This is a genomic window from Metapseudomonas boanensis, from assembly GCF_042232855.1.
Classification (GTDB): Bacteria; Pseudomonadota; Gammaproteobacteria; order Pseudomonadales; family Pseudomonadaceae; genus Metapseudomonas; species Metapseudomonas boanensis.
In genome coordinates, this window is record NZ_CP113889.1 from 1,431,515 (window position 1) to 1,546,857 (window position 115,343).

At 60.6% G+C, this 115,343-nt stretch carries 99 protein-coding genes and 2 tRNA genes (2 of these 101 running past the window's edge); 56 read left to right on the forward strand and 45 right to left on the reverse strand.

Annotated elements, in window-relative coordinates:
• The 4 genes from OXH74_RS06535 to ntrC all read left to right on the forward strand — a co-directional run.
• Nucleotides 1-15, forward strand: the 3' portion of a protein-coding gene (locus OXH74_RS06535; protein ID WP_375740550.1) for a DUF4124 domain-containing protein. 537 nt of this gene lie to the left of the window's left edge; only the last 15 of its 552 coding nucleotides appear in the window; its start codon lies beyond the left edge, outside the window; it ends in the stop codon at nucleotides 13-15.
• Between the two features lie 3 nt (nucleotides 16-18).
• On the forward strand, nucleotides 19-633 hold the full coding sequence (locus OXH74_RS06540; RefSeq protein WP_375740551.1) for a DUF4124 domain-containing protein: 615 nt from the start codon (nucleotides 19-21) through the stop codon (nucleotides 631-633).
• A 196-nt stretch (nucleotides 634-829) separates the two neighbouring features.
• A complete protein-coding gene (gene glnL / locus OXH74_RS06545; protein WP_375740552.1) occupies nucleotides 830-1,915 on the forward strand; it encodes a nitrogen regulation protein NR(II) in 1,086 nt (361 codons plus the stop codon).
• Nucleotides 1,912-3,348: a nitrogen regulation protein NR(I) gene (gene ntrC / locus OXH74_RS06550; protein WP_375740553.1), complete on the forward strand. Its 1,437-nt coding sequence runs from the start codon at nucleotides 1,912-1,914 to the stop codon at nucleotides 3,346-3,348. The genes glnL and ntrC overlap by 4 nt, the downstream gene beginning before the upstream one ends.
• A gap of 1,085 nt (nucleotides 3,349-4,433) precedes the next feature.
• Here the strand turns inward: ntrC and OXH74_RS06555 are convergent.
• Nucleotides 4,434-4,874 carry a hypothetical protein gene (locus OXH74_RS06555; RefSeq protein WP_375740554.1) on the reverse strand — a complete coding sequence of 147 codons (441 nt, stop codon included), beginning with the start codon at nucleotides 4,872-4,874 and terminating at the stop codon, nucleotides 4,434-4,436.
• On the opposite strand from OXH74_RS06555, the gene OXH74_RS06560 reads away from it, so the two are divergent.
• Nucleotides 4,873-5,334 (forward strand): tRNA (cytidine(34)-2'-O)-methyltransferase, encoded by a 462-nt coding sequence (locus tag OXH74_RS06560; protein WP_375740555.1) that lies wholly within the window; start codon nucleotides 4,873-4,875, stop codon nucleotides 5,332-5,334. The two genes, OXH74_RS06555 and OXH74_RS06560, sit on opposite strands and share 2 nt — an antisense overlap.
• Nucleotides 5,335-5,666: 332 nt before the next feature.
• Here OXH74_RS06560 and secB read toward each other — a convergent pair whose 3' ends face one another.
• The 3 genes from secB to OXH74_RS06575 are packed head-to-tail and all read right to left on the reverse strand — an operon-like array spanning nucleotide 5,667 to nucleotide 6,857.
• Entirely contained in the window at nucleotides 5,667-6,152 is a 486-nt protein-coding gene (gene secB / locus OXH74_RS06565) for a protein-export chaperone SecB (protein WP_215371912.1), read from the reverse strand.
• Between the two features lie 14 nt (nucleotides 6,153-6,166).
• A complete protein-coding gene (gene grxC / locus OXH74_RS06570) occupies nucleotides 6,167-6,442 on the reverse strand; it encodes a glutaredoxin 3 (RefSeq protein WP_375740556.1) in 276 nt (91 codons plus the stop codon).
• A gap of 1 nt (nucleotide 6,443) precedes the next feature.
• Complete coding sequence (locus tag OXH74_RS06575; RefSeq protein ID WP_375740557.1) at nucleotides 6,444-6,857, reverse strand: rhodanese-like domain-containing protein; 414 nt, start codon at nucleotides 6,855-6,857, stop codon at nucleotides 6,444-6,446.
• 166 nt (nucleotides 6,858-7,023) lie between these two features.
• Between OXH74_RS06575 and gpmI the strand changes: the two genes are divergently transcribed.
• The 4 genes from gpmI to OXH74_RS06595 all read left to right on the forward strand — a co-directional run bounded on the left by gpmI (nucleotide 7,024) and on the right by OXH74_RS06595 (nucleotide 12,100).
• Nucleotides 7,024-8,559 (forward strand): 2,3-bisphosphoglycerate-independent phosphoglycerate mutase, encoded by a 1,536-nt coding sequence (gene gpmI, locus OXH74_RS06580; protein ID WP_375740558.1) that lies wholly within the window; start codon nucleotides 7,024-7,026, stop codon nucleotides 8,557-8,559.
• Nucleotides 8,560-8,687: 128 nt separating this feature from the next.
• Nucleotides 8,688-9,950 carry a murein hydrolase activator EnvC family protein gene (locus OXH74_RS06585; RefSeq protein ID WP_375740559.1) on the forward strand — a complete coding sequence of 421 codons (1,263 nt, stop codon included), beginning with the start codon at nucleotides 8,688-8,690 and terminating at the stop codon, nucleotides 9,948-9,950.
• Nucleotides 9,951-9,981: 31 nt separating this feature from the next.
• Nucleotides 9,982-11,301, forward strand: a complete 1,320-nt coding sequence (locus OXH74_RS06590; RefSeq protein WP_375740560.1) for a S41 family peptidase — start codon at nucleotides 9,982-9,984, stop codon at nucleotides 11,299-11,301.
• Between the two features lies 1 nt (nucleotide 11,302).
• Nucleotides 11,303-12,100: a divergent polysaccharide deacetylase family protein gene (locus OXH74_RS06595; protein WP_375740561.1), complete on the forward strand. Its 798-nt coding sequence runs from the start codon at nucleotides 11,303-11,305 to the stop codon at nucleotides 12,098-12,100.
• A 127-nt stretch (nucleotides 12,101-12,227) separates the two neighbouring features.
• On the opposite strand, the gene OXH74_RS06600 is transcribed toward OXH74_RS06595, so the two are convergent.
• From OXH74_RS06600 to hisB, 7 genes are all read right to left on the reverse strand, one after another.
• The gene (locus tag OXH74_RS06600) at nucleotides 12,228-12,983 is read right to left on the reverse strand and encodes a substrate-binding periplasmic protein (protein ID WP_375740562.1); all 756 of its coding nucleotides are present in this window, start codon (nucleotides 12,981-12,983) and stop codon (nucleotides 12,228-12,230) included.
• A 132-nt stretch (nucleotides 12,984-13,115) separates the two neighbouring features.
• Nucleotides 13,116-13,871, reverse strand: coding sequence for a substrate-binding periplasmic protein (locus tag OXH74_RS06605; RefSeq protein WP_375740563.1), 756 nt, complete (start codon nucleotides 13,869-13,871; stop codon nucleotides 13,116-13,118).
• Between the two features lie 135 nt (nucleotides 13,872-14,006).
• On the reverse strand, nucleotides 14,007-14,777 hold the full coding sequence (hisF, locus tag OXH74_RS06610) for an imidazole glycerol phosphate synthase subunit HisF (RefSeq protein ID WP_215371933.1): 771 nt from the start codon (nucleotides 14,775-14,777) through the stop codon (nucleotides 14,007-14,009).
• 125 nt (nucleotides 14,778-14,902) lie between these two features.
• Complete coding sequence (hisA, locus tag OXH74_RS06615; protein ID WP_215371935.1) at nucleotides 14,903-15,640, reverse strand: 1-(5-phosphoribosyl)-5-[(5-phosphoribosylamino)methylideneamino]imidazole-4-carboxamide isomerase; 738 nt, start codon at nucleotides 15,638-15,640, stop codon at nucleotides 14,903-14,905.
• Between the two features lie 41 nt (nucleotides 15,641-15,681).
• Nucleotides 15,682-15,939, reverse strand: a complete 258-nt coding sequence (locus tag OXH74_RS06620) for a DUF2164 domain-containing protein (RefSeq protein WP_375740564.1) — start codon at nucleotides 15,937-15,939, stop codon at nucleotides 15,682-15,684.
• 4 nt (nucleotides 15,940-15,943) lie between these two features.
• Nucleotides 15,944-16,582, reverse strand: coding sequence for an imidazole glycerol phosphate synthase subunit HisH (gene hisH, locus OXH74_RS06625; protein ID WP_215371939.1), 639 nt, complete (start codon nucleotides 16,580-16,582; stop codon nucleotides 15,944-15,946).
• On the reverse strand, nucleotides 16,582-17,175 hold the full coding sequence (gene hisB, locus OXH74_RS06630) for an imidazoleglycerol-phosphate dehydratase HisB (protein ID WP_137821381.1): 594 nt from the start codon (nucleotides 17,173-17,175) through the stop codon (nucleotides 16,582-16,584). The genes hisH and hisB overlap by 1 nt, the downstream gene beginning before the upstream one ends.
• A 131-nt stretch (nucleotides 17,176-17,306) precedes the next feature.
• On the opposite strand from hisB, the gene OXH74_RS06635 reads away from it, so the two are divergent.
• The 11 genes from OXH74_RS06635 to OXH74_RS06685 all read left to right on the forward strand — a co-directional run bounded on the left by OXH74_RS06635 (nucleotide 17,307) and on the right by OXH74_RS06685 (nucleotide 26,899).
• Nucleotides 17,307-17,705, forward strand: coding sequence for an acetyl-CoA sensor PanZ family protein (locus OXH74_RS06635; RefSeq protein ID WP_375740565.1), 399 nt, complete (start codon nucleotides 17,307-17,309; stop codon nucleotides 17,703-17,705).
• Nucleotides 17,706-18,050: 345 nt separating this feature from the next.
• Nucleotides 18,051-20,279: an AsmA family protein gene (locus tag OXH74_RS06640; protein ID WP_375740566.1), complete on the forward strand. Its 2,229-nt coding sequence runs from the start codon at nucleotides 18,051-18,053 to the stop codon at nucleotides 20,277-20,279.
• A complete protein-coding gene (gene mutY, locus OXH74_RS06645; protein WP_375740567.1) occupies nucleotides 20,276-21,343 on the forward strand; it encodes an A/G-specific adenine glycosylase in 1,068 nt (355 codons plus the stop codon). Before OXH74_RS06640 ends, mutY begins: the two co-directional genes overlap by 4 nt.
• The gene (locus OXH74_RS06650; protein ID WP_215371948.1) at nucleotides 21,340-21,612 is read left to right on the forward strand and encodes an oxidative damage protection protein; all 273 of its coding nucleotides are present in this window, start codon (nucleotides 21,340-21,342) and stop codon (nucleotides 21,610-21,612) included. The genes mutY and OXH74_RS06650 overlap by 4 nt, the downstream gene beginning before the upstream one ends.
• A gap of 75 nt (nucleotides 21,613-21,687) precedes the next feature.
• Nucleotides 21,688-21,763, forward strand: a tRNA-Phe gene (locus tag OXH74_RS06655).
• Nucleotides 21,764-22,117: 354 nt separating this feature from the next.
• Entirely contained in the window at nucleotides 22,118-22,891 is a 774-nt protein-coding gene (locus OXH74_RS06660) for an ABC transporter ATP-binding protein (RefSeq protein WP_215371950.1), read from the forward strand.
• A 17-nt stretch (nucleotides 22,892-22,908) separates the two neighbouring features.
• Entirely contained in the window at nucleotides 22,909-23,661 is a 753-nt protein-coding gene (locus OXH74_RS06665) for an ABC transporter substrate-binding protein (protein ID WP_375740568.1), read from the forward strand.
• A 47-nt stretch (nucleotides 23,662-23,708) separates the two neighbouring features.
• A complete protein-coding gene (locus OXH74_RS06670) occupies nucleotides 23,709-24,404 on the forward strand; it encodes an ABC transporter permease (RefSeq protein WP_215371955.1) in 696 nt (231 codons plus the stop codon).
• Nucleotides 24,401-25,090: an ABC transporter permease gene (locus OXH74_RS06675; protein ID WP_215371957.1), complete on the forward strand. Its 690-nt coding sequence runs from the start codon at nucleotides 24,401-24,403 to the stop codon at nucleotides 25,088-25,090. Before OXH74_RS06670 ends, OXH74_RS06675 begins: the two co-directional genes overlap by 4 nt.
• A gap of 85 nt (nucleotides 25,091-25,175) precedes the next feature.
• Nucleotides 25,176-26,390, forward strand: coding sequence for a methyltransferase (locus OXH74_RS06680; RefSeq protein WP_375740569.1), 1,215 nt, complete (start codon nucleotides 25,176-25,178; stop codon nucleotides 26,388-26,390).
• A gap of 433 nt (nucleotides 26,391-26,823) precedes the next feature.
• Nucleotides 26,824-26,899: transfer RNA gene (locus tag OXH74_RS06685), tRNA-Thr, on the forward strand.
• A gap of 84 nt (nucleotides 26,900-26,983) precedes the next feature.
• Here OXH74_RS06685 and nhaA read toward each other — a convergent pair.
• Nucleotides 26,984-28,339, reverse strand: a complete 1,356-nt coding sequence (gene nhaA / locus OXH74_RS06690; protein WP_375740570.1) for a Na+/H+ antiporter NhaA — start codon at nucleotides 28,337-28,339, stop codon at nucleotides 26,984-26,986.
• Between the two features lie 649 nt (nucleotides 28,340-28,988).
• Between nhaA and OXH74_RS06695 the strand changes: the two genes are divergently transcribed.
• The 19 genes from OXH74_RS06695 (at nucleotide 28,989) to OXH74_RS06785 (ending at nucleotide 51,615) form a co-directional block, all read left to right on the forward strand.
• Complete coding sequence (locus OXH74_RS06695) at nucleotides 28,989-29,648, forward strand: trypsin-like peptidase domain-containing protein (protein ID WP_375740571.1); 660 nt, start codon at nucleotides 28,989-28,991, stop codon at nucleotides 29,646-29,648.
• 468 nt (nucleotides 29,649-30,116) lie between these two features.
• The gene (locus OXH74_RS06700) at nucleotides 30,117-30,551 is read left to right on the forward strand and encodes a low molecular weight protein-tyrosine-phosphatase (protein ID WP_215371962.1); all 435 of its coding nucleotides are present in this window, start codon (nucleotides 30,117-30,119) and stop codon (nucleotides 30,549-30,551) included.
• Nucleotides 30,552-30,573: 22 nt separating this feature from the next.
• Nucleotides 30,574-32,814, forward strand: a complete 2,241-nt coding sequence (locus OXH74_RS06705; RefSeq protein WP_375740572.1) for a polysaccharide biosynthesis tyrosine autokinase — start codon at nucleotides 30,574-30,576, stop codon at nucleotides 32,812-32,814.
• A 233-nt stretch (nucleotides 32,815-33,047) separates the two neighbouring features.
• Nucleotides 33,048-33,554, forward strand: coding sequence for a transcription/translation regulatory transformer protein RfaH (gene rfaH / locus OXH74_RS06710; RefSeq protein ID WP_375740573.1), 507 nt, complete (start codon nucleotides 33,048-33,050; stop codon nucleotides 33,552-33,554).
• Between the two features lie 867 nt (nucleotides 33,555-34,421).
• Nucleotides 34,422-35,813, forward strand: coding sequence for an undecaprenyl-phosphate glucose phosphotransferase (locus tag OXH74_RS06715; protein ID WP_375741575.1), 1,392 nt, complete (start codon nucleotides 34,422-34,424; stop codon nucleotides 35,811-35,813).
• A gap of 258 nt (nucleotides 35,814-36,071) precedes the next feature.
• Nucleotides 36,072-37,604 carry an MBL fold metallo-hydrolase RNA specificity domain-containing protein gene (locus tag OXH74_RS06720; RefSeq protein ID WP_375740574.1) on the forward strand — a complete coding sequence of 511 codons (1,533 nt, stop codon included), beginning with the start codon at nucleotides 36,072-36,074 and terminating at the stop codon, nucleotides 37,602-37,604.
• A gap of 51 nt (nucleotides 37,605-37,655) precedes the next feature.
• Nucleotides 37,656-38,783 carry a non-hydrolyzing UDP-N-acetylglucosamine 2-epimerase gene (gene wecB / locus OXH74_RS06725; RefSeq protein ID WP_375740575.1) on the forward strand — a complete coding sequence of 376 codons (1,128 nt, stop codon included), beginning with the start codon at nucleotides 37,656-37,658 and terminating at the stop codon, nucleotides 38,781-38,783.
• 67 nt (nucleotides 38,784-38,850) lie between these two features.
• Entirely contained in the window at nucleotides 38,851-40,086 is a 1,236-nt protein-coding gene (gene wecC, locus OXH74_RS06730) for a UDP-N-acetyl-D-mannosamine dehydrogenase (protein WP_375740576.1), read from the forward strand.
• 40 nt (nucleotides 40,087-40,126) lie between these two features.
• The gene (locus tag OXH74_RS06735) at nucleotides 40,127-41,383 is read left to right on the forward strand and encodes a hypothetical protein (protein ID WP_375740577.1); all 1,257 of its coding nucleotides are present in this window, start codon (nucleotides 40,127-40,129) and stop codon (nucleotides 41,381-41,383) included.
• The gene (locus tag OXH74_RS06740; RefSeq protein ID WP_375740578.1) at nucleotides 41,367-42,530 is read left to right on the forward strand and encodes a polysaccharide pyruvyl transferase family protein; all 1,164 of its coding nucleotides are present in this window, start codon (nucleotides 41,367-41,369) and stop codon (nucleotides 42,528-42,530) included. The genes OXH74_RS06735 and OXH74_RS06740 overlap by 17 nt, the downstream gene beginning before the upstream one ends.
• On the forward strand, nucleotides 42,497-43,621 hold the full coding sequence (locus OXH74_RS06745; protein ID WP_375740579.1) for a glycosyltransferase: 1,125 nt from the start codon (nucleotides 42,497-42,499) through the stop codon (nucleotides 43,619-43,621). The genes OXH74_RS06740 and OXH74_RS06745 overlap by 34 nt, the downstream gene beginning before the upstream one ends.
• Nucleotides 43,618-44,871, forward strand: coding sequence for a DUF6369 family protein (locus OXH74_RS06750; protein ID WP_375740580.1), 1,254 nt, complete (start codon nucleotides 43,618-43,620; stop codon nucleotides 44,869-44,871). Before OXH74_RS06745 ends, OXH74_RS06750 begins: the two co-directional genes overlap by 4 nt.
• Nucleotides 44,843-45,604, forward strand: a complete 762-nt coding sequence (locus tag OXH74_RS06755; RefSeq protein WP_375740581.1) for a WecB/TagA/CpsF family glycosyltransferase — start codon at nucleotides 44,843-44,845, stop codon at nucleotides 45,602-45,604. Before OXH74_RS06750 ends, OXH74_RS06755 begins: the two co-directional genes overlap by 29 nt.
• Nucleotides 45,605-45,838: 234 nt before the next feature.
• Nucleotides 45,839-46,195: a hypothetical protein gene (locus OXH74_RS06760; protein WP_375740582.1), complete on the forward strand. Its 357-nt coding sequence runs from the start codon at nucleotides 45,839-45,841 to the stop codon at nucleotides 46,193-46,195.
• Nucleotides 46,196-46,439: 244 nt separating this feature from the next.
• Nucleotides 46,440-47,546 (forward strand): polysaccharide biosynthesis/export family protein, encoded by a 1,107-nt coding sequence (locus tag OXH74_RS06765; RefSeq protein WP_375740583.1) that lies wholly within the window; start codon nucleotides 46,440-46,442, stop codon nucleotides 47,544-47,546.
• Nucleotides 47,547-47,557: 11 nt separating this feature from the next.
• On the forward strand, nucleotides 47,558-48,214 hold the full coding sequence (locus OXH74_RS06770; RefSeq protein ID WP_375740584.1) for a YjbF family lipoprotein: 657 nt from the start codon (nucleotides 47,558-47,560) through the stop codon (nucleotides 48,212-48,214).
• A 142-nt stretch (nucleotides 48,215-48,356) separates the two neighbouring features.
• The gene (locus OXH74_RS06775) at nucleotides 48,357-49,127 is read left to right on the forward strand and encodes a capsule biosynthesis GfcC family protein (protein ID WP_375740585.1); all 771 of its coding nucleotides are present in this window, start codon (nucleotides 48,357-48,359) and stop codon (nucleotides 49,125-49,127) included.
• A complete protein-coding gene (locus OXH74_RS06780) occupies nucleotides 49,124-51,223 on the forward strand; it encodes a YjbH domain-containing protein (RefSeq protein WP_375740586.1) in 2,100 nt (699 codons plus the stop codon). The genes OXH74_RS06775 and OXH74_RS06780 overlap by 4 nt, the downstream gene beginning before the upstream one ends.
• Nucleotides 51,220-51,615, forward strand: a complete 396-nt coding sequence (locus OXH74_RS06785) for a VanZ family protein (RefSeq protein ID WP_375740587.1) — start codon at nucleotides 51,220-51,222, stop codon at nucleotides 51,613-51,615. Before OXH74_RS06780 ends, OXH74_RS06785 begins: the two co-directional genes overlap by 4 nt.
• 1,273 nt (nucleotides 51,616-52,888) lie before the next feature.
• On the opposite strand, the gene OXH74_RS06790 is transcribed toward OXH74_RS06785, so the two are convergent.
• The 4 genes from OXH74_RS06790 to OXH74_RS06805 form a co-directional block, all read right to left on the reverse strand.
• On the reverse strand, nucleotides 52,889-54,424 hold the full coding sequence (locus OXH74_RS06790; protein WP_375737726.1) for an IS66 family transposase: 1,536 nt from the start codon (nucleotides 54,422-54,424) through the stop codon (nucleotides 52,889-52,891).
• Between the two features lie 61 nt (nucleotides 54,425-54,485).
• Nucleotides 54,486-54,821 (reverse strand): IS66 family insertion sequence element accessory protein TnpB, encoded by a 336-nt coding sequence (tnpB, locus tag OXH74_RS06795; RefSeq protein WP_155688131.1) that lies wholly within the window; start codon nucleotides 54,819-54,821, stop codon nucleotides 54,486-54,488.
• Entirely contained in the window at nucleotides 54,818-55,135 is a 318-nt protein-coding gene (locus OXH74_RS06800; RefSeq protein WP_375737727.1) for a transposase, read from the reverse strand. The genes tnpB and OXH74_RS06800 overlap by 4 nt, the downstream gene beginning before the upstream one ends.
• 444 nt (nucleotides 55,136-55,579) lie before the next feature.
• Nucleotides 55,580-57,520 (reverse strand): phosphoethanolamine transferase, encoded by a 1,941-nt coding sequence (locus tag OXH74_RS06805; protein WP_375740588.1) that lies wholly within the window; start codon nucleotides 57,518-57,520, stop codon nucleotides 55,580-55,582.
• A 286-nt stretch (nucleotides 57,521-57,806) separates the two neighbouring features.
• Between OXH74_RS06805 and OXH74_RS06810 the strand changes: the two genes are divergently transcribed.
• The gene (locus tag OXH74_RS06810; RefSeq protein WP_375740589.1) at nucleotides 57,807-59,243 is read left to right on the forward strand and encodes an O-antigen ligase family protein; all 1,437 of its coding nucleotides are present in this window, start codon (nucleotides 57,807-57,809) and stop codon (nucleotides 59,241-59,243) included.
• Here OXH74_RS06810 and OXH74_RS06815 read toward each other — a convergent pair.
• From OXH74_RS06815 to rfaH (OXH74_RS06925), 23 genes are all read right to left on the reverse strand, one after another.
• Nucleotides 59,225-59,584 (reverse strand): VanZ family protein, encoded by a 360-nt coding sequence (locus OXH74_RS06815; RefSeq protein WP_375741576.1) that lies wholly within the window; start codon nucleotides 59,582-59,584, stop codon nucleotides 59,225-59,227. The two genes, OXH74_RS06810 and OXH74_RS06815, sit on opposite strands and share 19 nt — an antisense overlap.
• 54 nt (nucleotides 59,585-59,638) lie before the next feature.
• Complete coding sequence (locus tag OXH74_RS06820; protein ID WP_375740590.1) at nucleotides 59,639-61,048, reverse strand: mannose-1-phosphate guanylyltransferase/mannose-6-phosphate isomerase; 1,410 nt, start codon at nucleotides 61,046-61,048, stop codon at nucleotides 59,639-59,641.
• Nucleotides 61,049-61,078: 30 nt separating this feature from the next.
• Nucleotides 61,079-61,549 carry a GDP-mannose mannosyl hydrolase gene (locus tag OXH74_RS06825; protein WP_375740591.1) on the reverse strand — a complete coding sequence of 157 codons (471 nt, stop codon included), beginning with the start codon at nucleotides 61,547-61,549 and terminating at the stop codon, nucleotides 61,079-61,081.
• A gap of 86 nt (nucleotides 61,550-61,635) precedes the next feature.
• A complete protein-coding gene (locus OXH74_RS06830) occupies nucleotides 61,636-62,613 on the reverse strand; it encodes a GDP-L-fucose synthase family protein (RefSeq protein WP_375740592.1) in 978 nt (325 codons plus the stop codon).
• A 2-nt stretch (nucleotides 62,614-62,615) separates the two neighbouring features.
• Nucleotides 62,616-63,740 carry a GDP-mannose 4,6-dehydratase gene (gene gmd / locus OXH74_RS06835; RefSeq protein WP_215372016.1) on the reverse strand — a complete coding sequence of 375 codons (1,125 nt, stop codon included), beginning with the start codon at nucleotides 63,738-63,740 and terminating at the stop codon, nucleotides 62,616-62,618.
• A gap of 53 nt (nucleotides 63,741-63,793) precedes the next feature.
• The gene (locus tag OXH74_RS06840) at nucleotides 63,794-64,561 is read right to left on the reverse strand and encodes a WecB/TagA/CpsF family glycosyltransferase (RefSeq protein WP_375740593.1); all 768 of its coding nucleotides are present in this window, start codon (nucleotides 64,559-64,561) and stop codon (nucleotides 63,794-63,796) included.
• The gene (locus OXH74_RS06845; protein ID WP_375740594.1) at nucleotides 64,554-65,819 is read right to left on the reverse strand and encodes a glycosyltransferase family 4 protein; all 1,266 of its coding nucleotides are present in this window, start codon (nucleotides 65,817-65,819) and stop codon (nucleotides 64,554-64,556) included. Before OXH74_RS06845 ends, OXH74_RS06840 begins: the two co-directional genes overlap by 8 nt.
• A gap of 278 nt (nucleotides 65,820-66,097) precedes the next feature.
• Entirely contained in the window at nucleotides 66,098-67,375 is a 1,278-nt protein-coding gene (locus OXH74_RS06850) for a hypothetical protein (protein WP_375740595.1), read from the reverse strand.
• A gap of 32 nt (nucleotides 67,376-67,407) precedes the next feature.
• Nucleotides 67,408-68,508, reverse strand: coding sequence for a glycosyltransferase family 2 protein (locus OXH74_RS06855; RefSeq protein ID WP_375740596.1), 1,101 nt, complete (start codon nucleotides 68,506-68,508; stop codon nucleotides 67,408-67,410).
• A 35-nt stretch (nucleotides 68,509-68,543) separates the two neighbouring features.
• Nucleotides 68,544-70,085: an oligosaccharide flippase family protein gene (locus OXH74_RS06860; protein ID WP_375740597.1), complete on the reverse strand. Its 1,542-nt coding sequence runs from the start codon at nucleotides 70,083-70,085 to the stop codon at nucleotides 68,544-68,546.
• Between the two features lie 148 nt (nucleotides 70,086-70,233).
• Nucleotides 70,234-71,049 carry a WbqC family protein gene (locus OXH74_RS06865; RefSeq protein ID WP_375740598.1) on the reverse strand — a complete coding sequence of 272 codons (816 nt, stop codon included), beginning with the start codon at nucleotides 71,047-71,049 and terminating at the stop codon, nucleotides 70,234-70,236.
• Between the two features lie 59 nt (nucleotides 71,050-71,108).
• Nucleotides 71,109-71,636: a GNAT family N-acetyltransferase gene (locus tag OXH74_RS06870; protein WP_375740599.1), complete on the reverse strand. Its 528-nt coding sequence runs from the start codon at nucleotides 71,634-71,636 to the stop codon at nucleotides 71,109-71,111.
• Nucleotides 71,629-72,603 (reverse strand): hypothetical protein, encoded by a 975-nt coding sequence (locus OXH74_RS06875; protein ID WP_375740600.1) that lies wholly within the window; start codon nucleotides 72,601-72,603, stop codon nucleotides 71,629-71,631. The genes OXH74_RS06870 and OXH74_RS06875 overlap by 8 nt, the downstream gene beginning before the upstream one ends.
• Nucleotides 72,603-73,718, reverse strand: coding sequence for a DegT/DnrJ/EryC1/StrS family aminotransferase (locus tag OXH74_RS06880; protein ID WP_375740601.1), 1,116 nt, complete (start codon nucleotides 73,716-73,718; stop codon nucleotides 72,603-72,605). The genes OXH74_RS06875 and OXH74_RS06880 overlap by 1 nt, the downstream gene beginning before the upstream one ends.
• Nucleotides 73,715-74,587, reverse strand: coding sequence for a glucose-1-phosphate thymidylyltransferase RfbA (gene rfbA / locus OXH74_RS06885; protein WP_375740602.1), 873 nt, complete (start codon nucleotides 74,585-74,587; stop codon nucleotides 73,715-73,717). The genes OXH74_RS06880 and rfbA (OXH74_RS06885) overlap by 4 nt, the downstream gene beginning before the upstream one ends.
• A 339-nt stretch (nucleotides 74,588-74,926) precedes the next feature.
• On the reverse strand, nucleotides 74,927-76,297 hold the full coding sequence (locus tag OXH74_RS06890; RefSeq protein ID WP_375740603.1) for an undecaprenyl-phosphate glucose phosphotransferase: 1,371 nt from the start codon (nucleotides 76,295-76,297) through the stop codon (nucleotides 74,927-74,929).
• Nucleotides 76,298-76,614: 317 nt separating this feature from the next.
• Nucleotides 76,615-77,304, reverse strand: a complete 690-nt coding sequence (locus tag OXH74_RS06895) for a hypothetical protein (RefSeq protein ID WP_375740604.1) — start codon at nucleotides 77,302-77,304, stop codon at nucleotides 76,615-76,617.
• A 74-nt stretch (nucleotides 77,305-77,378) separates the two neighbouring features.
• Nucleotides 77,379-78,104, reverse strand: coding sequence for a tyrosine-protein phosphatase (locus OXH74_RS06900; protein ID WP_375740605.1), 726 nt, complete (start codon nucleotides 78,102-78,104; stop codon nucleotides 77,379-77,381).
• A gap of 361 nt (nucleotides 78,105-78,465) precedes the next feature.
• On the reverse strand, nucleotides 78,466-80,706 hold the full coding sequence (locus OXH74_RS06905; protein WP_375740606.1) for a GumC family protein: 2,241 nt from the start codon (nucleotides 80,704-80,706) through the stop codon (nucleotides 78,466-78,468).
• 100 nt (nucleotides 80,707-80,806) lie between these two features.
• A complete protein-coding gene (locus OXH74_RS06910; RefSeq protein WP_375740607.1) occupies nucleotides 80,807-81,346 on the reverse strand; it encodes a polysaccharide biosynthesis/export family protein in 540 nt (179 codons plus the stop codon).
• Nucleotides 81,347-81,421: 75 nt separating this feature from the next.
• Nucleotides 81,422-82,573, reverse strand: a complete 1,152-nt coding sequence (locus tag OXH74_RS06915; RefSeq protein WP_375740608.1) for an outer membrane beta-barrel protein — start codon at nucleotides 82,571-82,573, stop codon at nucleotides 81,422-81,424.
• A gap of 117 nt (nucleotides 82,574-82,690) precedes the next feature.
• A complete protein-coding gene (locus tag OXH74_RS06920; protein WP_375740609.1) occupies nucleotides 82,691-83,422 on the reverse strand; it encodes a hypothetical protein in 732 nt (243 codons plus the stop codon).
• An 873-nt stretch (nucleotides 83,423-84,295) separates the two neighbouring features.
• On the reverse strand, nucleotides 84,296-84,802 hold the full coding sequence (gene rfaH, locus OXH74_RS06925) for a transcription/translation regulatory transformer protein RfaH (protein WP_375740610.1): 507 nt from the start codon (nucleotides 84,800-84,802) through the stop codon (nucleotides 84,296-84,298).
• Nucleotides 84,803-85,159: 357 nt separating this feature from the next.
• On the opposite strand from rfaH (OXH74_RS06925), the gene rfbB reads away from it, so the two are divergent.
• From rfbB to OXH74_RS06955, 6 genes are all read left to right on the forward strand, one after another.
• On the forward strand, nucleotides 85,160-86,224 hold the full coding sequence (gene rfbB, locus OXH74_RS06930; protein ID WP_375740611.1) for a dTDP-glucose 4,6-dehydratase: 1,065 nt from the start codon (nucleotides 85,160-85,162) through the stop codon (nucleotides 86,222-86,224).
• A complete protein-coding gene (rfbA, locus tag OXH74_RS06935) occupies nucleotides 86,221-87,093 on the forward strand; it encodes a glucose-1-phosphate thymidylyltransferase RfbA (protein ID WP_375740612.1) in 873 nt (290 codons plus the stop codon). Before rfbB ends, rfbA (OXH74_RS06935) begins: the two co-directional genes overlap by 4 nt.
• Entirely contained in the window at nucleotides 87,090-87,635 is a 546-nt protein-coding gene (gene rfbC / locus OXH74_RS06940; protein WP_375740613.1) for a dTDP-4-dehydrorhamnose 3,5-epimerase, read from the forward strand. Before rfbA (OXH74_RS06935) ends, rfbC begins: the two co-directional genes overlap by 4 nt.
• Nucleotides 87,632-88,495, forward strand: coding sequence for a dTDP-4-dehydrorhamnose reductase (gene rfbD / locus OXH74_RS06945; RefSeq protein ID WP_375740614.1), 864 nt, complete (start codon nucleotides 87,632-87,634; stop codon nucleotides 88,493-88,495). The genes rfbC and rfbD overlap by 4 nt, the downstream gene beginning before the upstream one ends.
• 207 nt (nucleotides 88,496-88,702) lie before the next feature.
• The gene (locus OXH74_RS06950) at nucleotides 88,703-90,514 is read left to right on the forward strand and encodes an ATP-binding protein (protein ID WP_375740615.1); all 1,812 of its coding nucleotides are present in this window, start codon (nucleotides 88,703-88,705) and stop codon (nucleotides 90,512-90,514) included.
• Nucleotides 90,511-91,884 carry a sigma-54 dependent transcriptional regulator gene (locus tag OXH74_RS06955; RefSeq protein ID WP_215372062.1) on the forward strand — a complete coding sequence of 458 codons (1,374 nt, stop codon included), beginning with the start codon at nucleotides 90,511-90,513 and terminating at the stop codon, nucleotides 91,882-91,884. The genes OXH74_RS06950 and OXH74_RS06955 overlap by 4 nt, the downstream gene beginning before the upstream one ends.
• Before the next feature lie 966 nt (nucleotides 91,885-92,850).
• On the opposite strand, the gene OXH74_RS06960 is transcribed toward OXH74_RS06955, so the two are convergent.
• From OXH74_RS06960 to ompR, 3 genes are all read right to left on the reverse strand, one after another.
• A complete protein-coding gene (locus OXH74_RS06960; RefSeq protein ID WP_375740616.1) occupies nucleotides 92,851-96,633 on the reverse strand; it encodes an EAL domain-containing protein in 3,783 nt (1,260 codons plus the stop codon).
• A 182-nt stretch (nucleotides 96,634-96,815) separates the two neighbouring features.
• A complete protein-coding gene (locus tag OXH74_RS06965) occupies nucleotides 96,816-98,129 on the reverse strand; it encodes an ATP-binding protein (RefSeq protein ID WP_215372066.1) in 1,314 nt (437 codons plus the stop codon).
• A gap of 43 nt (nucleotides 98,130-98,172) precedes the next feature.
• Nucleotides 98,173-98,904, reverse strand: coding sequence for a two-component system response regulator OmpR (gene ompR / locus OXH74_RS06970; RefSeq protein WP_375740617.1), 732 nt, complete (start codon nucleotides 98,902-98,904; stop codon nucleotides 98,173-98,175).
• A gap of 219 nt (nucleotides 98,905-99,123) precedes the next feature.
• On the opposite strand from ompR, the gene OXH74_RS06975 reads away from it, so the two are divergent.
• The 3 genes from OXH74_RS06975 to gshA all read left to right on the forward strand — a co-directional run bounded on the left by OXH74_RS06975 (nucleotide 99,124) and on the right by gshA (nucleotide 103,565).
• A complete protein-coding gene (locus tag OXH74_RS06975) occupies nucleotides 99,124-101,442 on the forward strand; it encodes a Tex family protein (RefSeq protein WP_375740618.1) in 2,319 nt (772 codons plus the stop codon).
• A 4-nt stretch (nucleotides 101,443-101,446) separates the two neighbouring features.
• Complete coding sequence (locus OXH74_RS06980; RefSeq protein WP_215372072.1) at nucleotides 101,447-101,830, forward strand: PaaI family thioesterase; 384 nt, start codon at nucleotides 101,447-101,449, stop codon at nucleotides 101,828-101,830.
• A gap of 148 nt (nucleotides 101,831-101,978) precedes the next feature.
• Nucleotides 101,979-103,565, forward strand: coding sequence for a glutamate--cysteine ligase (gene gshA / locus OXH74_RS06985; RefSeq protein ID WP_375740619.1), 1,587 nt, complete (start codon nucleotides 101,979-101,981; stop codon nucleotides 103,563-103,565).
• A 214-nt stretch (nucleotides 103,566-103,779) separates the two neighbouring features.
• Here gshA and argA read toward each other — a convergent pair whose 3' ends face one another.
• Both argA and argE read right to left on the reverse strand, forming a co-directional pair.
• Complete coding sequence (gene argA, locus OXH74_RS06990; RefSeq protein WP_215372076.1) at nucleotides 103,780-105,078, reverse strand: amino-acid N-acetyltransferase; 1,299 nt, start codon at nucleotides 105,076-105,078, stop codon at nucleotides 103,780-103,782.
• Nucleotides 105,079-105,202: 124 nt separating this feature from the next.
• Nucleotides 105,203-106,342 carry an acetylornithine deacetylase gene (argE, locus tag OXH74_RS06995; protein WP_375740620.1) on the reverse strand — a complete coding sequence of 380 codons (1,140 nt, stop codon included), beginning with the start codon at nucleotides 106,340-106,342 and terminating at the stop codon, nucleotides 105,203-105,205.
• Between the two features lie 135 nt (nucleotides 106,343-106,477).
• Here argE and OXH74_RS07000 point away from each other — a divergent pair, with 135 nt between their 5' ends.
• Complete coding sequence (locus tag OXH74_RS07000; RefSeq protein ID WP_375740621.1) at nucleotides 106,478-107,842, forward strand: inorganic triphosphatase; 1,365 nt, start codon at nucleotides 106,478-106,480, stop codon at nucleotides 107,840-107,842.
• Nucleotides 107,843-107,895: 53 nt separating this feature from the next.
• The gene (locus tag OXH74_RS07005; protein WP_375740622.1) at nucleotides 107,896-108,582 is read left to right on the forward strand and encodes a DUF502 domain-containing protein; all 687 of its coding nucleotides are present in this window, start codon (nucleotides 107,896-107,898) and stop codon (nucleotides 108,580-108,582) included.
• A gap of 140 nt (nucleotides 108,583-108,722) precedes the next feature.
• Here the strand turns inward: OXH74_RS07005 and OXH74_RS07010 are convergent, their stop codons facing one another.
• Nucleotides 108,723-109,196: an Lrp/AsnC family transcriptional regulator gene (locus OXH74_RS07010; protein ID WP_375740623.1), complete on the reverse strand. Its 474-nt coding sequence runs from the start codon at nucleotides 109,194-109,196 to the stop codon at nucleotides 108,723-108,725.
• A gap of 126 nt (nucleotides 109,197-109,322) precedes the next feature.
• Between OXH74_RS07010 and OXH74_RS07015 the strand changes: the two genes are divergently transcribed.
• The 5 genes from OXH74_RS07015 to OXH74_RS07035 all read left to right on the forward strand — a co-directional run.
• Nucleotides 109,323-109,658, forward strand: a complete 336-nt coding sequence (locus tag OXH74_RS07015) for a hypothetical protein (protein WP_375740624.1) — start codon at nucleotides 109,323-109,325, stop codon at nucleotides 109,656-109,658.
• 119 nt (nucleotides 109,659-109,777) lie between these two features.
• The gene (locus OXH74_RS07020) at nucleotides 109,778-111,562 is read left to right on the forward strand and encodes a GspE/PulE family protein (RefSeq protein ID WP_375740625.1); all 1,785 of its coding nucleotides are present in this window, start codon (nucleotides 109,778-109,780) and stop codon (nucleotides 111,560-111,562) included.
• Nucleotides 111,563-111,675: 113 nt separating this feature from the next.
• A complete protein-coding gene (locus OXH74_RS07025; RefSeq protein WP_215372100.1) occupies nucleotides 111,676-112,596 on the forward strand; it encodes an SPFH domain-containing protein in 921 nt (306 codons plus the stop codon).
• Between the two features lie 3 nt (nucleotides 112,597-112,599).
• Nucleotides 112,600-113,046 carry an NfeD family protein gene (locus OXH74_RS07030; RefSeq protein WP_375740626.1) on the forward strand — a complete coding sequence of 149 codons (447 nt, stop codon included), beginning with the start codon at nucleotides 112,600-112,602 and terminating at the stop codon, nucleotides 113,044-113,046.
• A 125-nt stretch (nucleotides 113,047-113,171) separates the two neighbouring features.
• Nucleotides 113,172-115,343 carry the 5' portion of a multiheme c-type cytochrome gene (locus OXH74_RS07035; RefSeq protein ID WP_375740627.1) on the forward strand. Its footprint extends 138 nt past the window's final position, so the window shows 2,172 of its 2,310 coding nt (coding positions 1-2,172); its start codon is at nucleotides 113,172-113,174; the stop codon falls past the right edge of the window.

A 115,343-nucleotide genomic window follows, 5' to 3' on the forward strand; every position in this document is an offset into this window, starting at 1 on the left:
CGCCAGAACAATTGACCGATGACCCGACTCCTGCTTCTCGCCCTTATCCTGCTGGGCCAGCCCGTGCTGGCCGAGGTCTACACCTACGTCGACGAAGAGGGGAACCGAGTCTTCACTGACCGTCCCAAGCCCGGCGACGCCCAACGCATCGAGCTGGCGCCTTCCAACGCCATGTCCCCGACATCGCCGGCAGCCCCACCACCGATGGTGCAGGCACCCATCCCCCGAGAACTCGGCTATCAGCTTCTGCGCATCCTGGTTCCGGAGCCCGATGCCACGATCCGCGATGGCGAGGGCAACCTGATCGTCACAGCCGTTAGCGAGCCCGGCCTGCACCAGGGGCACAACTACCGGCTGCTGCTGGACGGCCAGACCATGGGCGAACCGGGTCGCAGCCCGGTATTCCCGCTGAAGAACCTGGATCGCGGCACCCATCAACTGGCTGTGGAAATCGTCGACGACCTAGGACGTACGGTTGAGCGAACCCCCAGCCAGCCGGTCCACATCGCGCGCATCTCGTTGGCCCAGAAGCGCATGATCAAGCCGTGCAAGAAGGATGATTACGGCGTGCGCCCGGAATGCCCGCTCAAGGACAAGCCCGAAGAAGAAGACAGCCTCCTGCCCTTCCTGTAATCGACCCCGCTTGCGCACCACGATGGTGCACAAGCCTGCACCTCTTTCTATACTCTCCCCAAATTGGTTCATTCGCGTCCCGACCTTTTGCGCTGAAACGTAGCCAGGGCCCGCAAAAACCCTGTTTTAGCGCGACTTTTCAGGGCTTTGGTTTGCTTCTTGCATTTTGTAACTCATCGCCACGAGCGCCGAAGCCATGACCATCGACGACGCCCTGCACCGCCTTCTGCTCGACAACCTCACCACTGCGGTGATTCTGCTCGACGCCGACCTGCGCCTCGAGTACATGAACCCCGCAGCGGAAATGCTGCTGGCCGTCAGCGGCCAGCGCAGCCACGGCCAGTTCATCAGTGAGTTGTTCACCGAATCGCCCGAGGCCCTCGCCTCGCTACGCCAGGCGGTCGAACAGGCGCACCCCTTCACCAAGCGTGAAGCCCAGGTCACCTCGCTCTCCGGCCAGACCCTGACGGTGGATTATGCGGTAACGCCCATCCTCAATCGCGGCGCGACCCTGCTACTGCTCGAGGTACACCCGCGTGACCGCCTGCTGCGCATCACCAAGGAAGAGGCCCAACTCTCCAAGCAGGAAACCACCAAGCTGCTGGTACGTGGCCTGGCCCACGAGATCAAGAATCCGCTCGGCGGGATCCGCGGCGCGGCGCAACTGCTGTCGCGCGAGCTGCCCGAGGAGCACCTGAAGGACTACACCAACGTCATCATCGAAGAGGCCGACCGACTGCGGAACCTGGTGGACCGCATGCTTGGCTCGAACAAGCTGCCGCAGCTGGCAATGACCAACATCCATGAAGTGCTGGAGCGCGTCTGCAGCCTGGTGGAGGCGGAAAGCCAGGGCGGCATCAATCTGGTGCGCGACTACGACCCGAGCATCCCCGACCTGCTGATCGATCGCGAGCAGATGATCCAGGCCGTGCTCAACATCGTGCGCAACGCCATGCAAGCTATCGCCGGACAGAACGAGTTGCGCCTCGGTCGCATCACCCTGCGCTCACGCACCCTGCGCCAGTTCACCATCGGCCACACCCGTCACCGCCTGGTCACCAAGGTCGAGATCATCGACAACGGCCCCGGCATCCCGGCCGAGCTTCAGGAAACCATTTTCTATCCCATGGTCAGCGGACGGCCGGACGGCACCGGACTCGGCCTGGCCATTGCCCAGAACATCATCAGTCAGCACCAGGGGCTGATCGAGTGCGAGAGCCATCCTGGCCACACCGTGTTCTCGATCTTCCTGCCGCTGGACAAAGGAGCCACTTCGTCATGAGCCGCAGTGAAACAGTCTGGATCGTCGACGACGACCGTTCCATCCGTTGGGTCCTGGAAAAGGCCCTGCAACAGGAAGGCATGACCACCCAGAGTTTCGAGAGCGCCGACAGCCTCTTGGGGCGCCTGAACCGGCAGCAGCCGGACGTGATCATCTCCGACATTCGCATGCCGGGCGTCAGTGGCCTCGACCTGCTGGCGCAGATCCGCGATCTGCATCCGCGTCTGCCGGTCATCATCATGACCGCCCACTCCGACCTGGATAGCGCAGTGGCCTCCTATCAGGGCGGTGCCTTCGAGTACCTGCCCAAGCCGTTCGACGTCGACGAAGCCGTCTCCCTGGTCAAGCGTGCCTTCCAGCACGCCCAGGAGCAGCAAGGCCTCGAAGCGCCGGCCAGCCAGGCACGCACGCCCGAGATCATCGGCGAGGCGCCGGCCATGCAGGAGGTGTTCCGCGCCATCGGCCGCCTCAGCCACTCCAACATCACCGTGCTGATCAATGGCGAATCCGGTACCGGCAAGGAACTGGTCGCACATGCCCTGCATCGCCATAGCCCGCGCGCGGCATCGCCCTTCATCGCCCTGAACATGGCGGCCATTCCGAAGGACCTGATGGAGTCCGAGCTGTTCGGCCATGAGAAAGGCGCCTTCACCGGCGCCGCCAACCAGCGCCGTGGCCGCTTCGAGCAGGCCGATGGCGGCACCTTGTTCCTCGACGAGATCGGCGACATGCCGGCCGATACCCAGACCCGCCTGCTGCGCGTGCTGGCCGACGGCGAGTTCTACCGGGTCGGCGGGCATACGCCGGTCAAGGTCGACGTACGCATCATCGCGGCCACCCACCAGAACCTGGAGAACCTGGTTCAGGCTGGCAAGTTCCGCGAAGACCTGTTCCATCGCCTGAATGTCATTCGCATCCATATCCCGCGGCTGTCCGACCGCCGCGAAGACATCCCGGCGCTCGCCCGGCACTTCCTCGCTCGCGCCGCCCAGGAACTCGCGGTCGAGCCGAAACTGCTGAAGAACGAGACCGAGGACTACCTCAAGCACCTGCCCTGGCCGGGCAACGTGCGCCAGCTGGAAAACACCTGCCGCTGGATCACGGTGATGGCCTCGGGCCGGGAGGTGCATGTCGACGACTTGCCGCCCGAATTGCTCGTCCAGCCGCAGGACGCCACCCCGGCTACCAACTGGGAACAGTCCCTGCGCCAATGGGCCGACCAGGCCCTCGCTCGCGGCCAGTCGAGCCTGCTGGACAGCGCCGTGCCTTCTTTCGAACGTATCATGATCGAGACCGCCCTGAAGCACACCGCCGGCCGCCGTCGTGACGCCGCCGTGCTCCTTGGCTGGGGCCGCAACACCCTCACCCGCAAAATCAAGGAACTGGGCATGAAGGTGGATGGGGCCGACGATGATGAAGGCGACGAGGGCTAAGCGCCCTTCCCCGCTCTCCAGACCCCGCTTCGGCGGGGTTTTTATTGGCTGTATTGGGGCAGCTTTGCGGCCCATGCACGAATGATCCAGCTATGTCCGCGTTAAGAGTTGGAGGCCCTGCAATCCCTTGTGGGAGCAGGGGGGGGGACGCCGAGTTCTTGCTAGCGAATGCGGACCCTTTCGCCAGCAAGCTGGCTCCTACAGGCACCTGCGCTCTCGGGCTGTCGTCTAGTGACAGCCAACACAGAGCGAATGAACCCGTTCCGACGAAGACAAGTTCCGTATCCTGGATTCCGCAAAAGTCCCGCCGTGGTGCCCCACAACCACCTCCGCCTCAAAAAAGTGCCCAAAATGCATCCCTGCAAGCAGCTCCTCTTTTCATAAAAAACGCCCGTCGAGTTTCCTGAGAAACCCGCAACCCCCGAAAAACGTGGCCTCCAGCGGAGGCCATGCTCTCTTCTGGCCAATTTCCAAAAAACTGGCACGCCCTCTGCATTAGTCCAGACAACAGCGGTTTTGGGGCCCCCGGTACAGGCAGGCCAGGGAATCCCCACTCTTATGCAGGCAGGCTGACCCACAGCCGCCAGGGCCCACAGGGGCCGGAGCAAGACAGCGACGCCAGCCCAGGCTGGCGACCAGGTTTCAGGGGGCCTTGGTACAGGCAGGCCGGGGAATCCCCTCTTTTATTCAGAGGCGCGCTGGCACTCCAGCCGCCAGCCCCCGGCAACGGGGGCCGCATGCAGAACAGCGTCGCCGGCAACAGCGGGCGATCACCCTTCAGGGGGCCTTGGTACAGGCAGGCCGGGGAATCCCCTCTTTTATTCACAGGCGCGCTGGCACTCCAGCCGCCAGGCCCCGGCAACGGGGCCGGATACAGAACAGCGTCGCCGGCAACAGCGGGCGACCACCCTTCAGGGGGCCTTGGTACAGGCAGGCCGGGGAATCCCCTCTTTTATTCGCAGGCGCGCTGGCACCCAGCCGCCCAGCCCCGGCAACGGGGCCGTATGCAGAACGGCATCGCAAGCAAGCTCAGGCGACCACGTTTCAGGGGCCCTTGGTACAGGCAGGCCGGGGGAGCCCCTCTCTTATTCCTCCCGCAACTCGACAGCCAGGCGCCAGCGGCCCTCGCGCTCGTCCAGTTGCCAGCCTCCACGCACACCCCGCACGGACACGAACCGGAGCAGCATCCCGCCCTGGGAGGCCTGCAGGTGCCAGCTCACAAGGGCACTGCCCATGCGCAGTCGACCTTTCGCTGCCTCGCCTTCGGCACCCAACCAGACGGCATAGGCACCTTCCAACGCCGCTTCACGAACCTCTGGCTCGCCCTCGAACCACAACACCAAGGCATCCGGATGCACCTCGATCACCTTGAGCTGCGCGGGCTCCGGCGCCGTCAGGCGGCCGATCATCAGGCCTACCAATAGGCCAAGAAGAGCAAGCGACAGCAAAAAGCGCGGCCACAGGCGCGGCCGTGGGTCCTCATCAGGAGTAGAATGCCGACCGTCTTCGGGCTCGGGGCCATGCATGTTCCACGTCATCCTGTTTCAACCGGAAATTCCGCCAAATACCGGCAACATTATCAGGCTATGCGCCAATTCCGGCTGCCATCTTCACCTGATCGAACCCCTGGGGTTCGAACTGGACGACAAGCGCCTGCGCCGGGCGGGCCTCGATTACCACGAGTACGCCACACTGCGCCGCTACCCCGACCTCGCTACGTGCCTGGAAAGCCTTGGCCAACCGCGCGTATTCGCCTTTACCACCAAAGGCACGCGACTCTTTCATGAAGTCGAATATCAGCCTGGTGATGCCTTTCTCTTCGGCCCGGAAAGCCGCGGCCTGCCAGAAGAAGTGCGCGAGAGCCTGCCACCCGAGCAGCGCCTGCGCCTACCCATGCGCCCAGGGTGCCGCAGCCTGAACCTCTCCAACACCGTAGCCGTCGCCGTCTACGAAGCCTGGCGGCAGCAGGGTTTCAACCTGGATTGAGGCTCGATACAGGAGCAGGGCGACCTGCTTCTCCGTGGGGCGAATGGAAGGGTTCTGTCTGCGTTGGCTGTTGCCCGTCATCAACGGCCGGATTGAGAGCCTTGCAGGATCGTGGGGGAACGCCGGGTTCTTGCTCGCGAACCGGAATTTTCGCGAGCAAGCTCGCTCCTACGGGAGATGCATCCCATTGCAACCCTTGGCAAAAAAGCGTCCATTCATTCGCTACGCAGCCCACAGGGCTGCCTCCAAGCCCCCAGAATGCTCCGCCCCGGCAGTGTTCTCCGGACAAAGAAAAAGCGCCCCGAAGGGCGCTTTTTCGTCAGGCTGAAGGGTCAGGCCTGGGCGGGGACTTCACCGGCGGCCTGCATGCGCGCCAGTTCCTGCGCGTAGAGCGCGTCGAAGTTCACCGGGGAAAGCATCAGCGCCGGGAAGGAGCCACGGACAACCAGGCTGTCCAGGGTTTCACGGGCGTACGGGAACAGGATGTTCGGGCAGAAGGCGCCGAGGGTGTGGCTCATCGAAGCGGCATCGAGACCCTTGATGAGGAAGATGCCGGCCTGCTGGACTTCAGCGATGAAGGCGGTCTCTTCGCCGTTCTTCACGGTGACGGAGAGGGTCAGCACCACTTCGTGGAAGTCGCCATCCAACGCCTTTTGGCGGGTATTGAGGTCTAGGGAAACGCTCGGCGACCACTCCTGGCGGAAGATTTCCGGGCTCTTCGGAGCTTCGAAGGAGAGGTCACGCACGTAGATGCGCTGCAGGGAGAACTGAGGGGTCTGGGAGCCTTGTGCGGCGCCGTTGGTCGCTTGTTCGGTCATGGTCATGCCTTGTTCTAGTGCGTTTCCGTTTGGGCTCGGGCCTGGAGCAAGGCGTCGAGCTTGCCGGCGCGCTCCAGGGCGTACAGATCATCGCAGCCGCCCACATGGGCCTGACCGATCCAGATCTGCGGCACCGAAGTACGCCCCGCCTTGCGGGTCATCTCGGCGCGAACTGCGGGGTTTCCATCGACGCTGATTTCTTCGTACTTGACGCCCTTGCTGTCCAGCAGATGTTTTGCACGGATGCAGTAAGGACACCAGGCGCTCGAATAGACGACGATTTCAGCCATCTCACTTCACCAGCGGCAGGTTGTCGCCACGCCAGCTGCCGATACCGCCGGACAGCTTGAGGGCGTTGTAACCGGCCTTTTTCAACTCGCTGCAGACGGTGCCTGCATGCTGGCCCATGGCGTCGACCACGATGATGGCCTTTGCCTTGTGCTTCTCCAGCTCGGCGATGCGGCTGGTCAGCTTCTCGTAGGGGATATTCAGGGCGTCGACGATGTGGCCGCTGGAAAAATCCTTGCCGGCACGTACGTCCAGTACCACGGCCTCGCCACCGTTGACCATCGCCGTCAACTCACGAGGGCTGACACTACGGCCGCCACGGCGCATCTCGTGGAGCAGCAGCAGCACCAACAGCACGACGAACGATCCACTCAGTACATAGTGGTTAGTGGCAAATTCAATCAAATGGGGCAGCATCAGTGGATTCCGGGACGGTAAAATGCTGGCCAGTATACACAGCCCCACAGGTCGGCCAAACCCCGTCCAGCGGTGACGCCAGCGGAACTTGACCGTAAAATGCCGGACCTTTTCCGGGGCCCCACCGGACCAATCCTCTTCCCTTTGCCGCAGACGAGTCGGACTTATGACAGCCACGCCAAAACCCCTTGTCCTGATCATCCTGGACGGTTTCGGTCACAGTGACAGCCCCAAGTACAACGCTATCCTTGCGGCGAACACGCCGGTCTACGACCGCCTGCGCGCCACTCAGCCCCACGGGCTGATCTCCGGCTCGGGCATGGACGTGGGTCTGCCGGACGGGCAGATGGGCAACTCCGAGGTCGGCCACATGAACCTCGGCGCCGGCCGCGTGGTTTACCAGGACTTCACCCGTGTGACCAAGGCGATCCGCGATGGCGAGTTCTTCACCAACCCCGAGATCACCGGAGCTGTGGATAAGGCCGTCGCCGCCGGCAAGGCCGTACACTTCATGGGCCTGCTGTCCGAAGGCGGCGTGCACAGCCACCAGGATCACCTGGTTGCCATGGCCGAGCTGGCCGCCCAGCGCGGTGCCGAGAAGATCTACCTGCATGCCTTCCTCGATGGCCGCGACACCCCCCCGAAGAGCGCCGAACCCTCCATCAAGCTGCTGGATGACACGTTCGCCCGTCTGGGCAAAGGCCGCATCGCCAGCCTGATCGGCCGTTATTACGCCATGGACCGCGATAATCGCTGGGACCGCGTGGAAGCTGCCTACAACCTCATTACCGAAGGCCAGGCGGAGTTCACCGCCACCAGCGCCACCGAAGGCCTGGCCGCCGCCTACGAGCGCGGCGAGAGTGACGAGTTCGTCAAGGCCACTCGCATCGGCGAGGCCGTGAAAGTGGAAGACGGCGACGCCGTGATCTTCATGAACTTCCGCGCCGACCGTGCCCGCGAACTGTCGCGCGCCTTCGTCGAGCCAGGCTTCAGGGAGTTCCCGCGCCAGCGCGAGCTCAAGATGGCCGGCTACGTCATGCTGACCCAGTACGCCGCGAACATTCCGGCCCCCAGCGCCTTCAAGCCGGAGCCCCTGAACAACGTCCTGGGCGAATACCTGGCCAAGAACGGCAAGACCCAGCTGCGCATCGCCGAGACCGAGAAGTACGCCCACGTGACCTTCTTTTTCTCCGGCGGCCGCGAAGAGCCCTTCGAAGGCGAAGAGCGCATCCTCATTCCTTCGCCCAAGGTCGCGACCTATGACCTGCAGCCTGAGATGAGCGCTCCCGAGGTCACCGACAAGATCGTCGACGCCATCGAGAACCAGCGCTACGACGTCATCATGGTGAACTACGCCAATGGCGACATGGTCGGCCACACCGGTGTCTTCGCAGCTGCGGTCAAGGCCGTGGAATGCCTGGACACCTGCATGGGCCGCATCGTCACCGCACTGGACAAGGTTGGTGGCGAAGCGCTGATCACCGCCGACCACGGCAATGTCGAGCAGATGGAAGACGAAGTCACCGGCCAGGCACACACCGCCCATACCTGTGAGCCCGTGCCCTTCATCTATGTCGGCAAGCGCGCCGTGAGCCTGCGCGAGGGCGGCGTGCTGGCGGACGTGGCACCGACCATGCTGACCCTCATGGGCCTGCCGGTACCTGCGGAAATGACCGGCAAGAGCATCATCGAACTGAAATAAGCGACGCCGACCGCGCGAATTCCACGCGTGTCATCAGGAAACGCCCCGAAGCCTCGGCCCGGGGCGTTTTTTTTGCCGTGCGCGACGGGCATACTAGGCCAGTCCTTTCCCCAGGTGCCGCCTGCCCCATGTTTCGCGCCCTCACACTCGCAGTTCTTGTCAGCCTGATCGGTCCGGTCATGGCCGACCAGCGCGCCGAAACCCAGCAACAGCTCCAGCAAGCCGAGAAGGACATTGCCGAGCTGAAAAAACTGCTGCAGCAAATCCAACAGGAAAAATCCGGTGTCCAGCAGGAGCTGAAGAAGTCCGAGACGGAAATGGGCAACCTGGAGCAGCAGGTGAAGGAGCTGCAGCAGGAGCTCGAAAAGAGCGAAGGCGAAGTCAGGCGCATGAACGAGGAGAAAAAAAAACTCCAGGACGCGCGCCTTGAACAGCAGCGACTGATCGCTATCCAGGCCCGTGCGGCTTACCAGAGCGGGCGTCAGGAGTACGTCAAACTGCTGCTCAACCAGCAGCACCCCGAGAAGTTCGCCCGCACCCTCACCTATTACGACTACCTGAGCCAGGCCCGCCTGGAGCAGCTCAACGCCTTCAATGAAACCTTGCGCCAGCTGAGCAACGTCGAGCGCGACATCGTCGATCAGCAAAACCAGCTCAACGAGCAGAAAAGCGCTCTGGAAGGTCGTCGAGAGCAGCTCGCCGAACTGCGCAAGGAGCGCCAACTGGCACTGGCCAAGCTCAACAAGGACCTCGGCGAGCGCGACCGCTCGCTCAAGTCGCGCCAGGAAGAACAGGCCGACCTGGCCAAGGTACTCAAGACCATCGAAGAGACCCTGGCCCGCCAGGCCAGGGAAGCGCGCGAAGCCGAAGAAGCACGCAAACGCGCCCTTGCCGAACAACAGCGCCAGCTGCGTGAACAGCCATCCGGCTCGAAGCCCTCGACCAGCGGCCCGCTGGTTTCCAGCACCGGCGGCAACTTCGGCGGCCCCTTCGCCAAGGCCCGCGGCCAGTTGCCCTGGCCGGTGGATGGCCGCCTGGTGGCCCGCTATGGCTCAGCTCGCGGCGGCGACTCGCGGACCAAATGGGATGGCGTAATGATCGGCGCTCCCGCTGGTAGCCAGGTACGCGCCGTGCACGGTGGCCGCGTGGTATTCGCGGACTGGTTGCGGGGCGCCGGCCTGCTGGTCATCCTCGACCATGGCAATGGTTACTTGAGCCTTTACGGCCACAATCAACGTTTACTGAAGAACGCCGGCGATGTGGTGAAGGCCGGCGAATCGATCGCGACCGTCGGCGCCAGCGGCGGGCAGGAAACGCCAGCCCTTTATTTCGCCATTCGCCAACAGGGCCGCCCAACCGACCCGGCACAGTGGTGCCGAGCGCAAGGATAAGCGCCACCTCATTCAGCAGGAGTTAGTTCGCATGCCGCATCTGTCCCGCCTCACACCCCTGGCCATGGCGCTCGTGCTGCTTGGCGGCGCTCAGTACTCCATGGCCGCCGGGGAGCCGGCAACCCCTCCCGCGCCAGCGGTGAGCGGCAAGGCACCCTTGCCCCTGGATGAGCTGCGCACCTTCGCCGAGGTCCTCGACCGGATCAAATCCGCCTACGTCGAGCCGGTGGATGACAAAACCCTGCTGGAAAATGCCATCAAGGGCATGCTCAGCAACCTCGACCCGCACTCGGCCTACCTGGAGCCGGAAGATTTCCAGGAGCTGCAGGAAAGCACCAGCGGCGAGTTCGGCGGCCTGGGTATCGAAGTGGGCGCCGAGGACGGCTTCGTCAAGGTCGTCTCGCCCATCGACGACACTCCGGCGTCGAAGGCCGGCATCCAGCCCGGCGACCTGATCGTGAAGATCGACGGCCAGCCCACCAAGGGCATCTCGCTGATGGAAGCGGTGGACAAGATGCGCGGCAAAGCCGGCAGCAGCATCGTCCTGACCCTCGTGCGCGACGGCGGCCAGCCGTTCGACGTGAAACTGACCCGCGCGGTGATCAAGGTCAAGAGCGTGAAGAGCCAACTGCTCGACAACACCTACGGCTACCTGCGCATCACCCAGTTCCAGGTCAACACCGGCGAAGAGGTCGGCAAGGCGCTGGCCAAGCTGCGCAAGGAAAACGGCAACAAGAAACTCAGTGGCCTGGTCCTCGACCTGCGTAACAACCCCGGCGGGGTACTGCAGGCCGCGGTCGAAGTCTCCGACCACTTCCTCAGGAAAGGCCTGATCGTCTACACCAAGGGCCGCATCGCCAACTCCGAACTGCGTTTCTCCGCCGACCCGGCCGACGCCAGCGAGGGCGTGCCGCTGGTAGTGCTGATCAACGGCGGTAGCGCATCGGCCGCGGAGATCGTTGCCGGCGCCCTGCAGGACCACAAGCGTGGCGTGCTGATGGGTACGGACAGCTTTGGCAAAGGCTCGGTGCAGACCGTGTTGCCGCTGAACAACGACCGCGCGCTGAAGCTGACCACTGCGCTCTACTACACCCCGAACGGCCGTTCCATCCAGGCCCAGGGCATCGTGCCCGACATCGAGGTGACGCGCGCCAAGGTGACCCGTGAACAGGACGGCGAAAACTTCAAGGAAGCCGATCTTGCCGGTCACCTCGGCAATGGCAATGGCGGTGCGGATCGCCCCAGCGCGGACAAGGTACAGAGCAAGCAGCCGCGCCCGCAGGACGACGACTACCAGTTGAGCCAGGCCCTGAACCTGCTGAAAGGCCTGAACGTCACTCGCGAGAACTGAAGTGCGCTGCAGAACCTGGCTGCTGACGCTGTGCTTTGGCGTGCTGGCAGCCGGGAACTGTCTGGCGGTCGAACAGACCAGCGCGCCGAACCCACCGGCGCGCATCGCCCTGATCATCGACGACCTCGGGCAAACGCCGACACGCGACCGCCGCGTTCTCGCCCTGCCCGGTCCAGTTGCCCTCGCCATAATCCCGGACACGCCCCACGCCTTTGAGCTGGCCGAAGCCACCTACGCCGCCGGCAAGACCGTAATGCTGCACCTGCCGATGGACCCGGCCGACGGCCCATACGCCTGGCATCCGCAACTGCCCATCGAGGAACTGCAGCACCGCCTGGAAGCAGCCCTGCAACGCGTCCCCCACGCGCGCGGCCTGAATAACCATATGGGCAGTCGCATGACGTCGCAGCGTCCGGCCATGGCCTGGCTGATGAAAACGCTCCAACAGCAGCACCGGTTCTTCATCGACAGCCGCACCAGCGCCACAACCGTGGCGGCCGCCGAAGCGCAGAAGATCGGCCTGGCCAGCCTCTCGCGGGATATTTTCCTGGACGACGACCCCAGCCCTGCGGCCATCGCTTCACAATTCACCGCCGGACTGAAGCTGGCACGCAAGCAGGGTTCAGCCGTGATGATCGGCCATCCTTACCCGGCGACCCTTGAGCTGCTGGAACGCGAGTTGCCGCGATTACGCGCGCAGGGCATCGAACTGATCGACGTGGAAATGCTCATCGCCCTGCGCGGCAACCGCGCCATGGCGGCCCATGGCAAAGGCGGGGTTTACAAGAACCAGTTGTAGGTGCGGGACGGTTCCTTGTGGGGGCGAATTCATTCGCGAAAGCAGGCCGAAGGTCTGCCCTCCAAGCTCCGAGCAGGCTCGGACTTCCCTCACCCCCGGCCCTCTCCCAGAGGGAGAGCGGAGTTGCTCAGAGATAGTTCTGCGTGACGTCGTCGACGAAGCCTTCGCTGCGCATCTGGTCCAACGCTTTCTGCAGGCGCTCGATCACCTCGTCCGGGGTGTCTTTGTTGAAGGCCAGGTACAGCTCCGCTTCATTGAAGCGCAGCACCGTCTGCAGACCGCTGACACCTTCCTGCTTGGCCAGGTAACGCCCAACCGGGTCAGTGGTGGCCCACAGGTCGATCTGCCCCTTGAGCAGCTTCTTCACGTTCTCCTGGTCGCGCAGCGCGTTCTGTGGCGCGATGCCCTGGCTCTCCAGATGCTGGCTGACCGCATCGTTCTTGTAGGCACCGATGCGGTATTGCGCGGCACTCTTCAGGTCCTTGACGCTGAGGTTGTTGCCCGGTGCCGCCAGGAGTACCCAGCCGGTCTTGGCGATCGGACCAACCCATTTGAACAGCGGTTGACGCTCGGCGGTGAAGGTGGTCGAGAACAGCCCGTAGTTCGGCTTGTCCAGGGTCAGGCGATAGAGGCGGTCCCAGGGAAAGCGCAGCGTCAGGCTGTAATTGACGCCGGCCCGCTTGAACATCTCGCGGACGATATCCGCGCTGATACCGTCGATACCGTCATCGCGGGCGAAGTTCTTGTCGTCCACCGCCATGTTGAAGGGCGGGAAATTCTCGGTGAGCAACACCACCTTGTAGTCGGCCGGCAACTCGGCGCGGGCCCCAAAGGCGAAGCACATCAGGCCCAAGGTCAGGGCACGTTGGATCAACTTCTGCATTGTCATACCGCTCGCTTGGATTTGTGATTGTGGCTAGCGGCGTCCCTGCATGGGCCAGAGCCCACAGACGTACGACACGATCCGTCCTGCCTTCCATGGCAAGCGACCGGCTTGTGGCCGGTCGCTGGGGTCTTACAGATAGCTATTGAGGATCTCGTCGACGAAACCTTCGCTGCGCATCTGGTCGAGCGCGGCCTGCAGCTTCTGGACAACCTCATCCGGCACCTCCTTGTTCAGCGCCAGGTACAGCTCGGCCTGGTTGAAGCGCAGGACGGTCTTCAGGCCGGCAACACCTTCCTGCTTGGCCAGGTAGCGTCCTGCCGGATCGCCCGTGGCCCAGAGGTCGATCTGGCCCTTTTCCAGCTTCCTGGCGTTTTCCTGATCGCGCAGCGCCGTGATGGGTTCCAGCTTCTGCTGGGCGAGGTATTCGGCAATGGCATCGCCCTTGTAGGCGCCGATCTTGTACTTCCGAGCTTCTTCGAGGCTGGCCAGGCTGATTGGGCTATCGCCGGGCGCCAGCAGGATCCAGTCATCCGGACCGATCGGGCCGACCCACTTGAAGGACTGCTCACGCTCTGGCAGCCGCGCGGTCACGAACACGCCATAACCCGGCTTTTCCAGCGCCAGCTTGTAGATACGATCCCAGGGGAAGCGAAGGGTCAGGCTGTACTTGACCCCGGCACGCTTGAACATCTCGCGCACGATGTCGACGGCGATGCCATCGATATTGTCTTCCTGGGCAAAGTTCTTGCCGTTGATTGCCATGTTGTACGGCGGGAAGTTTTCAGTCAGCAGGACGACGCTGTAATTCTCATCCACTTGGGCACGAGCCGCGCCAGCAAGCACCATCAGGGTACCGGCCAGGGCGAGCAGCAAGCGTTTCGGCATTTACGACTACCTTCCAGGGGAGATGGGAAATGTGCTGAGCTTAACCTCGCTGTCGCAAGATTCGGGCATCAGCAGCTCAGGCTGCGAATTCCGTCACGCGGCGCAGCCTGGAAGAGAGGGACGCAAGAATCGTGCTCAGCGCACCACGATGCCACGGCTGGCCAGGTAAGCCTTGGCCTCCGGCACGGTGTACTCACCGAAGTGGAAGATGCTCGCCGCCAGAACGGCGTCGGCCTTGCCTTCGAGAATGCCTGCGGCGAGATGCTCGAGATTGCCGACGCCGCCGGAGGCGATCACCGGGATGCCCACGGCCTCGGAGATTGCGCGGGTGACGCCGAGGTCATAACCGCTCTTGACGCCATCCTGGTCCATGCTGGTGAGCAGGATTTCGCCGGCACCCAGGTCTTCCATCTTCGAAGCCCAGGCCACGGCATCCAGGCCAGTGGGCTTGCGCCCGCCATGGGTGAAGATTTCCCAGCGCGGTGTTTCACCAGGGGCGGAGACCTTCTTCGCGTCGATGGCGACCACGATGCACTGTGAGCCGAAGCGCGAGGCGGCCTCGCCCACGAACTCAGGGGTGAACACGGCGGCGGTATTGATCGACACCTTGTCAGCACCCGCGTTGAGCAGGTTGCGGATGTCCTGCACGGTACGCACGCCGCCACCCACGGTCAGCGGGATAAACACCTGGCTGGCCATGCGCTCGACGGTATGCAGAGTGGTGTCGCGGCCGTCGACGCTGGCGGTGATGTCGAGAAAGGTGATCTCGTCAGCGCCCTGCTCATCATAGCGACGGGCGATTTCCACCGGGTCGCCGGCGTCGCGGATATTCTCGAACTTGACGCCCTTGACCACGCGGCCGTTGTCGACGTCGAGGCAAGGGATGATGCGTTTTGCCAGTGCCATAACTGTGTTCTCGTTGGATGGGTCGGGCGGCGTTCCGCGGAGCGAAGCGATACCCATCAGCCTCGCTGATCGGGGCTCCTTCGGTGGGTTACGCCGCTGCGCGGCTAACCCACCCTACATGCTTGTTAACCCTTGTAGTTATCGCAGAAAGCCTGGGCCTCAGCGACGTCCAGGGTGCCTTCATAGATGGCACGGCCGGTGATGGCACCGATGATGCCCGGGGCCTTGGCGGCCAGCAGCTTCTCGATATCGCCGAGGTTGTGGATACCGCCCGAGGCGATCACCGGGATCTTGCTGGCAGCGGCCAGGGCAGCAGTGGCTTCGACGTTGCAGCCCTGCATCATCCCGTCCTTGGCGATGTCGGTGTAGACGATCGCGGCTACGCCATCGGCCTCGAAACGCTTGGCCAGGTCGACCGCCTGCACGGTGCTGACTTCGGCCCAACCGTCGGTGGCGACGAACCCGTCCTTGGCATCCAGGCCGACGATCACCTTGCCGGGGAACGCCTTGCATGCCTCGGTGACGAATTCCGGCTGCTTGACCGCCTTGGTACCGATGATCACGTAGCTCACGCCAGCGCGCACATAGTGCTCGATGGTTTCCAGCGAGCGGATGCCGCCGCCGATCTGGATCGGCAGGTTCGGGTAACGCTTGGCGATGGCGGTAACGACTTCACCGTTGACCGGCTGACCTTCGAAGGCGCCGTTCAGGTCCACCAGGTGCAGGCGACGGCAGCCACCCTCCACCCACTTGGCGGCCATGCTCACCGGGTCGTCGGAGAACACGGTGGAATCTTCCATACGGCCCTGGCGCAGACGCACGCAGGCGCCGTCCTTCAGATCGATAGCGGGGATAATCAGCATCGGTTCAACCTGTTCGAAGTCAGTGATATCGGGATCGGCGCTCAGCTCTTCTCGAGCGCCCACAAGTCGCTCTCGATGCTTTCGAACCTGTCTTTCAGGTGCGCCTGCACGTCGGAAATCGCCTTGTTGTAGAAATGCGGCGCGAACTCCTGAGCGAAGAAATCCAGGAGTTCCTCAGCCTCGAAGGAGCCCAGCTCCAGCTCGAAGCGGTCCGCCATGAAACGCTTGATCGCCAGCACGGCGCCTTGGGTCTGCTCGGCGTCGAGTCGCAGGGTCGGTGCCTTCTTCGTCCGGCTCATGGGCTTACCAGCGCCCGTCCCAGGCGGCGAAGTTCTGCAGCAACTGCAGGCCGTGGGTATGGCTCTTCTCCGGGTGGAACTGCACCGCAAAGCGCGAACCCTCGGCCAGGGCAGCGGCGAAGTCCTTGCCGTAGTGGCCGCGACCGACTACCTGCTTGGGATTGCCGGCCTCGATGTAATAGCTGTGCACGAAGTAGAAACGCGCCAGGTCCGGAATGCTGTGCCAGAGCGGATGGTCGACCGTCTGCTGCACTTCGTTCCAGCCCATGTGCGGCACCTTGAGGTGCTCACCGTCCTCGATCAGATCCTTGCCGAAGAAGCGCACCTGGCCAGGGAACAGGCCGATGCAATCGACGCCGTCGTTCTCCTCACTGTGCTCCAGCAGCGCCTGCATGCCGACGCAGATGCCGAGAAACGGACGATCCTTGCTGACTTCGGGCACCAGGGTGTCGAAGCCGAGGCGACGGATTTCTGCCATGCAGTCGCGAATCGCGCCCACACCCGGGAAGACTACGCGGTCCGCCTCGCGGATCACGCTGGCATCGCTGGTAACCAGCACACGGCCGGCACCGACGTGCTCGAGGGCCTTGGCAACCGAGTGCAGGTTGCCCATGCCGTAATCGATGACTGCAACCGTCTGCATCAGAGCACGCCCTTGGTGGAAGGCATCTGCCCGACCATGCGCGGATCGCGCTCGACGGCCATGCGCAGGGCACGGCCGAAGGCCTTGAACACGGTTTCGATCTGGTGGTGGGTGTTGTGCCCGCGCAGGTTGTCGATATGCAGGCTCACCAGGGCGTGGTTGACAAAGCCCTGGAAGAACTCCTGGAACAGGTCGACGTCGAATCCACCGACCACGGCGCGGGTGAACGGCACGTGCATCTGCAGGCCCGGGCGACCGGAGAAGTCAATCACCACGCGCGACAGGGCCTCATCCAGCGGCACATAGGAGTGGCCGTAGCGGACGATGCCCTTCTTGTCGCCGATGGCCTGGGTGAAGGCCTGACCGAGGGTAATGCCGACGTCTTCGACAGTGTGGTGGTCGTCGATATGCAGATCGCCCTTGCACTCGATGTCCAGGTCGATCAGTCCATGGCGGGCGATCTGGTCGAGCATGTGCTCCAGAAAGGGCACGCCGATATCGAAGCGTGCTTTACCAGTGCCATCCAGGTTAATCGAGACCTTGATCTGGGTCTCCAGGGTGTTGCGTTCGACGGACGCCGTACGTTCGGCCATCACCAGCTCCACAAAAAAGGCTCACGAAAAAAGTTTGCCATTATAGGCCGCAGCCTGTGGACGCGGCTACCGACAGCGGTCGGCGGGGATTACACTGCCCGCCCCGCCCGCAATCGCCTCCTGGAGCCGCCATGCCCGTGATCGTCGAAACCGTCAGCGCCCCCTCCGCGCAGGATCGCAGCGACCTGGAGAAGATCTATGCCGATGCGCCGGACTGGCTCCTGCCGCCGTTCGCCGACGCCGCGGAACTGATCGGGCAGGCCATCGCTCGCGGCCAATTGCTGGCGGGGCGCTTCAACGATCGCCTGCTGGGCGCCGCGCTGCTGGAAAAAAACGAAGACCACTGGCGGTTATCGCACCTCTGCGTACGCAAGGTCACCCGCCAACGCGGCGTGGGCCGCCGCCTGGTGGATGAAGCCACGCGCCTGGCCCGTGAAGCCGGCAAGCCGCTGCACCTCGCCGCACCGCGCGACCATCTGGAAACCCAGGCCCTGGCAGCGCGCCTGCACCTGCCACTGGACCCACTTTGAACAACCACCTCTCGCAGGATCGAGGGGACACCGAGTTCTTGCTCGCGAACCGGAAAGAACAGGACAGGCGCTTCGCGAGCGAGCTCGCTCCTGCAGCATGTGCATGCCCGCGCCGCAGGTTGGGCAGGGCACCGCGAAGCCCAACACCTATTACCACGCCGCTTTGCTGGCCCTCACCACGTTCAGCGCCAACCTGCGCCACATCGCGCTGAACCGTCGGCCGCTTTTGCCCTCCAAAGACCCAACTGCCGCAAACCGAGCCAGCGGCCGCCACACGCCATCGCCTTTGACCCGGCGCTATACTCGGCGACTTGAAATCCAACGATCCATCACAAGGACCGGTCAATGAAAGCCTTCGGCAAAATCCTGGGCCTAACCCTCCTCGGGCTGCTGTTGATCATCGTGGCCCTGGGCTTCGCCCTGACCCACCTGTTCGACCCCAACGACTACAAGGACGAGATCCAGCAACTGGCCCGCGACAAGGCCAACCTGGAACTCACCCTGAAAGGCGACATCGGCTGGAGCCTCTTCCCGTGGCTGGGCCTCGAACTGCATCAGGCCACCCTCGCCAGCGCCGTGACGCCTGAAAAACCCTTCGCCGACCTCGACATGATCGGCCTTTCCGTCCGCGTGCTGCCGCTGCTGCGTCGCGAAGTGCAGATGAGCGACATCCGCGTCGAAGGGCTCAACCTGACCCTGCAGCGCGACGAAAAGGGCCAAGGCAACTGGGAAGATATCGGCCGTCCCGCCAAGGCCCCAACCTCCACGCCCGCCGGCAGCCCTGCGCCGACAGACCAGCCGGCCCAGGCCCCCGCTGCGAAGCAAGAGTCTCGGCCGATCAAACTCGACATCGACAGCCTCACCGTCCACAACGCACGCATCGACTACACCGACGCCAAGAGCGGACAGCAGTTCAGCGCCGAAGGCATCGAGCTGACCACGGGCGCCATCCGCGAAGGCGCCAGCATCCCGCTCAAGCTCAGCGCCTTCTTCGGTACCAATCAACCTGTGCTGCGCGCCAAGACCGAGCTCACTGCCAAGCTACGCTTCGATCGTGCCCTCAAGCGCTACCAGCTCGAAGACCTCAAGCTCAACGGCGAGGCCTCCGGCGAGCCGCTCAAGGGCAAGACCGTCGCCTTCAGCGCGCAGGGCCAACTGCTGGCCGACCTGGCCGCCAACGTCGCCGAATGGGACAGCCTCAAGCTCTCGGCCAACCAGCTGCGCGCTCTGGGCGAACTCAAGGTGCACGACCTGGACAAGACCGCGCGCCTGGAAGGCGGGCTGTCCATCGCCCCGCTCAACCTGCGGGAGTTCCTCGATGGCATAGGCGTCGAGCTGCCCCCCATGAGCGATGCAGCCAGCCTGCAGAAGTTCGAGCTGGTCTCCAAGCTTGCCGGCAGCCCGGACAGCATTGCCTTCGAGGGGCTCAATCTCAAACTCGATGGCAGCACCCTCAGCGGTCGCGTCGCCGTCGCCAGCTTTGCCAACAAGGCCGTCCGCGTGCAGCTCAAGGGCGACCAACTCGACCTTGATCGCTACCTGCCCCCCAAGGCTAAGGAGAAGGAAAAGGCTGTTGCCAGCACTGCCCGCCAGGCCGAAGTAAAAAGCACCGTCGACGCGGCCAGCCAGGGCAATACACCGCTGCCCAACGCCCCGACCCAGCAAGCCTGGAGCGAAGACCCGGTCCTGCCCGTGGACCAGCTGCGCAAGCTGGACCTCGAGGCCACGCTGAACTTCGGCCAGCTCACCGTGAACAAGCTGCCGATGAGCGACGTCAGCCTCAAGGCCAATAGCAAGGGCGGCCTGGTGACCCTGGAAGACATGCGCGGCGAGCTGTTCGACGGCAACTACCAGGCCAGCGCACAGATCGACGTGCGCCCGGCCGTGCCGCTGATGACGGCGAAAAAGCGCGTCAGCAACGTCCCAGTGGACCAGCTGCTCAAAGCCATCGAGCAGAAGCCACCGGTCAGAGGCCAGATGGACATGAATGCCGATATCAGCACCAGCGGCAACAGCATGAAAGCCTGGATCGACGGCCTGAACGGCACCGCCAGCTTCGCACTGAATGACGGCGCCCTGCTCGACGCCAACCTCGAACTGCAACTCTGCCAAGGCATCGCCACGCTCAACCGCAAAGTCCTGAGCAACGGCCATGGCGGCAAGGAAACGCCATTCGAAGAGCTCAAAGGCTCGCTCGTCTTCCACAATGGCGTCGCCAACAACCCCGACCTCAAGGCCCGTATTCCAGGGCTCACGGTCCAGGGCAACGGCGATGTCGACCTGCGCGTCCTCGGCCTCGACTATCGCCTGGGCATCACCATCGAAGGCGACAAGAGCGAAATGCCGGACCCGGCCTGCCAGGTCAATGAACGCTACGCTGGCATCGAGTGGCCGCTGCGCTGCCGCGGCCCGCTGGAACTGGGTGCCAAGGCCTGCCGCCTGGACAAGGACGGCATGGGCAAAGTCGCTGCCAAGCTGGCCGGCGACAAGCTGAACGAGAAGCTGGAAGAGAAACTGGGCGACAAGGTCAGCCCGGAACTCAAGGACGCACTCAAGGGGCTGTTCAAACAATGACCCCTGAGCAGTTCTCCAACGCCGTCCTCGACTGGTACGACTGTCACGGCCGCAAGGACCTGCCTTGGCAGCTAGGCATCACGCCCTACCGCGTCTGGGTATCGGAAATCATGCTGCAGCAGACCCAGGTCAGCACCGTACTGGGCTACTTCGACCGCTTCATGGAAGTCCTGCCCAGCGTGCAGGCCCTGGCCGACGCACCGGAGGACGAAGTCCTGCACCTGTGGACCGGCCTCGGCTACTACACGCGCGCGCGCAACCTGCAGAAGACCGCGCAACGCGTGGTCGCCGAATTCGGCGGCGAGTTCCCCCGCGATGTCGATCAGCTCGCCGAGCTGCCGGGCATCGGTCGCTCTACCGCCGGCGCCATCGCCAGCCTGTCGATGGGCCTGCGCGCGCCGATCCTCGACGGCAACGTCAAGCGCGTGCTGGCTCGTTATGTCGCCCAGGAGGGCTACCCCGGCGAACCAAAGGTGGCCAAGCAACTCTGGGATGTCGCCGAACGCTTCACCCCGCAAACCCGTGTGAACAACTACACCCAGGCGATGATGGATCTGGGCGCGACCCTGTGCACCCGGAGCAAGCCGAGCTGCCTGCTGTGTCCATTGCAGAGCGGCTGCAAGGCGCACCAACTTGGCCGGGAGACCGCCTATCCTGCGCCCAAACCGCGCAAGGCAATTCCACAGAAACGCACGCTGATGCCCTTACTGGCCACCCGCGACGGCGCCATCCTGCTTTATCGGCGCCCTTCCAGCGGCCTCTGGGGCGGGCTCTGGAGCTTGCCGGAGCTGGACGACTTCGACGCCCTCGCTCCGCTCGCCAACCAGCACGCCCTCAGCTTGGGCGAATGCCGTGAACTGCCGGGCCTGACCCACACCTTCAGTCATTTCCAGTTGGCCATCGAGCCCTGGCTGGTCCAGGTGACGGGCAGCGCCCCCGCCGTGGCCGAGGGCGATTGGCTCTGGTATAACCTCGCCACCCCGCCGCGCCTGGGCCTCGCCGCTCCGGTGAAGAAGCTGCTCAAGCGCGCCGCCGACGTGTTGAACGCAGGAGAGATGTCATGACTCGCACCGTAATGTGCCGCAAATACAAAGAGGAACTGCCAGGCCTGGCACGTCCACCATACCCGGGCGCCAAGGGCGAGGACCTCTTCAACCACGTCTCGCAGAAAGCCTGGGACGAGTGGCAGAAGCACCAGACCATGCTCATCAACGAGCGTCGCCTGAACATGATGAATGCCGAGGATCGCAAGTTCCTCCAGACGGAAATGGACAAGTTCCTTTCCGGCGAGGAGTACGCCAAAGCCGAGGGTTATGTACCCCCAAGCGCGTAAGCGCCCGGAATAACTAAATTTTTTTCAAAAGGCGCTTGACTCCCCCCCGGCAAATCCGTTTAATAGCGCCCCGTTGCCCAGGTAGCTCAGTCGGTAGAGCAGGGGATTGAAAATCCCCGTGTCGGCGGTTCGATTCCGTCCCTGGGCACCACTAATACCGAACAAAAAGCCTCAGCCATGTGCTGGGGCTTTTTGCTTTCCGGGGCGCGGTCCCCGCCTTAACCGTAGGAGCGAGCTTGCTCGCGAAAAGGTCCGGTTCGCGAGCAAGCTCGCTCCTACGAGAACGATATCGCGCAACAGGATTGCCGGACGCCCCGACCACATCCGCCCTATCTTTTCCGATTCCGCGACAACCAACTGCAGCGATGCGACAACCTCGACCGCAGAGCCTGTCCGGGGCCCGCTGCACGCTTGGCGCTCAACAAACCGCTGTGCTAGCTTCCCGCATCGCCAGGATGGCTGCAAATAGCCGCCGGAGCGCCCCGAACAAGAAGAGGACCCCTTAATGGCCCAAGCCACGCCTGCGCTTGAAATCCGCAACCTGCACAAACGCTACGGCGACCTTGAAGTGCTCAAGGGCATTTCCCTGACCGCACGAGACGGCGACGTCATCTCGATTCTCGGCTCCTCCGGCTCCGGCAAGTCCACCTTCCTGCGCTGCATCAACCTGCTGGAAAACCCACACCAGGGGCAGATCTTCGTCGCAGGTGAAGAGCTCAAGCTCAAGCCCAGCAAGTCCGGTGAACTGGTCGCCGCAGACAACAAGCAGATCAACCGCATGCGCAGCGAGATCGGCTTCGTGTTCCAGAACTTCAACCTCTGGCCGCATATGACGGTGCTCGACAACATCATCGAGGCCCCGCGTCGTGTACTGGGCCAGAGCAAGGCAGAAGCCACCGAAATGGCCGAGGCCCTGCTGGCCAAGGTCGGCATCGGCGACAAGCGCCACGTTTACCCCACCCAGCTTTCCGGCGGCCAGCAGCAACGCGCGGCCATTGCCCGAACCCTGGCCATGCAACCCAAGGTCATCCTGTTCGACGAACCCACCTCGGCGCTCGACCCCGAGATGGTACAAGAAGTGCTTAACGTGATCCGCGCGCTGGCTGAAGAAGGCCGCACTATGCTGTTGGTCACCCACGAGATGAACTTCGCCCGTCATGTGTCCAGCGAAGTGGTGTTCCTCCACCAGGGGTTGGTGGAGGAACAGGGTCCGCCGCAGCAGGTGTTCGAAAACCCGCAATCGGCGCGCTGTAAACAATTCATGTCCAGCAATCGCTAAACACGGAGCAAGATCGCATGAAGAACTACAAGAAGATTCTGCTGGCTGCAGCCGCAACCCTGGCTTTCGGCACCAGCGCCGTAGCCGCCGACAAGTTGAAGATCGGTACCGAAGGTGCCTACCCACCCTTCAACCTGATCGATGCCAGCGGCCAGGTCGGCGGCTTCGACGTCGAGATCGCCCAAGCCCTGTGCGCCAAGATGAAGGCCGAGTGTGAAGTGGTCACCTCCGACTGGGACGGCATCATTCCGGCCCTGAACGCGAAGAAGTTCGACTTCCTCGCCGCCTCCATGTCGATCACCGAAGAGCGCAAGCAGGCGGTTGACTTCACCGACCCCTACTACACCAACAAGCTGCAGTTCGTTGCCCCGAAAGGCACCGAATTCAAGACCGACAAGGCCAGCCTGAAAGGCAAGGTAATCGGCGCCCAGCGAGCAACCATCGCTGGCACCTGGCTGGAAGACAACATGGCCGACATCGTCGACATCAAGCTCTACGACACCCAGGAAAACGCCTACCTCGACCTGTCCTCTGGCCGTGTCGATGCCGTGCTGGCCGACAAGTTCGTCAACTGGGAATGGCTGAAGAGCGACGCCGGCAAGGACTTCGAGTTCAAAGGCGACCCAGTGTTCGACAACGACAAGATCGCCATTGCCGTGCGCAAGGGCGACCCACTGCGTGAGAAGCTGAACACCGCACTGAAGGAAATTGTCGCTGACGGCACCTACAAGAAGATCAACGACAAATACTTCCCCTTCAGCATCTACTGACCTGCCCACCGGTGCCGCCTGATGGCGGCACCGGCACCTGACCTCCTATGACCCTAGATCTCTACGGATTCGGTCCTGCCCTAGCCGCGGGCACACTCATGACCATCAAGCTGGCGCTGTCCGCGCTCTCGGTGGGTCTGGTGCTCGGCCTGCTCGGTGCGCTGGCCAAGACTTCCCCCGTCAAGCCTCTGCAATGGCTCGGCGGCACCTACTCAACCCTCGTCCGGGGCGTCCCCGAACTGCTCTGGGTCCTGCTGATCTACTTCGGCACGGTCAACCTGATGAACTCGCTGGGCGAATGGCTAGGCATGCCGGGGCTGGAGCTCAACGCCTTCGCCGCCGGCACCATCGCCCTCGGCTTGTGCTTCGGCGCCTACGCCACTGAAGTGTTCCGCGGCGCCATCCTGGCCATTCCCAAGGGGCATCGCGAAGCCGGTATGGCCCTGGGCCTGTCCAAGAGTCGCATCCTCTGGCGCCTGATCCTGCCGCAGATGTGGCGCATCGCCCTGCCGGGCCTGGGCAACCTGTTCATGATCCTGATGAAGGACACCGCACTGGTCTCCGTCATCGGCCTCGAAGAGATCATGCGCCGCTCGCAGATCGCGGTTACCGCGAGTAAGCAGCCGTTCACCTTCTACATGGTCGCTGCCTTCATCTACCTTGGTCTGACCATCCTCGCGATGATCGGCCTGTACTGGCTGGAGAAGCGCGCAGGCCGTGGCTTCAAGCGGAGCGCAGCATGAACTGGGAAGTCATCATCAAGTACCTGCCGCAGCTATCCCAGGGGGCATTGCTGACCCTGGAGCTGGTAGCGATCTCCGTCATCGCCGGCCTGATCCTCGCGCTGCCCATGGGCATCGCCCGTGCGTCCCGACACTGGTACGTGCGCGCCCTGCCTTACGGCTACATATTCTTCTTCCGCGGCACGCCGCTGCTGGTGCAGCTGTTCCTCGTCTACTACGGCCTGGCGCAGTTCGATGTCGTACGCAAAGGGCCGCTCTGGCCGTACCTGCGCGATCCCTTCTGGTGCGCCGTCATCACCATGACGCTGCACACCGCGGCCTATATTGCGGAGATCCTGCGTGGTGCCATCCAGGCGGTTCCGCCAGGCGAGATCGAGGCGGCACGAGCGCTCGGCATGTCGCGGGCGCAGGCACTGTTCTACATCATCCTGCCGCGTGCGGCGCGCATCGGCCTGCCGGCCTACAGCAACGAGGTGATCCTGATGGTCAAGGCCAGCGCCCTGGCCAGCACCGTGACCATGCTCGAACTGACCGGCATGGCACGCACCATCATCGCCCGCACCTACATGCCGGTTGAGATCTTCTTCGCCGCCGGCCTGTACTATCTGCTGCTTGCCTACATCCTGGTGCGTGCCTTCCGCCTGCTGGAACGCCGGCTGCGGGTCGACGCCCTGCAGGGCCGCTGATGCGGGGAGCCCCTCATCGCAATGCAGATGAGGGGCACTTCAAGCAACGCTATAATCGGCGCCCCCTTTCAACGCTCCACCCAGCATGACCAGCCCAGCGCCTCTACAAGGCCCGCAGCTGCGGGACCGCTTTGTCGCACTCGACCGCTTCCTGCGCGAGCACCAATCCCTCTGGCGCCCCACCCCGTTCACCGAGCGGGAGCTGCCGTGGGAGCGACAGTACCCGGAACTGGCACATTGGCTGCGGCAACGCACACTGGCCGAAGCCGACGCCATCCACAATCACCCGGAACGCCTCGATGCGCCTGCGCCTTATCCACAGCTGGCCGCGCAATCCAGCGAGCTGGCGAGAATCGGCGATCTGCCGGTTGCAGCTGTTGCGGCATTCCCTCCCCGCCTGACTGTCGACGTGCCCGGCCGCAAATGGCAGCAGATCGAAGCCTTCGCCACCCGCCTGCAGTTCCGCGAGGCGCCTGGCCACTGGCTAGACTGGTGCGCCGGCAAAGGGCATCTCGGTCGGCTGCTGGCCCATGGCGGCACCCGCCTGACGTGTCTGGAACTCGACCCGGCCCTCGTTGCCAGCGGCCAGCAACTCAGCCAGCGCCTGGAACTGACTGCGCGTCACGAACAACAGGATGTGCTGGCCGAAAGCGCCGCGAGCCGCCTGCACACTGAACACACGCCGGTTGCGTTGCATGCCTGCGGCGACCTGCATGTGCGCCTGCTGCAACTGGCCAGCGCCGCCGGTTGCCGACAGCTCGCCGTAGCCCCCTGCTGCTACAACCGCATCCAGACCACGCATTACCGACCGCTGTCCGAGACCGCCAAAACCTCGGCGCTGCACCTGACGCAAACCGATCTGCGCCTGCCACTCAGTGAAACCGTCACTGCCGGCGCCCGCGTCCGGCGCCAGCGCGACCAATCCATGGCCCGTCGCCTGGCTTTCGACCTGCTCCAACGAGAGCTACGCGGCATTGACGAGTACCTGCCCACTCCATCGTTATCCACAGCCTGGCTGGACAAGACCTTCGCCCAATACTGCGCGGACCTCTGCGAGCTGAAGCAGCTGCCCGCCCCCGGCCCGCGCGATTGGGACGCCCTGGAAGCGCAGGGCTGGCAGCGCCTGGCCGAAGTTCGCAACCTCGAACTGCTGCGCTGCCTGTTCCGCCGCCCGCTTGAAGTCTGGCTGCTGCTGGACCGAGCACTCTTCCTGCAAGAACAAGGCTATAGGGTGAGCCTGGGCAATTTCTGCCCGCCGCAACTCACCCCGCGCAACCTGCTGCTGCTGGCAGAACGCTGAGCCAGACACCCCGTCGTTCGCCAGCAAGCTGGCTACAAGCGGCGCCAAATGGAGCCCTTACCCCGTAGGAGCGAGCTTGCTCGCGAACGCCCGAACGCAAAACCTTCGCCAGCAGCTGGCTCCTACAAGAAAAGGCGCTGAACTTGCCCACAGAACCTGTGGATAACTCTGTTAATGAAATCTGGGCAAATACCCCGAAACCCTCTCCCTGCGCGGCTCCCAGCATCTGAGCGTTTTTTGGACAACCAAAGAAAGCCGAAGAAAAACAGCAGGTTATGGATTTCTGCGAAACACCGCACAAAAAACATGCACTAAAGTGCCATTTTCATCGCCATTGTGCATAAGCCATTCCAAGCCCATTCGCGGTTCGAAGAATTGATTACGAGAGAGGTTTACTCGTAACGCCTAATCGCTATAATGGCGGCCCTTTCTAGCCGGTATAGCTCAGCTGGTAGAGCAACTGACTTGTAATCAGTAGGTCCCGGGTTCGACTCCTGGTGCCGGCACCATATAGATCAAGGCCCGCAGCGATGCGGGCCTTTTTCGTTTCTGGCGCAGGCTCGCGCCAGAAGGAACGCGGCACTACACGAAAGCTATTTTCGGGCTGTCGCGCGACGGCTTAGCACCCGCCCGAATCCAAGGCCGATGACCCCCGCTATCACTGAGGCGATCAGTACGCCCAGTTTGGCCGCGCTGAGCAGGCTGGCTTCGGCAAATGCCAAGTTGGCGATGAAGATCGACATGGTGAAACCAATCCCGGCCAGGAGACCGATCAGCCACATCCATGACCAGGTCATGCCCTCCGGGAGCCGGCACCAGCCAAGGCGCACCAATAGCCAGCTGCAGAGCAGAATGCCGAGCGGCTTGCCCAGGACCAGGGCCAGCGCCACACCGAGCATCACCGTCATAGCCCCGCCGCCGGCCAGATCTACTCCGTCGAGGCTTACCCCGGCATTGGCGAGCGCGAACAGAGGCATCACCCCATACGCGACCCAAGGGTGCAGCGCCAGTTGCACACGAACCACCGGTGGAAGGAGCTCACGCTGTGCGTGGCGAAGCTGCTTGACCGGCGCCATCAGCTGATGCGCGTCGCCAGAATGGTTCTGCTCCTTCTCGGCAAAGTCATTGATGGCGCGAGCCGCGAGGTCCAGCGGGCGCTCGTTGTTCCTGACCGGAAGGACCGGCGTCATGAGCCCAAGCACTACCCCGGCCAGAGTGGGATGCGCGCCGGTCTTCAGCAAGCCGAGCCATAGCACAGCCCCTGGAATCAGGTACGCATAGGCTGAGCCAATGCCGATTCGTTGCAAGCCCAGCACGAGCAGAATGCCAATGCCGGCAATGAGGAAGCCCGTGGCATCGAGGCCTTCCGAATAGAACAAAGCAATGATCAGAACGGCAACGATATCGTCGATGATCGCCAACGCCAGCAAGAACACGCGCACGGAGCCGGGGATCGACTTGCCTAGCAGGGCCAGCACGCCTACCGCGAAGGCGATATCGGTGGCCGTCGGGACCGCCCACCCCTGGCGCAGCCCCTCGGCCCCATTGATCGACAGATACACCAATGCCGGTACCGCCACGCCTCCCAGCGCCGCCGCCATCGGCAGTGCTGCAAGCTTGAGGCTGGCCAGCGCGCCCTCATGAATCTCCCGCCGGATCTCCATCCCCACCACCAGGAAGAACACCGTCATCAGCGCATCGTTGATCCAGAAATGCAGCGAGTGCGAGATGACAAAGTCGCCCAGCGCAAAGGACAACGGCATGTGCCAGAGGTGCGTATAGCTGGAAGCGGCAGACGAATTGGCCCAGATCAGGGCAGCAGCGGCTGCGATCAGCAGGACAATGCCGCTGACCGCTTCGATATGCAGGAAATCTTCAAGGGTGCTGAATGCTTTGTCGGCTAAACGTTGCGCAGCCGGCATCGCCTTGCGGGAAGGGAGTTGGTCCATGGTCGCTCGTACTCTGCAGCTGTGCGGCGGCCCGACCAACACAAGAAACCTGTCTGACTGCACGCGCAGACACGACACCCGGCCGTTAAATTACACAGGCGAAGGCTGGTTGGCTAGCCGCAGGAGAAGCTCCAGTGGTTCGCCAAGGTGGCTTGGGGTGTTAAGCACGGCAGTGTGACCCACCGCACCACCCCCATACGCTCCGGCACGGCAACGTAGAACCTTGAGCGATCCAGCAAGCCGCAATCACGTGTCCGTCCGTCTAGAAACGAAATCGGGATGTTTAACCGCCTGGCCGACAGGCCCCGTCAAAATAACGACTAGCGGCAGCAGCAAATCGGCTCATCGAACCTTCGTGATTGATTTTCCGACGAATTGTCAGTAGCGCAACCCCTTGGAGCGAGGGCACTTTTGCAGGCGTAGCACCGAATGGCGAGGGGCGCATCCCGCACCAATCTCCAGCAAACCGCGATCAACGGTCATATGGTCAATCGTTATTTTTTCTAGAACGAGACGATCCAACGCTTCTACCGTTCGTCGCCCATAAGTGTTGGCAACGGGCTCAACCTGATGACGCAGTACAGGGGCACCGGCGGACATAACCCAGCCAGGAGAGGCGCCCCTTCAAGCCGAATTTCGGTGAGCTACGATGCGCAGGATCGCCGCCATCTTGATGGCAGGAGCCTTGTGTGCAGGATGCAACGGACTCGTGAAACCTGAAGTTTCAGGTCCAACCACAGATACTTACTTCTCGATTTTCTCGGGCTTTCCGCTGCCCTACTTCTATATGGCCTCGGCCGTGCAGTGGAACGAGGAATACGCCGTCACCACCGCTCACACGCCGCTGATTCCCTACGAGAAGTACCGCTGCAGCACGGGGTGCGACCTGGTATTCATTCGCCATAAGGCCAACGGCAAAGTGCCGACCTGGCGCACCGCGCAGCCCGGCGAAAGCATCACGGCCGCAGGTGCCAGTCCTTATCTCGTCGGCGGTAGCGGCCGGGGCAAGGTTTATCCCGCGCCCTTCATCAACAGCAATGAAGACAGCGGCGAGCTCTACGCCATTCATGACGCGCCCATCGCCAAAGGCATGTCGGGCGGCCCGGTGTTGGCAGAGGACGGCAGCGTCGTCGGCATCAACATGGGCATCTATTCGATCAGCCTCAACAATGTCAGTGACCACCCAGGCGTCCGGGGAGCCGAGCGAATCAGCGTGTTCATTCCCTACTCGGTCATCCAGCGGGAGTGGGCGCTGCTCCAGGCAAAACTGCAGCCGACGGATGAGCGACGCTTCGCCACCATCAAGTGACGCGTGAAGTGCGCCATCCGAAGGCCTTCGCATGATGGGCCGGGTGGCGCCGCCTACAACGCCGAAGCCACGTAGGATGGGTTGAGCGTGCGAAACCCATCAGCCCGGTCCGCATGGGTATCGCTCCGCTCCACCCATCCTACGAACTGCTTAGCGAAGGAATTCGCCCCCCACAAAGGAGGCTCCGGCCAATCCGGCCAGCCTCCTCTTCCTCTAGAAGGCTGGGATGAGGGAAGGTGGGCAGCCAGCCGAAATCTCGAACACTGGCCCGCTCCAGTGGCAGAAAGCGACCAAGGAGTCTTGACCCTCATCCCGGCCCCCCCTACAGTTGCCCCCCTTCAAGCCTCCCCCGGTCGTTACACGACTCCCGGGGATGCCGTATCGGGATGCTGGAACGGAATCCGCTTTCCTTCTTCACAGCACACCCGCGCGGCTTAAAAACCGACCCTGCAACCCGTGCTGGCCCTTATGTTCAAGAACATCCTGGTAGTCTGCGTTGGCAATATCTGCCGCAGCCCCACTGCTGAAGCCCTGCTCAAGACCAAGCTCGCCTCGCGCGGCATTACCGTGAGTTCCGCCGGCATCAATGCCCTGGTCGGCAAGCCCATGGACAGTACCGCCCTTGAAGTACTGCGTGAGCATGGCGGCGACCATCCCGACCACCAGGGCCAGCAACTCAACCGCGAGCTACTGCGCCAGTACGACCTGATCCTCACCATGGAGCAGGGCCACATCCAGCGGATCGTGCAACTGGCGCCGGAAGTGCGGGGCAAGACCTTCCTCCTCGGCAAATGGCAGGGCAACCAGGAAATCCCGGACCCGTATCGCCAGCAAAAGCCTGCATTCGAACACGTCTACCAGCTGATGGCGCAAGGCGTCGAAAGCTGGTCGCAAAAACTCTGACCCCTTTGAAGAAGCGCGCTACATGACTAGCCAAAACAGCCTGCCCGTGCAGGACATTCGCGACGATGACGACGATATCGACCTGCTCGCCCTGCTCGGCACCCTGCTGGACAGCAAGTGGCTCATTATCGGCATCACCTCCTTCTTCACTGTGATGGGCGTCGCCTATGCCGTGCTGACCCCGCCGGTGTACCAGGCCAATGCGCTGGTGCAGGTGGAGGAAAAGAAAGGCGGCATGGCTGCACTCACGGGCATGTCGGAAATGACCGAGATGTTCGGCGGCACCTCGGCAGCGGTCACCGAGATCGAACTGCTGAAATCCCGCGCGGTGCTGGGTCAGGCAGTGGAAAACCTCAAGCTCGACATCATCGTCGAACCGAACTATTTCCCCCTGTTCGGCCAGTTCATGGCACGCCGCTTCCAGCCGGATACTCCGCACCAAGTTGCCGAGCCCCTGTTCGGCCTCAGCAGTTTTGCCTGGGGCGGCGAAACACTGGATATCTTCCAGCTCGAAGTGCCGGACAGCTACCTGGGCAAAGGCCTCACCCTGCAGGCAGACGGCAATGGCGCCTTTACCCTGCTGAACGAAGACGACGAAAGCCTGCTGACCGGTAATGTCGGCGAACAGATCGAGCAGAACGGCTTCAAGCTGCAGATCGCCACACTGGATGCCAATACCGGCACCGTGTTCAACGTCACCAAACAGCGCCGCCTGACCACCATACTTCAATACCAGGAAGACCTGGGCGCGGGCGAGCGCGGCAAGGAGTCCGGCATCATCGGCCTGTCGCTGGAAAGCGAAGACCCGGCCCACGCCACCAAAGTCCTGGATGAAGTCAGCCGGCTGTATGTACTGCAGAACGTCCAGCGCAATTCCGCTGAAGCGGCGCAGAGCCTGGAATTCCTGCAAGGTCAGCTGCCGGAAGTACGCAAGCAACTGGAAAAGGCCGAGGCCCAGCTCAACGCCTACCAGACCAGCGCTCGCTCGGTGGATATCACCATCGAGACCAAAGCGGTGCTGGACCAGATCGTCGCGCTGGAAACCCTGATCTCCGAGCAGAAGCTCAAGCGTGCCGAAATGGAGCGCCGCTTCACCCGCCAGCACCCCAGCTACCAGGCGCTGATCACGCAGATGGGCCAACTGGAGCAGCAAAAGCGCGAACTGCAGAAGAAGGTAGAAAACCTGCCTGAGACCCAGCAAGAGCTGTTGCGTCTGACCCGCGACATGCAGGTCACCACCGAGATATACACCCAACTGCTGAACAAATCCCAGGAGCTGGACATCGTCCGCGCCGGGACCGTAGGCAACGTGCGCATCATCGACTCGGCCGACGCCAACGTCGAGAAGCCAGTGAAACCCAAGAAGCCTTTGATCGTCCTGATCGCCACCCTGCTGGGCGGCCTGATTGCCGTGGCCTATGTGCTGGTGCGCAAAGCGCTGAACCGTGGCGTGGAAGACCCGGACGTGATCGAGCAGATGGGCCTGCCGGTGTATGCCTCCATCCCTCACAGCAAGGAGCAGGCTGCCCACGAGCTGAGCTTCAAAGGCAAAGGGAACGCCAGCAGCGGCTCCCATCTGCTGGCGGTGACCAACCCGGCCGACCTGGCCGTGGAGTCCCTGCGCAGCCTGCGTACCAGCCTGCACTTCGCCACCCTGGAGGCGAAAAACAATATCCTGATGATCTCCGGCCCCAGCCCATCTGTGGGTAAGTCCTTCGTATCGAGCAACCTGGCCGCCATCATTGCCCAGACCGGGCAGCGGGTGCTGCTGGTAGACGCCGACATGCGCAAGGGCTATGTGCACAAGATGTTCCGCCAGGAAGCGGAAAACGGCCTCTCCGACCTGCTAGCCGCCCGTATCGACCTGGACAAGGCCATCACCCACACTGAAGTGGAAAACATGGACCTGGTCACCCGCGGCCAGATTCCGCCGAACCCCTCCGAGCTGCTGATGCACGCCAACTTCACCCAGTTCCTGCAGCAGGCGAGCAGCCGCTATGACCTGGTGATCATCGATACCCCGCCGATTCTGGCGGTTACCGATGCTGCCCTGGTGGGCCGCCAGGCTGGCACCAGCCTGATCGTGACCCGCTTCGGCATGAACGCCGCCAAGGAAATCCTGCTGACCAAGCGGCGCTTCGAGCAGAACGGCATCGACCTCAAGGGCGCCATCTTCAACGCCGTGGAGCGCAAGGCCTCGGCCTACGGTTACTACGGCAACTACGCCTACTACCAGTACGAGTACAAATCGGACAAGGCATAAGCCCAATGTCCCTCTCCCCCCTGCGGGAGAGGGAACGAAAGGTGCTGTCCCAGTTAAATGTTGCAACTGTAGGAGCGAGGGGGACGCCGAGTTCTTGCTCGCGAATGGGACCTTTTCGCCAGCAAGCTAGCTCCTACAGGTATCTGCGCTCTCGGGTTGTCGACTAGCAGCAGCTAGCGCAGACATAGCCAAGCAAAACGCCAAGTCCCGGACCGATAACGCAGGTGAATCGCATGGCAAGCAAGCCGGCAGCACCGCGCTGGTACCTGATCCAGTGCAAGCCGAAGCAGGATGCGCGTGCTGAAGAGCACCTCCAGCGCCAAGCCTTCACCTGCTTCCGGCCCACCCACTGCGTAACGCGTATGCGTGGCGGCCAACAGCAGGCAAGCGTCGAATCGCTGTTTCCGGGTTACTTGTTCATCCACCTCGACCAGGTGAAGGACAACTGGCACCCGATCCGCTCCACCCGGGGCGTGAGCCAACTGGTGTGCTTCGGCGAACAACCGGCCGCGATCTCGGATGAACTTGTCGAGCAACTGAAGCAGCGCCCTCACTCGCCACCGCCACAGGAACCCAACCTGAGCGCGGGCGACCGTGTACGCATCAGGAGTGGCAATCTGAAAGAGCTGGAGGCCATCTTCCTGGCCAAAGACGGCACCGAGCGCGTGCTTATCCTCCTGCAATTACTGCAACGCCAGCACAGGCTCAGCGTCCCGCTGGAGAGTATTGACGTGCTCTAAGCCCGCCTGCGCGTAACAAACCCCAGCCCCCAGCGAGACCCTTGCCGTCAAAGGTCTTGGCTATGCCTGCGTTAAGTCCGCCTTCGCCAGCAAGCTGGCTCCTACGGGCAGCTGCGCTTTCGGGTTGTCGTCTAGCCACAGCCAACACAGACAGAGCAAGGTTTTCATAAGCCCCACGGACGGCTAAAGCCTGCGCCCCTCTTTCTCGACCAATCAGTCACTTCGCACAATAAAGGCAAACTGCCAGCTTTATCTTTTCGACGAGCGGCACGCGTTGACGCACTTCACAATCCTGGTTGAATCCGTAGAATGCTCGCCCAGGAATAGGCAAGGACTATTCCTACAGGATGCAAGGCAAACTGCTTATAGGCAGTTTCGTCGTCAGGGAAGACCACCCCCCCTGCAAAGCCCAGCCGGGCGCAGACTCGGCACGCCCCCTTTCATCCACTCCAAACACTGCTGCATCGGGCCATGCCCGAGGCAAGCCATCGCGTGTGGCGAACGTTCTCAGGGAATCAACGGATAACCCTGGGGCGGTAGCGTGCCAAAAAGCACGATCGGACCAAAAGCCGAAACCCAGAGCAGCACAAGGCAGGGCCACAAGCCCCAGGTAACCCGGACCAGGTTCGGGAACAGACAAGGAAGCACCGCGGAATTTCGCATTGAAACCACACCGCTAGCCACAGGAAGGCAGGCTAGCTTCCCGATCGTAGCGTCGCACCCTCAGGAGAGGTAACAGTCGTGCCCACACACACTCAGGCAGCCGCTCACCCGCACCACGCCCAACGCCGCCCCGCACCAGGCGTTCCCCAGCACGCCGCTACGGCCCGCAACCAGGCCACTGGCGCACGCGCAAGCCGTATCAACCTGATCAGCAAGCGTGAAAGCACTGCGCCGGAAAACCGTGGCCTGACGTTCTGGGGCCAGTGGACCGCCGCCATCGGCATGCTGACGCTGCTGCTCTGCGCCCTGGCGGTGGCCAAGACCGGGCATATCGAAACCCAGTACCGCATGCTCGCGCTGTTCACCCTGCTGGGGTCCGTGCCGGCCTATTCGCTGATGCGCGTCTACCACAAGCACCATGGCTACGTGGTGGGTCTGGGCCGGTTGCTGGCCGGCTGGCTGATGCTGCTCTCGGGCCTGACGGTGATGGCCTTCCTGACCAAGACCAGTGAGCTGTTCTCCCGCGAAATCATGATCGCCTGGGCGGGCCTCGGCTTTGTGATTCAGGCCTGCCTGTTCCTGCCCCTGCACGCCTTCTCCCGCCGTTACCACCAGCAACTCCACTCCGCCCGCACCTCACTGGTGATCGGCACCGGGGACTTGGCCCAGGAACTGGCCGACAAGCTGGTGCGCAAACGCAACGAGCCGCTGGTGGGCCTGGTGACCGCCGACGATTATCCTCACCTGGATGACGGCCTCTACCCTATCGTCGGCAACCTGAGCCACTTGCGCGAGCTGATCGCCAACCACAAAGTGCGCCGCCTCTACATCGCCCTGCCTCTCTCCGCCGCCGAACAGATCGAAGGCCTCTACATCGACCTGCTGGACGCCAACGTCGACGTGGTGTGGATCCCCGACCTGCACAGCCTGAAGCTGCTCAACCATTCGGTTTCAGATATCGAAGGCCTGCCGGCCATCAACCTCAACGAAAGCCCCCTCACCAGCTACCCCACCGCGGCCTTCACCAAAGCCGTACTGGACCGCAGCACCGCCCTGCTGGCGATCATCGCCCTCAGTCCGCTACTGCTGGGCACCGCCCTGGCGGTGAAGCTGTCCTCCCCCGGCCCGGTGCTGTTCAAGCAAAAGCGTCATGGCTGGAACGGCAAGGTCATCAAGGTGTGGAAATTCCGCTCCATGCGCGTGCATGCCGATACCCAGGTCAAGCAGGCCACCCGCGAAGACCCGCGCATCACCCGTGTTGGCCGCTTTATCCGCCGCACCTCGATCGACGAACTCCCGCAGCTGTTCAACGTGCTGCAAGGTCGCATGTCCCTGGTGGGCCCGCGCCCACACGCCGTCGCCCACAACGATTACTACACCGGCAAGATCGACGCCTACATGGCCCGCCACCGCATCAAGCCCGGCATCACCGGCCTTGCGCAAATCAGCGGCTGCCGTGGCGAGACCGAAACCCTGGACAAGATGGAAAGGCGCGTAGAGTTGGACCTGGCCTACATCAACAACTGGTCCATCTGGCTGGATCTCAAGATCCTGATCAAAACGCCCTTCACCCTGCTCTCCAAGGACATCTACTAAACCCGGGCACAAAGGCCTCTCGCCGCACCCGGCACCCGGCACCCGGCACCCGGCACCCGGCACCCGGCAATCTGTACTCTGTAGGAGCGAGCTTGCTCGCGAAAAAGGTGTTTCCCGCCCCTCGTAAGCAGGCCGCGGCACCTTTTCATCTACCCGGCACGCTAGCATCGTTTGTAACACCGCAACCCCAGGATGGGAGCGGGTCCACCCACCACCAGAACGGTTGGTGGCCAAACCGATGTTAAAGGACTAACACCCATGCTTTACCCGGAAATCCAGCACCACGGCGCCGTCAACGGCGTAACCGGCTCCTGCCATCAACTGTTGATGGATGCCCAGCACAGCCTGCTGGTGGACTGCGGCCTGTTCCAGGGCGCGGAAACCTCCGCCGACGGCAAGGCTGATGCCAGCCAACTGGGCATCGACTTCGCCATCAGCACCCTGAAAGCGCTGGTGCTCACCCACGTACACATGGACCACGTAGGCCGCCTGCCGTACCTGCTGGCGGCCGGCTACAAAGGCCCGATTCTCTGCAGCCAGCCCTCGGCGCACCTGCTCCCGCTGGTGCTGGAAGATGCCTTCCAGTTCACCTTCGGGCGCAACCCGCAGCAGCTGCAGAAGTACCTCAAGCTGATTCGCCAACGTTTGATGCCTCTCCCCTACCGCACCTGGCATAGCCTGATCGACACCCCCGATCTGCAAGCGAAGATTCGCCTGCAGCGGGCCGGCCACATCCTCGGCTCCGCCTACATCGAGTGCGACCTGAGCTACCCCAAGCGCGCCGAACAGAAGCGCATCGTCTTCTCCGGCGACCTGGGCGCCACTCACACGCCCCTGCTGCCCGCACCCAAATCCCCCTGGAAGGCCGACATCCTGGTACTGGAAAGCACCTACGGCGACCGGCTGCACGAAGATCGCCGCACGCGCAAACAACGCCTCAAGGCCATCATCGAACAAGCCCTGGCCGACAACGGCACCGTGCTCATCCCGGCTTTCAGCATCGGCCGCACCCAGGAACTGCTCTACGAGCTGGAAGACATCATCCACCGCGCCGGCCAACGCCCCTCTCCCTCCGCGAGAGGGGCCGGGAGTGAAGGAAGCCAGCCTCGCACCAACCACTCCCCTCTCTCCCCGGGAGAGGGGCCGGGGGTGAGGGAAACATCCGCAGACTCGGCCCCAACCGCCACAAACTGGCCCACCCTGCCCATCATCCTCGACTCCCCCTTGGCCACGCGCTTTACCCAGGCCTACCGCGACCTCCAACCCTATTGGGACGCCGAAGCGCAAAAGCGCATCAAGGTCGGCCGCAAGCCACTGGGCTTCGAGCAACTGCTCACGGTAGAAACTCACGACGCCCACCTACGCATGGTGCGCCACCTGGCCAGCACCGCTCGCCCAGCCATCGTGATTGCCGGCAACGGCATGTGCAGCGGCGGCCGCATCGTCAATTACCTGAAGGCCATGCTTGGCGACAAACGCCACAACGTGCTCTTCGTGGGTTACCAGGCACGCGGAACACCCGGCCAGATCATCCAGCAGTTCGGCCCCAAACGCGGTTATGTCGACCTGGATAACGAACGCTTCGAGATTCGCGCCGGCATCCACACCGTTGGCGGCTATTCAGCCCATGCCGACCAGCAGGGATTGGTGAACTTCCTGACGCGAATGCGGCACTGGCCGAGTGAAATCCGGCTGGTCCATGGCGAAACCCAGGCCAAAAATGCACTGGGCACTCAGATTCTCGTGAACTATCAACGATATAGCCGCGTCGTAGACGTGCAAATTCCCTAACCTCACCTCAGCAACTAATACGTCGACTCACAAGGACGTGCGGAGCACCCCATGACCATCAAAACCCTCTGTGTGTTTGGCACACGCCCCGAAGCCATCAAGATGGCACCTCTCGCCCTGGCCCTTGCCGCCGACGAGAACTTTGATGCCAAGGTGTGCGTCACCGGCCAACACCGTGAAATGCTCGACCAGGTCCTCGGCCTATTCGGCATCGAGCCAGATTTCGATCTGAACATCATGAAGCCCGGCCAGGACCTCACAGACGTCACTACGGCCATCCTGCAGGGTATGAAAGGCATCTTCACGGCGTATAAGCCGGACGTGGTACTGGTGCACGGCGACACTGCAACCACCTTTGCGGCCAGCCTGGCTGCCTACTACCAGCAAATTCCCGTCGCGCACGTGGAAGCCGGCCTGCGCACCGGCAATATCTACTCGCCATGGCCGGAAGAGGCCAACCGCAAACTGACCGGCGCCCTGGCCAATCTTCACTTCGCGCCGACCAACACTTCGCGGGATAACCTTCTGCGCGAAGGCCTCGACCCCAAGGCCATCATCGTGACGGGCAACACTGTGATCGATGCCCTGCTGGATGTAGTAGCACGACTCGACAAGGACCAGGCGCTTTATGCTGAAGCAGCCAAGCCCTTCGAATTCCTGAACCTGAACCGCAAGATCGTTCTGGTGACCGGGCATCGCCGCGAGAGTTTCGGCGGCGGTTTCGAGCGCATCTGCCAGGCGCTCATGGAAGTTGCCCAGCAACACCCAGAGGTGGATATCGTCTACCCAGTCCACCTCAACCCGAACGTCCGCGAGCCCGTTAATCGCTTGCTGACCGGCATCCCCAACGTCCACCTGATCGAGCCGCTGGACTATCTGCCGTTCGTGTACCTGATGAGCCGCTCGCACATCATCCTGACGGATTCGGGTGGCATCCAGGAGGAGGCACCCTCCCTCGGCAAACCGGTCCTGGTCATGCGCGATACAACAGAGCGCCCCGAGGCCGTTGCTGCCGGCACGGTAAAACTCGTAGGCACCGATACCGCGAATATCGTCCGGGAGCTCAATGCTCTGCTGACTGACACCAACGCCTACCGCGCCATGAGCTACGCCCATAACCCCTACGGTGATGGCGAAGCCTGCAAACGCATTCTGAACGCTCTGCGCTCAATCAACTAAACGATCGCTCCTATTAATAGCGGGGGCGAAGCTCCTGCTTTGACCTTTGTTTCATTAAGGAAGAAAAATGCCTTTCCAGACAATCTCCGTAGTTGGCCTTGGCTACATCGGTTTGCCCACTGCTGCGGTCTTTGCCTCGCGCAAGAAGAAGGTCATCGGTGTTGATGTAAACCAACAAGCCGTCGACACCATCAACCGCGGCGAGATCCACATCGTAGAGCCCGACCTGGACATGGTCGTACATGCGGCAGTCGTCGAAGGTTACCTGCGCGCCACCACAGTGCCTGAACCCGCCGATGCCTTCCTGATTGCGGTTCCGACACCTTTCAAAGAGAACTATGAGCCCGACCTTGGCTACATCGAGTCCGCCAGCAAATCCATTGCCCCGGTGCTGAAGAAGGGCGACCTGGTCATCCTGGAGTCCACTTCCCCGGTTGGTGCCACCGAGCAAATGGCCGCTTGGCTCGCCGAAGCGCGTCCTGACCTGACCTTCCCGCAGACCCATGGCGAGGCGTCCGACATTCGCGTGGCCCATTGCCCCGAACGCGTACTCCCTGGCCACGTACTCCGCGAACTGGTCCAGAACGACCGCGTGATCGGCGGCATGACCCCCAAGTGCTCCGAGGCAGCCGTGGCGCTTTACCAGGCCTTTGTGGAAGGCGACTGCGTCATCACCAGTGCCCGCACCGCCGAGATGTGCAAGCTGACCGAGAACAGCTTCCGCGATGTGAACATCGCCTTTGCCAACGAACTCTCGATCATATGCGACAAGCTGGATATCAATGTGTGGGAGCTGATCCGCCTTGCCAACCGCCACCCGCGGGTGAATATCCTCCAGCCCGGCCCAGGTGTAGGCGGCCACTGCATCGCGGTCGACCCCTGGTTCATCGTCAGCAAGACCCCCGAAGAAGCCAGGCTGATTCGTACCGCACGCGAAGTGAACGACAGCAAGCCGGAACTGGTAATCGAGAAGGTGAAGAAAGAAGCGTCCCGCTTCAAAAACCCTCGAATCGCATGCTTCGGTCTTGCCTTCAAGGCGAATATCGATGACCTGCGCGAAAGCCCCGCACTGGAAATCGCCAAGAAACTGTCTCAGGCCTTCCCTGATGCAGTGATGGCAGTCGAGCCCAATATTGATACGATCCCACGCGAACTGGGCGCGCAATTGAACCTTGTAGACATTGATGCGGCTCTTGAGAAAGCCGACCTCGCCGTCCTTTTGGTAGACCACAAGGAATTCAAGTCCATCAAGAAAGAAAAACTCGGTCGTCTGGTGACGATTGACACCAAAGGTATCTGGTAAGAATCAGGCGCGACCAAGAACTTGGTCGCGCAACAAAAAAATGAAAGACATATTATTTAGCGCCTTAAGCAATCTGCTTAATTTCCTATTCTCCAAAGGCTCAATGGTTGCTGCGGGAATAGTAGCATCCCATCTTACAAGCATGGAGAACACTCAGACGCTTAGCATTATTATTGCGACGATTTCTGCCTTTGGCACTCTTTTCCAGCAAGCCGTATCAACGACAAACATCAGATACAACTCGCAAATAATAACAAAAACAAAAAATTACCGCACAACCGTAACAATAATCATAAGCACTCTTTCATTACCAGTATCATTATATCTCTACGTAACATCTCAGCTTTCCGCAATAAACTCTGCCCTGATTTTCATTCTACTCATTTTAAACGGGACTAGCGGATTCAAGCTTGCAGACGCAACAATACAAAAAAAATTCGTTCACATAAGTATTCTGGGCACCATACAAGGAGCCCTGATCCTTCTAGCAACATTTACAATATTAAAACTCGAACTTGGAACTGATTTTTATACACTACCATTCTTACTCGCTTCGGCCCTCTGGTTTTCCATCCCCTCAACGCAACTGAGTCCAAGCGAGACATCCACAACAGTCAATACCGCCATCTCCAAGACCTTTCTACCTGCAATTTTTACTGGAATCTTCTTCTTACCAGTAATCTGGCTTTTGATTGGAGACATTCAAGCAAGGTTTGGGGACCAGGAGGCCTTTCTCCTTACCACAGCGAATCAGTGGAGAATGACCGTCGGCATCCTACCTGCAATTTTCGGTGGATATCTACTGCTCCTGCTCACCAAAGTAGGTCACAAAGATAAAAAGAACAAGAACAGCAATTATACAATCACATACTACCCTGCAGTAGCAATCACAATAGCCTGCACAGCATTAGTTAGCCATCTAGATTTAATTTATCCAACCGAAATCGCAAACAACACAGAACTCAAGAAAACCATAATTCTCTTCATGCTAGCCAGCGTAATTACAACGCTAAAAAGCTCCATCTCGAGAGAAATGATTGCTGCAGAACTCGCAAAACTAAGCATTGCAAGCAACTTAATATGGGCAACTATTTTCTGCACACTCCATTTTTTCGTTTACCACCAAGAGGGAGCCTATGGAGTATCCAAATCCTTCCTCGCGTCCCAAGTCATCCATTTGCTGCTTTGGGCGCCAATAATAATAAAAAAAGAACTCATCCCAAAGGAATTCATAGACTTTAAATTCTTAGCAAGCATTATCCCCCTTGCCTGGATACTATATGCAAATGCAACATAATCAAACCAATCTCAAAGCACACATTCGCGGGGCTTACGGCCCCGGCAACCTGGGTGACGATGTACTCCTTGAAGTGTGCATCAACATCCTGCGCAATCATTTCCCCGAGCAAACCATATCGGTCGGACTTAACAAGCCAAGCAAGCCGGGATACCTCAATAAATACAGATGCCGATTCACTCACATTTCGGCCCCCATTAAAACAGACTTTCTCTTCTATGGCGGCGGCGGCCAGTTTTTTGAATTCAAAAAGAAATCGAATAACCGATCAGCCATCCAGAAAGTACTTGAGGCAAGAAAGCAAGGTCTATCACTAAAAGACATCGCAAAAATCCTCACCAATCGGGCACTAAGAAAAAGCAATATATCATTTCAAAAAAGTGCTGCCATTTGCCTTGGACTTGGCCCATTCGAAAACTCTTCGTCAGACTTGATCAGGGACAAAATCGCTCCGTTCCTGAGGTGTGACTACAAATCCGTCAGAGATAATGAGAGTTTTCTATTTGCCACAGGCCATGCACAAGACCTAAAAGTTTATACCGACCCCACGTTCCTTGTAGATCACTGGTTCACCTCCACTAATAAGTCGCGGGCAGCACATGGCAACGCTGTTGGCATAATACTCAGAAAGTGGGACCTGAACGAGCACGGAAGGAACGCTATTTCAAATACCATAGAGGCAGCAAGGCTACTTATTAAGGCTGGGAAGAAGGTTTCCTTCATTTCCCTGTACAGGGACTACGACAAGGAAATCATCGAAAGCCTTAATGAGTTTGACTGGATAATCTGGGACCCACAGAAAGACTCCCCAAGCGGCTTCGTCGAAAAACTTTCAAATAACTTCGACATACTTGTAAGCGCTAGAGCGCACGGCGTTCTACTTCCGGCCCAAGCAGGTATCCCAAGTGTAGTTGTGGGAATCGAACCCAAGCTTAAAAACATCCACGACTTTCTTCCAAACGGTACGCTTTACTGCGATGGAAATGACGCATCGGACATTTTCAAACAAGCATTATCCTGCCTTGAGAGAAAAGAAGAACTAACCTTAAAGTTAAACGAAGATGTAAGAAGACAACGAGCACTTGCAGACAGCTTCCTGGAAGATTTTGACTCATGGATAAACTTGACAATAGCAGAACTGCGGTAATCCTGTACTTCGGGGTCGGAATTCAAACCACCCCAAAGATACAACTCATAAAAGATACGCTCGAAAAGAAATATAAGAACGTACTGATATCAGGAGTTACCGCAAGACCATTCGAGCCAGGCTCCAAGCACAACGTTATTTCTGTCAACTCAAAAAACAAATTCACCAAGGTACTGGCATCGGTCACGGCAATCATCAAACTGTGCTACTGGCTGAACAAGCAGTCCCCCGACCTGATTTATGCCATTAATCCCGTACCTGGACTAATAGCGTCAATATTCAAAAAGATAAAAAAGACCAAGTTCATATACGAAACGCTAGAAATTTTTAGCGGAATCGAATACTTCCCATACAATAAAAGGTACCGACCAATATGGTACCTTATAGAAAAGACAGCAATTCGAAACAGCGAAAAAACGTTCACAACGGACGAATTCAGGGTAAAATTCCTCCGGAGATACTTCAAGGTAACGACACAAAAGCTAAGCTACACCTACAATACGAACAAAGCCCCGGCGCCTTCGGAAGAATACTCGACCCCCTCGTCGATAGTTCTGAGTTACTGCGGTGGAGTTTACCCAGGCCGCCAGATAGACGAAATCTTATCGGCGTTTTCTCTCTTAAAGGAGAATGAACGCTCGGCAAAACTGATTATTGCTGGCGGTGGCGACGCCGACTATCTAGAAAGGCTGAAGGAACTTGCATCCAACCTGAAGATATCAGACTCCGTAAGCTTTACAGGCCATCTTCCCAACGAACAGCTTAAAAATATAATGCGGAACTCAACAATAACATTCGCATTCTACAAAGATGACTCGCTAAACAATAGACTTAATAGTCCAAACAAAATATTCGATTCATTATTCAGCAGAACAGCCCTAATAACCACATCCTCACCACTTTCGAGAAAGATAATTCTAGCCAACGGCGCCGGAGAGGTAATAAGCGACACATCGCCGCAAGCAATTCATGAAAAGTGCCTGGAACTAATTTCCACCAAACGCTCCCAGCCCGACTACGACATGCTAATCAAAAAGTACTGCTGGGAATCTGAAGAGAATAAAATTCTAAAAGCCCTCCCCCAAGCATGATATACATAATTCTTTCGCTTTCGTTTTTTTCTCTAGGCTTACTCAGAGAAAAGGGGGCGGCCCCTTTCATATTGGCTATTGCGTGCCTTCCATTCGCAAATTCACTTTCCGGATACTTTTACAAGTTTGGACTTTACTCATACGACTTTTTCTTTATTGGCGCACTGCTATCTTTCCTATCCAAGCAAATAATAAGCGGCTCATTAAATCTTAAAATACAAAAATGGGCCCTATTGTTATTCGCAACACTCCTGGCATATGCCGCAACCGCAGCAGCAGCCGGTGCAAAGCTGGATGTCTATTTCCTAAGGGACCTGCGCCCAGCGATTTTCGCACTTGAATTGGTTACCGCCGCCATTATCATAAAAAACTCGGAAAAAATTCTTACCGCAAAAACTGCAATCCACATCGTAATACTTGCGGGCTTTACTAACCTCATATGGCTCGCACTTTCAATTGCAGGCATAATATCATCTGATGATGAGTACTACACAACAAACAACTACAAATACTTCGACTCCAGCACCTATATATCCGCACTTTTCGCCATATATTTTCTTTCACAAAGAAAAGCACGAGGCCGCACCCAGTTTAACGACCCTCTACGCGGAATTGAAATCGTTGCATTTTTGACGTCACTAATATCGGTTGTATTTTCCGGCTATAGAGCACTCATTCTTGCGACAGCAATTGCCGCATTAGCCAGCAGCGTCAAAGACCCTAGGAAGCTATTTCTTGCAATAGCAACCCTTCCAGCCTGTGCAATTGCCTTCATATACCTATCTACCCTCTTTGGTGCTGACAGGGTAATAGAAGGCCTGACTATCGATGGAATTTTTGCGCAATTATCAACCAGATACGGGCCGGCTTTTGATGTGATATCTGCCTTCACCCCAACGAACTACTTGTTCGGCGCCGGCTTTGGAACAGTATTTGAGATAGACTGGTTCGGATATAGATCCCTGGACACAACCAACAACTTTGTCGACAGCGCATACGTTACCTTCTTCGCAAAATACGGATTGATGGGAATCTTGATGCTTGTGGCGATGGTGTTCTCGTTCAGATCCATATCACCAACTTCGCTAAGAACACCGATCTCAGCCTACCTCTTCGTTCTCTTTATGGTCTATGCGATTTCATATCAACCCGCATCCGCCGGAATTATCGTAGGCTGCATTTTGCTTAGAACTCTAAATACCCACCTGGCAAGGCAAAAAGATGAAAAACTTGTCCGCCTTCAAAATTGAAGCATTCGGCTGCCCAATGCATGCAATTTCCTGTAGCAAGACAGTAGAAGCAATACGTGGACTAATTCTGGATGGGAAGTTTACGCAGCACGTGGTGGTCAATGTTGCAAAAATCGTCCACATGATGTCTGACCCAAAACTGAAAGAGTCTGTCACTTCCTGCGACATCATAAACATAGACGGCATGGGAGTAGTCTGGGGCGCGCGGTTACTTGGGCACCAAGTGCCCGAACGAGTGGCAGGCGTCGATCTTTTTCATAAACTTCTTGCCATGAGCACTAGCAATGGTTTTTCTGTCTATCTGCTCGGTGCAACCGATGAAGTTGTCTCCAAGACAGCCGCAACGGTGCAGTCCCTGTACCCTGGCCTCAGAGTAGCCGGTTATCACCATGGTTATTTCTGGGATGATGAAGAAGCAATGGTGGAAAAAGTGCGCAATTCCGGTGCCCAGTTACTGTTCGTGGCGATTACTTCTCCCAAGAAGGAAAACTTCATCAACCGCTGGAAGGACCAATTGGGCGTTAACTTCGTAATGGGCGTTGGCGGAACCTTTGATGTGGTTGCCGGCAAGGTCAAACGTGCACCTGTCTGGATGCAGAACTGGGGCCTCGAGTGGTTCTATCGAGTCATCCAGGAGCCCGGCCGGATGTGGAAGCGCTATTTAACCACCAATAGCCGATTTGCCTGGTTACTGCTGAAAGAAAAGTGCAAACAAGTCCTTGGAAGAAGCTGAGTGGCTCACTTATCGCCAGTACCAAAATTAGCGATGCATGTCCTATGAGTTGCTTTGGCCCAATTAAGGCTGCGACAAATTCTTGACTTCTCGCGTACTGGCAATGGAAATATTTCCGACATTATTCGGCTGTTAATCATCGATACTGCTTTTTCTTGCAGCGACTACCGCTTTTCCCCTACCCTAGGCCACTATACGTGCCATCAGGGATTTCCCCTCAAAAGGAGCATGACTGTGAAAAAACTTCTCTCCCTGGCTATAGCCGCTGCCATCAGCACCCCTCTGATGGCTGCCAACCCTCCCGCACAGGGCACCACCAACGCCGCGACCAAATCGGCAACCGGCGCCGAGAACGCCTCTAAGGCCGGCAATGCGATGCCCAACAAACCTGGCGCCACCCAGGGCCTCAGCCTGTCCACCCCGGTTGCTGGCGGCGTTACCGTGGGTACCGGCTTGGCAATCGGTGCTGCGGCCATTGCTGCTGGCGTTGCGGCCTCCAACAGCGGCGGCGGTGGCAACGACAGCACCCCTGGCGCTGGCGGCACCACCGGTACCACTGGCACCACTGGTACTACCGGCACCACCAACTAAGCCCTGCGCTTGGCTGCTGCACATTGAAAGCTCCCAGCATTGCTGGGAGCTTTCATATCTGGCCTGTAACTCCGGGCCCCGGTTGATCGTCACACCTGCCCAGCTTGCGTGCACAACCCTGCGCGCCGTTATTCGGCATTTTCCGCTGGCCAGGGCCTCAACCCTGTAACCATGACTAATGACTCCAGAGTCAGGCCCTACCGCGTCTGGTAGCGCCTGGATCACTGCACAAGACCACCCGACCATGACTCGCGCACTCCCCCTGGCCATGCTGCTTGGCCTCACCCTGCAAGGCTGTATGTTTTCCCCTGGCCAACACATGGATTCCGGCAATCTGGTGCGCGAAGGTTCGCCGGAAAGCAGCCGCATCGAGCTGGTGCCCATTACGCCGAAGCTGGTGGCCATCGAGTCCGCGATGAATGGCGTGAAAGTGGCGCCCGAGCTGTTGAGCTATCAGCCTGAGGAATACCGTATCGGCGCGGGTGACCTGGTCTACATCACGGTGTGGGACCACCCTGAGCTCACCGCCCCCTCCGGCCCGCAGCAGCAGATCGAGGCCAACGGTCGCCTGGTGCGCCCGGATGGCACGCTGTTCTACCCCTACGTCGGCAGGATAGAAGCGGCAGGCAAGACCATCGAGGAGCTGCGAGCACTCATCGCCTCGAATCTCACCCGAGTGGTATCTGAACCACAAGTCGACGCCAGTGTGCTGCGCTTTGCCAGCCAGAAGGTGATTCTCTCTGGCGCCTTCGGCAAGACTGGCCCTGTGCCCGTTACCAATACACCGCTCAGCCTGCTGGATGCCGTAGGCCAAGGCGGTGTGCAAGCCGGTTCTGCTGACATTGCCGGCCTGGTACTCAAACGCGACGGCCGCGAGTATGTGATCGACCTGGATACGCTGAATCGCAAGGACTCGGTCCTGCACAGCATCTACCTGAAGGACGGTGACCAGCTCCACCTGCCCTATAACGACCAGAAGAAGGTCTATCTGCTGGGTGAGGTGAATGCCGCCCGCGCCCTGTTCTTTAAAGGCAGCAGCATGAACCTGACGGACGCACTGGGCAGCGTGGGTGGTCTGCGCCAGGAAACCTCCAGCGGCAAGGAGGTGTATGTGATCCGTGGGGTGGATGACCTGCAGCGCGACGTGGCCAAGGTTTACCAGCTCAACCTCAAGTCCCCGTCGGCCTTCGTAGTGGCCGAGCACTTCAAGCTGCAGCCGCAGGACGTGGTCTACGTCGGCCCGGCTGATGTCACCCGCTGGAACCGCTTCATCAGCCAGGTGTTCCCCACTGCCAATCTGCTGCGCACCGGGGTCGCCATTCAGGATGACATGAGCGACAACAGCAACTGAGAGCCTGTGACGTGAAGATAACGCGCCTGGCCATGCTGCCTCTGGCTGCTCTACTCAGTGCCTGCAACCCGTTGATGACGGCCAGCCTGGATACCCTCAAGGCCGCCGTGCAGGGGCCAGAGCCCCTGGAACTGACCCGCGAGCAGGTGGAGGCCGTCCCTTACTACCAGATCATGATTACCGCCCCCACCGGGGAGGCGGTAATGGCCCTGGTGCGCCTGCAGGAAGGGGTGGAGTTCTATCTCGCCGCCACCCAGCAGGTACTGATGCTGCAGGATGGCCTGGCCATTCGCAGCGTGGGCTTCAATGACAACCTGGACGGCACCCGCTTTGTCGGCGAGTCGCCCTTCCGCACCGGCCTGCACCGGATTCCGGATGGCCTGCGCGCCGAGCGCCAGGTGGATTTTGCCGGGCGCTACCAGATGGGTGCGCAGTTGATCAGCCATTTCGAGAAGCAGGGCCTGGAGACGGTGCGCATCCTCGATCGCGACCTGGAGTTGTTGCGCGTGGATGAACATATCGAGATACCCGGCCTGGGCTTTTCCGCCCGCAACCAGTACTGGGTGGACCCCGCCGATGGCTTCATCCTGGCCAGCGTCCAGCACGTAACCCCCGAGCTGCCTTTGCGCATCATCCAGGTGCGCCCGATGAAACCTAACGCCATGTAGGAGCGAGCTGCTCGCGAAGGGACACCACCGATTCGCCAGCAAGCTGGCTCCTACGGGAGAGTCGTTGAACGCTGCGGTTCACGAGCGAGAACTCAGCGTCCCCCTCCCTCCTACGACAAGACATGGTCAAACAGAATTCACAATGAGCTTTCCCCCATCCTGGCTGCTGCTTTGCAGCGCCCTGTTCGTTTGCGCCGCCAGCGCAGCCCCTACCGTAACGGTTGAGGGTGATGCCGCCGAGCCCGGCCCCTATCCCGTTAGTGCCAAGACCCACCTGCATGATGTGCTGCTGCCTGCGCAAGTCAGCCCCAAGGCTTACCTGCTGGGTGCTGCCTGGCTGCATGGCCCGCTGCGTGAGGAGCAGATGCGCCTGAAGCTGGGCGTGTTGTTCGACCTGGCTACCCTGGAGCGCAATGCACTGCTGGATGACCGCCTGGCACTGGCCGAACTGGCTACCCGGCTCAGCGCCAAGGTGCAGGCCATGCCGGTCACCGGTCGCCGGGTGGCGGAACTCGATCCGGTGAAGGTGGAGCTGAACCGCGAACACAACCCCGTGCTCAGCGCTGGCGACCGCCTGCTCTACCCACCCAGGCCGGACTTTGTGGTGGTGGAGGGCGCCGTGCAGGCCGAATGCCGATTGCCCTTCGTGCCATTCCAGCCTGCGCGGGACTATCTGGATGCCTGCCCCCGGCATGCCGAGGCGGATCCGGATGAACTCTTCGTGGTACAGCCTGACGGCCGCGTGCAGCGCCAAGGCGTGGCCCTGTGGAACCGCACCGAGGCCCCCGCACCTGCCCCAGGCGCACGCATTTATGTGCCCGTGCGCAGCGCTGGCCAGGGCGAGCCAACGCCAGACTTGAACGCGGAGTTCGCTGCGTTCATCGCCACCCAGCCGCTGGAGGTGGCCCCGTGAAGCGCCATTGGCTCCCGTGCCTGGTACTCGGCTGCGCGACCTGCGCAGTGGCCGAGCCCCGCTACACCCAGAATGACTTTGGCGGCGTAGGCCTGCTGCAAACGCCCACCGCGCGCATGGCCCAAGCTGGCGAGCTGTCGGTGAACGCCAACCGCACTGACCCTTACAGCCGCTACAGTGTCTCGTTCCAGCCGTTCGACTGGCTGGAGGGCAGCTTTCGCTATACCGCCATCAGCAACCGTGACTACGGCGCGGAAGCCTTCAGTGGCGACCAGAGCTACAAGGACAAGGCCATCGACGCCAAGGTCCGCCTGCTCAAGGAAAACCGCTGGCTGCCTGAAGTGGCGCTAGGAGCCCGCGACATCGGCGGTACCGGGCTGTTCTCCAGTGAATATTTCGTGGGCAACAAGCGCCTGGGCGACTTCGACCTGAGCCTGGGCCTGGCCTGGGGCTATATTGGCAACCGCGGGGATATCGATAACCCTCTCGGTTTGCTGGATGACAAGTTCGATGAGCGACCGACCCCTGAGGGTAACGTTGCCAGTGCGGGGGAATTCAACGGCGACAGCTACTTCCGAGGTAGTCCGGCTTTCTTCGGTGGGGTGAACTACCAGACGCCCTGGGACCCGCTCTCGCTCAAGCTGGAATATGAAGGCAACGACTATCAGAAGGAGCCGCTGAACAACAACCAAGTTCAGGACTCCCCCATCAACCTGGGCCTGGTGTTCAAGGCCAGCGACTCGGTAGACCTGCATGCGGCCTGGGAGCGCGGCAACACGGCGATGTTCGGCATCACCCTGCATACCAACTTCGCCACCCGCAAGGCGCCGGCCAAGAGCTTCGACCCGCCGGCAGAAAAGGTGCAGGCCAGCATGCCCAAGGTGGCGCCTGAAGATGTGCAATGGGCGGGCGTTGCCCAGCGCCTGCAGAAGAATGCCGGCTACCGGGTAGAACGTATCGCCCAGCGTGACTCGGAGCTGATCGTCTATGGCGAGCAGACCCGCTACTTCCACGCGCCCAAGGCCGTGGGCCGCGCTGCGCGCATTCTCGACAACAGCGTGAACGACGAGATCGACTGGTTCACCGTGGTCGACAATCGCAATGGCTTGCCGGTGCAGGAAATCAGCCTGCCCCGCGAGACCTTCCGCGAAGTCGCGCAGAAGGATCGGCCGGTGGAAGACCTGCGCCGTGTCACGGAGCAGAACGCGCCGGTACCACACCAGGAAAAGGAACTGTTCGAGCAGACACTGTCGCCGTTCACCTACGGCCTGGGCCTGGGCTACAAGCAGAACATCGGTGGCCCGGATGGCTTCATCCTCTACCAATTCACTGCGGATCTGACTGCCGAATACCGCTTCCAGCGTGACCTGTGGTGGAACGGCATGCTCAGCGCCAACCTGGTGAACAACTTCGACAAGTTCAAGTACGACGCGCCGAGCAACCTGCCGCGCGTGCGCACCTTCCTGCGCGAGTACATGACCACCTCGGACGTGACCATGCCCACCTTCCAGCTGAACAAGGTGCGTCAGCTGGACGAGGACCTCTACGGCATGGCCTACGGCGGCTACCTGGAATCGATGTTCGCGGGTGTGGGTGGCGAGTTGCTGTATCGCCCCATGGGCGAGCGCTGGGCCATCGGCGGCAACCTCAACTGGGCCAAGCAGCGTGATTTCGAGCAGGACTTCGGCCTGCGCGACTACGACGTGATCACCGGCCATGTGACCGGCTACTACCGTTTGCCCTTCGAGGACATCCTCGCGGCGGTCAGCGTTGGCCGTTACCTGGCCCGCGACTATGGCGTGACGTTCGACCTCTCCCGCGAGTTCCGCAACGGCGTGCGCTTCGGTGCCTGGGCGACCTTCACCAATGTCACAAAAGAAGAATACGGCGAGGGTAGCTTCGGCAAGGGCATCTACTTCTCGATCCCCTTCGACGAGCTGATGGCCAGCTCCACCATGCGCCGGGCCAACCTGGTATGGTCGCCGCTGACCCGTGACGGCGGCGCTGCCCTGGGCCGCAGCTACTCGCTCTACTCCCTGACCGAGGGGCGCAACATCGACATGTTCCACAACAACTTCGACAAGGTGGTGGAATGACAGACTCCCGGCTCATCTGGCTTGCGCGCTTGGCCTTCTGCCTCGTGCTGGCCGTGATTTTGATGGCCGGGCTGAGCAGCGACCCGGTGCCGGAAGCTTTCGACAACCAGGACAAGCTGCACCATTGGGCGGGGTTTGCTTGCCTCACCCTGAGTGCCTGGTTGGCCTTTCCACGGGCGCGGCTGCCGTGGCTGTTCCTGTGGCCTTTTCTGGTTTCTGTGGGAATCGAGCTGGGGCAGGAGCTGCTGCCGTTACGCACGGCATCCGGGGCCGACATCGCGGCCAACGTGCTGGGCGTGCTGAGCGGCATCCTGTGCACGCTGGCGTTGCGCAGGCTCTGGCCAACGGATCAGGCCGACCGCCCCGGCGAGCCTGGGGCTGATGCGCTGTAGGGGCGAATCATGGGCAGGGCGGGCCGCCCCCGTAGGAGCGAGCTTGCTCGCGAATGTGAGCCGGCTTTCGCCAGCAAGCTGGCTCCTACAAATAGCTTTAGCCACGTAGGATGGGTTGAGCTTGTGGTACCCATCAGCCCGGTCCGCATGGGTATCGCTCCGCTCCACCCATCCTACGAACTGATGCGCTGTAGGGGCGAATCATGGGCAGGGCGGGCCGCCCCCGTAGGAGCGAGCTTGCTCGCGAATGTGGCCCCGCTTTCGCCAGCAAGCTGGCTCCTACAAATAGCTTTAGCCACGTAGGATGGGTTGAGCGTGCGAAACCCATCAGCCCGGTCCGCATGGGTATCGCTCCGCTCCACCCATCCTACGAACTGATGCGCTGTAGAGGCGAATCATGGGCAGGGCGGGCCGCCCCCGTAGGAGCGAGCTTGCTCGCGAATGTGGCCCCGCTTTCGCCAGCAAGCTGGCTCCTACGAATAGCTTTTAGCCACGTAGGATGGGTTGAGCGTGCGATACCCATCAGCCCGGTCCGCATGGGTATCGCTCCGCTCCACCCATCCTACGAACTGATGCGCTGTAGGGGCGAATCATGGGTAGGGCGGGCCGCCCCCGTAGGAGCGAGCTTGCTCGCGAATGTGGCCCCGCTTTCGCCAGCAAGCTGGCTCCTACGAATAGCTTTAGCCACGTAGGATGGGTTGAGCGTGCGAAACCCATCAGCCCGGTCCGCATGGGTATCGCTCCGCTCCACCCATCCTACGAACTGATGCGCTGTAGAGGCGAATCATGGGCAGGGCGGGCCGCCCCCGTAGGAGCGAGCTTGCTCGCGAATGTGAGCCCCGCTTTCGCCAGCAAGCTGGCTCCTACAAATAGCTTTAGCCACGTAGGATGGGTTGAGCTTGCGATACCCATCAGCCCGGTCCGCATGGGTATCGCTCCGCTCCACCCATCCTACGAACTGATGCGCTGTAGAGGCGAATCATGGGCAGGGCGGGCCGCCCCCGTAGGAGCGAGCTTGCTCGCGAATGTGGCCCCGCTTTCGCCAGCAAGCTGGCTCCTACAAATAGCTTTAGCCACGTAGGATGGGTTGAGCTTGCGATACCCATCAGCCCGGTCCGCATGGGTATCGCTCCGCTCCACCCATCCTACGAACTGATGCGCTGTAGAGGCGAATCATGGACAGGGCGGGCCGCCCCCGTAGGAGCGAGCTTGCTCGCGAATGTGGCCCCGCTTTCGCCAGCAAGCTGGCTCCTACGAAGTAAGCGAACGGGCATTACACCTTGCCGGCGGATACCCAGTTGTGCGGCAGCAGCTCGGCTAGAGCGCTGGCCTTCTGCGTCGGCAGTCGTGTCAGCACATCCTTGAGATAGGCATAGGGATCATGCCCATTCATGCGCGCCGACTGGATCAGGCTCATGATTGCCGCCGCCCGTTTGCCGCTGCGTAGCGACCCGGCAAACAACCAGTTCGAGCGTCCAAGGGCCCACGGCCGGATCTGGTTCTCGACCGGGTTATTGTCGATGGGCACAGCACCATCCTCGACATAGCGAGTCAGTGCCTGCCAGCGTTTGAGGCTGTAATCCAAGGCTTTCGCCGTGGCTGAGCCGTTGGGCACCCGATCACGCTGGGCCAGCATCCAGGCATGCAGCGCGTCGAGGATCGGTGAAGCCTGTTCCTGCCGTATTCGCCCGCGTTCTTCATCGCTCATGTCGCGCACTTGGCGTTCGACTTCGTACAGCCCAGCGATAGAGTGCAGCGCCTGTTCGGCCAGTTGGCTTTTGTTCGCCGCGTGCAGATCGAAAAACTTGCGGCGGGCGTGGGCCATGCAGCCGATTTCGGTGATGCCTTGCTCGAAACCGGCCTTGTAGCCAGCGAAGTCGTCGCAGACCAGCTTGCCATTCCACTGGCCAAGAAAATTGCGCGCATGCTCGCCGGCACGGCTGGGGCTGAAGTCGTAGACCACGGCCTTCAGATCGGCGAAGGGCGTGGTGCTGTAGGCCCAGACGTAAGCCCGATGGGTTTTCTTTTCGCCCGGCGCGAGCATTTGCACCGGGGTTTCGTCAGCGTGGATCACGCGTTGGCCCAGCACGGCTTCGCGCAGCGCATCGACCAGCGGCTGGAGCTGCACGCCGGTTTGCCCGACCCACTGCGCCAGCGTCGAACGAGCGATAGCCAGGCCGGCACGGCCGAAGATCTTTTCCTGCCGGTACAGCGGCAGGTGGTCGGCGAATTTGGCCACCATCACGTGCGCCAACAGGCCGGCGGTGGGGATACCCTTGTCGATCACCTGCGCCGGCACCGGCGCCTGGATCAGCGTTTCGCACTGGCGGCAGGCCCATTTCCCACGCACATGCTGCTCGACGGTGAACACGCCCGGCGTGTAATCCAGCTTTTCGCTGACGTCTTCACCCACGCGTTGCAGCTGGCAGCCGCAGGCGCACTGGGTGTTCTCCGGTTCGTGATGGATCACGGTGCGCGGGAGTTGCGGTGGCAGCGGTGCACGCTTGGGCTGCTGGCGTGCTTCGGCCGGCGCAGCCGGCGGATTGACCGCTTTCAGCTCCGCCTCGATGGCCACGATGTCGGTGTCGAGCAGGTCATCCAGCAGGCGGCCCTGGTCAGGGCTCAGTTGCTCGCTGCGCTTGGCAAACTTGTGCCGCTTGAGGATGGCGATTTCGTGGGTGAGGTTCTCGATAACCGTTTGGTCGCGGTGGATCTTCTTGCCCATCAGGTCGACCTGCGTGAGCAACTGCGCGGCCAGTGCGCGCAGCTGGTCAGGTGTCAGTTGGTCGAGATTGGGCGAGGCAGTCATGCCGCTGATTGTGCCAGAGCAGGCGGTCAGCGGAGATAAACCGATGGGCTAATGGCAGGTGCTACAGCACTGTGATCGCGCCGGCGGCACCGACCCGCTGCCAGGGTAGACCCAGTACCAAAGCCTGAAGTTGCTCGGTGTCGAGTTCGACTTCCGAGCCGTGCCGGATGCCTGGCCAGTGAAACTTGCCCTGGTGCAAGCGCCGCGCGGCCAGCCAGATACCCACACCGTCATGCACCAGGACTTTCATGCGGTTGGCGCGGCGATTGGCGAAGAGATAGGCACAGTGCGGCTTCGCCGCACCGAACACGGCCACCACACGGGCCAACGCGGTGTCGGTACCGGCGCGCATGTCCATCGGTTCGGTGGCGAGCCAGATGGTATCGATGCGGATCACGGGGTGAGCCCACGCACAAAGCGGGCGCAGCCTTCAGGATCGGAGGCTGGCCATTTCACCGTGACCGCTTGCTCGCCAAGGGACAACTCAATGATTGCGAACGCCTCAGTTGTTCGTTTAGGCGTGGCCCTCAATGGAACGAACGCCGGCAACGCCGCTGGTGGCTGATCTCGGTAAAGCGGCAGCCACTTGCGAATGACGTTGGCGTTGATGCCGTGGCTGATGGCAACGCTGGAGACGGTCGCACCAGGTTGCAGGCACTCCTGAACAACCTGGGCCTTGAACGGTTTGGGGTAAGAGCTTCGTTGGCGCATGGAAATCCCGGCGATAAGGGCTATCGCGTCCGCTTAAAAATACGCGGACACCATCGCCCTTAATGCGGGAGTTCGGAAGGTGACTTGGCTGGACGCTTACCCTACGAATAGCTTTTAGCCACGTAGGATGGGTTGAGCTTGCGATGCCCATCAGCCCGGTCCGCATGGGTATCGCTCCACTCCACCCATCCTACGAACTGATGCGTTGCAGGGGCGATTCATGGGCAGGGCGGGCCGCCCCCGTAGGAGCGAGCTTGCTCGCGAATGTGAGCCCCGCTTTCGCCAGCAAGCTGGCTCCTACAAAAACATGCACCGCCCCACCACCACCCCAAAACATCGTCCCCGTACCCGTACCTGTAGGAACAAGGGGGACGCCGAGTTCTTGCTCGCGAATGTGGCCCCGCTTTCGCCAGCAAGCTGGCTCCTACGAATAGCTTTTAGCGCTCATTCTTTATCGCCAACCAGTTCAAGATTATTACCAAGCCCGATCAAACTTAAGGACTTGCAGCCGCCTATTATCTGGCGCCTTCTTGCGGACTCGAAAGACAACTCCATTTTCCTGCAATAATCACTTGCCAGAATGCGCCCACCCTTGACATCCAGGTAGCTCGAAGTATCGGCATCGGTTGAGTCAATAAAATTGAACTGGTCAAACTTAGGGCGCGCAGGCTTCTCGGCACTTAAGTTGACAAACGAAATACCATCACTTATTTCACGCACAACGATTGGCGGAAGCTGAGCCTCCTCCCCGACTACTGGTTTCAAATCCATTTTAGATGTCGCTGTGTTTTTCACTCGAACACCTGCAACATCCAGGATAGTAGCCGAGAGCTGGGCCAGGCTTGCTGTTCTGGAGCTTTTCGCAAGAGTCACGTACTTCCGATATAGCTCGGCACGCTGCAGCCTGGCGGGCCCGTTAAAGTAGATGAAGAACGGCACCCGTGCCATTTCATGCGTGAACCGGGAAGAATCATGTCCTTTTCCGGTAAAAACCGAGTCGCCGTGATCGGAGAAATAGATCAGCACTGCTGGCGTATCAAGCCCGCGAACATAGTCAAGGGTCTTCGAGACGCTATAGTCTATATATTTGACTGCTGAATCATAGGCATCGACAGATTCAATTGAGACATAGTCAGCCTCTGACATCCTGATTCCAGAACCGGAAGAAAAATACCCATCAACTGGGACCCTCCACTCCTCCGGGATGTTTGCAAGATATTCTCCATGCCCTGCATAAGAATGGAGAAACGTAACCGAGGCATTGCTTTTGCTTGAAAAGTCCAGATTTGCAAGCTGCGCCTCGAAAAACGCATCATCCCATGGCCTTGCGGCCTTACCATCACTGTTGCCAAGCCGCCGCGAATCCGTGCTGAAGGTATTTTCGGCGTTCTTGAAGATGATGGATGACGCCTGATTCCAGGTTCCGACCATGCCCTGGTTGCTTATCAGGCGAACATCCACCTTGGCCTTCCTTAATACATCAACAACAGAAATCCGCCGGCGCCGCTCAATTGGCAGAAAATCCTCTTCGCTGTGCAAGGCAAATGAAAACGCCTCCAGCAGTGATGGGGACGTATGCGTGTGGGTAGAAAATACATTTTCAAAAAGAATGAAATTCGGATCTTCATCGAAGACCTTCTTGAGCCTTGGGGTCGTGTCTCGCGGATAGCCGTAGAGACTCATATTCATTACCGAGGTGGACTCCCCGACATAAACAAAGACATCAACCTTGCCTTCAGCCTGCACTGCCTCGGGTGGTTCATTCGAAAAGTTACTCTTTACCACCAGATAAGATTCTGAATTACTGAAAAATAATGAAGCGGAATCCAGAAACGTCAGCAGGATTGCACCAATAACAAGCAATCCAGACAGCGCCAGCTTTATATGGGTATAGTATTGCTTGGTAAAGGTTCTTGAGTGCAGCCACCACTTCAACAAATAAAAACTTGAAACCGCCATCAGCAAGTAGAGCAGGTAGAGAGCAAGCGCTTTCATACGAAAATCTGGCTTGATCGTTTCCTGCATCGTGGCGAGCCAGAATTTTGCCTCCTCAAAGTCGAAGTCCTTGGCCTCAGAGAATGAATCGACCCCGAGCGACCCGATGAAGCCCGACACAGGCTGATGAAAAAGCATCCAGGCCAGGCCCACTAAAAATGTAATTACAGCAGAAATGAACCTTCTCTTATTCAGCAGGAGTAGCGAGACATACGTCGCTCCAGCAAAGAACAGATACTCTGCCTTTCTTGAGTAGAGGATCGAGGCGACCAACTTGAGTTCCTCGCCTCTGCCCAAAAACAAAAGTCCCCCCACAGCCATGAGTGCCAGGAAAACCAGCAGGATCAGTAAAACAACAAAAACACGAACCGCGCTGCGACCCTTGATCATTTTTGATCTCCTTATGGCTCAAAGGAGTGACATGGCTACCAGTTGCTCTATGCCCGCATTCCTGATCCAGATTTTGTAGGAGCCTGATTGCTGGCGAATGCCAACCCTTTCACTTGTAGGAGCGAGCTTGCTCGCGAACCACGACCCTTTCGGGACCCGTTCGCCAGCAAGCTGGCTCCTACACGAACTATTTCGCCGGCGCGGTATCCCCCTCCTACACTTACGCCATTCACTCTCTGCCGCGCGCCGCGCATGGCTGCCCACTATCAAACGGAAGAGCCCGCCTATGCTCCGGTCTACCCGCCACCTTGAGCGTTTTCTGCTCGCCGGGATGCTGCTTGTGTTGGTGTGGCTGCCGATGCCCCTGGGCAGCAATCGCGAGTGGGCGGTTGGGCTGTTCATCCTGTTGATGGGCGGCCTGGGATGCGCCTGGGCGATTGGCCAGATTTACGGCGGTGCCGAACGAGGCCCGCAGAACAAGGCCATGAAGACTGCCCTCCCCTTGCTTGCGCTGCTTCTACTCACGCAGGCCTGGGTGGCGGTGCAATGGCTGGCCGGCCTGACTGTCGATATAGGGTCGACCTTCCAACACCTGATGCTCGGCCTGGCCTATTGCCTGCTGTTCCTGCTGGTGATCGCGCTGTTCCATACCCGCAAGCGGCTCAACCTGCTGCTTGGCACGCTGGTGGTCAGCGGTACGCTGCAGGCCTTCTTTGGCGCCTTCATGACCCTTTCCGATGTGGAGTGGCTGCTGGCCGGTCCCAAGGACAGCTACATCGGCGACGCGACCGGCACCTTCGTCAACCGTAACCATCTGGCCGGCTATCTAGAGATGACCCTGGCCTGCGGCATCGGCCTGCTACTGGCTCTGCGCGATGACCGCCCCTTCAGCTGGGCGAACCTGGTGGAGCTGCTGATGGGCCCCAAGGCGCGTCTGCGCCTGGCCCTGGTTGTGATGGTCATCGCTCTGGTGATGACCCACTCGCGCATGGGCAACATTGCGTTTTTCGCCAGCCTGTTGCTGGTCGGTAGCCTGTTCGTGGTGCTGGAAAAGGAGAATCGCCTGCGTAACGGCCTGATTCTGACCAGCATCATTCTCATAGACGTCCTGGTGGTCAGTCAGTATTTCGGTCTGGAAAGACTCAAGGATCGCGTGCTCAGCACCCGCTTGAACGATGTGGTTGTGAATGGCGAAGTGGTCCAGCAGGCCAACGAAGTTCGCGACGATGTGTTCAGCTACGCCCTGCCGCTGCTCCGGGAACGGCCGCTGATGGGCCAAGGCGCCGGCAGCTTCGAAGCGGTGTTCCCCAGGTACCCGGGCGAGGACATCCGCATCCATTTCGACCATGCGCACAACGACTATATCCAGTTCGCCGTCGAGTTCGGCCTGCTGGGCAGCCTGCCACTGGCTGCCTTCATCCTGGCGGCCTTGTGGTATGCACTCAGGGCGCTTTGGCGGCGCGAGTCGGTGTATCGCAGAGGAGTAGGTTTCGGCGCGGCGATGGGCATCATCGCCCTGCTGATCCACTCCAGCACTGACTTCAACCTGCAAATCCCGGCCAACGCCGCGACCCTGGTCGTTGTCTGCGCGATAGCCGTGCTCGCCGGCAGCCAGGCCGCACCGCGCAAGCACGCGGAACATCCCGGCAGGGACGGCTCTCCCCGCGGCCATGAACGCCCCCTCGACGCACCGCGCCTTCCGCCTCAGCCAGCACAACCATAACGGCGAGCCCGCAACCAGCTTTGCAACCACAGCGAGCCAATCCAGCCCAGCATTACGCCGAGGGTGTTGGCGATCACGTCGCCAGCCGATGGCGTGCGGTTGGGCAGCAAGCCCTGGCCCAGTTCGATCAACAGTCCTGTCCCCAGGCAGATGGTCAAGAGCCAGATGAAATGCGTGCGGGGAAACCCCAGGCGCGAGGTCGCAGCCAAGGCAGCAAAGCCGAGTAAATGGTGCAGCTTATCCTGCTGCTCAACCGCCTCTGGCAGCGGCTCAGGCTTCAAGCCGGCGAACAGGATGACCGCGAGGACGGCAAAAAAGGGCAAAACACGCAAATATCGCATGAGGGCTGGAGACATCCCGGTTGTCCGAATGAGTGCTGGATGCATGGGTGGCGCTCACGCCCGCCCGTACTTGTCTTCGAAGCGCACGATGTCGTCTTCACCCAGGTAGGAGCCCGACTGCACTTCGATCAGGTCCAATGGAATGACGCCTGGATTTTCCAGGGCGTGGACCTGGCCGACGGGGATGTAGGTGGACTGGTTTTCGGTCACCAGGTAGGTCTTGTCGCCATTGGTGACCTTGGCCGTCCCGCTGACGACTATCCAGTGTTCGGCGCGGTGGTGATGCATCTGGACCGAAAGCTTGGCGCCGGGCTGCACGGTGATTCGCTTGACCTGGTAACGCTGACCTCTGTCGATGGAGTCATACACGCCCCAGGGACGATAGACCTCGCGATGGTTGATGTGCTCGTTACGCGAACAGTCTTTCAACTGCTCGACGATCTTCTTCACGTCCTGCACATGGTCCTTGTGTGCAACCAGTACGGCATCCTTGGTTTCGACAATGACCAGGTCTTCGACCCCAACGGCCGCGACCAGGCGGCTGCTGGCATGCACAAAGTTATTGCACGAGCGCTGGTGCAGCACGTCACCCTTGAAGACGTTGCCCTGCTCGTCCTTTTCGCTGATACCCCAGAGCGCCGACCAGGAGCCGATGTCACTCCAGCCCGCATCCAGCGGCACCATGGCCGCATCCTCGGTCTTCTCCATCACCGCGTAGTCGATGGAGTCTTCCGGGCAGGCGGTAAAGGCGGCCTGATCCACGCGGGTGAACTGCATATCACGGGAGGCTCCTTCCAGGGCCGTACGACAGGCCGCAAGTATGTCCGGCCGGAAGCGCTCCAACTCGTGCAGATAGCGGCTTGCACGGAACATGAACATGCCGCTGTTCCAGAAGTAGTTGCCACTGGCCAGGTACTCCTGGGCCTCGATCATGTTTGGTTTCTCGACAAAGCGGCTGACCGCAAAACCGGTATCACCTATGCCTTCACCCTTCTCGATGTAGCCATAGCCTGTTTCCGCGTGGGTGGGGACGATGCCGAATGTCACCAGCTTGCCGTCCTCGGCCAGAGGCATGGCTGCCCGGACACTGGCATGGAAAGCCGATACATCCTGGATCTGATGATCCGCCGCCAGTACCAGCAGCAGCGGGTCATCGGCCTCGGCGCACGCCTGCAAGGCCGCCAGGGCAATGGCCGGTGCAGTGTTACGGCCGATGGGTTCGAGCAGGATGTTGGCCTTCGCCATGCCCAGCAGACGCAGTTGCTCGGCAGCGAGGAATCGGTGCTCCTCGTTGCAGATCAGCCGGGGCAACTCGGCATCGAGCCCCTCAAGGCGACTGATAGTGGCCTGCAACATGGAGAGGCCAGCATCGGCCAACGGCAAGAACTGTTTCGGTTTGAGTTGGCGCGACAGCGGCCACAGGCGGGAGCCTGAACCGCCGGCCATGATGACCGGTAGGAACATTTCGGGCGTCCTTTTGAGCTGTTGGAAGTGCTATTGCAGGGCATCCAGGTAGGCGCGAGCGTTGTCGTGCACCTTGGAGCTGGCCTGCATCTCGGCCACGCGCCACCAGCGGAAGCAGTCGTGCTGGGCGGCAGGGGTTATGAGCGTCGTAGAAGGGGGTAGGCGGAGCTGGTAACCCAGCACGACGTAATGGGTGTCGGGATGGGTTGGCGTATCGCCAAACACGCTATCGCTGTAGAAGTGCTCATAGACACCCAGCAAACGCGCCTGGCGTCGCTCGAACGCCTGCCCCAGCTCGTCCAGAGTCAGTCTCCGGAACGCAGCATCGAGACTCTCGTTCTTCAGGATCCGGCCCCCGGGTACGAACCAGTACCCATGGGCTGGGCGGTTCAGCCGCTGGCCAAGGAGAATGGCCCCTTCGGCGTTCTGCACCACCAGGTCGATAGCGACCAGCGGAGTCAGTGCCACGACGGTGCGGAAAGACTCGTTACTCAGCCACATGATTGCTCCTGAAAAAATCCAGGCACGAAATCGACAAGGTGCGGGTAACGCTTGGACGGGCAGCCGCGTGGAGGCGGGAGGCACCGTCAGTGCATGCGCGCATGCTCCACGTTCTCGACGTACCAGCGGTAGGCATCGCGCAGGCCCTCCTCCAGTCCGATGCTGGCTTGCCAACCCAGCGCTTTCAGGCGGGACACATCCATCAGCTTGCGCGGGGTGCCGTCCGGCTTGCTGGCATCGAAGCCCAACCGGCCGGCGAAACCCGTAACCTTGGCGAGGGTTTCCGCCAGTTCGCGGATACTGCAATCGACACCGGTGCCAACGTTGATGTGCGAGAGCATCGGCTGGGTGTTGGCCTGATACGTTGCGCTCTCCAACTCCATCACATGCACGCTGGCGGCGGCCATGTCGTCCACATGCAGGAATTCGCGCATCGGCTTGCCGCTGCCCCAGATCACCACTTCTTCGTCACCCCGCTGCACGGCTTCGTGGAAACGGCGCAGGAGCGCCGGGATCACGTGGCTGTTCTCCGGGTGGTAGTTGTCGTGGGGGCCATACAGGTTGGTCGGCATCACGCTGCGATAGTCGCGGCCATGCTGGCGGTTATAGCTTTCGCACAGTTTGATCCCGGCGATCTTGGCGATGGCGTAAGGCTCGTTGGTAGGCTCGAGGATCCCCGTGAGCAAGGCGTCTTCCCGCATCGGTTGTTCAGCATGCTTGGGATAGATGCAGGATGAGCCGAGGAACAGAAGCTTCTGCACGCCAGCCTGGTGCGCCGCCTGGATGACGTTGGCTTCGATCATCAGGTTCTGGTAGATGAAGTCCGCCGGATAGCTGTTGTTGGCGTGAATCCCGCCCACCTTGGCTGCCGCCAGATACACCTGATCAATACGGTTGGTGTTGAAGAAAGATTGCACGGCGGCCTGGTCGAGCAGATCCACCTCATCATGCGCGGCCACGAGAATATGGGTATAGCCCAGCGCCTTGAGGCGGCGGACGATGGCCGACCCCACCATGCCGCGATGGCCGGCGACGAAAACAGCCTGGTTCAGATCTCGGGCCACGTTCAGTGCTCCCCTGCAACCGGCACTTCGTGGCCGTGCTGTTTGAGGAGCGCGTGACGCTGCGCGACCTTGAGGTCTTCACGAATCATCTCGGCACACATTTCCTGCACGGTGATTTCCGGTACCCAGCCCAGCTTCTGCTTGGCCTTGGTGGGGTCGCCAAGCAAGGTTTCCACTTCGGTCGGACGGAAGTAGCGAGGGTCGACGCGAACAACCACATCGCCGATCTTGAGGGCCGGCGCCTTGTCGCCCGCAAGGCGTTCGACAATGGCCATTTCGTCCACGCCTTCACCTTCGAAGCGCAAGGTGACCCCCAATTCTGCTGCAGACCAGCGGATGAATTCGCGAACGGAATACTGCACGCCAGTGGCGATGACAAAGTCATCCGGCTGCTCCTGCTGCAACATCATCCATTGCATGCGCACGTAGTCCCTGGCGTGTCCCCAGTCACGCAGCGAATTCATGTTGCCCAGATACAGGCAGTGTTCCAGGCCTTGCGCAATATTGGCCAGGCCACGGGTGATCTTGCGGGTCACGAAGGTTTCGCCACGGCGCGGCGACTCGTGGTTGAACAGGATGCCGTTGCAGGCATACATGCCATAGGCCTCACGGTAGTTGACCGTGATCCAGTAGGCGTAGAGCTTGGCCGCCGCATAGGGTGAGCGCGGGTAGAACGGCGTGGTTTCCTTCTGCGGGATTTCTTGCACCTGGCCGAAGAGCTCGGAAGTGGACGCCTGGTAGAAGCGAGTCTTCTTCTCCAGCCCAAGCAGGCGAATCGCTTCGAGAATGCGCAGGGTGCCCAAAGCATCCACATCGGCCGTGTATTCCGGCGACTCGAAGCTCACGGCTACGTGGGACTGTGCGCCCAGGTTGTAGACCTCATCCGGATGCACTTCCTGGATGATGCGGGTGAGGTTGGATGAGTCGCTCAGATCGCCGTAATGCAGCACGAAGTTGCGATCATCGACATGCGGCCCCTGATAGATGTGATCCACACGCTGGGTGTTGAAGGAGGAAGCGCGACGCTTGATGCCATGCACCTCATAGCCCTTTTCGAGCAGGAGTTCTGCAAGATAGGAGCCGTCTTGGCCGGTGATGCCGGTGATAAGGGCTTTTTTCTGTGTCATCTATCAGTCCTCTTCAAATCAGAGAGGTAATACCGCGGGTGCTGCGCAGTGAATCAACGGCCCAGCAGCTGTCGCACGGCATGCACAATGAAAAGGGTGTTGGTCACCAGGTAACGCTTCCACAGACGCCGTGGCTCGCTACACACCCTGTGAAGCCACTCCAGGCCGTGCTGTTGCATCCACAGCGGCGCACGCTGAATGGTGCCGGCGTGATAATCGAAGGCGGCGCCGACCCCTACCATCACTGCATTGATCCGCCCGCAATGCTCAGCCATCCATTGCTCCTGCTTCGGGCAGCCCAGGCTGACCCAGACGGTGCCAGCGCCGGAAGCGTTGATGGCGTCAACCACAGCGGCATCTTCTTCAGTGGTCAACGGGCGAAAGGGCGGCGAGCAGGCACCGGCAATCGTCAGTCCGGGAAACTGCTCCAGCAGTTTGCGCTGGAGAATCTCGAGGGTTTGCGGCATGCCGCCATAGAGATAGATCGACTCCCCACGCTGCGCGGCCTCGGCGCAGTATTGCCACATCAGGTCGGGGCCATTGATCCGCTCCTGCCTGGAAACGCCCATACGACGCATCAACCAGGCCACGGGGGAGCCATCTGGCGTGGCCATATCCGCCTCGCGGATCACCTTGGCGAAGTCCTGGTTGTGATGGGCAGTAACCACCGAGTGGACGTTGCAAATACAGACATAGCGACTTTCCCGCGCCGCTGCCCAGATCGCGAGGCAGGTCAATACCTGCGACCAGCTCAACGAGTCGATGGGTGCACCGATCACCGAACTCACCGCCCGCTGATCGTTGTCGAGATGTCTATCCATTGCGCGAGACCTCGATGGCCTGTCGATAAATGTCCATCAAAGAGGCGAAGTTGGCCTCTTCGGTGTACCGGCTCTCAAACTCGGCGCGTGCGCCTTGGCCAAGCTGTTCGAGGAGCCCTGGCGTCTCCCAGGCAGTACGCACTTCCTGCAACAACGACTGGGGATTGGATGGCTGGAAAACCACGCCACTTTTTCCGTGCTGCACGATCGTCGGCAAGGGACCAAGATCGGATACACCGGCGGGTGTACCGAAGGCGAAAGCTTCGCGGACGACCATCGGGAAGCCCTCAAAGCACTCAGACGACAACACCAGTAAACGTGCACCGGCAATCTGTGCTTGCGCCTGCTCTGCGCTGACCTGGCCCAGGAAACTCACCGGCAGACCCGCAGCCATACGCTCCAGCTCAGGTCGCAATTCGCCATCGCCCACCAAGCGGAGCTCAGGAGCGGCTGCACCCCAGGCCTGCCAGGCGCGGAGCAGGCTGAACAAGCCTTTTTCCGCAGTCAGACGCCCGGCAAAAATCACGTAGGGCTTTCGCTGTGCCCAGGCAGTGACCGGAGGATTGCCGGGATAGAAATTGGGTTTGACGTGCACCTTCTCGCTCGGCAACCCGGCCTTGATCATCAACCCGCGCTGGAACTCGGAGAGACAGATATATGCGTCAACCTGATCGCTCCAGGTACCGAGTGCGCGGTGCAAACCCACACTAAAGGCCAGCGGCAGCGTCGCAGCACGACTGCTGCGATAGCACCCATGAATCATCGCCGGCATGGGTGAGTGCTTATCGAGGCATTCGGTACAAACCTTCCCGTCACGCATGGGAATGGCGGCCGGGCAAAACAATCGGTAGTTATGAAGTGTCAGAACTCGCGCAGCACGCTTGCCAATTGCATGGAAGATCCCAGGAGAAAGCAAAGGGAAAGTATTGTGGGCATGCACGACATCAGGCTTGAAGCGCTCTATCTCACGTAACAGGGCGGCAGATGCCCAAGGGTTCCACGGCGTTGCCAATGCGCCCTTTACTGTGCCCCAGCTTCCTTGTGCGCGAATTTCATCACTTTGACGAACAAACTCAGACACCTCTTGGCCATGGGATCGCAGCAAATGCTTTTCCGTCTCGAAGACCTGGTTTTCACCCGACGGAAACTCTGAGGCATAGTAGTTGTGAACCAGCAAAGACCGTATTTGCTTCGGCACATCTGCACTTCGAGTGTTCCCCGGTAGATGGCATTCACCATGGATCACTTGTATTCCCATGAGAACTCCTTGACTCGAAGTGAAGCATCTTCGGCAAAAGCGAAGCGCCTTGTTGGAACAGCAGATACAGAACGTTGAGAAAGGCTACTGCCGAATCATCCGCCAACTTGCTGCCAGCCGAATCCGAGTCGGGGCCGTTGGCGTAGCGCCGGAGATTGACCCAAGAGTTGATTTGACCACTTCACTAGCTTGACACTATCTGGCAACCCGAAAAGAAACTAATTGCCTGCAAGGGAAAACAGCATCAAGAAACGATACATATATTGACCGACCACACTCTAGCGCAGACGAGAGTGAATCCAGAGCTGAACAGCGCCCAATTTGTCTTTGCCTGAACGGCGCACTGGCAAGCGCTTGTCAATCTCTATGACCGGCCTATCGAAGGCCCAGATCAGGCTCAAATACATGCACACACCATACAAGTATGCATAGCTCTCAATAGCCGGATTCTGGAAAGAAACAATGAAAAATGCAGCAAAAAGTGAGCACTTCAAGGCTTTTTCATTATGCGGACCATCTGTTTTAACCCTCATAAGGGTCTGCCATAAGAAGACAAGCAGCGCAATGAATCCTACCAGGCCAACTCGAAAAGGTATGGCGGCAAACGAATTGTGCACTGAAAGGTGAATGAAACCTGCCTCTTCTTCATTGGCGAATACCGGACTATCGAAAACCAGATAATAGTTCCTGATTGATTCCGTTCCAAACCCAACCCCTATGAAATTTGACCCTACGAGGCCTTCCAGCGCATCTCGCAACAGCACGAGACGAACAGCAAGGTTTGCATCTATAAAAGCAACCGACAAAGGCGAACCAACCGTAGACGCATAGAGGATGACACTACTGGAAATCAGTGCCACCAACATCCAAAAAGCATATCTGGGGAATAGCCACATACCAGCGAAAATCAATGCATAGATTTTATTCTGCGAAAAAGGACTCAGAAAGCTCATCGCAAGGAAAACCAACAAAAGACCGACCCTTTTCCCTGGAGTTTTAATTGTACTCAAATAAAGAGATGTTGCTGCAATGACGAGTGCAGGAACATTACCAAGACCACTGATACTGACCAGGCCTTTAAGGCTGAACGCATCTGAGGTCAGCATATCCAGATAATTCATCACCACCCATAGCAAAAACAGATTGGCCAACCCTCTACGACCATCATCTGCATTGATCCTCTCTTTAAAGTAGAAAGTCATCACCAGAAAAGTGGTGGGAATTGCATAGGCAAAAAGCGCCTGCTGAGGTATTGCGGAAATCTGGAAGTAGCGCGTCCACACTGAAGGAAATACGTTGAAAACAGACAACACCGCATAGCACAATGAAATCAAACAGAAAAAAGACAAAGCCCATGGAAGCTTCTGCGCCTTCCGATTCAGGAAGGCAAATACAGCAAACAAAACAGCAAACAAAATAAGATTTACCCCTGAAACCAGTCTGGTAAAAGGAAGTGACAGGGTTAGCAGGGATAGCAACACTCCCGCGTAAAACACGTTTCGGGAGCTTACCGGGTAGCTTCTCAGGCTTGTACCAATGGCAGGCATGCTGTTCATTTAGCCTCCCAACTGATCTTTGGCGTTGAGTATCATTTTACGGCCCACTTGCAGGACACCTTGAAGATCCTCACGAAGCGCAGCAGCGACAAATAGCCAGACATTATATGTCTAATAAATATTGACCCTGGATCATGGGGGTTCTGAGCTACCCTGTAGGCCTCCTTGACCATTACCGACTCAGGAATAAGGCTGCCTAACCTTTCCTTATGTGATTTATCAATGTCCTTATCCAGGAGAACCGAAAGAATTATCAGATTTATGACCCCATCTATCTCATCACTATACTTTGAAGCAAAATATAGCTTTAGCTTATTCAGCGACTCTGTCATTTTTATACTATGAGTCACGCTAAACTCGCTGGATTTCGCAATTTTTGCTGACCAGGAGCCCTCTGCGAATTTCCGATAGACACACATTACTTTAGGAGAGAACAGCGCCCCGCCAGGGTTGGCGAGAATGATCTGCAATAAATAGTCCCCAACAGGGCAGGCTGCGAACCAACCGGGAAAATTCATGAACTCCGTTCTTTTCAAGAAAATCGATGCGGTTGGCACATAGCCGCCACCGTTTCTGATGACCTCTTTTGCATCAATAACCCCCGCCTTCTTGGGGTACAACAGGAATCTTTTCAAAAGTTGCTTGACGCGCCCCCCTCCGGTTTCGTGGCATGCGTGAAAGCAAATCTTAATTTCAGGATTCTGTTTCATCATTGAAAACTGCGACTGCAACTTCAATTCATCGATCCAGAAATCATCGCCTTCGCATATCGCCACATACTCTCCAGAAGCAACCTTGAAAGCTTCTGACATGACAGAGAATGGGGCTTTTGAATATTGATTCTCTGCCTGGATGACTGGCTTTATTATGTTTGGGTATCTTTCCTTGTACTCAAGTATTTTTTGCGCGGTCGAATCAGTCGATGCATCATCGTGAATGATCACCTCGAATGGGAAGCTCGTTCTCTGAATCAGAAAACCACGGATTGCATCCTCTATATACTTGTCCTGGTTGTATGTCAGACAGACCACGCTCACGACAGGTTTTGTGGCATCCCCTTGCCACGATGAAATTATCTCCTCTTCTGTTGGAAGAGGTGCGCTAAGGAATTTATCCAGATTGAATTCTTTCATGGCTATTTAACCCGCCTACCTTGTTAGGTAATCCATTAGCTCTGTAAATTCTTGATCTTGGATTCACATGCGAACCTGCGGAGCATCCAGCTTTTCCAGGTTGTGGAGCCCGCCAACGCCCCAGCAATTGAAACAAACCCTCCCATGACCACCATCGCCAGACTCAGCAACCTGGTCTCCGCGGTAACGCCCAGGCTGACGAGTATCAACGGCGGTAGCATTGCGAGCAGAATGATCTTCGCGACATCCTGGAAGAGCCAGGTGAGATGCAGACCAGGCTCGAGTTTATGGTGGATATACGCACCCCATAACAGGAAGGAAAAAGCGTTGATGCCGAGCCAGACGTAACCAGCTCCAATGCCCCCGAAGTGCATGGCGGCAAATACGATGCTTGGAATCAGTACAACGGCCATTCCGGCATTGCCAATCAGGTGATAACGCAGGTTCCCCTTGGCATATTGCAGGTAGTAGGTGAATGCGCCGACGACGAGCAAGCCATTACCGATCGCGTACAAACGCATGATAGGCGCGGCTTTGGCTGCAAGTTGCGCATCACCGGTCCAGGCAAATAACAGCGGTTCGGCGAAGGTAGCCAGGGTGATAGCGGCGGAGCCACCGATAATGCTGACCAGTTGGGTGGCGTTGCGGTAGACCTTGATCATCTCATCGTGCTTGCCCTCAGCATGTAACCTGGCCATACGCGGCATGATGGCACTGCTGATGGGGCCGCTTATGACCAGGATCCCACCGGCGACCAGCACGGCGAGGGTGAAGTAGCCGTACTCCTCGAGTGGCATAAAACCCGACAGCACTAACTTGTCGGTTTGCGTGACCAGTATCCAGACCGATGTAGTGATGGCGATGGTCAGGGCAAATTTCAGCAGTGGCTTTATTGGCCGGAATGACCAGCCGACGGGCTGATCCAGGCTGACCTGCGTGGGCAGTAGGCGCCGGCTCATCAAGAACAGGCCAAGTAACTCCACCAGCGCGATGACCAACTGGTGAATGAAGAAGACAAACGCTGAAAAGCCGAACAGCCACATGCTGGCGAAGACCGCAACAAAGCGCAGAGTGGCGATCAGGGCATTGAAAATACTGAGCCCAACCATACGTTCGGCGCCAGTAACCACGCCCCGGTATAGCCCCCCCATCCAGCGCAGGGCCACACTGATGCCCATGATTTTCACGGCCAGTACGACTTCAACCAGCGGCAAGTCCGTGACATTCAGCCAACGGGTAGCAATCACCCCGGAGATGAGCCACAAACCAGCACCACCGATCAGGGCAATACTGGTAAAGATCATGCTGAGTGCGCGAAATAACTGGCGATAGGCCAACGTGGACATGACGCCGCCATGGAAGCGGGCGGTTTCACGGCCAATCGTGGGGGTCAATCCAAAATCCAGAAGAGTAAACCAGGCCTGCAGCATGGTGAAAAAGCCCACGAGGCCATAGACTTCTGCGCCCATGTATTTGATATACAGAGGCAGGACCAGAATGCCTACGACGGTGACATAAATCTGGCTCGCGTAATTAGCCACCACATTATGCGTAAAGGACAATTTATGTCTCAGCATGGGATAATGCGCCTTGTCTTTTGACTTGACTTATCGCTTCTCGCGCCACTCCGGGATTTTCTTCAGCCAACGACTTTGGAATTCTGCAAACCCTTCGCCAGCCCCTCCATCTGGGCAATAAAAACTCAAAGCAGGCAATGCGATCCAGTCAGCAACAATCGCCCGCGTTATCAGAGTCTACGAAGAGCATATCCTCCATAGTAAAAATCGATTCAGTGGAGTCGCTTGCTTCAGGCTTGCGAAGTGTCCCCTCAATACTTTCCAGCGAAAACCTGCTCAACATAAGACGGATTTCATCGACACTATTAAACATCAGCAGGTCAATGATCGACAGATTGGCGACAAACGACTGCTTTAACTGCTTGTATTCTATCGGGTCAATACGATGAAAACACAACTGCATGCCCTGACGTATAAAATCCTCAAAACAATACAAATGTCGCCCACCAATCGGATTGATGTACGTCTTGCCACCTAACACCTTCATGGTTTGGAAGACCCGATCTTGGTGATCGATTGGCGGCGGCAGACTCAAGTCAGAAGAACGTATAAGTGGTGTGGTGATATGCAGATACGCACAGGTCTCACGAATTGCATTTTCCGCATACCGCGCCAAATTGTTTTGCGGATAGCGCATCACCTGCTCCAACCAGGGAAGTACGGTCCTGATGAAAGGTGCACGGGAATAACTCAAAGAAATCATCTTTATAATTCTAGACAGTTCATCCTGAATGTTATCGCACAAAAACCGCTGATTTATATTCAGGGTATGGCCATCTTTTTTAAGGGGAAACGTTATAAATTTCGGCTCACAATTGACAAGAATCCGATTACGGTTAATCCACCCTTCCTTGACGTACTGCAAATCATCCCCTAGCACAAACAAATCTGAGGCCGCTATTAACTGGAAATATCCCAGGTACGGGAACAGATAGGGCTGCATCATTGCAATAGTTTTTGACATCACCGAACCTCTTGGTTAAGGCACTCCTTGGGAACAAGCCCCATAGCCAATTGATGGAATTACTCTGAGCGACTGAATTCGCTTGCCAGGATTGCCATTTGAACCATATTCAAATAACTACCTTCCTTGAAAACGGCTTGCCTGAGCACCCCTTCAACTGAAAACCCAATTTTTTTATAAAGCGCGATTGCTCTTTCGTTATTCTCAAGGACAGTCAAATGGACTCGGTTCAAGTTCATGTCCAGGAAAGCATGCTCAAGTGCTTTATTGGTTGCAAAGGTACCAACCCCCCGGCCTTGGAAATCTCTTTCTCCAATCCAGATGCCGAACTCACAGCTTCTGGCTATCCAATCGATAGCTAACAGATAGACGGCACCAACAATTTTCTTGCTTGCCATCTCGCAGATTGCAAGCCTTATGCAGTTACTCCTGCTCGATAGGTAAGAGTCCATCCATGCCGAATCGATCTCTTCAGCGATATACCTGAAGGTTGATCCAAGCGTGCGAATAATCTCTCGATCATTCCTCCACCTGTTGATGCTTTCTATGTCACCCCGTGACAACTCCCTCAGATAGAATTCACTCACTTCCAATACTCCTATTGATTATGCTCATAGCGGCCCCGTAATCTTTTCCGCTGTAGCGCTGATCACAAGGTATTGGAATCAGGCTATCGACAAGCGCGTACTCTAACGACTCAACCTTCACGCGAGAGCGACATGCAGCCCAATACGTTGGAGTAAATACTCTTTGCCCAATCAACTCTTCTCTAAGGCCTTTCAAGTTTTTGAAGAAGGGATAACATAACGCCCCGTCAATTGCCTCGATGTCCAACTCCAATCTATTGTGAAACCCAAGCTCTTTATGGAGAAACCTGAAATTCTCGTTTCTTTTCAGTCTTGCCGACTCATAATCGATTCTTGATAACAGATTTTCCGTCAGCACCGACATTTTTCTATACCGGAAGTCTTCGAGTGTTTTTTCGGCTGCCTGGTAGTCTGCATAGCCAGACTCCGGGGTTCCAGCAAGCCGTTTCAGGAGATGAAGCGAGCGCTGGATCGATCCATCGTCTGTTTCCTCCGGTTCAGGAATAGGAAGTTTCGTAATCAGTAGCCCACCATCCGGTATGCCGAAAAATTTACGTGGCGAGTAAATAGTCGCCAAACAGTCGAGTGGTGGTGCAAAAAATGCCTGGGAGTGGTCAAAGACGACTTGTTCAGAATTGAATTTCTTTAGAATCTCACGCTGCCGATTCGAGCAAACACCGAAATAATTCACATAAAAAATCCACTCACCTGGATGAAGGTTGATTTCATCTCTGACTGAGAAGTCTTCATTTATGGAGTAAAAAGAAACCTCGACACCGGCCTTGTCCAACGGGCCGAGCATGGAGTCACAGACGTAATGTGGCATCCAAACCTTGCGTGGGCGCCCCGCGCAGAGCAGTGCGTAGAAGCTAGCGCGAGCAGATTGAAACCGAAGCGCCTCCGGATAATAGCTTGAGGTTTCTGAAGGCAATTCAAGCTCGAAATAACCGCCAACAGCTTTATTCATCACTTCGCACCTTGGTTAATGAGCTCCGCGACTGCGTTGATCGATGCTTCTTGAAGTGCTGGATAGATCGGCAGGCAGATCACTTTCTCAGCGACTTCGTTTGCTACCGGCAAGTTATTGCGCTGCGCCGAGGCCAGCCCACGGTACATTGGGAACTCACTTATCAGTGGGTAAAAGTAGCGACGGGCAAATATGTTGTTCTCCTTGAGCTTCAGGTACAGCTCGTCGCGACTCAGCGGATAGTCGGCTTCCAGCAGGATCGGGAAGTAGGAGTAGTTGGCGACCTTCTGACCGGTTTCCTCGACGATACGAATGCCTTTGACGTCTTTCAGGTGTTCGCGATAGGCCTGGCTTATTTCGCGCCGACGGGCCATGGCACGGTCGATGTGCTGCAGTTGCAGCAGACCGAAGGCCGCGTTGATCTCGCTCATTTTGCCGTTGATGCCGGGGGCCACTACGGTAACTTCATCGACAAAGCCAAAGTTCTTCAGCTGATCGATACGCTTCTTGGTCTTGGCATCCGGGCAGATAATGGCGCCGCCTTCGAAGGTGTTGAATACCTTGGTGGCATGGAAACTCAGCACGCTGAGATCGCCATGGCGGAGGATGCTGCCCCCTTCATCCTGCACACCAAAAGCATGGGCAGCGTCGTAGATCACCCGCAGGTTGTAGTTGTCGGCTATTTTCTGGATGGCTTCGACATCACAGGGGTTGCCATAGCAATGCACCGGCATGATGGCGGTGGTCTGCGGGGTAATGGCGGCTTCGATCCTGGCCGGATCCAGGTTGAGGGTGTGCGGATCGATATCCACGAACACGGGTTTGATGCCATTCCACAGCAGGGAATGTGCGGTAGCAACGAAGGAGTATGGTGTGGTGATGACTTCACCCGCCACGCGCAGTGCCTGCAACGCAGTGAGCAGGGCGATGGTGCCATTGTTGAACAGGGCGATGTGCTCGACACCGAGGTAGTTGGAAAGTGCAGTTTCCAGCTCCTTGTGCATCGGTCCGCCATTGGTGAGGATCTTGTTGTCCCAGATCTGTTGCAGATAGGGGATGAACTCATCCAGCGGTGGCAAGTAGGGTTGGGTGACGTAAACCGGTTTATCGCTCATACGCCCTCCCTGGCCAGGGCAAGCAAGTACTGGCCATAACTGTTCTTGCTCAAGGTCTGGCCGATACGCTGCAGGTCATCAGCGTTCAGCCAGCCATTGTTGAGGGCAATTTCTTCAAGGCAGGCGATTTTGTAGCCTTGGCGTTTCTCGATGGTTTCTACGAAAAGTCCGGCTTCCATCAGGCTTTCATGGGTGCCGGTGTCCAGCCAGGCGAAACCGCGGCCGAGCAATTCGACGTAGAGTTCGTCCCGCTCCAGGTAGATCTGATTGATGCTGGTGATTTCCAGCTCGCCCCGAGCGGAGGGTCTCACTTGCCTGGCGATCTCCACCACGTCGTTGTCGTAGAAATACAGGCCGGTGACGGCGAACTGGGACTTGGGCTTGAGCGGCTTCTCCTCGATGGAGATGGCGCGTTTGTTGTGATCGAACTCAACCACACCAAAACGCTCCGGGTCCTTCACCTGATAGCCAAAGACAGTGGCGCCTTTCTCGCGCTGAGCGGCTTGGCACAACATGGGCCTGAAGCCCTGGCCGTAGAAAATGTTGTCGCCTAGCACCAGGCACACCGAATCGGTGCCGATGAACTCTTCGCCAATGATGAAGGCCTGCGCCAGGCCATCGGGGCTGGGCTGCAACGCATAGCTCAGATTGATGCCGAACTCGCTACCATCACCGAGCAGCCGCTGGAACCCCCCTATATCTTCCGGAGTGCTGATCAGCAGGATGTCGCGGATACCTGCGAGCATCAGTGCCGACAAGGGGTAATAGACCATCGGTTTGTCGTAGATCGGCAGCAGTTGCTTGGACACACCGCGGGTAATCGGGGAGAGCCGGGTTCCGGAGCCGCCGGCCAGAATAATGCCTTTCATGATTCTCCAGTCCTGATCACGTTGGTAGTTACCGCGCCGCACTTGACGGCATCGTTCCGATGACTCAGTTACCACTCGACGGTTTTGCGGATACCGGTCTCGAAGTTCCCCTGAGGAGACCTGACCCGTAGGCGATTGCGCTTGCTCATGTCGATGACGTACTGCGGGGTGTGACCCGGATCGCCTCGGGCCAGACCACCAACCGTTGCTGCAAACAGTCGCTTCGCTGCGCGTGTTGCAAAGCGAAGGTCTGAATGTCTGTGAGGCACTTATGGCCGCATCGATTTGAATCGGAGACCAAGCTGCTCAAAAAGGAAGCTTGGCTGCGGCCGGGACGCTTCAATAGATGTCTCTGGAGAACAGGGAGAAAGGCGTCTGGAACAGAATTTTTATATCCAGCCACAACGACCAGTTGTTGATATAGGCCAGGTCCAGTTCAACGCGCTTTTGCATTTTGTCGATTGTCTCGGTTTCGCCCCGGCAGCCACTGATCTGGGCCAGGCCGGTAATGCCGGGCTTGATCCGGTGGCGGGCCATATAGGCGGAGACCTTGCCGGTGTAGTAGTTGTTATGCTCGATCGCGTGCGGGCGCGGGCCGACGAGGGACATCTGACCTTGCAGTACATTGAACAGCTGCGGCAATTCGTCGATGGAAGTGCGACGGATGAAGCGACCGACGCGAGTGATGCGCGGGTCGTCGCGACTGGCCTGCGTAACCCGAGGGTCTTCGTGTAATTGCATGGAACGGAACTTCCATACCTGGATGATGGTTCCATTCCAGCCGTGGCGCTTCTGCTTGAACAGGATTGGGCCGGGCGACGAATACTTCACGGCAATCGCGGTGGCCAGCAACACCGGACTGAGGACAACGATCGCCAGCAGGGCCAGCGTGCGGTCCATCAACGCTTTGCTCAGGGCGGCACTGGGATAGACCGAGAGCGGGCATTTATTCAAGTGAATGGCCGGCAGGCCTTCGATATCGCCAACGGAGTGGTTGAGCGGCATGATGGTGTGGAGGTCTGGAATCCAGACCACATCGACATTGGCGTCGAGCAGGTCGAAGTACAGGTCCTGGATCCTTTCGGCCGAAGCCAGTGGCAGTGCGATGTAGAGACGGCTGATGTGATGGGTGACGATCAGCTCGCGCACGTCCACCAGATTGCCGATGACGGGGTAACGTTCGCTGCTCGGCAGCTCCTCTTCACCCGCAGCGACCAGACCTGCCACCGGGCCGTACTTGTATTCCAGGAGCCTGTCCGCCAGATTGCAGGCAAGCTCGCCAGTGCCAATGATCAGTGAGGTGCGAGCGGCTTGCTGCTTGCGGTCATAACCCTGGGCAAAGGTATGCAACGGTATATAGGCGCCTGCCTGCAGGGCAAAGCCGAGCAAGGCCCAGGTGAACGTCACTTCACGGGAGAACAGCTCGCTGGTATTGGTGACATACGCGGCAGCCGCAAGGCCGCCCAGTAGAATCAACCAGCCGCCGAGCAAACGGCAAAGGCCAACCAGGTAGCCATGCTTCTTGTGGTAGACCCGCATCAAGGAGTAAACGGGCACGGAGCCGACCAGGGCAAGAAGCGCCAGCATGCGGTAGTGCAAGCCGATCTCTCCAGTCTTCATCAGCGCAAGCACACAGAGCAGGGTAATGAGCAGACTGACCGCCGCTATCCATTGGCCCCAGAACGTCAAGCCACGCCCCAGAAAGATCAAACGACGCCCTGTTTGAACACGAGTGTTGCGCCTGCTGGTAGATGCACCATGGCGTGCTGGTGCTGTTGCTTCGGACTGTGACACGACGAATACCTGCAACGGTGCGCTTGCTCTTTACTGCCTGTGGCAAAGCGTGGGTCATGCGCTCCTTGCGGTTTTGTCCATCGGCGCCAACACATTCGGCGTCGTTACCTGGTGTACTGCCTCGTAATAACTGTTCCGCGGCCCTGCAACTCCTTGTAGGAGCCAGCTTGCTGGCGAATGCCGACAGGCCCGCACTCACGGAAATGCACGAATCTCGACGGGTTGCTGTAGCACTAATGCACACATGGCACGAGCTTGCGCATGCTTATGAGCTCGTGGCTCAGGCTCTCGCACAGCACCCTGATCCGGCCAGTTCGCTGGGCGATCTCGAGTAGGTGCTGAGCCTCTGCATTTCCGAAAGCCGCGCTGCGCCTGGCCGATTCGCGGGTTGCCTGACGCTGGGCTTCGTTTAACTGCGGCCAGGCGTCAAAGCCGATTTCGGCCAGCTCGAGGTTCACCCCGATACGCCATGGGCCGAGCCGGAATGCCTGGGCCATGGCCTGCTCGAACTCGCTATCGAACTCCTGAAGGTAAAGCTTGCTGTGAGCCAGGCGCGCCCAGGTGTAAGGCCAGCTCGGCCGTGCAGCTATCGCGGCACGGTATGTTTCGAGAGCAGCACGGCGAGAGTGCTGCGCAGCAGGGGCGGCATAGGGCTGACGAAATTGTTTCCAGCTGTAGATACGTCCGAGGCGGTCCAGCCGATCGCCATCAGCGACCGGGTAGAGTCTGATGGCGCGCTGTGCCGCGTTGTGGGCAATTTCCCAGGCGACAACACTGGGTTCTCTACCCCGCTTATCCCATGAGCTGATGAAAGCTTCGGCCTGATAGCTGGCAATGCCAGCCAGCAGCATGTACGCCCCCATGACCATCAGCACGAAGGAGAACAGGATCAGCAACAGAACTGGCACGTGCTGCATGATCACGCTCTCACCTCGCGAACTCGCATGCGAGTTCCGGTGCTTCCGGCTGCCTGGCCGGTCGAGCGATTGGCTGGCGCTCATGCGAAATGGCTCTGGGCGATTTCCCAAGGTGTATGCAGAACCAAGGATTCGGCCCTGGCATCACCGACGATACGAACTGCATGCTGCATACCCTCGCTGAGCATGGGCGGGCGATGCTGCAGGTTGTGGGCATCGCTGGCGAGTACGGTGACCACGCCTTGTTCCAACAGGGCGCGGGCAAGTGCCTCGGCGGCGGGGCCAAAGCGGCCGGCCACGGACCCGGCCGTGACTTGGAGCAGACAGCCCAGCTCAAGGAAGGGCTTGAGCCTGGACGGCATGCGCATGAGGTCCTTGTTGCGCTCAGGGTGGGCGATCATCGGCACAATGTTGCGTTGCAGCAGCCAGCTGATCAGACGCTCGGCGCCAAAAGGTATTTCTCCGTGGGGAAATTCGAGCAGCAGGACCTGCTTGCCCTGCCATCGGCCCAGGAAGGGAATTGCCCCTTGGCTGACACCCATCATCAGCTCCATGCCGAAGCGCACTTCCGCGGCTGCAACCACCCGCAGGGGAATGCCCTGCTCCTTCAGCGCAGCATCGAATTGAGCTTTTGCGTCCTGGATGCTGGCCAGTGTGTTGTCGTATCGGCCTGGGTGGATATGCGGCGTGCAGACCAGGTGAGTGATACCGTCCTGAACGGCTATGCGCGCCAGTGCAAGGGAAGCTTCTAGGTCGGGGGCCCCGTCATCGATGCCGGGTAGCAAATGGTTGTGCAAGTCGATCATGGCGGTTGTTGAAACCTTTCATCGAACGGGCAGGAGTGAGTCCTGATCAACCAGGAAACCCGACTCCTTGGCTGGTTTCTCGCGGGCAAGACATTGCCTGCAGCAGAGACTGCTGCTGGATATTCCAGGGTAGGGGTGCGTTGGTAGGCAATACGCTCAACGCGAATCAAAGCCTTAGCGGCTGGACGCCGATAAGGTCATGCTTTGATCTGATTTTCTGGAACCAGGGGGGTGTTTGGCTCTTGCTCGCGAAATCCGCTTACGATTGATTTCGCCCCTACAGGCCCTGGGTCTCGGCGGTCATGTGTCGTCCACAACTCAGTCAGTCAAAGCCTTTGCACTTGCCACAAGGTGACTGCGCTCACACCTGTTTGATATTGCTGTAGCCGTAGTAGTCGTAGTACCCACCGTAGCTGTAGCCGTATCGCTTGGCCTTCTTGATATCTACCTGGTTGAGGACAAAGCCGTTCACCGGGACGTTGTTCTGCAGCAGCTGGCCGACGCCTCTTTCCACCAGCGGAATGGCGGTGGCGGCTGACTTGACCACGTAGATTACGGAGTTGGCGAAGGTGGCCAGGAGCACGGTATCGCTGACCGCCTGTGTCGGTGGCGAGTCGATGATGATGCGCTCGTACTTGCCTCTGAGTACTTCGAAGACCTTTGCAAAGCGTGGCGAGGAGAGCAGTTCGAGCGGATTGGGCGGCACGCTGCCTGCGCCAATGATGTCGATACCATCCACCTGCTTGATGCAGTCTTCCAGCGTGGCAGTGCCGGCGATCAGGTTGGCCAGGCCCGGGGTGCCAACCGGGAACTCGAAACTCCTGGCCAAGCTTGGTCGACGCAGGTCAGCATCGATCAGCAGAACCCTTTCCATCTGCCCCAGAGCGAAGGCCAGGTTGGCCGAGACGGTACTCTTGCCCTCTCCGGGAGCCGAGGAGGTCACGACGATGACCCGATGCGGATTGTCGACTCCAGAGAGCACCACCCCGGTCCGGATGGTCCGAATCGCCTCGGAAAAGCACTTGTCCTGGTCGGCGGCGAACATGCGGGCGAGCTGGCTGCGCGACTTGCGCTTCAGGAGTGGCAGGATGCCAAGCACTGGAATGTTAAGGCGGCTCTCCAACTGCTCAGTGTTCTTGACGGTGTTGTTCAGCTTGTCCAGCAACAGGGTCAGCACGACCCCAAAGCCCAGGGCAATCAAGGCTGCGACGGCGATGATCTGCGTCTTTTTCGGCGCGATCGGGGCGGTAGGCACTGCAGCCAGATCCACCACCCGGGCATTTGCGCTTTCCAGGTCAGAAGTGGCGGTGGTTTCCTTCAGGCGGGTCATGAAGGTGTCGTAGACCGCGCGGTTGGCGTCAACCTCGCGCTGCAGCTCACGCAGCTTGAACTCCTTGCGCGAGATGTTCTGGATCTGCGATTTGTTGGCGTTGAACGAGGCCTGCAACGAGCTCTCGTTGGCTACCGCCAGTTGGTAGTTACGTTCGATGCCGGCCACCACCTGTTCGACCTGACCGCGCAGGCTGGCGGAGGCTGCACTCAGTTCGGAGCGGGCGGCCTCCATGGATGGGTGGCGAGCACCGTAGCGGCGAGACAACTCTTCGACTTTGGCCCTGGCCCTCGCCTCCTCTGCCTTGAACTGCTGGATGAGTGGGTGACCCAGCACCGCCGGTACGCTTGCCAGGCGCTGCCAGCCACTGCTGCGCATGGCCTGGACCTGACGGTATTGGCTTTCGGCTTCGGCACGCTGGCGGCGCGCGTCGATCATGCGGTCGCTGGTGCTGGACAGTTCGGCAGCGCTGATGGTGACCACGCCCTTCACGTCTACCAGGTTCTCCGCTTCCCGGAAGGCCTGCAGCCGGTCTTCCGCGTCCTTGAGCTTGGTGCGCAATTCGCCCAGGCGACTGTTCATCCAGTTGGCGGCTGTCATGGACATTTCCATACGCGCTTCCAGCTGGCTCTCGATAAAGCCGTTGGCCATGGCGTTGGCAGCCAGGGCAGCCGTGTGCGGATCTGACATGTCCACCTGCACCCTGACCAACTGGCTTCTTCCTTGCGGCTCCACGCTAATGCGGTCCATGAAGGCCCTGGTAACCGAATCGAAGATTTGCGCTTCGGTGGGGCCGTCCCCTGCTTCCAGGTCGCCCGGCAGCGTCACAGGTACGACCTTATTGAAATCCAGATGGCCCAGCACACCACGGAAGTCGATCAGGGGTTCAGGCTGCTGCCGAGGGTCGAACTCGGAATGTGTGGTCAGGTTCAGCTGGCGCACCACGCGTTCGGCCAAAGCACGCGACTTCAGTAGCTCGAATTGTGTCTGCAGGTATTCGCTTCCAGCTCCCTCCGCGCCGTAGACTTGCTCGATGGAAAGGACCTTGGCGGTCTTCTCCTCGATTATCAGGGTGGCGGCAGCGCGGTAAATGGGGGTAATGGCGAACACCGCAAGGATCGTGACCATGGTGACCACCAGCACCAGGCTGAGAATGCTCCACTTTCGGTGCCAGACAGTGCGCCACAGTTTGAGCAGGTCAATCTCGTAGTCGACCGCTTCCGGACGTTGGCCAATCAGGCTGCGCTCGATGATATGCGTATTACTTTCCATGAGTGGGACACCCTGAAAAAGTTAACGGCGCTCAGGCATCAGCAGGGCAGGCCGCGTGACGCGGTCCGTTCCCAGGTTTGCCGGGACGATGGCTTGCTCTTTAGAAGAAGCCCTGGTCGATCGTGATGGTGTCGCCAGGCAAGACCAGCGTGTCGAGGGTGGCCGGCTCGGGAGTGCGGCTGGCATCGTGGTCGCGGATGATGGTGATGCGCTTGTCCGAGGCACGCTCGGTGAGTCCGCCGGCAAGAGCGACGGCACGACGCAGGGTCAACCCTGGCTGGAAGGGATAACCACCAGGGGTCTTCACCTCGCCACTGATGAAGAATTCTCGGTACTGCAGGACGCTGACCGATACGCGCGGATCGACCAGGTAGTCGCCCTTGAGCTTGTTGATGATGATCTGCTCGATCTCGGCAGCAGTTTTGCCTTTGGCCTGGACCTCACCAATGAATGGGTAGGAGAAGGTGCCGGCATCGGTCAGGCGGAGTTTTTCGAAACTGAGATCCTTCTCACCGAAGACACTGATGCGGATGACATCTCCAGAAGCGAGCTTGTATTGGGAATTGCCCTCCGCCTGCACGATGCTGCTGTTGAGCAGCAGCATGCCGAGAATCAGTCTGGAAAAGAGTCGAATGATCATTTGGTTCGTTTACTCCTGAAGATATCGAAGTAACGAAAGGGGGCAAGCGCCCCCTGTTTTTCTACGGACGCAAAGTCAGAGACTGCCGGTGAAACGGATCATGTAGATGTTGCGTTCATAGCTTTCGCCAATGGCGGTGGAATCGTCTTCGGCGTATGTGTAGCCGACACCCACATCCAACCAACGGCGCATCTTGTAGGTCAGGCCCAAACCCAGGCTCTTGATCTTGTCGTCACGATCGATGTCCTGGTACTCCTCGTCGGAGTAGCTGTAGCTGACGTCGGAGCTCAAGCGCTCGAGCCAGTCGTGGTTCCAGCTCAAGGTAGCGCTCTGGACCTTGATGGCGGAAGCACCATCGTCACCCTCGTCGATCGCACGACGGGTATTCAGGTTGAACGTCGAGTAGGTGCGCGGCTTCCAGCTGACCCCCACCTCCCACATCGAACCGCTCTGGTCGTCGACGCCGGATTCATCAAAACGCTTTTTCTCGCCACCAAACTTGACGGTGCCGCTGGTCTTTGCGGTGGCGTCCCAGGTCAGACCGCCGAGCAGAGCGATGTTGTTGCTGTTGAGGCGATCGTTCGAAACGTACTCGAAGTCGGTATGGCGTGCCTCGACCAAGGCACGGGTCTTGGGTGCTACACGGTAGTAGAAGGTGCTGCTGAGTTCGGTAGTGTCACGCTCGTTCTCGGCATTGATGTGGTCGGTGTTTCGATAGCGCAGTTCCTCGTAATTGGCACCTAGATCGACCTGTCCACGGGCGGTCTTGGCACCGTAGGTGTACACGCCGCCAATATTGCTGGTGGTGGGCTTGTCGTTCTGGACGTTCTGGTCCTTCGAGTCCGTGTCTTCAACCTGTTGGTAGCCCGCGTTCAACTTAAGATTGTTGCGCGCATCGAACATGAACCCGGCATCTGCAAACAGATAGTGGTCTGTGTTGTCGTCTTTGCGGCTCGAATGAAAAATGTCGCTGCTAGCCTTGTATGTCAGCGCATAAGCACTCTTGCGGCCTTTGGCGCCCAGTACGAAGGTCGGGGCGATCCTGGTTATCCAGGAAGACTCCTCATTCTCTTCAACTGCTCGGAAGTTGTCGTCGTACCACTCGCCCACTTCGAGCGTCGGGGTGAAGGTCAGGCTTTCGGACAGCTTGATATATTGCGGCTCAATTGCCCAAGCATTTGCAGTTAGTGCTGCTGAAATGGCGGCAGCCAGTGAACTTGCTTTCAACCTAATGCACATAGGGGCCCCCAATGATCCTTCTTGTGGCTTTGCTGGCGAAAAATGCAAAACTATGCGGACGCCTAAGGTAACGCATTGGTAGTGTTATAGCTGAGTTTCAGTCGACTAATTTGGGCTGGCAGAGCCACCGCCACCGCTGCTGCTCGGCGAACTGGAGGTGGCGGCAGAACTGGTATCAGCCGAGGTAGCGCTGTTGTCGGCGTCGTTGGTCGCGGCAGTTTGGGCTCGGGCGGCGCTTATGGGAGCGGTATCAGGGCCACCGACGCTGTTAGGCGGGTTGGAGGTGGCAGTCGTGTTGGAGGAGCGGTTTTTGGCCGAGGCAGTGTTATTGCCGGCGGCATTGTTCGCAGCGTCGCTGATCGAGGCGGCGTGGGCTGGAGCGGCCGTTACGGCAGCGGTAATGATGGCCGAGGCCTGGTCTGGAGCAGCGGTCATGGCAGCAGCAGCAATGTCTGGGGCCTGCCCCGGAGCGGCAGCCACGGCTTCGGAAACGATGGCTGGGGCCTGGTCCGGAGCAGCGGTTATGGCAGCGGCAATGATGGCTGAGGCCTGGTCCGGAGCGGCGGTTATGGCAGCAGCAACGATGGCTGCAGCCTGGTCCGGAGCGGCGCCTACTGCAGCGGCAACGATGGTTGTGGCTGCCTCAGAATTTGCGGCAACGATATTGGCGATGGCGTCGGCCAAAGCATCACCATGTGCAGCAGCCACGGTCCTGGCCTGGGCTCCGGTCAGGGCTATGCCTGCAGACTGCAGAGCGGCCAGGGTGGATTGGTCAGCGAAAGCCTGACCAGAAGTCAGCGCTATAGCCAAGGTAAGAACGGAAAGCGCTTTACGCATATCGAACGTCCTCATTGGATACTGCATGGATATCCGTCCCCTCCTGCCTTGAGTAGCGGGCAGTTATCGGATGTTGCGACAACGCTGCTTTTCTCGAAGGCGGTTGTGAACAACCGCGAGCCACCTTCATCGATTTGAGTAGCCAGACACGCTACCGCCCCAAGTTTTTTTCCGCCTTAACCTGAGAGCGGTGGTGCTAGATCCAGATGCATCAGAAGCAAATCCTTACGACCCGGCGGGCCGAATACAGCTCAGCGCACCATGTCGATTGGAAGGATAGTTGCGGGGAGATCACGTGAACTGACGCCTGTATTGCCTCTGAAACCGTCAGTCGGAATTCCCTCTGCTCCTCCTCCCCTCGACTCTTTCATCGGCCCAGGTGTCGTGGAGACCTGCACAACCTGGAACTGAGCCGCATCAGGGGGAGGCTCGAGCAACCCGTGTCATCCCGGTCAACTCAGGATCGAGACGGTCAAAGCCAGCGGCCGAAGATGGTCTGCCCATCGCCGAGGGGGCCGCCCACACGGGTACACCGGCGAGGTCTTCGAGCAGCGAAAAACAGGATCTCCGGCGTCTGAATGCCGCGCAGTACGGGCTTCCGAGTGGATTTGCCAGCCGCATGCAGCTCGGTCTGGCAGCGCTTCTTCAAGGCCAATAGCCTGATCAACAGCATGAGGCGGCAGGGTAGCTGCCAAGACAATGCAGAGGGGGGCGATGCCATCGAGATGCCCATGACTCCGACCACCGCCAGGATGCATTCACCGGTGGCATTTGAGATGCGCTATTTCAAAAGACTGGAGAGTGTCGGGAATAGCCGGAGCGATCCGCCTCACTGTTGACCGCTGGATTGACGCCTGAAAAACGACACGCCCTTCAGAGCTTCCTGACCCCGGTCAACGGCATGAGGAGCTTCTGCTCGCGCTGCAAGAAATTGAGCAGAAGCACGACGCGTGTTTCCCCATCCATGGCCATGAAAATGGCCTCGAGGTCGGCAAATGGCCCCTCATTGATACGAACCCTTTCACCAATCGATAGCAACTCCTCTACGCAAGGCTGATGTTCGCGCTGCTGGAGTTGTTCGATCAGGCCATCACCGAGCACCGCCGGCTGGTTGCCAAAGCTCACGATACGGATCACGCCCCGCGTTGAGCGCAAGGGCCCCCAGTTATCCTCCTGGCTGAGATGGACGAACAGGTAGCCTGGGAAAAGCGATTCTTCCGCGATCTCCCGCCGCCCTTTGACCAGGCGCTCGCGCCTGAATTTGGGGTGATAGCAGACATAGTCCTGACGCCGCAGATTTTCCTCAGCGCGCTCTTCCTGGCGCACCTTGCACTGGACCACGTACCAGGCTCTACCTGCGCTTTCCTTATTGGAGGTCATCCGCAAAAACTCCCCTGCTTATGTTGCGGGCAACAACATCGTGTGTTGCATCCCCTGACGTTAAGAACATAGGGCACACGGCGGGACGATGCCATTCATCTGTCGCTGGAAACGTCACCCGCGCACACCGTCGTGTTTGTCATCCATTCTCAACCCGCCCGCCCCAGGGAAATAGAGCAGTCCTCTGCAGGCCCGCGTCTTGTTGGCGGCGACAGGCCCTGCTGATTCGTCGAGGCTTTCCGTCCAACGAGGGTTCTGCCAGGGGGGTACAATTATTGCAGTCACAGGCCGCTCACGCGCAAGGCTGGATGCTGGTCCACAATCGATGCAGAAAATCTTCAAATTCGGGGAATAGACATGCGAATTCTGGTCACTGGCGGAGCCGGTTTCATTGGCTCGGCACTGATTCGCTACGTGCTCACGAAGACGAGCCACGAAGTGCTCAACCTGGACAAGCTGACGTACGCCGGCAACCTCGAGTCGCTTGAAACCGTGGCGGACAACCCTCGCTATCAGTTCATCCAGGCCGACATCGCCGATAGCAAAGCCGTGGACGCAGCCTTGGCCCGCTTCCAGCCGGACGCGGTGATGCACCTGGCCGCGGAATCCCATGTGGACCGCTCCATCGACGGGCCTGCGGCGTTCATCCAGACCAACATCGTGGGTACCTACAACCTGCTGGAAAGCGTGCGCACCTATTGGCAGGGCCTGGATGAGGCCCGCAAGGCGGCCTTCCGCTTCCATCACATTTCCACCGACGAGGTTTACGGCGACCTGCACGGTGTCGATGACCTGTTCACCGAAACCACGCCCTATGCACCGAGCTCGCCGTACTCGGCCAGCAAGGCGGCTTCCGATCACCTGGTCCGCGCCTGGCACCGCACCTACGGCCTGCCGGTGCTGGTGACCAACTGCTCGAACAATTACGGCCCTTATCACTTCCCCGAGAAGATGATCCCGCTGATGATCCTCAACGCGCTCGAAGGCAAGCCGCTGCCGGTATACGGCGATGGCCAGCAGGTCCGCGACTGGTTGTACGTCGAGGATCATGCACGTGCGCTGCTCGAAGTCGTAAGGCGCGGCAAGGTGGGCGAGACTTACAACATCGGTGGCCACAACGAGCAGAAGAACCTCGATGTAGTGCGCGGCATCTGCGCGCTGCTGGAAGAGTTGGCACCGAACAAGCCCGAAGGCATCCAGCGATTCGAGCAGCTGATTACCTTCGTGAAGGACCGCCCGGGCCATGACCAGCGCTATGCCATCGATGCCGGCAAGATCAAGCGAGAACTGGGTTGGGTCCCGCAGGAAACCTTTGAAACCGGCCTGCGCAAGACCGTGCAGTGGTACCTCGACAACCTCGACTGGTGCCGCCGCGTGCAGGACGGCAGCTATCAACGTGAACGACTGGGAGTCTCGGTATGAAAGGGATCGTCCTTGCCGGGGGCTCAGGCACGCGCCTGCACCCCACCACCCTGGGCGTCTCCAAACAGCTGCTGCCGATCTATGACAAACCGATGATCTATTACCCGCTCTCGGTCCTGATGCTCGCGGGCATCCGCGAGATCCTGGTGATCTCCACCCCGAAGGACTTGCCGCAATACCGCAACCTTCTGGGTGACGGCAGCCAGTTCGGCGTCACATTCAGTTATGCGGTGCAGCCGTCGCCGGATGGTCTGGCGCAGGCATTCCTGATTGGCGAGGACTTCATTGGCGATGACTCGGTGTGCCTGATCCTCGGCGACAATATCTTCCATGGCCAGCACTTCACCGAGCAGCTCAGACGCGCGGCCAGCCAGCCGAGCGGCGCAACCGTTTTCGGCTATTGGGTAAACGACCCGGAACGCTTTGGCGTGATTGAGTTCGACACTGAAGGTCGGGCGGTTTCCATCGAGGAGAAGCCCAAGCAGCCCAAGTCGAGCTACGCCGTCACCGGCCTGTACTTCTATGACAATGACGTGATCGAGATCGCCAAGGCGGTGAAGCCATCATGGCGAGGTGAACTGGAGATCACCGACGTCAACAATGCCTACCTCGCGCGAGGTGACCTGCGTGTCGAGCGTTTTGGCCGAGGCTTCGCCTGGCTGGATACCGGCACCCCTGACAACCTGCTGTTAGCCTCCCAGTATGTGCAGACCATCGAGCAGCGCCAGGGGCTGAAGGTGGCCTGCCTGGAGGAAATAGCATTCCAGGCCGGCTGGATCACCAAGGAGCAGTTGCTGGCCAGGGCTGAGACCTTCGGTAAGACCGGCTACGGTCAGTACCTATTCAAATTGGCGGGAGAACACGTGTGAAGGTAACCGCAACTGCGCTTGCGGACGTATTGATCCTGGAGCCCAGGGTATTCGGCGATGAGCGCGGCTTCTTCTACGAAAGCTTCAATGCACGCGAGTTCGCGCAAGCCACCGGCCTGACGCCGGAGTTCGTACAGGACAACCATTCTCTCTCGCAACGCGGCGTGCTTCGCGGCCTGCACTATCAACTGCAACAGGCCCAGGGCAAGCTGGTGCGTGTCGTCCAAGGTGAGGTTTTCGATGTGGCGGTGGATATCCGCCGCAATTCGCCGACCTTTGGCCGTTGGGTCGGGGCCTATCTGTCCGCCGAGAACAAGCACCAGATGTGGGTCCCCGAAGGCTACGCGCATGGCTTCCTGGTGCTCAGCGAGACGGCTGAGGTGCTGTACAAGGCCACTGATTACTACGCGCCGCAACATGAACGTTGCATCCGTTGGGACGATCCCGAACTGGCCATCGATTGGCCGCTGGCAGCTCCTCCCGTGCTTTCTGCAAAAGATCGCGTCGGTACCGACTTCAAGGGCGCGGACGTATACCCATGAAAATTCTGGTCACTGGCTACAGTGGTCAGGTTGCCTGCGAGCTGCAGATGAGCCTGGCCGATGCCGGCGAAGTCATGGCCCTGGGGCGCGATCGACTCGACCTGGCAAAGCCCGACGAGATTCGCCAGCACGTCCGCGCTCTGACCCCAGACCTGATCATCAATGCCGCCGCCCATACGGCCGTCGACCTGGCAGAGACCGAGCCGGACGTTGCCTTCGCGATCAACGCGACAGCACCCGGCGTGCTGGCCGAGGAAGCGGCGGTCCTGGGCGTTCCGCTGATCCACTACTCCACGGACTACGTCTTCGATGGCGAGAAAGACGGCGCCTATACCGAGGACGATATTCCCAACCCGCTTGGCGTCTATGGCCGCAGCAAGTTGGCCGGGGAGCAGGCGATTCAGGCGGTGGGTGGCGAGCATCTGATCCTGCGCACCAGCTGGGTCTATTCGCTGCATGGGCGCAACTTCCTGCTGACCATGCAGAGGCTGCTGCAAGAGCGCGACGAGCTGCGCGTGGTGAGCGATCAAATCGGCGCGCCGACCTGGGCTGGCAGCATCGCCCAGGCAACGGCGCAACTGGTGCGCCAATGGCAAGCCGGCACGCGTGCATGGGGGGTCTATCACTTCACCGCCCAGGGCGAGACTTCGTGGTTCGGTTTCGCCAGCGCCATCGCCGACCACTTGCGCGCCGAGGGCAAACCCTGCGCGCGACTGCTGCCGATTCCGTCCAGCGAATACCCGACGCCGGCCCGACGTCCGCTGAACTCGCGACTGGATTGCAGCAAGCTGGCGCGGGATTGGCAGGTCCGCCTGCCGGATTGGCGCGACGGCCTGGAGGCGTGCCTCAAGCAGGGTTGAGCGACTTCGCCGGCACCTGGACACTCGCGGGCAAGCTCTCTCCTACATCAAGTTCGGCCTTCTCCTGTAGGAGCCAGCTTGCTGGCGAATGCCACATTTTCACGAGCAAATGCCCGGTGCCCCCCTCACGTACGCTCATTCACCAGACAGGCTCACCGGGCCAGCTGATGCCATAATGCGCCTCATCGCCAGGTGCATTGAGTCCGCATGACAGCCACTCCCCTCCCCCATCGCCCCCGCTGGCGCAGCCTTGTGCTGCTGGCGCTGCTGCTGGCCCCGTTGCTGTGGCCGGTGCAGTACCTGAGCGAGCGCTACTACAGCCAGTCTTTGGCGGAACAGAATCGCCAGACCCTCGACCTCTACGTGGCCAACCTGCTGGGCACCTTGCACCGCTATGAGGTGTTGCCACCGATCATGGCCGACCTGCCGCCGCTCAGGTCGCTGCTCGCCGCGCCGGACGATGACTCTCTGCAGGACGAGGCCAACAGACTGCTGGCCGAGGTTCGCCAGGAAACCGGCGCGGATGTGATCTACCTGATGAGCCCGCAGGGCAAGACGCTCAGCTCATCCAACTGGGACCAACCCGACAGCTTCGTGGGCCGCAATTTCACCTTCCGCCCGTACTTCCGCGAAGCCTTGGCCGGCAAACAGGGGCGGTTCTTTGGCCTTGGCACCACGTCGCGCAAGCGCGGCTACTTCTTCGCCAGCCCGGTTCGCGAGGGTGCGAAGATCATCGGCATCCTGGTGGTGAAGGTGGACCTGGACGACGCCGAGACGCTGTGGGGGAAAACGCCGGAACAACTGATGGTGACTGACGCCAATGGCGTGGTGATCATCTCTTCCCGCAGCGATTGGCGCTTCCGGGCCACCCGGCCACTGGACAATGCCGAGCGTGCGGCCATCGCCGCCAACCAGCCATACCCGACCCAGGCCCCGGCCCCGCTTGAACTGGATGACAACGCCTGGCTCACCCAGAGTCGCGAGCTTAACCAAACCGGGCTGACCGCCAGCATCCTCACCCCGCGCCAGCTCATCGATCGCCAGGTCAGCACTACGGTCGCCATCGCTGGCGCCACCCTGCTGGCCCTGCTGCTGCTGCTCGGGCTGCTGATGCAGCGACGTCGGCACTACCTGGACCGTATCGCCCTGGATGCCAGTGCCCGGCGGGAGCTGGAAATGCGTGTGCTGGAACGCACCCGTGACCTGGAAGCGCTCAACAGCCGCCTCAAGGAGGAAGTGCTGGAGCGCGAACACGCCCAGCAGGAGCTGGTCAGTGCCCAGGATGAGCTGGTCCAGGCCAGCAAACTCTCGGCCCTGGGCACCATGTCCGCCAGCATCAGCCACGAGCTCAACCAACCCCTGGCCGCCATCCGCAGCTACGCCGACAACGCGGGTGTGCTGCTCGACCATCAGCGGTTCGACGATGCGCGTGGCAACCTCAAGCAGATCAGTGAATTGACCGGTCGCATGGCCTCGATCATCGCCCATCTGCGTGCATTTGCCCGGCGTGATCGCCATGCCCCCGAGAGCGTGGCCCTGCAGCCCGCCTTGGACGACGCCCTGGCGCTGGTCGCCAAACGTCGCCGCGCCATGGAGGTGGAACTGATCCGCGACCTGCCGGATGCTCCAATCTGGGTCCAGGCCGGCGAAACCCGCCTGCGCCAGGTCCTTGGCAACCTGCTCGCCAACGCCCTCGACGCCTTGGCAGAGAAGCCGCACCCCCGACGCATCTGGCTCAGCACCGAAACCACCGCCGAGGGAATCGAGCTGCATCTGCGCGACAATGGCCCAGGCTTCTCCGAAGACGCCCTGCGCCGTGCACGCGAGCCTTTCTTCACCACCAAGACCAGCACCCAGGGACTTGGCCTGGGACTGGCGATTTGCGATAGCCTGATGCGCGCGCTGGGCGGCGAGCTGGTCTTTGCCAACCACCCTGACGGGGGCGCCCTGCTGACCCTGCGCATGCGTAACGCCGCCCCTGGTGTCACCTCCCTGCCTCTCGAGGATTCCCCTGCATGACCGCCACGCTAGACGCCCACACCCAGGTGCTGCTGATCGACGACGACCCGCACCTGCGCCAAGCCCTCAGCCAGACCCTCGACCTGGCCGGCCTCAAGGTGAAGGCCATGGGCGAAGCGCGTGGCGTGGCGGAGATGATCGACAAAGACTGGCCCGGCGTGGTGGTCAGCGATATCCGCATGCCCGGCATCGACGGCCTCGAACTGCTGGCCCAACTGCGCCAGCGTGACCCCGACCTCCCCGTGCTGCTGATCACCGGCCACGGTGACGTGCCCCTCGCCGTCCAGGCCATGCGTGCCGGTGCCTACGACTTTCTGGAAAAGCCCTTCCCCAGCGACCAGTTGGCGGACAGCGTGCGCCGTGCCCTCGATCTGCGCCGCCTGGTGCTGGAAAACCGCAGCCTGCGCCTGGCCCTGTCCGACCGCCAGCAACTCAGCGGGCGGCTGGTCGGCCAATCGCCCGCCATGCAGCGTTTGCGCGAGCAGATCGGCGCGCTTGCGGCGACCAACGCTGACGTGCTGATCCTCGGCGAAACCGGTGCCGGCAAGGAAGTGGTGGCGCGCGCGCTGCACGATCTGTCGGCCCGTCGCGATGGCCCGTTCGTCGCGATCAACGCCGGAGCGCTGGCGGAGTCCGTGGTGGAAAGCGAGCTGTTCGGCCATGAACAAGGCGCTTTCACGGGGGCGCAGAAGCGGCGTATCGGCAAGTTCGAGTTCGCCAATGGCGGCACCGTGTTCCTCGACGAAATCGAAAGCATGAGCCTGGACGTCCAGGTGAAACTGCTGCGCCTGCTGCAGGAGCGGGTGGTAGAGCGCCTTGGCGCCAACCAGCTGATCCCGCTGGATATCCGCATCATCGCCGCCACCAAGGAAGACCTGCGCCAGGCCGCGGACCAGGGCCGCTTCCGCGCTGACCTTTACTACCGCCTGAACGTCGCCAGCCTGCGCATTCCGCCGCTGCGCGAGCGTGGCGAGGATGCCCTGGTGCTGTTCCAGCATTTCGCCGACGCCGCCAGCAACCGCCATCGCATGGCACCGCGCAGCCTGGACAGCAGCCAGCGCGCCTTGCTGCTGACCCACAACTGGCCGGGCAATGTGCGCGAACTGCAGAATGCTGCAGAACGCTTTGCCCTCGGCCTGGACCTGGCACTCGACAACACGCCGCCGGAACTGCCGAAGACCGAAGGCGGCCTTAGTGAGCAAGTGGAGGCGTTCGAGCGTGCCCTGATTGCCGCAGAGCTGACCCGTCCTCACAGCTCGCTGCGCAGCGTGGCCGAGGCCCTTGGCCTGCCGCGCAAGACGCTGTCGGACAAGCTGCGGAAGCACAACCTCAGCTTCAGTGGCGGAAATCCCGCAGAAGAGCAGGACTGATCGGCAGGTTTTCGCTCATCGAGCGTCGAGCAATCGGCGCAAAGCCTCAAGGCAGAGCGCTCCGCCCGGCTGGCATGGCGCTTGCTCTTACCTTTGCACTCAATGCGTGCGTGCATTGTTTATGAGGCCTTGGGCGCTTGCCCCGGCCTCCCCTGGCTGCGCCACAAGCGTCTGCCGGGGTTTTTCTCTCGTGCAGCAGCCATTGCTGCCGCCTCCGGCTTTAGAGCCCAAGGCAACACCCGGCCACCCGCCAGGTGCGTGAACCCAGCCCGGCCCCTCTGAGGCCGGGCTTTTTTTCGTCCGCGGGTCCCCCGGGGGGAAATACCCTGGCGAAATACGCTGGAGTTCCAGCCCACCATCCCTCACCCCAACCCTCTCCCAGAGGGAGAGGGGGCTGACCTGAGGCGGTCAAGTGTTGCAACTGGCTGCATGCCCTGTAGGAGCGAGCTTGCTCGCGAATCGCGACCTTTTCGCAAGCAAGAACTCGGCGCCCCCGCTCTTACAAGGGGTGGCCTATTCCTTGCGGCTGCCGGTCTCTTTTCGGGCTTCGCTCTGCACCAACGGTGACAAACCGGGCTTTGGCCTAATGCTGTTCACTTAGGCATTGGCGGCAGCGCATATGAGGTGGGGCGTGACCGGCCTTCGGAGCAGTCTGCCACCTCGTAGCCCGGATGAATCCGGGTGCAGCGGTTGGACTTTTCCCGGATTTCATCCGGGCTACCAAGCTGAAGGCCCCGTAGGAACGAGCTCTGCTCGCGAAGGAGGCGGGTTCGCGAGCAGAGCTCGCTCCTACGAAAGATACCTGCCCAACAGAAACAACTTCGTGATGGTGTAAAACCAAAAACGCCGCCCTCCTGCTGAAGGAAAAGCGGCGTTTTTTCTCATGTGAACAGCATTAGGGCTTTGACCCGCTTTCACGGATGAGTCCGTTCAACCCATCCTGCCGGGCGCCTGGGAGAAGGCGACTCAAAGGCTTCCCTCAACGGCCTGACTCGCCTGCCGCTCACGTAGCCAACCCATGAACCTCGCCTCGTCCAGCGGGCGGCTGAAGAAGTACCCCTGCCCCGATTCGCAGCCCCGCTGGTTCAGCATCGTCAGTTGCTCCGCGTTCTCGATGCCCTCGGCAATGCACTCCAACCCCAGGTTGCGGCCGATGGCGATAATGGTCTCCACCAGGGCCACATCGCTGGCATCGCTCGCCAGGCCATCGACGAAGCTGCGGTCTATCTTCAGGCGGTCCAGAGGCAGCCGCTTGAGGTAGGTCAGCGAGGAATAGCCTGTGCCGAAGTCGTCGATGGCGAAGCGTACGCCCAGGACCTTGAGCGCCTGCATGGCAAGGATGCACTGTTCCACATCCTCCAGCAGGCTACCTTCGGTTATCTCCAGCTCCAGCCGGCCCGGGGGCACGCCATGGCGGCGTAGCGCGTTGCTGATGCGTTCGACGAAGCCTGCCTTGCGCAGCTCCCGGGGGCTGACGTTGATCGCCAGTACCAGCCACGGCCAGTCGGCCTGCCAGCGAGCGAGGCTGGCACAGGCATGCTCCAGCAGCCAGTCACCGAGTTCGACGATCAGGCCGGTTTCCTCCGCCAGGGGGATGAACTGCGCGGGCGGCACATCACCGCGCGTGGGATGGCGCCAGCGCAGCAGGGCCTCGGCCCCGAGTACGCGGCCGTCCGCCAGCGCCAGCTGCGGCTGGAACGCCAGGCTGAGCTGGTCGCGGTCGATGGCCTGGCGCAGGTCGCTCTGCATTTGCAGACGATGGTCGATGGCGGCCTGCATTTCCGGAGCGAAGAAGTGCAGCGCGTTGCGCCCGATCTGCTTGGCCCGGTACATGGCGGTATCGGCCTGTTTCAGGACGTCGGCGGCGACCTGTCCGTGGAACGGGTGCAGGGCGATGCCAATGCTCGCACTGACGGTGAGCTGGTGATTTCCAAGTTCATAGCTGCCGTGCAGGCTGTGCAGGAGTTTCTCGCCCACTTCAGCGGCGAGTTTGCCGGCGTTTTCAGGGCTGTCCGCCATGGCTTCGAGCAGTACCACAAACTCATCGCCACCCAGGCGGGCCAAGGTGTCTTCGCTACGCAGGCAACCTGCGAGGCGCGTCGTGACCTCTCGCAGCAGGGCATCGCCCACCGGGTGGCCAAGGCTGTCATTGACGGTCTTGAAGTGGTCGAGGTCGATGAACAGCAAGGCGCCGTAGCGCTGCTCGCGGGTTTCCCGAGCCATGGCGTGCTGCAAGCGATCCAGGAGCAGACGACGGTTCGGCAAGCCGGTGAGTTCGTCACTGTAGGCCAGGCGCTCGATCTCCCGCTGGTAGCGCTGGCGCTCGGAAATATCGGTGATGCTCAATCGAATCAGCGGCCGGCCGCCTCCCGGCAGGCGCACCAAGCGTACCTCGCAGGGCCGCACGCGCCCGGCAACGTCGCGCATCAACCAGTCGAAGGTCGGTGTATCCCCATTGAGTGCGGCGGCGGCGTAGGCGCGGCCGACCTCATTGGAGGATCGCCCGTCCGCCTGCAAGGCCGGGCTGAAGCTGGTTGGCATGCGGCCGATCAGCTTCTCGCGGGGCATGCCGAACAGGCGTGCGGCGTTTTCGTTGGCCTCGACTATGCCTTGCTGCAGGTCGAAGACCAGGATGGCCTCGGGCGCGTGTTCCACCAGGGTGCGATAGCGTGCCTCGGCCTCGCGCCGCGCGCTGATGTCCTCGACCAATGCCAGCAATGCGTAGAGCTGCCCGTCCAGGTCGCGCACACCGCGGATGTTGACCCGCGTATGCACCACGCTACCGTTGGGGCGCAGGAAGCGCTTCTCCATTTCGTAGCCGTCACGCCGGGCGCTGCGGACCTCTTCGAGCAAGCCAAGCTCGGCCGCGCGGTCGTCCGGCAGCGTCATGCCCATCCAGTCTTCACCACGCAGCTCTTCGCGCGACCGCCCGAGGATGCTGCACAGCTTGAAGTTGGCCTCCTCCCAACGTTGGTCCGGTGAGCAGAGCGCCATACCGATCAACGGCGCCTCGAAGAACAGGTGCAGGTGCTTGTCACGCTCGTGCTGCAGGCGCTCGGCACGTTTCTGCGACGTCAGGTCGAGCATTGCCCCGTAGATGCGTATGACCTGATCACCGTCGTGCTCGGCCAGTCCCTTGATCCGCAACCAGCGCGAGCTGCCCCTGGCGCTCGGCATGCGTACCTCCACGTCGAAGGGCTCGGCGGTACGCAGGGTGTGCTCCAGGGTTTGCTCGAGCAAGCTGCGGCTGGCGGGGTCGAAGACGCTCATCATCTGGTCCAGCGAGGGCACGGCACTGCCCGGCTCCAATTCGTAGAGGCGGAAGCTGCCTTCGCTCCAGGACATCTTCAGGCTGGCCACATCCAACACCCAGCTGCCGATGTCGGCAATCGCCTCGGTCTGGTTAAGCAGATGGGTCTGACGCAACAGTTCCTCGCGTCGCGTGTCCAGCTCCTCCGCCAGCATCTCGCGGGAGCTGACGTCGTGCTGCAGGGCAACGAAGTGGCTGATGCCCCGCTCGTCGCGCATTGGCGCCAGGGTGATTTCGTTCCAGAACAGCCCGCCGTCCTTGCGGTAGTTGCGCAGCACCAGATGACAGGATTGTCCACGCTCCAGGGCTGCCTGCAGACGCGGCAGCTCGGCCTGGTTGCGGTCGTGGTGCAAAAGGAAACGCCAGTTATTGCCCAGCGCTTCCTCACGGGAGTAGCCGCTCATGACTTCGAAGGCCGGGTTGCAGTAGATCAGTGGCTGGTCCGCCTGCCGTGCATCGGCGATGGTCACCGCAAGGGGGCTGGCCTGCAGCGCCAGGTTGCTGAGGGCCAACTCCCGCTGCATCTCGTCGCGGCGGCTGAGGGCCAGGCGAAGGTCGCTGAGACTACGGCCCACCAGCAAGGCCGAGAGCATCAGCAGAAGCACACTAAAATACAGCTCGACGCTCCATTGCTGCTCCGAACCGTCGGCCACCCCGCTCAGCTGCCGCAGGGTCGGCATGGCCAGTACGGTGAGGGCGGTCAGTCCGCCGCCACAGAGCGCGCCGGGAAACCCCCAGCCCAGGGCCAGGCCGATCATCACCAGGCCAATGGGCGGCAGAATGAGCATCGGCGGGACCACCGACAGCAACCAGGGGATGAATATCACCAACGTCAGGAGCAGGTACCAGGGCGGCAACTTGTGCATCGAGTCCGGCAAGGCCACGCCGGTATCGATGCCCCAGCCCCGCCGTCCAAGCCAGGGTGTGAGATAGGTCAGCAACGGCAGGCTCACCACCAGGGCGGTCATGCAAGCACTCAGCCATGCCAGCAGGGCAGTGTCGGCCAAGCCGTTTGCAGGCGTCGCCCCGCTCATCATCAGGGCCGCCAGTTCACCAAAAACCAGCAGACTCGCAGGCAACAGGACGCCCTGCAGCATGAAACGCAAGAGCTGAGCAAAATCCTGCAGGGCAACGGAGCTGCCGTTACGTCGCAGCAGCCACCAGGCCAGCGCCACACTGAGCGTTTCGGGGGCGGCATAGAGCGGTGCCCAGGGCCAGTCCAGATCCCAGAGCGATGCGCTGAGCAAGGCGTTCAGATAGATCGCCGGGAAGACCCGCTCACCCCACCACAGGCAAAACACCAGGCCGAGCGCGAACGGCAGGTACCAGGCGGTACCTCCTGCAGCTTGAGTGCCCAACGATAGCCAGGTTGCCAGGTACAGGAGTGGGAGCGGCAACCACCAGGTCCAGTGGGGTAGTCGGTGGGGGACTGCGGGCATGCTGACCTCATGTCAATGCGCCACGTGAGGATAGCCCAGCCCGCTTGCACAGCCTATGTCGATTTATAGCCTCGATGCATTGCTCAGCCGGCGGCCCCGGCAGGGTACCGAAACGCCCTATACCGACCGATGGAGAGGGTGTGCCCCTCGCCCATGAGCGGGCGAGGAGCGAATGGAATGGCTTAGACCGCGTCGCGCGGCAGTAGCAGGCCCAGCGGCAGGCAGACGCGCGCCTCCAGGCCACCACCAGAGCGGTTGCGCAGCTCGACGCTACCGCCGTGCAAGGCCGCGATGCGCTTGACGATGGCCAGGCCCAGGCCGGTGCCCTTGCCACCCCTGGCACGGTCGCCACGGATGAAGGGGTTGAAAATATCCTGGAGTTCAGCCGGATCGATGCCGGTACCGCGGTCGAGCACGCTGAGCACGACATAGGGCGCCGTGTGGTCGCCAGCAACGAACGCTGCTACTTCGACGCCGTTGCCACCGTAGCGCAGGGCGTTCTCGATCAGGTTGACCAGCAGGCGCTTCATCGACACCCGTCGCAGGGGGAAAGGCGGCAGCGGCTCAAGGCAGAGGCGCACCTGCTCCTCTTGCTGGTTGTAGGGTGCCACCACCTCGCGCACCAATTCGCCCAGGTCCAGCTCTTCTACCCGCTCGTCACGGCCGTCACGGATGAATGCGAGGAACTGGTCGAGGATGGCGTCCATGTCCTCGATGTCACGGATCATGTCTTCGGTCAGCTCCGAATCACTGCTCATCAGCTCCAGCGACAGGCGCAGCCGGGTCAGCGGTGTGCGCAGGTCGTGGGAAACCCCCGCCAGCATCAGCTCGCGCTCACGCGCGCCACGTTCGACGTCTTCGGCCATCTGGTTGAAGGCGCGGTACACCTCGGCCATTTCGCTAGGGGTGTCGCTCACCGGCAGGCGCACGCTGCGCCCCTGGCCGAGTTGGCGGGCGGCGAACACCAGGCGTTTGAGCGGGGCATTGAGCTGGCGCACGAAGATCCAGGCGGCTGCCGTGGACAGGAGGCCGATGCCGAGGAACCAGCCCAGCACGCTCCAGATGCGCTGCCCGCGCAGGGGGTGTGGATAAAGCGGGATGCGCACCCAATCCGGCCCCAGTTCGGGGGCATGGACCCACAGCGCTGGCGGGCTCTGGGCACGCAGGCGCACTTCAGTGCCTGGCCCGAGTTCGGCCTGCATCTGCCGCTGGAATATCTCGCTGTAGGGCCAGTGCTGCTCGCTGGGAGGCACGGCATCTCGGGTCACGCGCTTGAGGCCGGCGGCCTTGGCCAGGTCGTGTCGCTCTTCTTCACTGGCCGCCCAGTAGGCACGCAGGGTCAGCGCCGCGCCGTGGCTGTACTGGCGATCCACCAGCACATCTTCGTTCATCATCAGGTAAACCAGGGTCAGCGCCTTGGAAAACAGCACGACGATGAGCACCAGCCACAGGGTGCGGGAGAAAAAGCTCTGCGGGAACCAGTAGGGGGCTTTCACCCCCACCCTGGATTGCCCTGCGGCGGGAGCACCCGCCGCGCGATCACTTGTTGCCATCGGGAACGAACACGTAGCCAACGCCCCAGACAGTCTGGATATAGCGCGGCTTGGATGGGTCCGGTTCGATCAGCCGGCGCAGGCGGGAAATCTGCACGTCGATGGAGCGCTCCAGCGCGTCCCACTCGCGGCCCCGGGCCAGGTTCATCAGTTTGTCGCGGGTCAGCGGCTCGCGCGCATGCTGCACCAATGCCTTGAGCACGGCGAACTCGCCGGTGGTGAGCATCTGCACGTCATCACCGCGCTTGAGTTCACGGGTGGCCAGTGACAGTTCGTATTCACCGAAGCTGACGCTCTCGTCCTCGCTCGCCGGAGCTCCTGGCACCTGCGGCGTCTGGCGGCGCAGCACGGCCTTGATACGGGCGAGCAGTTCGCGCGGGTTGAAGGGCTTGGCCAGGTAATCGTCGGCGCCCAGCTCCAGGCCCTGGATGCGGCTGGCTTCGTCGCCCTTGGCGGTGAGCATGATGATCGGCACCTGGTTGTTCGAGGCGCGCAGGCGGCGGCAGGCCGAGAGGCCGTCCTCGCCGGGCAGCATGAGGTCGAGTACTACCAGGTTGAAGATTTCGCGGGCCAGCAGGCGATCCATCTGTTCGACGTTTTCCACCGCGCGCACGCGGTAGCCCTGTTCGTCGAAGAAACGCTCGAGCAGGCGGCGCAGGCGGGCATCGTCGTCGACGATAAGGATCTTTTCACCTTCCGAGGTCAAGGTGTTGCTCATGTTCTCTCCTGATTCGACTAGCCACGCATTATCGCTTGCCGCCAACGTCCGGCGGGCTGCCCATTGTTAGCAGATTTTTCCCCGAACGGTTCCCTACCCGCCAAAGGTCGGTGTTTATAATGCGGCCCTTTCACTTCCAGCCGGGCTCACCTGGCTGGTCTGGTTTTCTGCGGCCCCCGCCGTGGCTCGTGCCGGGCGCTGCCTTTGCAGGTGTTTTCAATGGATAGCATCAACAACCGCATTGCTGAAGAGCTGGGCGTGCGCCCGCAACAGGTCGCCGCCGCCGTGGGCCTGCTCGACGAAGGCGCCACCGTGCCCTTTATCGCCCGCTACCGTAAGGAAGTCACCGGCAGCCTCGACGATACCCAGCTGCGTAACCTGGAAGAACGCCTGCGCTACCTGCGCGAGATGGAAGACCGCCGCACGGCGATCCTCGCCAGCATCGAGGAGCAGGGCAAGCTGACCCCCGAGCTGGCCCGCGAAATCAAGCTGGCCGACACCAAGACCCGCCTCGAAGACCTTTACCTGCCGTACAAGCAGAAGCGTCGCACCAAGGGCCAGATCGCCCTGGAAGCTGGCCTCGGCGAGTTGGCCGATGCACTGTTCAACGACCCGAGCCTGGCCCCGGAGGCCGAAGCCGAGCGTTTCATCAATGCCGAGAAGGGCTTCGCTGACGTCAAGGCGGTGCTCGAAGGCGCCAAATACATCCTTATGGAGCGCTTTGCCGAAGACGCCACGCTGCTCGCCAGCCTGCGCAGTTTCCTCAAGGACAACGCCACCCTCGCCGCCCGCCTGGTGGCCGGCAAGGAGCAGGAAGGCGCCAAGTTCAGCGATTACTTCGAACACGACGAAACGCTCAAGGGCGTGCCGTCGCACCGTGCCCTGGCGATCTTCCGTGGCCGCAACGAAGGCGTGCTGAGCATCGCCCTCAAGGTGGGCGAGGAACAGCCGGGTACCATGCACCCCTGCGAAGTGATGATCGGCGAGCGCTTCGGCATCAGCAACCAGAGCCGCGCCGCCGACAAGTGGCTGGCCGAGGTGGTGCGCTGGACCTGGAAGGTCAAGCTCTACACCCATCTGGAAACCGACCTGCTGGGCGAGCTGCGCGAGGCCGCCGAAAGCGAAGCGATCAATGTTTTCGCCCGCAACTTGCACGATCTGCTGTTGGCCGCTCCGGCCGGCCCGCGCGCCACCCTGGGCCTGGACCCGGGCCTGCGCACCGGCTGCAAGGTGGCTGTGGTCGACGCCACCGGCAAACTGCTGGACACCGCCACCGTCTATCCGCACGTCCCGCACAACCGCTGGGACGAGACCCTGGCGATCCTCGGCAAGCTCTGCGCCAAGCATGGTGTCGACCTGATCGCCATCGGCAACGGCACCGCCAGCCGCGAGACCGACAAGCTGGCCATCGAGCTGATCAAGAAATTCCCCGGCCTGAAGATGACCAAGGTCATGGTCAGCGAGGCGGGCGCTTCGGTGTACTCGGCATCCGAACTGGCGGCCAAGGAATTCCCCGAGCTGGACGTGTCCCTGCGCGGCGCCGTGTCCATCGCCCGCCGTCTGCAGGACCCGCTGGCCGAACTGGTGAAGATCGACCCGAAATCCATCGGCGTCGGCCAGTACCAGCATGACGTTTCCCAGCTGCAACTGGCGCGCAGCCTGGATGCAGTAGTGGAAGACTGCGTGAACGCCGTCGGCGTCGACGTCAACACCGCCTCCGCAGCGCTGCTGGCACGCATCTCCGGCCTCAACGCGACCCTGGCGCAGAACATCGTCACCTACCGCGACGCCAACGGCGCTTTCAAGACCCGTGACGAGCTGAAGAAAGTCAGCCGCCTGGGCGAAAAGACCTTCGAGCTGGCCGCCGGCTTCCTCCGCGTGATGAACGGCGACAACCCGCTGGACGCCTCTGCCGTACACCCGGAAACCTACCCACTGGTGCAGCGCATCGCCGCCGATACCAGCCGTGACATCCGCTCGCTGATCGGCGACTCCGCCTTCCTCAAGCGCCTCGACCCAGCCAAGTTCACCGACGAGACCTTCGGCCTGCCGACCGTCACCGACATCCTCAAGGAGCTGGACAAACCCGGCCGTGACCCGCGTCCGGAGTTCAAGACGGCCGAGTTCCAGGAAGGCGTCGAAAGCCTCAAGGACCTCAAGCCCGGCATGGTGCTCGAGGGCGTCGTGACCAACGTCACCAACTTCGGCGCCTTCGTCGACATCGGCGTCCATCAGGACGGCCTGGTGCATATCTCTGCGCTGTCGGAGAAGTTCGTCAAGGATCCGTACGAAGTGGTCAAGGCCGGCGACATCGTCCGCGTGAAGGTCATGGAGGTGGATATCCCGCGTAACCGCGTCGGCCTGTCCATGCGCATGAGCGACACCCCCGGCGAGAAGGTCGAAGGCCCACGTGGCGGTGGTCGCCAGGGTGGCGGCCAGCCGCGTCCGCAACAGGGCAGCCCGCGCCCCAGCGCACCGCCGGCCAGCGGCGCGATGGCCTCGCTGTTCGCCAACGCCAAACAGATCAAGAAGAAGTGACCTGATGGAGTTCACTGACGCACAGGCCAGCAGCCAGTTTAGCCGGATGCTGGGTATCGAAGCGGTGAGTCTCGGCGACGGTGTCGCCGAAGCGCGTCTGCCGATGGGCGAACACCTGCGCAATCGGGGTGGAGTGATGCACGGTGGGGCGATCTTCTCGCTGCTGGACATCGCCATGGGGCTGGCCTGCACCAGCCTCCACGGCTTCGACCGCAAGAGCGTGACCCTGGAATGCAAGATCAACTACCTGCGCGCGGTGGCCGAAGGGGAAATCCTCTGCCGCGCCAAGGTGCTGCACGCCGGTCGCCGCACATTGGTAGTTGAGGCTGAAGTGCTTCAGGGTGATGCCTTGGTCGCGAAGGGACAAGGCACCTTCGCCCAGCTGTAACAACCAGGTACCCACAACGCTCTATTCTGGACGAAGCGACAACGCGGGACGGGCGACGGATTTTTTCTGCCGCCCGTCCAGGTCCACCTCTTGTAGACAGTCCAGTCCACCCCCATATTGGGGCGACTGACGCGTGAAGGATTCCAAATTGAGCGATCTTCTTTCCCGCCGCCTGGCCCTGCTCGGCGAGCGCGCTAACCTGCCGCTGCTCACCCAGTGCCTGCATGGCATCGAGCGTGAATGCCTGCGCGTAGACGGCAATGGCCAACTGGCGCTGACGCCCCACCCGCCTGCCCTGGGCTCGGCCCTGACCCATTCGCAGATCACCACGGACTATTCCGAGTCGCTGCTGGAGTTCATCACCCCGGCCGAAAAAGACCCGGCGGTGACCCTCGCGGACCTGGAGAAGGTCCACCGCTTCACGGTGGACAAGCTGGGCGACGAACTGCTCTGGAGCCCCTCCATGCCCTGCCGCCTGCCGGGGGAGGAAGACATCCCGATCGCCCGCTACGGCACCTCGCCCATCGGACGCCTGAAATACGTCTACCGGCGTGGCCTGGCCGTGCGCTATGGCAAGACCATGCAGTGCATCGCCGGTATCCACTACAACTATTCGCTGCCCGAGGGCCTCTGGCCCCTGCTCAAGCAGGCCGAAGGCGATCCGCAGAGCGACCGCGACTACCAGTCGGCGCGCTACATCGCGATGATCCGCAACTTCCGCCGTTACAGCTGGCTGCTGATGTACCTGTTCGGCGCTGCGCCGGCCCTGGACAAGAGTTTCCTGCGCGGCCGCCCGCACGACCTGCAAAGCCTGGACGCCGACACCCTCTACCTGCCGTACGCCACCAGCCTGCGGATGAGCGACCTGGGCTACCAGAACAACGCCCAGTCCGGCCTGACGCCCTGCTACAACAGCCTCGACAGCTACCTGTCGAGCCTGCGCCAGGCCGTCTCTACGCCGTACCCGCCCTATGCCGAGATCGGCACCAAGCAGAACGGCGAGTGGGTGCAGCTCAACACCAACGTCATCCAGATCGAAAACGAGTACTACTCGAGCATCCGTCCCAAGCGCATCACCTATACCGGCGAACGCCCGATCCAGGCCCTGGCCTCACGTGGCGTGCAGTATGTCGAAGTGCGCTGCCTGGACATCAACCCTTTCTTGCCGCTGGGAATCGATCTGGTCGAAGCGCGCTTCCTCGATGCCTTCCTGCTGTTCTGCGCCCTGCAGGACAGCCCGCCGATGGCCGGCGACGAATGCCGTGGCGCCACCGACAACTTCCAGACAGTGGTGAAAGAAGGCCGCCGTCCAGGCCTGGAACTGCTGCGCCACGGCCAGCCGATCGGCCTCAAGGAATGGGCCACTGACCTGCTCGACCGCATCGACCACACCGCTGCGCTTCTGGACTTGGCGTTGGATACCCGCGAACACGCCGAAGCCATGGCCGTGCAACGTGCCAGAGTGGAAAACCCGGACCTGACGCCTTCGGCGCAGGTACTCGCCGAATTGCGCGAACGTGGCGAAAGCTTCACTGAGTTCGCCCTGCGTCAGAGCCGCGCCCATGCCGCGTACTTCCGCAGTGAGCCGCTGAGCGCCGAGGACCAGGAACGCTTCGAATCCATGGCCCGTGAATCCCTCGCCGAGCAGGCGAGACTGGAAGCTGAGCCGGATGTGGATTTCGACACCTTCGTCGCCGCCTACCAGGCGAGCATCCTTGGGCTGATCGGCAACTGACCAACGAATCGCCCTTCACGGTCTTCTTGTGGGGGCGATTTCAATCGCTATGCAGGCCGCAGGCCTGCCCTTGCGCCGAGTGGGGCAGCTGCACTGCCCTTGGCGAATAGATTCGCCCCCACAAGGAAAAGCAGTCCGCCACTGGCCCCACCTGTGGGAGCATCAGTCGTAGCCCGGACTTCAGTCCGGGAACGTCCGGGCACGGGAGTGCGGGCTACAGGGTTTTCTCGAAGATCTGCGAGTTGCGCTGGTAGTTGTACAGCGACGCCCGCGCAGCCGGCAGCTGCTCGACGGCGCTGGGCTGGAAGCCGCGTTCGCGGAACCAGTGCGCGGTGCGGGTGGTGAGCACGAAAAGGGTTTTCAGGCCCTGGGCACGAGCGCGCTCCTCGATTCGCTCCAGCAGCTCGTCGCCACGGCCGCCGTGGCGGTACTCCGGGTTCACTGCCAGGCACGCCAGTTCGCCGGCATCGGAATCGGCAATCGGATAGAGCGCCGCGCAGGCGATGATCAGGCCATCGCGCTCGACGATGCTGAACTGCTCGATCTCCCGCTCCAGCACTTCCCGCGAACGGCGCACCAGGATGCCCTGGTCTTCCAGTGGGGTGATCAGGTCGATCAGGCCACCCACGTCGTCGATGGTCGCCTCGCGCAAGGATTCGAACTGCTCCTGGTCCACCAGGGTGCCGCCACCATCACGGGTGAACAGTTCGGTGAGCAAGGATCCGTCTTCGGCATAGCTGACCATGTGGCTGCGCTTGACGCCGCCGCGGCAGGCCTGGGCAGCGGCATCCAGCAGTTCCGCCTGGTAGTTGTTGCCGAGCCGTGTCAGGTGCGCCGGCACCTGCTGCGGGCGCAGTTCGCGCACCAGCTTGCCGGCGTCGTCGATCAGGCCGCGTTCACTGCCGAAGAGGATCAGTTTGTCAGCGCCGACGTCGATGGCAACGCGGGTGGCCACATCCTCGCAGGCGAGATTGAAGATTTCCCCGGTGGGCGAATACCCCAGCGGCGATAGCAGCACGATCGAGCGCTCGTCCAGCAGGCGGCCGATACCCTTGCGATCCACCCGGCGCACTTCGCCGGTGTGGTGGTAGTCGATGCCATCCACCACGCCGATGGGCCGGGCGGTGACGAAGTTGCCGGTGCTCACCCGCAGCCGCGAGCCCTGCATGGGCGAGGCGGCCATGTCCATGGACAGCCGCGCCTCGATGGCGATACGCAACTGGCCCACGGCGTCGATCACGCACTCCAGGGTGGGGCCGTCGGTGATGCGCAGGTCGCGGTGGAAATGCGGCGTCAGGCCACGGGAGGCGAGACGCGCCTCGATCTGCGGGCGCGAACCATGTACCAGCACCAGGCGCACGCCGAGGCTGTGCAGCAGCACGAGGTCGTGGACGATGTTGCCGAAATTCGGATGGGCAACGCCCTCCCCAGGAAGCATGACGACGAAGGTGCAGTCCCGGTGGGCGTTGATGTAGGGCGAAGCGTGGCGAAGCCAGTTGACGTAATCGTGCATGGGTTCCGTGAGCCTGTAGTTGGCGATAAGACGAAGTGCGGAGCTCGGTAAAGGAGCGAAATGGCGGCGCGTTATCGTCGTCGCAGGAGCATCAACGGAAACCCTCTCAGTACGTGGTGGTGGATTACAGGCAGTAATGCTGGATGAGCTGGCGCAATAGCGCAACGGTAGGCTCGATCCGTGACAGTTCGAGGTGCTCGTCCGGCTGGTGGGCGCAGGCGATATCGCCGGGGCCAAGCACCAGGGTCTCGCAACCAAGCTGCTGAAGATACGGCGCTTCAGTCCCGAAGGCCACCGCCTCTGCCGCATAACCAGTGAGACGCTCGGCCAGGCGCACCAGATCACTTTCCGCCGATTGCTCGAACGGCGGCACTGCCGGGAACAACGGTTTGTAATCGATCTTCACCGCGTAGTGCTCGGCCACGGGCCGCAGGCGCTGGCGAATCACCGCGCGCAGGGTGTCCGGGCTCATGCCCGGCAGGGGCCGCAGGTCGAACTCCAGGCTGCACTGGCCGCAGATGCGGTTGGGGTTGTCGCCGCCGTGGATGCAGCCAAGGTTGAGCGTCGGTTGCGGAACGTTGAACAGCGGATTGCGGAACTCCTGCTGCCACTCGCCGCGCAGCTCGATCAGGTCGCTCATCACCGCATGCATGGCTTCCAGCGCACTGTGGCCGAAGCGCGGATCCGAGGAATGACCGCTCTGCCCGAGGATATCGATGCGCTCCATCATCACGCCCTTGTGCAGGCGGATCGGCCGAAGGCCGGTGGGCTCGCCGATCACCGCCGCGCGACCGAGGGGCCTGCCCGACGCGGCCAGTGCGCGAGCGCCGGCCATGGAGCTTTCCTCATCGCAGGTCGCGAGGATCATCAACGGCTGGCGGAACGGCCGGTCCAGCAGCCCGCGCACCGCCTCAATGGCCAGAGGGAAAAAGCCCTTCATGTCGCAACTGCCCAGGCCATACCAGCGATCACCCACCTCGCTGAGCTTCAGCGGGTCGGTTTTCCACAGGGCCGCATCGAAAGGCACCGTATCGCTATGCCCAGCCAGCACCAGACCACCGGGGCCGCTGCCATAGGTGGCAAGCAGGTTGGCCTTGCCCGGCGCTACCTGCTGGATCTCGCACTGGAAACCGAGATCGGTGAGCCAGCTGGCGAGGAGATTGATCACCGCCTGGTTGGACTGGTCCCAGTTGGGCTGGGTGCAACTCACCGAGGGCGCGGCGATCAGCGCGGCGAACTGCGATTTCAGGTCTGGAACGGACATCGACGGCCTCCACATACGAAATTCCATCATAGGCACATGGCCGCCTCGGCGAAACCGCTTCGGCAAGGTCGGGACCGGTCCTGTAAACTTCACCGCCTTGGCAGCCACCCTGGCTGCGTCTGAAAGACTCCGGCCATGCAGAAAGAAACCGAAATCAAGCTTCGCGCCAGCCGCGAGACCCTGGAAGCCCTGCGCGACCACCCGCTGCTGAAGAAGCGCAATAAGAGCGGCTGGGAACGGCGTGAGCTGCTCAACCAGTATTTCGACACCCCGGAGCGTGACCTCGCCCAGGCCCGCGTTGCCCTGCGCCTGCGCCGCGACGGCGAGCAGTTCATCCAGACCCTGAAGACCCGTGGCCAGAGCGTGGCCGGGCTGTCTGAACGCAACGAGTGGGACTGGTACCTGGACAAGCCCAAGCTGGACCCGAAGAAACTCACCGACGACTGCTGGCCCGCCAGCCTCGCCGATCTGGACAAGAAGCAGCTCAAGCCGATCTTCACCACCGACTTCGCCCGCGACCGCGCGGAGATTGCCTGGGGCCGTGGCAAGGCCAAGGTGGTGATCGAGGCTGCTCTGGACTTCGGTAAGGTCATCGCCGGCAAACAGCAGGAAGAAATCTGCGAGCTCGAACTGGAACTGCGTCAGGGCGAGCCCGAGGCGCTGCTGGAGCTGGCCGAAGAATTGGCCGCCGACCTGGCTCTGATGCCCTGCGACATCAGCAAGGCCGAGCGTGGCTACCGTCTGCACGACGCCAATAGCTACACCCTGAACCTGCCCGCGCCGGAGCTGACGGCCGAACAGCCGCTGGACGACGCCGTGGCTGCCCTCGCCTGGCACCTGCTCGGCAGCAGCCAGCGCCTGGCCGAGCAATACCGCTTCAACGGCCACTGGAAACTGCTGGTGGACTGGCTGCAGCAACTCACTGACCTGCGCGCCCTGCTCGGCAGCCTGGGCCAGGCCGCACCACGCGCCAGCAGCCACGACCTGCGCGAACTGCTGGATGCCCTGCTCCATGACTGGCGCCCACGCGTCCAGGCCGGCGAGCACGACGAAGCCGTACGCCAGGCTGCGCCGCAGCAATTCGCCGAGGAACTGCAGGGCACCCGCTGGGGCCTGTTCTCCCTCAAGGCCTCGCGCTGGCTGCTGGCCCGCGCCTGGACTGCCGGCCGTAATGAGCGCGGCAACCGCCAGGGCGCAGCGCCCGTGGGCAAGTGGCTGCCGCGCCTGCTGGCCGAAGAGGCCGAAGCGCTGAAGCTGGAGCGCTACAAGCGCCAGCCGGAAGACCTCGCCGAACAGCTGCCGCGCATTGAGCGCCTGCTGGTCTGGCTGCGCCTGGCGCGCAACGTCCTGGAAGTACCGGAAATCGACCGCTGCTATGGCGAGCTGTGCAAGTTCGCGGCACTGGCTGGCCAGCCGCTGGACGGCGAAGTGCTGGCCGCACGCAGTGAGCAGACGCAAACGCTGATCAGCCTGAAGAGCTGGAAGGCCCTGCTGAAGTAGCCCGCAGGCACCGCGCGCCCCGGCGTGCGGTGTCCATTCACTGGAAGAACGCAATGATCCGGCAGAGCTTCAGATCCCTCGTCACCACCTGGCTGACCGGCCTGCTGGCCCTGCTGCCGCTGGTCCTCACGCTGGCTCTGCTGGCCTGGATCGTCAACCTGCTGAACAAGCTGGTGGGCCCGGCCACCGTCATCGGGCAGTTGCTGGCGGCCCTGGGCCAACCCTTCGCCAGCAGCCCCTACCTGGCGTACTTCGTCGGCACCCTGGTCTTGCTGGGTAGCCTCTACCCGCTGGGCCTCGCCGTGCAACTCGGCCTACGCCGGCCGCTGGCCTGGCTGCTGGACATGACGCTTCGGCGCGCCCCGTTGATCGGCAACTTCTACAACATCGCCGACCGCTTCGTCGGTCTGCTGGACAAGAGCAAGAACGCCGACATCACCGCCATGAGCCCGGTCTGGTGCTTCTTCGGTGGCGAAGGCGCCGCCGTGTTAGCCCTGCAGCCCAGCTCCGAACCCATCGAACTTGATGGTCGCCCTTACTTCGCCGTGCTGGTTCCTACTGCGCCGATCCCGGTGGGCGGCGGGCTGATCTATGTGCCGGTGGAGTGGGTGCGCCCGGCGGACATGGGCGTGGACGGATTGACCAGCATCTACCTGTCCATGGGGCTGACACCGCCGCATCAGGCGGGGAAGGCGGCGAAGGAGCCAGCGGTCCTGACCGACGACGGCAAGGCTTCCTGATACCCCCTTGCAGGAGAGCAAGGGCGGTGCCTGTTTGTAGGAGCCAGCTTGCTGGCGAAAACGAAGGCCAGGTTCGCGAGCAAGCTCGCTCCTACGAGAGAGGGATTGGGGGGAGAGGGCGAAGGCCCAGCGCAAAGGCCCTACCCCTGCCCCACCGGCAAGCTGGTGGTCGACTTGATCTCCGACAGCGCCACGATGGAGTTCACCTCCTGGATGCCCGGCACCAGCGACAGCTTCTCGAAGAAGAAGCGCTCGTAGGCCTCGATGTCGCGGGTGACGATGCGCAGCATGAAGTCCACCGAACCCATCAGCACGTGGCACTCCAGTACTTCGGGGAACTGGCGCATGGCTTCGGCGAACTCGGTGAGGTTGGAGCGGCCGTGCGCGTTGAGCTTCACCTGGGCGAATATCTGCGCGTTCAGGCCGATCTTGCGGCGGTCCAGCAGTGTCACCTGACGGCGGATCACGCCCTCTTCCTTCAGGCGCTGGATACGCCGCCAGCAGGGCGACTGGGACAGGCCGACGCGCTCAGCGATCTCGGCCGTGGCCAAGCTGGCGTCTTCCTGCAGCAGTTCGAGAATGCGCTTGTCGTAAGCATCCAGGGTGATGGACATAAAAATTCCAAGCCAGACATGTAATCAGAAAAGTTTATCCAAATCTAACCGCATTTACCCTAAATGAGGTAGGAATTCACGCGCCGAGGCTGGAAAAATGTCGTCGTCCAACCCAAGGAACCGTCCATGCTCAGCCTCCAGGAACCCTGCCGCGCCCCCAACCCGCCCCTTGCCAGCCTTCGCGAAGATCACTGGCATCCGCGTACCACGACGCTTCAGGCGCGCGAAGTGCGATTCACCATCCTCGCCGAGTCCGAACCGGACATCCTCAGCCGCCTGCTCGGCTACTTCGCACAGCTGCAACTGGTGCCCCGCTGGCTGGAGGCCACCCAACAAGGCGATACCTTGCGCTTGCAGTTGCTCCAACAGGGTTTGACGCCCCATCGCGCGGAAGTCATCGCTCAGAAAATGCGCTCCCTGGTGAGCGTGGACGCGGTGAGCCTGGAGGTGCTTCCGGGCTGAATGCACCGGACTTTGACCGGGCGCTTAGTCGTGGCGCGACGATTCGGGCATGCTTGAACGCTTTGCGGAAAGGGTTGTTGCTACTCTTTCCAACTGAGAAGCATGAATTTGGAGCGTGCATGTCCGCCTTTGCCTCACCTGCCCAGGACCGCTGGCTTGAACTCAACGACCTGCTGCGCGAACTGGTGGCCCAGGGCCGCGTCGGCCAGGAGCAGGCCGAGCATTGCCTCGCCATCCGCCGCAGCGCGGTGAACAACCAGCAGCACCCCATCGAGTTCCTGGCCAGCCAGCAGGTCGATGACCTCCAGCGGCCGGGCAAGAAGCTCGACCTGGAAACCCTAAGCCTGTGGCTTGCCGAGCATGCCGGCCAGCCCTACCTGCGCATCGATCCGCTGAAGATCGACGTCGCCGCCATCACCCCATTGATGTCCTACGCCTTCGCCCAGCGCCACAAGATCCTCGCCGTAGCGGTGGACAGCGAAGCCGTGACCATCGCCAGCGCACAGCCCTTCGTGCAGAGCTGGGAAAGCAACCTGACCCACGTGCTCAAGCGCCCGATCAGGCGCGTGGTGGCCAACCCGGTGGATATCCAGCGTTTTACCGTGGAGTTCTATCGCCTGGCCAAGTCGGTCAGCAGCGCCAACGCGGTGGACCAGAAGATCAGCGGCGTTGGCAACTTCGAGCAGTTGCTCAAGCTCGGCTCCAGCACCCAGGAACCGGACGCCAATGACGCCCACATCGTCAATATCGTCGACTGGCTGTTCCAGTACGCCTACCAGCAGCGCGCCAGCGACATCCACATCGAGCCACGCCGCGAGCAAGGCACGGTGCGCTTTCGCATCGACGGCGTGCTGCATACCGTCTACCAGTTCCCGCCACAGGTCACCATGGCGGTGGTCAGCCGCCTGAAGAGCCTCGGGCGGATGAACGTGGCGGAGAAGCGAAAACCACAGGACGGCCGGGTGAAGACCAAGACCCCGGACGGCGGCGAGGTGGAACTGCGCCTCTCCACCCTGCCCACTGCCTTCGGCGAGAAGATGGTGATGCGCATCTTCGACCCCGAGGTGCTGCTGAAAAGCTTCGATCAGCTGGGCTTCTCCCAGGACGACCTGCGACGCTGGCAGAGCATGACCAACCAGCCCAACGGCATCATCCTGGTCACCGGTCCCACCGGCTCAGGCAAGACCACCACGCTCTACACCACGCTCAAGCAACTGGCGACCAGCGAGGTCAATGTCTGCACCATCGAAGACCCCATCGAGATGATCGAAGGCGCGTTCAACCAGATGCAGGTACAGCACAACATCGACCTGACTTTCGCCAGCGGTGTGCGCGCGCTGATGCGCCAGGACCCGGACATCATCATGGTTGGCGAGATCCGCGACCTGGAAACCGCCGAGATGGCCATCCAGGCGGCGCTGACCGGCCACCTGGTGCTCTCCACCCTGCACACCAACGACGCTCCCAGCGCCATCACGCGCCTGCTGGAGCTCGGCGTGCCCTATTACCTGCTTCGCGCCACCTTGCTCGGGGTCATGGCCCAGCGCCTGGTACGCACCCTCTGCCCGCACTGCAAGGCGCCCATGGAGCTCAGCGAGGACGACTGGCAGGGTCTGACCAAGCCCTGGAGCGCGCCACGGCCCAGCGGTGCCCACCGTGCCGTCGGCTGCCTGGAATGCCGCGATACCGGCTACCGGGGCCGCACTGGGGTGTACGAGATCATGCTGCTGTCTGACAACCTGAAGCCGCTGATCACCGCCGATACCGACCTCATCGCCCTGCGCCGCCAGGCCTTCAAGGACGGCATGCGCAGCCTGCGATTGTCCGGTGCGCAGAAAGTTGCCCAAGGACTGACTACCATCGAAGAAGTGCTCCGGGTCACACCACAAAGCGAGCAGAAATGAAATGCTAAGCGGCTATGAAAACACGCCGTAGCCCGGCTTCAGCCCGGGGTAATGCGCACAACCCGGACTGAAGTCCGAGCTACTGGAACAACTTGCCAACACAGGGAAACACCATGGAAATCGGCAGTGTCGTCATCCTGTTCGTCGCCCTTGCAATCGCCATTGTCTTCATGGGCTTCAAAGTGGTGCCACAGGGTTTCGAATGGACAGTAGAGCGCTTCGGCCGCTACACCAATACGCTCAAACCGGGGCTGAACATCATCGTGCCGGTGGTGGACCGCATCGGCCGCAAGATCAACGTCATGGAAAGCGTGCTGGACATCCCCCCGCAGGAGGCCATCAGCGCCGACAACGCCATCGTCACCATCGACGCGGTGTGCTTCTTCCAGGTGATCAACACCGCCCAGGCCGCCTATGAGGTGAATGACCTGGAGCACGCCATCCGCAACCTGGTGATGACCAACATCCGTACCGTGCTCGGCTCTATGGAGCTGGACGCCATGCTCAGCCAGCGCGATGCCATCAACGAGCGCCTGCTGCGCACCGTCGACGAAGCCACCGCGCCCTGGGGCATCAAGGTCACCCGCATCGAGATCAAGGACATCACCCCGCCGGCCGACCTGGTAGAGGCCATGGCCAGCCAGATGAAGGCCGAGCGCCTCAAACGCGCCCAGATCCTCGAGGCCGAGGGTCGCCGGCAGGCGGACATCCTCACCGCCGAGGGTGAGAAGCAGGCGCAGATCCTCAAGGCCGAAGGCGAGCGTACGGCGGCCTTCCTCGAAGCCGAAGCCCGCGAGCGTGCCGCCCAGGCCGAAGCCGAGGCGACCCGCGTGGTGTCCGACGCCATCGCCAACGGCAACGTGCAGGCGGTGAACTACTTCGTCGCACAAAAATACGTCGAGGCCCTGGGCAAACTGGCCAGCGCCAACAACAGCAAGGTAGTCCTGATGCCGCTGGAAGCCAGCCAGGTAATCGGCGCCGTCGGCGGCATCGGCGAAATCGTTCGCGCCACCTTCGACAGCAAGCAGGCCTGACAAATGCTCGACTACATCCAGCACCTCACCTACTGGGACTGGCTGGCCCTCGGCACCCTGCTATTGATCCTGGAAGTCTTCGGCGCTGGCGGTTACCTACTGTGGATCGGCGTCGCAGCCGCCTGCGTTGGCGCCATTACGTTCGTCATGCCGGATTTGCACTGGGCCATCCAGTCCGTCCTGTTCGGCGTGCTTTCCATCCTCACCGCTGTTTTCTGGTGGCGCCGCCAGCGCAGCTCCGCCAAGCCCTCCGAACAGCCGGGCCTGAACCAGCGCGGCCAGGAATTCATCGGCCGCCAGTTCGCCTTGCATGAGGCCATCCACGACGGTCGTGGCAAGATCCGCGCGGGCGACTCGGTCTGGCTGGTCAGCGGTCCGGACCTGCCAGCAGGCAGCCAGGTTCGGGTGGTCGGCCAGGATGGCGTGCTGCTGAAGGTGGAGCCAATCTGAGTTCGGTGCCTTCGATCGCGATCGGATTGAAGATGGGCAGCGTATTGGCGTAACGGTTTGACAGCTTCCGGCAGCATCATCGAAGCTGCCCAACCTTGAAGCGCGCCAGCACAGCGGATGTCTGCATGCCGAAGCCCTCCGACTCGCCACAACGCAATCCTCGCTCTGCCCGCCCGGTCTATCCGGTGCTGGCCGGGCTCTTGCTGCTGTTAGGCCTCAGTCTGTGGCTGGCTCTGCAGGGTGGGCGTGGCGAAGAAGCACTGCCGCTCCGGCAGTCGGAACCCGGCACGCCTCCCGCTGCCATGGTCGACGAAGCCCTGTGCAGTGGCTGCCACAGCCCGCAAACCAAGGCCTGGCAAGGCACCCACCATCAACTGGCGATGCAGGCGGCCAGCGAATCCAGCGTGCTCGGCGACTTCAATGATGCGCGCTTCCAGGAAGGCGAGGACACCACGCGCTTCTTCCGCAAGGATGGAGGCTTCTGGATCAACACCAAAGGCCCGGACGGCACGCTCGCGGACTTCAAGGTCGCTTATACCCTGGGCGTGACGCCGCTGCAGCAATACCTGATCGAACTGCCCGGCGGCCGCCTGCAGGCCCTGGACCTTGCCTGGGATACCGAGAAGCACGCCTGGTTCCAGCCAGCCCCCGGCCAGGGCGTTACCTTCAAGCATCCACAGCACTGGAGCCAGCCGCAGCAGAACGCCAACGCCCAGTGCATCGATTGCCACAGCACCGGCTACGAACGTAACTTCGACCCAGCCAGCAACACATTTGCCAGCCACTGGAACAGCCTTGGCGTCGGCTGCCAGGCCTGCCATGGCCCGGCCTCCCGTCACCTGGAATGGGCAGCGAAAAGTCGCGACGCGGCCAATGCCGGTTTTACCCAGAAGCTGTCCAGGGTGGATAACGTCACCGAGGTGGAAACCTGCGCCCGTTGTCACGCCCACCGCGCACCGCTGGGCGACGGCTCCGGCCACGCCCAGCGGCTGATGGACGACTACCTGCCCAGCGCACTCACCCGCGAACTCTATGAACTGGACGGCAAGATCAAGGATGAGGTGTTCGAGTATGGTGCCTTCACGCAAAGCACGATGTTCGCCAAGGGCCTGCGCTGCAGTACCTGCCATGATCCGCACAGCACGGTGCTGAAGGCTCCGGGCAACGGCGTTTGCCTGCAATGCCACAACCCCGCCGAAAAGCGCCTTGCCGGCATCGACGCCAAACGCCTGAAGGCCAAAGACTACGAGTCTCCCGAGCATCACCACCACCTTCAGGGGCAAGCCGGCTCGCAATGCGTGGACTGCCATATGCCGGGCAAGCTTGCCAGGGGCAACGATTTGCGCCACGACCATGGCTTCAGCCTGCCCAACCCTGCGCGCGCGCTCAGGCTGGGTACGTCCGACGCCTGCCTCAGCTGCCACCGCGCGACGCCTGGGGACCGCTTGGCCGAGCAATTCCGCCAGTGGTACGGCGATGACAAACGCGGCGCCCCCCGTTACGACGACAGCCTGTGGCTGGTGCGCAATGGCAAGCCCGGGGCTTCACGGGCCTTGTTCCAGCAACTGGAGACCAGGGACCTGCCAGCCATCCGCCGCGCCACACTCCTGGCGGAGCTGCCCACCTACCCCAGCGAACGCGCGCTCAAGGCCGCCGCCAATGACCTGGTGAACCCGTCGCCGCAGGTGCGCGAAGCCGCGGTAAAGGCTGTCGCCGCCCTGGTGCCGCCGGAGCAACGGCGCAACCTGCTGGCACCTTTGCTGATCGACCCCGTGCGCGCCGTGCGCATCGCCGCGGCTTATGAGCTGCTACGCCTGCGCGCCACTGGGCTGGGCAATTACGAAAAGAGCTGGACCAAGGCCATCGGTGAATACGAAGCCGCACTGCTGAGCCAGCAGGATCGAGCCGAAGCCAACCTCAAGTTGGCTGCCCTGTACCAGGCCAACGGTCGTTCCGATGACGTCGAGCACTACCTGCGTGCCGCCCTGCAGCGCGATCCGGACTACCTGCTGGCACTGGTCGGCCTGACCCAGTGGCTGGACAGCAATTTCCGCTGGGAAGAGGGCCGAGCCCTGCTGGACCAAGCCATCGCCAATCATCCGCAATCCCCCCTGCTACAGCAGGCCAACGGCCTGGCGCTCATGCGCAAGGGCGATCGCGAGGCCGCCTTGAAAGCCTTTGCAGAATCCACGCGACTGGAGCCGGACAACGGCCAATACGCCTACGCCTACGCCGTGGCGCTACACGACAGCGGGCAATTGGAGCCCGCCTGCCAGCAACTGGAAAAGCTGCTGGAG

Coding starts and splice junctions, on each gene's coding strand:
- OXH74_RS06540 (WP_375740551.1), top strand. CDS start 19: ATGACCCGACTCCTGCTTCTCGCCCTTATCCTGCTGGGCCAGCCCGTG.
- glnL (WP_375740552.1), top strand. CDS start 830: ATGACCATCGACGACGCCCTGCACCGCCTTCTGCTCGACAACCTCACC.
- ntrC (WP_375740553.1), top strand. CDS start 1,912: ATGAGCCGCAGTGAAACAGTCTGGATCGTCGACGACGACCGTTCCATC.
- OXH74_RS06560 (WP_375740555.1), top strand. CDS start 4,873: ATGTTCCACGTCATCCTGTTTCAACCGGAAATTCCGCCAAATACCGGC.
- OXH74_RS06555 (WP_375740554.1), bottom strand. CDS start 4,874: ATGCATGGCCCCGAGCCCGAAGACGGTCGGCATTCTACTCCTGATGAG.
- secB (WP_215371912.1), bottom strand. CDS start 6,152: ATGACCGAACAAGCGACCAACGGCGCCGCACAAGGCTCCCAGACCCCT.
- grxC (WP_375740556.1), bottom strand. CDS start 6,442: ATGGCTGAAATCGTCGTCTATTCGAGCGCCTGGTGTCCTTACTGCATC.
- OXH74_RS06575 (WP_375740557.1), bottom strand. CDS start 6,857: ATGCTGCCCCATTTGATTGAATTTGCCACTAACCACTATGTACTGAGT.
- gpmI (WP_375740558.1), top strand. CDS start 7,024: ATGACAGCCACGCCAAAACCCCTTGTCCTGATCATCCTGGACGGTTTC.
- OXH74_RS06585 (WP_375740559.1), top strand. CDS start 8,688: ATGTTTCGCGCCCTCACACTCGCAGTTCTTGTCAGCCTGATCGGTCCG.
- OXH74_RS06590 (WP_375740560.1), top strand. CDS start 9,982: ATGCCGCATCTGTCCCGCCTCACACCCCTGGCCATGGCGCTCGTGCTG.
- OXH74_RS06600 (WP_375740562.1), bottom strand. CDS start 12,983: ATGCAGAAGTTGATCCAACGTGCCCTGACCTTGGGCCTGATGTGCTTC.
- OXH74_RS06605 (WP_375740563.1), bottom strand. CDS start 13,871: ATGCCGAAACGCTTGCTGCTCGCCCTGGCCGGTACCCTGATGGTGCTT.
- hisF (WP_215371933.1), bottom strand. CDS start 14,777: ATGGCACTGGCAAAACGCATCATCCCTTGCCTCGACGTCGACAACGGC.
- hisA (WP_215371935.1), bottom strand. CDS start 15,640: ATGCTGATTATCCCCGCTATCGATCTGAAGGACGGCGCCTGCGTGCGT.
- OXH74_RS06620 (WP_375740564.1), bottom strand. CDS start 15,939: ATGAGCCGGACGAAGAAGGCACCGACCCTGCGACTCGACGCCGAGCAG.
- hisH (WP_215371939.1), bottom strand. CDS start 16,582: ATGCAGACGGTTGCAGTCATCGATTACGGCATGGGCAACCTGCACTCG.
- hisB (WP_137821381.1), bottom strand. CDS start 17,175: ATGGCCGAACGTACGGCGTCCGTCGAACGCAACACCCTGGAGACCCAG.
- OXH74_RS06635 (WP_375740565.1), top strand. CDS start 17,307: ATGCCCGTGATCGTCGAAACCGTCAGCGCCCCCTCCGCGCAGGATCGC.
- OXH74_RS06640 (WP_375740566.1), top strand. CDS start 18,051: ATGAAAGCCTTCGGCAAAATCCTGGGCCTAACCCTCCTCGGGCTGCTG.
- mutY (WP_375740567.1), top strand. CDS start 20,276: ATGACCCCTGAGCAGTTCTCCAACGCCGTCCTCGACTGGTACGACTGT.
- OXH74_RS06650 (WP_215371948.1), top strand. CDS start 21,340: ATGACTCGCACCGTAATGTGCCGCAAATACAAAGAGGAACTGCCAGGC.
- OXH74_RS06660 (WP_215371950.1), top strand. CDS start 22,118: ATGGCCCAAGCCACGCCTGCGCTTGAAATCCGCAACCTGCACAAACGC.
- OXH74_RS06665 (WP_375740568.1), top strand. CDS start 22,909: ATGAAGAACTACAAGAAGATTCTGCTGGCTGCAGCCGCAACCCTGGCT.
- OXH74_RS06670 (WP_215371955.1), top strand. CDS start 23,709: ATGACCCTAGATCTCTACGGATTCGGTCCTGCCCTAGCCGCGGGCACA.
- OXH74_RS06675 (WP_215371957.1), top strand. CDS start 24,401: ATGAACTGGGAAGTCATCATCAAGTACCTGCCGCAGCTATCCCAGGGG.
- OXH74_RS06680 (WP_375740569.1), top strand. CDS start 25,176: ATGACCAGCCCAGCGCCTCTACAAGGCCCGCAGCTGCGGGACCGCTTT.
- nhaA (WP_375740570.1), bottom strand. CDS start 28,339: ATGGACCAACTCCCTTCCCGCAAGGCGATGCCGGCTGCGCAACGTTTA.
- OXH74_RS06695 (WP_375740571.1), top strand. CDS start 28,989: ATGCGCAGGATCGCCGCCATCTTGATGGCAGGAGCCTTGTGTGCAGGA.
- OXH74_RS06700 (WP_215371962.1), top strand. CDS start 30,117: ATGTTCAAGAACATCCTGGTAGTCTGCGTTGGCAATATCTGCCGCAGC.
- OXH74_RS06705 (WP_375740572.1), top strand. CDS start 30,574: ATGACTAGCCAAAACAGCCTGCCCGTGCAGGACATTCGCGACGATGAC.
- rfaH (WP_375740573.1), top strand. CDS start 33,048: ATGGCAAGCAAGCCGGCAGCACCGCGCTGGTACCTGATCCAGTGCAAG.
- OXH74_RS06720 (WP_375740574.1), top strand. CDS start 36,072: ATGCTTTACCCGGAAATCCAGCACCACGGCGCCGTCAACGGCGTAACC.
- wecB (WP_375740575.1), top strand. CDS start 37,656: ATGACCATCAAAACCCTCTGTGTGTTTGGCACACGCCCCGAAGCCATC.
- wecC (WP_375740576.1), top strand. CDS start 38,851: ATGCCTTTCCAGACAATCTCCGTAGTTGGCCTTGGCTACATCGGTTTG.
- OXH74_RS06735 (WP_375740577.1), top strand. CDS start 40,127: ATGAAAGACATATTATTTAGCGCCTTAAGCAATCTGCTTAATTTCCTA.
- OXH74_RS06740 (WP_375740578.1), top strand. CDS start 41,367: ATGCAAATGCAACATAATCAAACCAATCTCAAAGCACACATTCGCGGG.
- OXH74_RS06745 (WP_375740579.1), top strand. CDS start 42,497: ATGGATAAACTTGACAATAGCAGAACTGCGGTAATCCTGTACTTCGGG.
- OXH74_RS06750 (WP_375740580.1), top strand. CDS start 43,618: ATGATATACATAATTCTTTCGCTTTCGTTTTTTTCTCTAGGCTTACTC.
- OXH74_RS06755 (WP_375740581.1), top strand. CDS start 44,843: ATGAAAAACTTGTCCGCCTTCAAAATTGAAGCATTCGGCTGCCCAATG.
- OXH74_RS06765 (WP_375740583.1), top strand. CDS start 46,440: ATGACTCGCGCACTCCCCCTGGCCATGCTGCTTGGCCTCACCCTGCAA.
- OXH74_RS06775 (WP_375740585.1), top strand. CDS start 48,357: ATGAGCTTTCCCCCATCCTGGCTGCTGCTTTGCAGCGCCCTGTTCGTT.
- OXH74_RS06785 (WP_375740587.1), top strand. CDS start 51,220: ATGACAGACTCCCGGCTCATCTGGCTTGCGCGCTTGGCCTTCTGCCTC.
- OXH74_RS06790 (WP_375737726.1), bottom strand. CDS start 54,424: ATGACTGCCTCGCCCAATCTCGACCAACTGACACCTGACCAGCTGCGC.
- OXH74_RS06800 (WP_375737727.1), bottom strand. CDS start 55,135: ATGCGCCAACGAAGCTCTTACCCCAAACCGTTCAAGGCCCAGGTTGTT.
- OXH74_RS06805 (WP_375740588.1), bottom strand. CDS start 57,520: ATGATCAAGGGTCGCAGCGCGGTTCGTGTTTTTGTTGTTTTACTGATC.
- OXH74_RS06810 (WP_375740589.1), top strand. CDS start 57,807: ATGCTCCGGTCTACCCGCCACCTTGAGCGTTTTCTGCTCGCCGGGATG.
- OXH74_RS06815 (WP_375741576.1), bottom strand. CDS start 59,584: ATGCGATATTTGCGTGTTTTGCCCTTTTTTGCCGTCCTCGCGGTCATC.
- OXH74_RS06820 (WP_375740590.1), bottom strand. CDS start 61,048: ATGTTCCTACCGGTCATCATGGCCGGCGGTTCAGGCTCCCGCCTGTGG.
- OXH74_RS06825 (WP_375740591.1), bottom strand. CDS start 61,549: ATGTGGCTGAGTAACGAGTCTTTCCGCACCGTCGTGGCACTGACTCCG.
- gmd (WP_215372016.1), bottom strand. CDS start 63,740: ATGACACAGAAAAAAGCCCTTATCACCGGCATCACCGGCCAAGACGGC.
- OXH74_RS06840 (WP_375740593.1), bottom strand. CDS start 64,561: ATGGATAGACATCTCGACAACGATCAGCGGGCGGTGAGTTCGGTGATC.
- OXH74_RS06845 (WP_375740594.1), bottom strand. CDS start 65,819: ATGGGAATACAAGTGATCCATGGTGAATGCCATCTACCGGGGAACACT.
- OXH74_RS06850 (WP_375740595.1), bottom strand. CDS start 67,375: ATGAACAGCATGCCTGCCATTGGTACAAGCCTGAGAAGCTACCCGGTA.
- OXH74_RS06855 (WP_375740596.1), bottom strand. CDS start 68,508: ATGAAAGAATTCAATCTGGATAAATTCCTTAGCGCACCTCTTCCAACA.
- OXH74_RS06860 (WP_375740597.1), bottom strand. CDS start 70,085: ATGCTGAGACATAAATTGTCCTTTACGCATAATGTGGTGGCTAATTAC.
- OXH74_RS06865 (WP_375740598.1), bottom strand. CDS start 71,049: ATGTCAAAAACTATTGCAATGATGCAGCCCTATCTGTTCCCGTACCTG.
- OXH74_RS06875 (WP_375740600.1), bottom strand. CDS start 72,603: ATGAATAAAGCTGTTGGCGGTTATTTCGAGCTTGAATTGCCTTCAGAA.
- OXH74_RS06880 (WP_375740601.1), bottom strand. CDS start 73,718: ATGAGCGATAAACCGGTTTACGTCACCCAACCCTACTTGCCACCGCTG.
- rfbA (WP_375740602.1), bottom strand. CDS start 74,587: ATGAAAGGCATTATTCTGGCCGGCGGCTCCGGAACCCGGCTCTCCCCG.
- OXH74_RS06900 (WP_375740605.1), bottom strand. CDS start 78,104: ATGATCGACTTGCACAACCATTTGCTACCCGGCATCGATGACGGGGCC.
- OXH74_RS06905 (WP_375740606.1), bottom strand. CDS start 80,706: ATGGAAAGTAATACGCATATCATCGAGCGCAGCCTGATTGGCCAACGT.
- OXH74_RS06910 (WP_375740607.1), bottom strand. CDS start 81,346: ATGATCATTCGACTCTTTTCCAGACTGATTCTCGGCATGCTGCTGCTC.
- OXH74_RS06920 (WP_375740609.1), bottom strand. CDS start 83,422: ATGCGTAAAGCGCTTTCCGTTCTTACCTTGGCTATAGCGCTGACTTCT.
- rfaH (WP_375740610.1), bottom strand. CDS start 84,802: ATGACCTCCAATAAGGAAAGCGCAGGTAGAGCCTGGTACGTGGTCCAG.
- rfbB (WP_375740611.1), top strand. CDS start 85,160: ATGCGAATTCTGGTCACTGGCGGAGCCGGTTTCATTGGCTCGGCACTG.
- rfbA (WP_375740612.1), top strand. CDS start 86,221: ATGAAAGGGATCGTCCTTGCCGGGGGCTCAGGCACGCGCCTGCACCCC.
- rfbD (WP_375740614.1), top strand. CDS start 87,632: ATGAAAATTCTGGTCACTGGCTACAGTGGTCAGGTTGCCTGCGAGCTG.
- OXH74_RS06950 (WP_375740615.1), top strand. CDS start 88,703: ATGACAGCCACTCCCCTCCCCCATCGCCCCCGCTGGCGCAGCCTTGTG.
- OXH74_RS06955 (WP_215372062.1), top strand. CDS start 90,511: ATGACCGCCACGCTAGACGCCCACACCCAGGTGCTGCTGATCGACGAC.
- OXH74_RS06960 (WP_375740616.1), bottom strand. CDS start 96,633: ATGCCCGCAGTCCCCCACCGACTACCCCACTGGACCTGGTGGTTGCCG.
- ompR (WP_375740617.1), bottom strand. CDS start 98,904: ATGAGCAACACCTTGACCTCGGAAGGTGAAAAGATCCTTATCGTCGAC.
- OXH74_RS06975 (WP_375740618.1), top strand. CDS start 99,124: ATGGATAGCATCAACAACCGCATTGCTGAAGAGCTGGGCGTGCGCCCG.
- OXH74_RS06980 (WP_215372072.1), top strand. CDS start 101,447: ATGGAGTTCACTGACGCACAGGCCAGCAGCCAGTTTAGCCGGATGCTG.
- argA (WP_215372076.1), bottom strand. CDS start 105,078: ATGCACGATTACGTCAACTGGCTTCGCCACGCTTCGCCCTACATCAAC.
- argE (WP_375740620.1), bottom strand. CDS start 106,342: ATGTCCGTTCCAGACCTGAAATCGCAGTTCGCCGCGCTGATCGCCGCG.
- OXH74_RS07000 (WP_375740621.1), top strand. CDS start 106,478: ATGCAGAAAGAAACCGAAATCAAGCTTCGCGCCAGCCGCGAGACCCTG.
- OXH74_RS07005 (WP_375740622.1), top strand. CDS start 107,896: ATGATCCGGCAGAGCTTCAGATCCCTCGTCACCACCTGGCTGACCGGC.
- OXH74_RS07010 (WP_375740623.1), bottom strand. CDS start 109,196: ATGTCCATCACCCTGGATGCTTACGACAAGCGCATTCTCGAACTGCTG.
- OXH74_RS07015 (WP_375740624.1), top strand. CDS start 109,323: ATGCTCAGCCTCCAGGAACCCTGCCGCGCCCCCAACCCGCCCCTTGCC.
- OXH74_RS07020 (WP_375740625.1), top strand. CDS start 109,778: ATGTCCGCCTTTGCCTCACCTGCCCAGGACCGCTGGCTTGAACTCAAC.
- OXH74_RS07025 (WP_215372100.1), top strand. CDS start 111,676: ATGGAAATCGGCAGTGTCGTCATCCTGTTCGTCGCCCTTGCAATCGCC.
- OXH74_RS07030 (WP_375740626.1), top strand. CDS start 112,600: ATGCTCGACTACATCCAGCACCTCACCTACTGGGACTGGCTGGCCCTC.